Genomic DNA, 113,581 nt, shown 5'->3' on the forward strand with positions numbered 1-113,581 from the left:
CGATCAACCACTTGTTTGACCGCTTCGATTTTGAATTCATCAGGGTAGCGTTTACCGCTCATAAGCACCTCTCTTTTTAGTTAGTTTATCTAACTGAAGGGTGTCTAGGAAATGAGTGGCGATTCAGTTCGGGTCGATCAGCTTAAAGTCACAACGGTTTTCGGCTGCACCTTGTTCGTCTCCATCTACTTCTAGCGCATAGTGGCGAATGACAGCTTGGAGAGCGGCGACTTTGTCGCTTTCAATGAAAAATAGCATGTGCCAGTGTGGCGTGCCGTCGTGTTGTGGTTCGGCAACTCTAAAGCCATAAGGAGCAATATTTTGACGCTTAAATTCAGCGCGGGCTTTTTGCCATTGATTGTTTAGGTAGTCATTGGCTTGGTTTGGCATTAAGCCTTGCCACTTTGGATTAGGCGCACCTGATTTGGAATAGGCTCGGTGATATTTAGAGGGGCAGGTTACGGTAATGAATAAGGCGTCATGACCTAGCTCTTTCGCTAGATTTTCAAAGCCTCTAGCACGACAAAGTAATTCGTCTTTACGTATTTTAGGGTTAGAGACGTTAAGGTCTGAAATTTCTTTAAGCGAATAGCGTTGGCCTTGTTCATTCAATATATGAGTAGAGCTAAGTAAGTGCTCATTGCGAGCATGCTGAGTCAAGCGATTACGCGTTGTAACATCACTGGCGTATATCTGTTTTTTGCTATTTACGAAGTTTAAGTGAATAGCTGCCTTTTCGTTGGCTTGGGTTACGAGTTTGCGGATTTTGCGTAGCCACCAACGTTTATCAGTATATCGCTTTAAAGCTCCACCTAGTTCAATGCCATTTCCGATTTGGATAGGTGAAAGCCCAAAATTATTCACATAGTTTGAGAGGTGCTCATAAAGCGCGACTTGCTTGATATAAGCGAGTTCACTAGCGAATTCGCTATCTTCAGAGCGAAAGTAAGCGGAATCTTCGCCCTTTGTTTCGCTGTTTACATTGCTGTGATAGCGAAAAGTGAGCGGAACGTTCCGCTCTGTTTCGCCTGCGTTTCGCTGTGCATTTCGCCTCTGAGCGTAGATGTAATCTACCTTTTCGGGATTAATGGCAAGGCTGCGGCAATAATTTGCACACTCTTTTGCCTGTGTGTTTATTTCATCGTCAGAGCAAAACAACAAGGGGCGCAGCTTTTCAGGTAGTAAATCTGACAGCGCCTTTGATGTTCTGAGAATATATATGTTTCTGTCGTATCTAGTTGGCTGATTAAAAGCATGGAACAAAATAGCGCTTTTAATTTGCTTAGGAAATGGCGAGAGGTTTTTGATTAGATGGGGCTTGTCGACTCTATCGACTTGATCAAGATAGGGCGCAAGGATTTGATCTTGTTCAGTAATCGCTTGCGCTATTTTTTTCTCTTTAAAGGTAGCCATCGGAATTTACGCGCTCAATTGTTCTACCAATTCTTTTCCCAACCTGGTTAACACGAACTGCTCATGCTTCAGACCAAATGGGTAAATGAATTCCCCAACTACCAGTGACTCGGTCACAAGTTTGTTTAAGGTACGAATATCAAATTTGAAAGGAGTGCCTAACTCATCTGTATATGTCTTTAGGCCGTTCACTTGGTTTAGTGAATAGCCATGCTGTCGACATATCTCTAGGTGACTAGTTGGGCGAGATAACCATATTAATAGACGCTTTTGCTCTTTGGATAACTTAGGCATGGTCAGTCCCCTGAGGGTCTTGGCCTAAGTGCTCTAAGCGACTAAAGCTATTTAACCAATTATCTAAATCATCTTTGAGGTAGCGAACCGCTCGACCTATTTTGATGAAGGGTGGGGCGGGAGTGCGATTTACTCGGTTGCCTTCCATGCGCGATTGACGCAAGAAAGAGCGACTCATTCCGATATACTCGGCAGTTTCTATTTCTGATAGTGCACGTTTGTTTTCGGTTGTTGGCATGATCGCCTCCATGTACGTTTAAGTTCATGGAGGAATCTAAAGGGATGGTTAACTCCTAGGAGTCCTTCGAGGAGTTATGACCTTTAATTTATTTTTAATTTTTTAATTAGGTTATAAAAACTCTTCTTTTTCATTTGCTGTGGTTCTGCATGAGAGTCGAACCAATACAGTGTCTCTTCACCCACTTCATCAATGATCTCATCCGTATCAAATTCACGAGGCTCATTGTTTATGTCATCCCTCAATTTATCCCAGAGTTGGCTAGGTTTACTGTTGGGGAACTGAATAAGCATATTTGAAAACAATAAATCTATCGGGCGCATTTTTGCCGTATTGAGTTGCTTTGAGGATTTGAATAGATAGTTTTTTGCTTTCTCTAACTCTTCGGCGGTAATGCACAAGTCATCAAATACGAACGCAGAATGAGAGCGAAATAGCTCGTCTTTAATGGGATTTCTAGGGTCGAACTTTTCAGGCAATTTAGAGATAGACTCTTCATTTTTACCTGTTGCTTCATAGATGTTTTTAACGAACTTTTTGAGCCTGCTCTTACGCTGCTGTGGCATAAAGCTAAATGGTATTTGCTCAAAAGGTATCTCATTAAAGGGGGCATCTAACCACTCTTGGATAATCGGATTAGGTACACCCACAGTAAAAGGGTAATCAGGTGTGTAGTTAGTGACTTTTTCCTTTTGCAGAAGCACCGACTTAGCTAGGCTTACTTCTTTGCTCTCGAACAGCTTTGTCTGTTGCTCTTTGTTTAGTGAAATTAAGCCTGAATATGAAGCGCAACCAAAACCCACAAATTTATCTTTTCTATATCCACCCAAAATCACATCAGACGTTTTACAGAATACACAAAATGAAACGTCGGTTTCTGCATTAAGGTAATAGGCATCATCGATAGATATCCCGAATGCTTTATCTAACTCGGATAGTCTGTAGTAACTCTTCAAAATAACGTCCTTATTTTAATAAAGATTTAGTTCAATCTATCACTTCACTATAAAAAATTGTATCTTTAACAAAAGGGAATATAACAGCGGGTTTGTCTAAAAACCGCAATAATTACAAATAGTAAAAGAAGGAATTTACATGAAGCTTCTGCCTCTTGTGGCCATAATCTCTAGTCTAATTCTTACCGGCTGCGCCACTCAACCACCGAGCTCTGATGAAATTAGGCAAGCATCGATAAAGCGCCTGTATGACAAAAATCTTTCCAGAAAGGAAGGACACAGAAACATTCCAGTAACTATTACTAGAGACGCTGGCCTTAAGGGGATGTTAGAAACCGTTTTTCTAAAAGTAGATGGGGAATATGTCGTTTGGCTAAACACTAGAGAACAAATAACAATCTACTTATCTGAAGGCGCATACGTATTCGAATTAGTAAATGGCTTTTGCCCAGAATTACCGTCTTGCGTTAGTGCATCTGATATCACCATCAAGAGTGGATTCGAAAATAACTTTCGAATTAAAGCTGATGAAGACTTTATTTTAGTTCGCTCAAAAACTTAGTTATTGGCCATTGTAGGGCAAATAGATTTGAGTGTTCGGATCAGCTAAGACTGCATCGTAAGTTACTACATTGCCTTTACGATACTGAGCTTGGCCCTCTATGTGTGTCGTGCGATATATTTATTCTTAATTTTAGTGAGTATGTTATGTCTAGTGTTGAAGGTTATTGCTCTTGGTGCTTCGAGAGAACGGAGCATAAATTAGTTAAAAAAAGCCACTTATCACGTAATATTTACCAGTGTAATTGTTGTAGAAACAATACCCTAATATGTCGTTATTGCTCTGAATTGGCTCGTGGAACACCAAATTCAAGTGTGCTTGAAGGGGTTGAAGTTGGTGGTTTAGGGAAGCTAGCACAGACTTGGAATAATGAGTTGTGTGCAGAGCACGACGGTACGATTGCAAGCTTCTCTAAATTAGGCTTGAAAATCAAGGACATTACAGAGTACGAGAATATATTTGAGCGAGATAAGAGGAATCTTGCAAAAGTAGGGAAATATGCGGGTTTAGGAGTGGCGGGAGTTGTTAGCGTTGCCGGTGTAGCAGCTACTGCGGGAAGCGGAGCTGCTCCTGTTGCCGCTGCGATGGGTAAGCTAGGTTTGTTGGGAACAGCTTCGACAGGAACTGCTATTTCATCTTTATCTGGTGCAGCGTTGACTAGCGCTTCTTTGGCAGCAGTGGGTGGAAGTGTGGCTGCAGGTACAGCCATTATATCAGCGACCGGTTTAGCGCTTGGTGGAGTTATGGGCGGGGTGATAGCTAATAAATACCATGGAGAGGATAAGAGTTTTGCTATTCGCAAATTGAGAGATCGAGACACTGAAGTTAAAACTATTTTCATCAATGGTTTTACTCAAGAAAAAGAAACAGACTTTCATGACTGGCAGATATCACAACTATCGTATGACTCTCAACATGTCATGTATGGTGTCAATTGGGCATCAAAAACAAACACCAAGTTAGGCATAGCTTTTTCTAAAGGAGTAGGAACTAGTGCGGCAAAAAAAATACTAATCAGTATTGCTGAAGCTGGTTCGCGAAGTGGGGCTAAAAAGTTAAACCCGTTAGGTTGGCTAGCGCTTCTATCTGATTTAGCTGCGAACCCTTGGCATAACTCTATGCTCAGAGCTGCTCAAACGGGGGTTCAGGTGGCTGATGCTATATCTAGAACCGAAGGCCAGAAGTTTAACCTTGTTGGGCACTCCTTGGGTTGCCGTGTAATCTATTATGCTCTAGAGGCTCTTTCCTCAAAGGTAGATAAATATATAAATGATGTTATTTTGCTTGGCGGTGCTGTTGGCAGAAGTGATGTTGATGGTTGGACCAAAGCGTTAAGCGCTGTAGATGGTAAGCTGTATAATTGTCATAGCGAACAAGACCAAGTGCTTTCGCACGTTTACCGAATTGCAAACGCTGGTTTAAGTTCACCTATCGGTATATTGCCCATCGAACTCGAACATGAAAAGCTTACAAACATCAATTGTGATGACTTAGTCGAATCGCATATGACCTGGAAAAAGCATTACGAAAAAATATTGCAGAGAATATACGGGTAACTCTCAACTTTTCAATAAGCAGTATCAGAACTGGTCGAAACTAATTCAAATTAGCCGATTAAATTAACCGCAGCTGCTTTATGTTCAGGCGCTAAGTGTGCATATCTTAGCGTCATATTTAAGTCACTATGTCCTAATAGCTCTCGCACAGTATTTAAATCTACAGATGCCATTACTAGCATACTAGCAAAGTGGTGGCGTAGATCGTGGAATCTGAAGTTAGTGATAGCCGCTGCGTCCAGCAACCTCGCCCAGTCATATCTGAAATCTTTTATTTGTAATTGGTTTTCGCCTTTAAAGACATAGCCATTGTCACCAGATAAATCTTTCCACTTTATTAATGTATTGAATGCTTCAGTATTTAATGGGATATGGCGCGAACTACCCGATTTAGCATTTTGAAAGTCAACAGTGAGCACTTTGTTTGTCAGGTTAATGTCTTCCCATTTCAGAGATAGAAGCTCTCCCTTACGCATACCTGTATTTCTGGCTAGTAACACCAAGGTTTTTAGATAATCGATACCTAAGTCATCTAACGCGGCTCTTAGACGAAGCTCTTCGTCCTTAGAGAGGTAACGCACTTTTGAGTTATCAACCGTCAGAGCTTTCACTTTTTGTAGGTCGTGGCTTTCAATTAAGCCCCATTCAACCGCTCGACTGAGGCAGCCTTTGATTAAGTTTATCTGGCGGTTAGCCGTTGCTGGTTTGATAGCATCATCTAATCGTTTGTTTCGCCATTTTTCCACTTCCCAAGCAGTAATGTCTTTTAGTTGATAATCCATAAACACCTGAAAAGATGCTTCGAATGCTTTGATAGTCTTTTGTACTGTTTTTGGGTTACGAGATTTAAGCCAAGGATAGTATTTTTCCTCTAAGAACCTTTGCAGTGTAGAAAGTTTTGCCTGTTGTGTATTGAATCGTTCTTTTTTCTTTACAGCTTGAACATCGATGCCCTTAGTTACTTCAGCCATTTTATCCTTGGCTAAGTCTCTTGCTTGAACAGGGGAGATTTGACCGTTAACTCCTAGCTTATAGTTTACTTGCTTGCCATGGAGTCGGTAGAAAAGGTAGTAGGTGATTGAGCCTTTTGGGGTGATGCGAGCGTGAAAGCCTGCAATCTCAGTGTCATTAAGACGCTTGTCTTCAGGCTTTAGTCCCTTAACACTTGTGGCTGTGATTTTAGCTTTGATTGGCATTGCAAGCTTGTTCCTTGTAGCTTATTTGTAGCAGTCTCATTGTGCTACAAAGAACAAAGAAGAACAATGGCATATAATCACCTTGTTTTATATGTAATTAAAATCAATTGGTTATATTTTGTTTTTGTGCTTTGTTGTACATGGAGGTATTTGGAGTGTGCTGCTTTCTACACACTCCTAAGGGGTAGTTGCAGGTTCGATTCCTGCAGGGGCCGCCATCTTATTGGGCCGCGAAGTAAGCGGCCAAATCGTCACTGCCACCTATATGTTCGCCACCAATAAATACCTGAGGCACGGTTTCACGACCTGTGATGGCCTTTAAGCTGGTGAGCGACACACTGTTACCCAGGATGATTTCTTCAAACGCCAGGCCCTTTTCGGTCAGCAGGTTTTTCGCTTTCGTGCAAAACGGGCAACCGGGTTTGCTAAACAGGCTGACCGGCTGAGGCTTCACCTGCTGAGGGTTGATGTACTCCAGCATGGTATCGGCATCGGATACCTCAAACGGGTCGCCGGGCAGGTCCGGCTCGATAAACATTTTCTCGATCACCCCATCTTTAACCAGCATGGAATAACGCCAGCTGCGCTTGCCGAAACCCAACTCGTTTTTATCCACCAACAGGCCCATGCCATCGGTAAACTCGCCATTGCCATCGGGTAGCAGGGTGATGTTGCCCGCTTCCTGGTGTTGCGCCCAGGCGTTCATAACAAAGGTATCATTCACCGAAACACAGACTATGTCATCGACGCCGTTTTGCTTAAATACCGATGCCAGTTCGTTGTAACGTGGCAAGTGGGTGGATGAGCAGGTGGGCGTAAAGGCACCGGGCAGGGCAAAGACGATCACTGTTTTACCGGCAAAAATATCCGCGCTGGTGCGTTTTTGCCACTGTTCATTGTCACGAATGGCAAAGGTGACATCCGGTACGCGTAGACCTGTGCTGTTTTTAAATTGGCTCATTAGTTTTAATCCTTATCTAAACAATGAGCCCAGTATGCCAAGATGAATTAAATCATTAAAACGATTTAATTTGATTAAACCAATCGCTTTTTTGAATGTTTAGTCCAGATCCACTAAGTGTTTCATTAAGGATTCACCAGCACCAGATCATTGAGCTGGATATTCTGCAGTGGCCTTTTTGAAACATTGCTGGCCACGGCGCTGTGTTGATAGAGCTGGGTGATTTCGACCCGGTACAAGGTAGTGATCTGGCGCGGCAACCGCTTACCCGCATAGGTGACTGTTTGGCTGTTATGGGCCAGGGTGAGCTCTTGCCCTAGGGTCAGGCCGTTGTCTTTACCAAGATTGATAATGACCTGCTGGTCTTCGATATGCTTAATTTGACCTTTGCTTGGCTGGCATTGCAGCGCCTGATTAAGGTCATACATTACCTGCTGGCTAAGGGCACTGACGCTGCGGCCATACTGACTTTGCCAAAAGATGCCACTATGCACATCGACCAAAGCGGTTTTATCAAAATCCCAGGGGCCCTGAGTGTGATAGGCCTGTTGCCAGACCTTTTCAAAGCTCAGGGCATCAAACAGTATAAATTCCACGTTAAAAAAGCGCGCAAAGCTGTCATCGGCCCAAAAGGCATAGTCGCTGTTGAGCTGTTGTCCTAACGACACATCGGTAATATGCGAGAGCAGCACAAACTGGCTGTTGCTGGCATTACCCACATAATCGATAAGCTGCTCATCATAATCGTACTGCTGTGAAAAGAAGGGCGCCACATCAAGTGCTTCTTTAAAATAGGGAGTCGGACGCACATTCAATTCGGCCTGGCTCATCAGCGCAAAGAGCTGCTTGCTAAAGGCCTGGGGAATGTCAAATATTTGACCATCGCGGGCTTGTTGCGGGTTGGCAAATCCGGCCCGGGTTAGGGCAAAATGATTCCGTAAACCGCTTTGCTGGCACTGCTGGATTTCGGCATCTGCTTGTATATCAAGCTGCAGGGTCACACTCAACAAACCATCTTGTTGTTGCTCTTCAAGCACAAGGATCTGCTGCACTTGGCCTTGGCTCTGTATCCTGATGCTATCTTGCGTCAATACGCCCTGGCTCAGGGTTTGCACACTCGACAGCGACACCCCTGAGTATTGCAAGGCCTGGGTAATGGCATCATTTATGGCTTGCTGGCGCGCATCGGCGCTGCTTTGTCCGGTCAGGGGCGCGACCCCTGTGGTTTGTAGCCATTGTGCCGCCACACAGTGGCTGTAGGCAGAAAGTAACAGGGTGCAAAGTAGAGCTGGGTATCGCATAAAAATCAGTCGTAGGATCTCACTTGCCTTAAGACCAGCAAAGAACATACCAGGTTAATCTTGCCCACGCTTTTCTGGCATTTTTTGTGCATACTATGGCAATCACATTAAGTAGTGGAAGTGGAGAGCAAGATGCTGCGTCAAATGGGCATAATTCTAGGGTTGGTGATCGGAGCCGCAGGCTGTAGCTCTATGTATGATAAGCACGTTGAGTATGCCATTGAGCAACCGGATAACTATCCTGTGTTAAAGGCGGTGGGGTACGCACCCATAGCACCGCAACCGGGTGAAAGCGCCGAGCAAAAGTCCCTGATGGCGATGAAGGCATCTAAGATAGAGGCCTATCGCGAGCTGGCTGAGCAGGTATACGGCCAACAATTAAGTGGGCACACCGAACTGGCACAAGCGATTGCCAGCAACGACCGGCTAGAGGCCAAGGTGCAAGGGGTGATCCGCGGTGCCAAGGTAATGAGCAGCTATGTGGTTGGCGACAGTTATGCCACCGAGCTGGAGCTGGATATGAAGCGTGTTTACGATCTTTACATAAGCGAGACCAAGCCACGTAAGATAAAAAAGGTGAGCTATTACTGAGGCACTGGTGAGCTTTTAGCAAGCCGTTAGCCAGCCGTTAGGCCTTTAGGTTACGCACCAGTTTATTGTCGCTGCGGTCAATGGCACCGTCGGCGGCATAGGTAATGGAGCTCGGCGCGCCGATCAGGATATCTTTTAGTTGTTTAACGCTCAGTTGTGCCTGGTGGGCGGCATGGGCATTAATCTGGTTTTGCTGTTGGCACTGGGCAAGTAATTCCCGAGCGCTGTCGATCAATTGCTGGTCTTGCTCATCGCGTTCGCTTTGACGGGCCAGGAGTTGGGCAATATGTTGATCTTGTTTTTGAATCTGGGTCAGGGCCTGGGCCTTGGCCGGGGTAATGCTTTTTAACTCGGTGCCGCTGCGACCGGCAATGGCGGTGAGCTCGTCATTGAGCAAAACCAACAGCTCATTGAGGCTGTTGTGCTGTTGTTTCAGAGCCAGGGTAAGTGCCGAATCAGCCATACACATCAAACTCGAATGCGGCGATATTTTTCGCCAGCTTTTCGCTGTCGATCTGGTAATTACCGGCGGCAATGGCTTTTTTTAGTTCGGCAACTTTTTGTTCATCGAATCCCGAAGAACGTTCTGCCTTTTCTTGCAATGAGCGCATTTGTCGTGCCTGTGGAGTGAGACTCACAGAATCGCTCGCGGCTTTGACATCGGCCTTAGTGGCAGCGCCAGAGGCCTGAGATTGCGCCGATTTTTGCTGCTCGATTTTTTGTTGCGGGCTATTATACACCGCGCCTTGCTGGCTCTTATTTACTTGATTAACCATGTCTTCGTACCTGAGCTAAACTGACCTTTGGATATTTTATCGGCCACTTACGCCATTACTTTAGCATATAATTTAGATATTCACTGCAACGGTTTCAACCGCGGTAACCTGGGCACTGAGCAAGCGTCCCGATTTACGGTTACGAACTCGGATGTTCTCCCCCAAGCCTCCATCCTCTAGCGCCTCGCCCGAGGTTTTAATAGTTAAGCCATTGATTTTGGCAACAATAGTCACGCTATCACCCTTGCATACCATGCACAACTGATTGAGGTTGATGGGCAGGCCTTGGCGTATCGTGCGTTTGCTGCGACTGCCTATTACTAAATCCGGGGCTTCCACGTAACGGGCGCGGACAAAATGTTGTGGCCTTAACTCGGTGCTGATATCCGTAGCGGCAATAATCTGACCACGGGCAATATGGCTGTTGGCGACCACTATGGGTGAGAGCTTATCGATGCGCACATGCACGTATTGAGTCCACAGGGCCGGCTCTGGGCATTTGAGTTGCACCGTCACCTGGCGGTTAAAAGGGGGCTCGCTGGCGGTGGACAGCTCCGGCTCTTGAGCGCAGTGGCGCGAACCGATGCGTGCATCCAGGTCGATGGCCTTTACCTGCAGCTCCTGCTGCGGTTTTATCTGGGCTAAGGCGATAATATGTTGCTCAGCCAAGGCTTGTAAGCGCTCGCGGCTGTAGTCCTTGTTTTGGTTTGCTTGCGCCTCGGAAAAAGGGCTTAGAAATAGAGCGTTCAGCAGCCAGAAGCCATGAATAAAGATTATTTTTTTGAACATACTGAGGGCCTTTCGACTATGCTTATTGCACAAAACAGGGTATAACTACCAGGCGTCAAATAGCAGACGCGCAAACGTAATTATGCTGACTTGGTTAGCTCAAAGCAAAAAGCGTTCCTATCTGGCGCATACTGGCGCAAATCTGTAGTTTTAAGTCAATGCTAGGAGGGCCCCGATGGCTGGCATTTTAGATTCTGTCAATCAACGCACCCAGCTGGTGGGTCAAAATCGCCTTGAACTCTTGCTGTTTAAACTTAAGGGGCGTCAGCGCTTTGGCATCAATGTGTTTAAGGTGCGCGAAGTTTTGCAGTGTCCCGCGCTCACCAAAATGCCCAAGAGTAATCCCTATATTCGTGGCGTTGCCCATATTCGCGGGCAAACCATTTCCGTCATTGACCTGTCGATGGCCGTGGGCGGCCCGGCGATCACCGATACCCAGGATTGTTTTGTCATTATCGCCGAGTACAACCGCACGGTGCAGGGCTTTTTGGTCGGTGGCGTCGAGCGCATCGTCAACATGAATTGGGAAAACATCATGCCGCCCCCCTCGGGAGCCGGTCGATATTCCTATTTGACCGCCGTCACCGAGATAGACAAGGAACTCGTTGAGATCCTCGATGTAGAGAAGATCCTTGCCGAGATAAGTCCGGTTAATACTGAAGTCAGCCAGGGCATTGCCGACGACGGCGAAATGCAGCGGGATATTGGCGAGCGCATCGTCTTTATCGCCGACGACTCGGCGGTGGCACGTAATCAGGTAAAAAGGGCACTGGAGCCGCTTGGGGTGCAAACCGAGCTGGCCAAAAATGGCAAAGAAGCGCTGATGCGCCTTAAGGAAATTGCCGAGCTTGATTGCCAAAAGACCATTACCGAACGGGTGGCACTGTTGATCTCCGATGTGGAAATGCCGGAGATGGACGGCTATACCTTAACCGCCGAAGTGAAAGCGGACCCCAAACTAGCGCCCATGCATGTGATCTTGCATACCTCCTTAAGTGGGGTGTTCAACCACGCCATGATTGAGAAGGTCGGCGCCGATGACTTTATCGCTAAATTTAATCCGGACGAGTTAGCGAGTGCGGTAAAAAAATGGGTGCACAACGACTAAGGTTCGTGTTGCCCATCCTGGTTAATCACCACTAAGTGAGTCATAGATTGGAAAATAAGCACTTACAGCTTAACGAATATAATCAGTTTCGTGCCTTTTTAGAGCAGCAATGCGGCATAGTGCTCGGCGACAGCAAACAGTATCTGGTTAAAAGCCGATTGGCTCCCTTGATGGCACGCTTTGGTGTCGATACCCTGTCGCAGCTGGTGCACAAAACCTTGAGTCCCCATGAGCGGCAACTTCGTGCCGCCGTGGTGGATGCCATGACCACCAACGAAACCTTGTGGTTTCGCGATCAATATCCGTTCGAATTACTGAAGAACCGGCTGTTACCCGAGTTTAAAGGCCTGGCGCGACCATTAAAGATCTGGTCGGCGGCCAGCTCTTCCGGCCAGGAACCTTACTCCATCGCCATGACCTTGGCCGAATATCAGCAAAGCCGCCCCGGTGCGCTGAATCCCAATGTGCAAATCGTCGGCACCGATATTTCCAACAGCATGCTGGAGATGTGTAAAAAGGGTGAGTATGACGCTCTGGCTTTAGCCCGAGGCCTTAGCGCCGAGCGTCGTCGTAAGTTCTTTATCGATGGCGATAACGGCATGGCCCGGGTCAACGACCATATCAAGCGCATGGTCAGCTTTCGCCATCTTAATCTGCTCGACTCCTATGCCTTATTGGGCAAGTTCGACATTATCTTTTGCCGCAATGTGCTGATTTACTTCGCCCCCGAAGTGAAGGCCAAAATTATTGCCCAGTTTGCCCAGGCCCTGAACCCCGGCGGCTACCTTCTGCTCGGCGCCAGCGAGTCCATGACTGGGCTCAGTAACGATTTCATTATGCTGCGTTGCAATCCCGGTATCATCTACCAAAAAACACATAAAAACATATAGTTAAAATCTATGGTATAAGAATTGCTGTAGCCCTTTCCACAGTCAAAAATTTGGAGAGGCTATGGCTATTAGCTTTGATAAAGCGTTTGGGGTTCATCCCCAGGCGATGCTTATACGTTCGCAACGCGCCGAGCTCCTGGCGTCGAATATTGCCAATGCAGATACCCCGGGATACAAGGCCAAAGACATCGATTTTGCCACCGCCCTAAAAGCGGCAAAAAGTGGGCAGCTAAGCGGCAATCGACTCACCACCACGCACCCGGATCACCTGCATGCAGGCACGCAAATGAACGCTGGGTTTGCTAAATTTCGTGTTCCAAATCAAACAGATACAGGTGATGGTAACTCTGTTGATGTACAGGTGGAACGGAACTTGTATACACAGAATGCCATAGAGTATCAGGCCAGCCTAAGTTTTATGACCGGCAAGATTTTAGGTCTTAAGAAAGCGCTAGGCGGTCAAGGAGCATAACCATGAGTTTATTTAATGTTTTTGATGTTGCCGGCTCGGCGATGAGTGCACAGAATGTGCGTCTCAACACCACCGCCAGTAACCTTGCAAATGCCAACTCGGTGAGCTCCTCTGTGGAACAAACCTACCGTGCTCGCCAGCCCGTGTTTGCTGCCCAATTGCAGCAAGCCCTGGGTAAAGAGCATGGTGAGTCTGTAGGCGTGAAGGTATTGGGTGTGGTGCAAAGCGATAAGCCATTGCAGGTCGAGTACAACCCCAATCACCCCATGGCGGATGCCAAAGGCTATATCTACAAACCCAATGTTAATGTGGTGGAAGAGATGGCCAATATGATTTCTGCCTCGCGCTCCTATCAGACCAATGTGCAAATCGCCGATTCAGCCAAGCAAATGCTCACCAAAACATTGCAGCTTGGTCGCGGGTAAAGTGAGGATAGAGCATGAGCAATAATGTGCAATCAACCTCGGGATTAGGGTCGTTATATTGGAACGATAACCAGCCCAAGACAGAGGAAAAAAATGATGAGTTAACGCAAGAAGATTTTTTCAGCTTGCTGACTCAGCAATTGTCTTATCAGGACCCGAGTAAACCGGCGGATAACGACCAGATGATTGCGCAGATGACCAACTTCACCATGGCCGAGGGGATCTCCAAGCTTAACGAGAACTTTGCTTCCTTGGCGGCCTCCATGACTTCTAACTCCGCCTTACAGGCTTCCACCCTGGTTGGCAAGAAGGCGCTGTTGGAGTCGGACACCATAGAGCTTAACAGCGGTGAAGTAAGTAAGGGTACGGTATTGGCACCGGATACGGTGGATAACCTGACCCTGACCATAAAAGATAGCAGCGGACAAATTATCGATACCGTGGATTTAGGTGCGCAAAGTGCCGGTGCTATTCGTTTTGAGTGGGACGGCCTGGACGCAGATGGTCAGCCATTCCCGCCGGGCGAGTATCAAATTGTCGCCGAGGGCAGCATCAATGGCGAATTTAACGCCTTGCCCCTGGCAACCTTTAAGAATATTGAGAGCGTCAATATTAATGGCGCAAATGGAATTATCGTCAATACCAAAGAGGGCGCGGTGCGACTATCTGAGGTAGCGGAAATTTCTGTGTAACAGCTGCGCCGTTAGGCACTAATCGAAGAGGTGAAACATGAGTTTCAATATCGCATTAACCGGGCTTGCTGCAGCCCAGAAAGACTTGGACGTTACCGCGAACAACATTGCCAACGTCAATACCACGGGCTTTAAAGAGTCACGTGCCGAATTTGCCGATGTGTATGCGGCTTCGGTATTCAGTGCCGGCAAAACCAAAAGCGGCGACGGTGTGCAAACCACCATGGTGGCACAACAATTCCACCAGGGCTCACTTAAATTTACCAACAATGCTCTGGATTTGGCGATCACAGGCGACGGCTACTTTGCCATGACCGACAGCCTGGCATCGCAAGACATGACCTACACCCGCGCCGGTGCCTTTAAGCTCAACGACGATAACTTTATGGTCGATGCCAAGGGTAACTTCTTGCAAAGCTTCCCGGTCGACCCCAGCTCAGGTGATACCTCATCGGTGAGCCTAAGCACCGCCAACCCGATCCAGATCCCCGATGCATCCGGTTCGCCGCGCGCCACACAAAACGTGTATTCATCCTTTAACCTGGATGCCACCGCCGATGCCCCGGGCCTAGTATTTGAGCCGACCGACCGTGCCACCTATAACTCGTCGACCTCGACCACTGTGTATGACTCGCTGGGTGAGCCGCATATTCTGCAGTATTTCTTCGTTAAAAAAGACCCGGCTACGGCGCCTAACGAGTGGGAAGTGTATGCGACTATGGATGGCAAGGTCATCGATCCGGGCACGGGCGCCGAGCAACCAGCTTCGCCGTTTACGCCTTTGGTTGAGTTTGGCTTTGATTCCAGTGGCTTACCGGCGACCACCAATGGCAACCCGAATGTGACCCCGAGCACCTTTGATGAGGTTACGCTGCCGGCAGGACCGGGCACCGGCTTGTCGACTCTGTTAGACAATGGCGCCACCTTCCCGGACTCGGGTGTGGAGCTGAACTGGCGCGATGAGGGTAATACCGCCAACAAGGTACCGACTCAGTATGCCAGCCGCTTTGAAGTGAAAGCCCTGGAGCAAGACGGCTCGACCGTAGGTCGTCTTGCGGGCATCGATATTGGCACCGACGGTAAGGTTGTGGCGTCGTACAGTAATGGCGATTCCACCTTCCTGGGCCAGGTCGCCATGGTGCGCTTCCCGAACTCACAAGGTTTGCAGCAAGTGGGTAACACCGGCTGGAAAGAAAGTATTGAATCCGGTGAGCCGATTGCCGGTGAGCCGGGCACGGGCACCCTGGGCACCATTAACTCCTCGGCGCTCGAGCAGTCAAACACCAACCTGACCAACGAGCTGGTGGACCTGATCACCGCACAGCGTAACTTCCAGGCCAACTCGCGGGCGTTGGAAGTGAACTCAACATTGCAGCAGAATATCCTGCAGATCCGCTAAGGGTAGTTGAGATTATTAAGGCCACGTTTACGTGGCCTTTTTTGTGTCCTTATTTTGTCGTCATTGTTGGTATTAATCTTGCTTTTCCTACCCTAGTTAAGAATTGTGGGAGCAAGCCAATGGATAAAATGCTGTATATAGCAACTTCCGGCGCCAAACAAAGCCTGTTGGGGATGGCGGTTAAGAGTAATAACCTGGCCAATGCCAATACCACGGGGTTTAAAGCCGATATTGCTCAGGCGCGGTCGATGCAGGCCTTTGGTGAAGGGTTGCCGACCCGGGTCTTCGCCTTGCAGGAGCGTGCCGGAACCAACACCAGTGCCGGCGGTATTTCCGCTACCGGACGCGATCTCGATATCGCCATGAGCGAGCAGGGCTGGTTGACTGTGCTCGATGATGCCGGTAGCGAGGCCTACACCAAGGCCGGCTCGCTGAGCGTTACTCAAGAAGGCCTGCTGGTGGACCGTGAAGGTCGCCAGGTGGTGGGCGAGGGCGGCCCGATTATTCTGCCTCTACCCATAGAAAAAGTCAGCTTTAGTAAGGATGGCACCATACAGGTTCGCCCCCAGGGCGCGCCGGCCAACTTTCTAGAGGAAGTGGACAGGCTGAAAATAGTGCAGGCCAGCGGTCGCCAGGTCGAAAAAGGCAATGATGGCCTGTTTCGTGCCCGCGAAGGTCAAAACATTGACGTTTCCGCCGAGGTTTCCATTATCCCCGGAGCGTTGGAAACATCCAACGTCAATCCGGTCCATGAAATGGTGGACATGATCAGCCATCAACGCCAATTCGAATTACAAGTCAAGCTAATAAAAACCGCCGAAGAAAATGATCAGCGCGCCGAATCATTGCTGCGCATCGTTTAGCCTTAGCGAGGAGTTAATAATATGAACCCAGCATTGTGGATCAGTAAAACCGGGCTTGATGCCCAACAAACCGATATTTCGGTGATTTCCAACAACCTCGCCAACGCGAGTACGGTGGGCTACAAAAAGAGCCGCGCCATTTTTGAAGACCTGCTCTATCAGAATATTAATCAACCGGGCGGGCGTTCGTCCCAGGACACGGAAATGCCTTCGGGCCTGATGCTTGGCGCCGGTGCCAAGGTGGTAGCAAACCAAAAGAACTTTTCTCAGGGTAATATGCTGAGCACCGAAAACTCCATGGACTGGATGATCCAGGGCCAGGGTTTTTTCGAGGTATTACTGCCCGATGGCAATATTGCCTACAGCCGTAACGGCCAATTCACCACGGATGAAGACGGCCGTATCGTCACCAGTGGTGCCGGCTTCCCGGTGCAACCGGAAATGAATGTGCCCGACGATGCTCAATCACTGACCATCTCGCAAGACGGTGAGGTCTCGGTGCGCATTGCCGGTCAGGCGGATAACGTGGTGATTGGCCAGCTGGTGATCAGTGACTTTATCAACCCATCTGGTTTGGAACCCATGGGTCAAAACCTCTATACCGAAACCGCCGTCAGTGGCGCGCCGGTGCAGGGTAACCCGGGTGTCGATGGCCTTGGCATCATAGTTCAAGGGGCACTGGAAACCTCTAACGTGAATGTCACCGAGGAGCTGGTGAACCTGATTGAAACCCAGCGCGTGTATGAGATGAACTCCAAGGTGATTTCGTCCGTGGACCAGATGTTGAGCTACATTAACCAGCAACTCTAAGGCAGCATTATGATGACTAGGTCTTTATGGTTGGCGGCCGGTGTGTCGGCTACCCTGGCATTAAGCGGTTGCGAAACGACGCAAAATGCCACCGTGGTAGCGGATGATCCCTATTACGCCCCCATGTATCCGCAGCAGGCGCCGCAAAACATCAACAATAATGGGGGCTTGTTTAACCCTGTGTTGGCCAATGATCTGTATGCGGATCAAAAGGCATTGCGTACCGGTGACATCATTACCGTGGTGCTGCGCGAGTCGACCCAGGCGTCAAAAACGGCGAAAACCGAAACCGATAAGGAAACCGAAGTGGGTCTGGACCCGGTTATTGGTCTTGGTGGCAACCCGGTGAATATCGGCGGCGACAGCATAGAGCTGGGAGTAAAATCCAACGCAGCCTTTACCGGCGATGCCAAGTCGAATCAATCGAACAGCTTAGCCGGCAATATCTCGGTTAACGTGATGCGGGTGTTGCCCAACGGCAATCTGGTGATCCGCGGTGAAAAATGGCTCACCTTAAACACCGGTCAGGAGTTTATTCGCCTAGAGGGCATAGTGCGCCCGACCGATGTCAGCGCCCAAAATACGGTGGAAAGCAGCCGCATTGCCAATGCCCGCATTCAGTATTCGGGTAAGGGTGACATGCAGGAAGCGCAAAGTGCCGGTTGGCTGTCGCGCTTCTTTATGGGCTCGTTATTTCCGTTTTAAGGAGTATCAATATGCAATGGTTTAGCGTCATCATCGCCACACTCGTAACTTTGGCAAGCCTGCCGGCTCAGGCCGAGCGCATCAAGGATGTGGCCATGGTCGAGGGCGTACGAAGCAACCAATTGGTGGGTTATGGTCTGGTGGTGGGTCTTCCCGGCACCGGTGAGAAAAACCGCTATACCCAGCAAAGTTTTAAGGCCATGCTCAATAGTTTCGGCATTACTTTGCCGGCCAATTTGCAGCCCAAGATTAAAAACGTTGCCGCCGTTGCCGTGCATGCGGATATGCCGGCCTTTATGAAGCCGGGGCAAACCATGGATGTAACCGTGTCTTCCATCGGTAGCGCTAAAAGCCTGCGTGGCGGTACCCTGTTGCAAACCTTCTTAAAGGGTATCGACGGGAATGTGTATGCCCTGGCGCAGGGCAGCCTGGTCGTCGGTGGTCTCGGCGCCGAGGGCCTAGATGGCAGCCAGGTGGTGATCAATACCCCAACGGTGGGACGCATTGCCAATGGCGCCACGGTCGAGCGAGCTATTCCCAGCCCCTTTACCCAAGGCGACTATATTACCTTTAACCTCAATCGCCCGGATTTCACCACCGCAAAACGCCTGTCCGATACCATTAATAATTTGCTCGGCGGCGATACCGCCACGGCCATGGATGCCGCCTCGGTGCGGGTGTTAGCGCCGCGGGACATGGCGCAACGAGTCGCCTATTTATCGACCTTGGAAAACCTCGAGTTTGAGCCCGCCGACAATGCCGCGAAAATCATAGTCAATTCGCGCACCGGCACCATAGTGATAGGCAAAAACGTCAAATTGCAGCCGGCGGCCATTACCCATGGTGGTCTTACCGTGACCATCGCCGAGAATGCCCAGGTGTCGCAGCCTAATGCCCTGGCTGGCGGTCAGACCGTGGTGACCAATCAAAGCATTATTGATGTTCAGCAAGACGACTCGCGCGCCTTTGTATTCGACCCTGGCGTGAGCCTGGATGACCTGGTACGGGCCATTAATGAGGTAGGCGCCGCCCCAGGTGATTTGATGGCAATTCTAGAGGCGCTTAAAGAAGCCGGCGCCATTAATGGTCAGTTGGTGGTGATTTAAGCCCAGGTAATTGATCTTCTGATAAAAAGGCCCGCCGTGATTGCGGGCTTTTTTATTGGCTATTGGTATGCAAATTGCATTGTTAGCAGCATTAATTGCTCACATGGTTTTAATCTCGTCAGCACAATGGATGCCAACCAACTACAACAACAAAGTGTATTTGACCTAACCAGCCTGGACAGGTTGCGTCAGGATGCCCTCAAGCAGCCCAAGGGCAGCGAGGGTGAGCGCGCGGCACTGAAGCAGGCGGCACAGCAGTTTGAGTCAATCTTTACGCAAATGCTGCTTAAAAGCATGCGTCAGGCAAATGCCGCTTTTGAGGATGAAAACAGCCCTTTTAACGCCAGCAGTGTCAAATATTTTCAGGACATGCACGACCAGCAGTTATCCAGCGAGCTGTCGAAAAACGGTTCCTTAGGCTTGGCGGATATCATAGTGCAGCAGCTCTCGTCAGAGCAGGGCAAATATGTTCCGGCCGAGGTGTTGCGTATGCCGCAGGTGGCAGGTGCTCGCTCGGTTAAAGGCGCAGACACTCAGGTGCAGGCTGCGTCCGTCAACCCTCAGGTTGAGGCCGCGGTAAAGGCTGATACCACAGCTGAAGCTACGACCGAGACGCCAAGCTTCCAAGGGGCACAGGACTTTATCGAGGGCGTGTGGCAATTTGCCCGTCAGGCGGCGGCAAAAATTGGCGTACATCCCGGGGTGATGGTAGCGCAGGCGGCTTTGGAAACCGGATGGGGTAAGCACATCATTCAATCCGCCAGCGGCGAGAGCTCTAATAACCTCTTTAACATTAAGGCCCACCGTGACTGGCAAGGGGCCAGCATCTCTAAAACCACGGTGGAGTACGAGCAAGGCGTCGCGGTGAAGCGCAATGAGCCGTTTCGCATGTATGGCTCCTTGCAACAAAGCTTTGACGACTTTGTTTCGTTTTTACAAAGCAATCCCAGATATCAACAGGCGCTGGCGGTGGCCGATAAGCCCGCCGCCTTTATCGATGCCATCAGTGCGGCCGGTTATGCCACCGATCCCAACTATGCCACTAAAGTGAAGCGCGTTCTTGCTCAACCCGAATTAAAGGCCCTGGTAGGCTCGCTACCAGGCATTGGAGACTAAGGTATGTCTTTTAACTTACTTAATATTGCCGGCTCTGGCATCCGTGCCAGCACCGAGCTGCTCAATACCGCCAGTAAGAATATAGCGAATGTGAATACCGCCGGTTATGTGCGTGAGCGCACCGAGCACGGCGGCACCATAGACAATCAAATTGGCCGCGGTGAAACCTATCGCCTGCTTAATGAGTTTGCCCAGCAGCAGCTTAATCGCGATACCTCAAACCGGGCTTTTTTCGAGCGTTTTACCGCCGATGCCGGCCGCGTGGACACCATGTTTTCCGAGGAATCGACCAGCTTATCGACGCAAATTAATAATGTTTTTAATAACTTGCAAGAGGCGTTGAACCAGCCGGCGAACAGCACCACCCGGTCCTTGTTCTTCAGTAATGCCCAGGGCTTTGTTGATCAGCTCCATACCCTGTCGGGGGCGCTCAACGAGCAACAGCAGGCGGTCAATGAGCAGCTGTACGGTTTAAGCGAAGAAGCCAATGGCTTGATTGAAAAAATTAGCGAGCTTAACAGCAAGATCACCGCCGTGCATGGCAGTGATACCCAGGCAAGTGCCAGCAACCTGTATAACGAGCGTGATCTGGCGATCAAGGAACTCTCGGCCCTGGTGAATATCGAAACCACAGATGGGCCCCATGGCGAGAAGCTGGTATTTATGAGCACGGGTGAGTCCCTGGTGATGGAAAACGGCACCTTTAATATGTTTTCTTTGCAAGGGGACCCAGATCCCAGCAAGATGGAGCTCAAGCTCGATGTGCAAGACGGCAAAGCCATCGCCATCGATATCGACCCTAATACCTTGAAGGGTGAAATTGGCGGGGTGCTGGCCTATCGTGATGAGATCCTTATTCCGGCGCAAACCCAGCTTGGGCAAATGGCCTTGTCCTTTACCGATGCCTTTAACCAGCAAAACGCCCTGGGCATGGCGGGTAATGGTGAGCTTGGGGGCGATCTCTTCACCTTGCCAAGCGTTGCCGGTCTGGCCCATGGCAACAGCAATGCCGAACTCAGTGCTACCTTAGCGCCGGGGCAGGGCACCAATATTCCCGCCAGTGATTTTCGCCTTGAGTTTACCGGTCCCGGTGCCAACGATGTTCTGGTGCAACCCATAGACGCGTCCGGCAATGCCATAGGCACCGCATCGGCGGCCACCATAGCCGCCAATGGCGATGTGGACTTTGGTGGCAATGACTCTTTCGGCCTGCAAATTAATGTCAGTACCCTGGGCGCAATTGGCGATAAGGTAGATATCAAGCTCAATAGTGCCGCCGCCAGCCAGCTGACCCTGGCCACCGACCAGGGAGAAGACCTGGCTCTGGCCTCGCCCATACGCACCGAAACGAATATTAACAATAACTCCGAGGCGAGCATTAGCGCCGGCTCGGTAACCAGTATTGGCACCGGCTTCCTACCCGGACCGCCACCGAGTCTGGCCAATGGTGAGTTGACCCTGACCAAGGTGGCAGAGCCGGATCAATACACCCTGTCCGACAGTGCCAATTCGGTGACCTTCACCTTGAGCGATCCAAAAGACGGTATTCTCGCCCAGGCCGGCGCGCCTTTTGATGCCTATGGCTTTGATTTTGATATTAAAGGCACGCCCGAGGTAGGAGACAGCTTTAGCGTCGAATTTAACGAGCAGGGCTTTGATGATAACCGTAATGGCCAGGCCCTGGCGGATTTGCAAAACCAGAATCTGGTGCGTCAAAGCGTGAATGCCCAAAACGATGGCAGCAATGGCAAAACCTTTAACCAGGCCTATGCCGGGACGGTGAGTGATATCGGCATGGTGACGGCGCAGGCACAAACCAGCTTTGGCGCCTTCAGCGCCTTGGAAGCTCAGTCTAATGCCTGGTACGAGTCGCTGTCCGGGGTCAACCTCGATGAAGAAGCCGCCAATTTGTTGCGTTTTCAACAAAGCTACTCGGCGTCGGCCCGTATTCTGCAGACCGCCCAAACCGTTTTTGACACCCTGCTTAGCTCTGCGAGGTAACTGCTATGCGTTTATCAAATAATATGTTTTATCAAAACAGCCTGAACCAGTTACTGAGTAAGCAATCGGATGTGTTGCAGGCGCAAAACCAGGTGGCCACCGGCGAGAAATACAGCAGCGCGTCTCAGGCGCCCAGCGATTATGCTCAAGCCATGTTGCTGGGCGACAAAATACAGATCAATGAGCAGCATGAGAAAAACATCAATATGCTCAGCAGCCGCTTAAACACGCAGGAAAGCGTGCTGCAAAATATCAATACCACGATTCAGTATGCCGAGGAGCTGGCGGTGCGTGCAGGTAACGGCGCCCTAAATGAGCAGGATAAAAAAGCCCTGGCCAGCGAGCTGAAAGAGCTGCAAAAAACCTTATACGAGCTGATGAACACGCAAACGGAAGACGGCAAATTCCTGTTTTCCGGCTATCAGGATGCCAGTCAGGCCTACAAATTCGACAGCGTGGCTGGCGAATTTGTGTATCAGGGCGATCAGGGCCAGCACCAGATCACCATAGCCAATAACGTTAAAATCAATTCCAGCGACAATGGCTTTACCACCTTTGAAAAGGTCGCGGCACGATTGAATATCGCCGATACGGATTTAGGCACAGGCATCGCGGTTATTGCCGATCAGGGGACCTTTGATGCCTTTCATCAGGCCAATTATGATGACGTTACTGCGGCCAACAACAGCTTTACCATCAATGTGCTGCCACCGGCACCGGGCACGACCAGCGAGCAATATGAAATAGTCGACAGCACAGGCACCGTATTGCAAAGCGGCGACTACAGCGGTGAACCCATCGACTTCAATGGTCTCAATATTCGTCTCAATGAGGGGGAAACCACGGCCAGCGTGACTTTGGAAGCACCGCAAAAGCAAAATGTTTTAAACACCCTGGGTGATTTGATCAATACCCTCGAAGATGGCTCGCTGACCAATGAGCAATACCACCATAATCTCGCCGATGCCAATGTCGGTTTGCGCAACGCGTCGGAAAAAGTGGTCTATACCCAGGCTACCTTGGGCGCACGCATGACCGCCCTGGAGCGAGTACAAGACAGCAACAGCGCCCGCGAGATCAACAATCAGGCGGCGCGCTCTAACCTGGTGGAAGTTGATATGGCCGCGGCCATCAGCGAATTGACGCAACATGAAACCGCCTTGCAAGCCTCTCAGGCCACCTTTGGCCGCCTGGCTAAGCTATCACTGTTTGATTATATCGGTTAACGACCTGTCGGCTTATGCCGCAGGTGATGATTTCAAAAGGACCCCCTGGGTCCTTTTTTATTATCGTCGGTCAGACTATTGCCACCCGGCAAAACAAGCGGCAAGAAGCTGACAATCGGCGCTGGTTGCTGACTATCTAATTTTTAAAATAAATATTATGTGTATGATTAATAAGAGAAAAATAATTCTGGCACGGTGTGTGTATAGAGTTTAAAGAAATAATATCCCAAGTGGTTCGCCTTACTTGTAAGAACCACGGTAAACCTCTTAGGAGATGGTAAAATGGCTTTAAGTGTAAATACGAACGTTGCGTCGCTCAACGGCCAGCGTAACCTATCAAAATCCGGTCAAGCGCTGGAAACCTCGATGCAACGCCTGTCGTCGGGCCTACGTATTAACAGCGCCAAAGACGATGCCGCCGGTCTGCAAATCGCCAACCGCTTGACATCGCAGATCAACGGCTTGACAGTGGCCCAGCGTAACGCCAACGATGGTATTTCCATGGCCCAAACCGCCGAAGGAGCGATGCAGGAATCGGCCAATATTTTGCAGCGTATGCGAGACCTGTCTTTGCAGTCGGCGAACGGTTCAAACAGCGCCGATGACCGCAAGGCCCTGCAAAAAGAAGTAGCGGCACTGCAACAAGAATTAACCCGTATCGCCGAAACCACCAAGTTCGGTACCACCAGTCTGTTGGATGGCTCGTTTGGGACTAAACAGTTTCAGGTGGGTGCCAACGCCAATGAAACCATTAATGTTAGCCTGGGTAATACCTCGGCCGATGCCATCGGTATCCATGAAATTACCGGCGCCGGTACCGTTTTAGGCACCGAGACTGCGACAAGTGACCTTGCTACCCTGTTGGGCACCACAACTAATGACACCTTGAATATTAACGGCACCGATATCGTAGTTACCAGCGGTGAAGGTGCGGCGGATATCGCCGAAACCATTAACCAGGCGGGCATAGGTGTTAACGCAGAAGCCGTATTGGAAACAACCATCAGTGGTATTTCCGGTGCGACGGCTGTGCTGACGATTGGCCCGGATACCTATGACCTGGCCACCTATGGCGGCGATATGGAACGCCTGGCGGAAGACATGCTGGCCGACGGTTATGATGCTATTTTCGATGCCGACGGTAACGGCGGTAATGGCGAAATTACCCTTAAGGCGACCGGTGTCAATGGGATTAGCTCGACCGATACCAAAGCCGGTGTGGCATTTAATTTAGGCGGTGTGACGGCTCCATCTAACGGCTCTGCGGCCGTGGCTTCAACTTTGGAGCTGGGCTCGGCGGATAAAATCGGTATTTCAGGTAACACGGCCAATGAATTGTTTGGCTCTGGCGTTATTGCCGCAGGCGGTACTTCGGCACTGACCTCGGTAGAGAGCATAGATATCAGCGGCTCGACCTCTGCAGGTGCCCAAGATGCGATCAAGACCATAGACGCGGCCCTGGCGCAAATCGACTCGCAGCGTGCCAGCCTGGGTGCGGTGCAAAACCGTTTTGGCCACACCATCTCTAACCTGGCCAATGTATCGGAAAACGTTTCTGCCTCGCGTAGTCGTATTCAGGATACCGACTTTGCCGTAGAAACGGCGAACCTGACTAAAAACCAGATCCTGCAACAGGCCGGTACCTCGATTCTGTCGCAGGCGAACCAGTTGCCGCAGGCGGCAATCAGTCTCTTGGGCGGCTAATTTTTTCCCATCCCTTGGTATTAAAACCGCGGTTATCCGCGGTTTTTTGCGTTTATCTATATGAAAAATATGAATTTAATTATTTTTCAAAAAAATTGTTAAAGTTATTTTTTGGCCGGCCGTTAACCTAATCAGAACGGAGCTGGAACAAGAATAATGTTGATGGCTCTTGGTGAATACGACTTAAAGAATTACGACAGTAATCAGGAGTTTGAACATGGCTTTATCAGTAAATACCAATACCACCTCGTTAAACGCCCAGCGTAACCTAGGCAAGTCTAGCTCAGATCTACAAACGTCAATGCAACGTTTGTCTTCTGGTCTGCGTATCAACAGCGCCAAAGACGATGCTGCGGGTCTACAAATCGCTAACCGTCTAACCTCGCAAATCAACGGTCTGGGTGTGGCTCAGCGTAACGCCAACGACGGTATCTCAATGGCACAAACCGCAGAAGGTGCGATGCAGGAATCTGCTAACATCCTACAGCGTATGCGTGACCTGGCACTTCAATCTGCTAACGGTTCAAACAGTGCCGACGACCGTGCCGCGCTACAAAAAGAAGTAAGCTCGCTACAACAAGAATTAACGCGTATCGCCGAAACTACTAAATTCGGTGGCACCAGCCTACTTGACGGCTCTTTCGGCACCAAGCAATTCCAAGTAGGTGCTAACGCTAACGAAACCATCAACGTATCGCTAGGCAATATGTCGGCCGATGCCATCGGTGCCAATGAAATCAAAGGCGCGGGCACTGTGCTTGGTGCCACGGCTGCTGCAGGTACATTAGCTGCAAACAGTGCGGTGACTGCTGGTGATATCAACGTAAATGGTAAAACAGTAACCATAGGTGCTAACGACGGTGCCACCGGTATTGCCGATTCAATCAACGATGCTGCCGCGGGTGTAACGGCGACGGCTAAACTGGACGTGGTTATCGCCGGTATCACTAGTGCCGACAATGCCACTATCAACATCGGTGAAGACTCATACGACCTGGGTACTTACGGTGGTGACATGGCGCGTCTAGCAGAAGACATGACCGCCGATGGCTACAACGCGGTATACGATGCAGACGCGCAAAGCATCACGCTTTCTGCTACCGATGTTGATGGTATTGAATCTGTGATGGCTGGTACGCCAGCTGGTGGCCTAACGTTTGACGGTGTTGCGGCAGCGACAGCGGCTACGTCAAAAACCTCAACGGTTAACTTGTCTTCACCAAATACTATCGGTATTTCTAACGATGGCACTGCAAACGAGCTGGAGTTTCTATCAGCGTCGGGCAGTACTTTAACAACGGTTGAAGACATCGATATCTCAGGTACCGACAGCACAGGTGCACAATCTGCGTTGAACACCATCGATGCGGCATTAGCGCAAATCGACTCACAGCGTGCCGACCTGGGTGCGGTGCAAAACCGTTTCGGTCACACCATCTCGAACCTATCGAACGTATCTGAAAACGTATCTGCATCACGCAGCCGTATTCAGGACACCGACTTTGCTTCGGAAACGGCGATTCTGACTAAGAACCAAATCTTGCAACAAGCAGGTACGTCTATCTTGGCTCAGTCTAACCAGTTGCCACAAGCTGCATTGAGCCTACTTGGCTAAGGGCACAAACGGCAATAGCTAAGCACAAAGGAAGGCGCCGGTTGGCCCTTCCTTTTTGCGTTTTAACTAAGCTTTCATAGCATTACCAAGAACAATAACTGCTAGGAGGATGTATGGACACGGTCAATATGGATAACAAGCTGGACTTTGCATTGGCCCAGGCCATCAAACAGCTTAATGCCTCGCCTGAGCCCATAGTTACTGCGCAGCCACAATCACAGAGCGACGAGCCGGACACTTTATTGGCCACCGAAGCGCTGACCTCACAGCAGTTAGAAAAAGTGGCGCAGCAATTGCAGACGTTTGTCAGCGAAATGAATAAGAGCCTCGAATTTTATGTTCATGAAGAGTCGGGGCGTGACGTGATCCAGGTCATTGATAAGAACAGTGGTGAACTGGTGAAGCAGTATCCGTCACAAGAAGTATTGGAAGTGGTAGGCCGTCTGGCGCAAGCCCCAGGCGTATTTATCGATTCACAAGTGTAGTGCCAAGCGAAAGGGGGCCAGTATGGCGATTTCATTTACCGGTATAGGATCCGGTGTTCAGATTAACGACATAGTTTCTGCCATAGTTAATGCGGAAAAGGTGCCCTTTGAGCAGCGCATGGCCAGACAACAGGCCAACTTCACCACGGATATCTCCGCCATTGGCGCACTCAAGGGTGCGATGGAGGAGTTGGCAACGACCATGGAATCGCTGGCCGATATTGATAAATACCAGCAGCGCCGCATTTCCGGCGGTGACGACTTTGTTTCTGTCAGTTCGGATAAAGACGCCGCTCTTGGCAGTTATTCGGTCAAGGTGAACGCCCTGGCGCAGTCACAAAAGCTGATGTCGGGTGCCTTGGCCGCCGATGAAGATGTGGGTGAGGGCACACTGACCTTTGCCTCGGGCGGCAATACCTTTGCCGTTGATGTTGCCGCGGGTGACAATCTTGAGGCACTGCGCGATAAAATCAACGACGCCGAGGACAACGACGCCGTGACTGCCACCATCATCACCGATGCCAGTGGTCAGCACCTGGTGCTGTCGAGCAAGGAAAGCGGTGTAGAAAACGCCATTACCGTGACCGTCGATGACAGCGGTGATGGCAACGGCCTGGATGCCAATGGCTTATCGCGTTTTGCCTATGATGCGGATGCCAGCTCCCCCACCTTTGCACAGAACCTGACGCAAACGGTTGCGGCGCAGGATGCCTCGATCACCATCGACGGGACCATTGTCGCCACAAGCAGTACCAATGAGTTTAATGGTGTGATTGACGGTATCGATATCGAGGTGAAGAAAGCCCATGGCGCCGATGACGATATCAGCCAGCTTAAGGTGCGCGAGAATAACAGCAATGTGAGCGTGGGCCTCAATACCTTTATCGAGAAATTTAACGCCCTAGTCGATTTGGCCAACCAGTTAGGTAAGGCCGATGGCGAAAACGGCAGTGGCCCCTTGGTGGGGGACTCCTTACTGCGTAGCTCCCTGAATCAAATTCGTTCCATGTTTAGCAATGGCTACGACACCGGCAATGGCGAAACCATCCTGTTGGGGGAGTTGGGTGTGCGCACCGAGCGCAGCGGTAAGCTGACCCTGGATAGCGATACCCTTAACGATCAGCTTGAGGCCGACCCACAGCGGGTGCAGAATTTCCTTATCGGTGCCGATGGGGAGTCCGGCTTCGCCAATGACCTGACCAAGGTGCTGGGGAATTTTGATGACATTATGCAGCAGCGTATTGATGGCCGCGAAGCGCAACTGGATAAGCTTGACGACGAGTATGAGCGCTTCCAGGACAAGATGACCTCGTTAGAAAGCCGTTTATTCAGGCAGTACAATGCCATGGACTTGCTGGTGGCCAATATGAACAGCACCGGCAATTATTTGCAGCAGCAATTGAACAGCTTGCCCGGGGTGGTGAAAAAGTCCGATTAAGGAATAAAAAAAGGAGTGCTTGCACTCCTTTTTTTATGGGGGGCGCCTTTGCTCCCGGTTAGAGCGAGCGATACTTGGCAATGGCCTTGTTATTGCTTTTTTGCCGCCGTATCTCATCCATGGCCTGTTGGCGTTTTTGCACAGCGGCCTCGGTGAGCTCGTCAATCAGCTGTTTAAGCGCTCTAGTTTCCTCAAACCCGGGCGTGGGCCCTGGGCCTTCATACAAGTCTTTAAGATAGGCGTCGAGTCGCTGCTGGGCCTGCAACAGCTGTTGCTCATCGTCGGGCGGCGCAGCAATTGCCTGCGCCAGATTTTGCACTAGCGTGTTCAGGGTGTCGTCGCTAAAGGTGGGCAGGTTCACCATCATCTTAAACGTGGGCAGCGCCGTCACGAGCGTCGGCGGGAATGGTGTCCCAGCCTTCTTTGATGGTTTTAATCAGGCCCGACACTTCATTGATGATCTCCACGTCATTATTGATGTTGGCTTCCACTAAGCGGCGCTGACAGAAATCATACAGGGCGTGCAGGTTGTCGGAGATCTCTCCTTGTGCCATATCCAGGGCATCCTGCAAGGCGCCTAGCAAGGTAATGCAATGGGACAGGTTTTCACCCTTGGTGACTAGATCGTTGCGGGCGATGGCGCCATTGGCCGCGGCCAGTTTGCCGATGATGTTGGTAAACACCAGGTTGACCTGATCGTATGGGCGCATCTCACGCACACTGCTGACCTTGACCTGGCGATACTTGTTAATTGAAGAATGAGCCATGTTTTCCTCCGGATTCTCAAAGCTAGACTAAAGCATTAAGCAAAAAGCAAGCCAGGAGCGTAAAGTTGCGAGCCTTAAAAATAAAAAAAGAGGCCAAATTTGCCGCCAATTTTACCCTGCTCCGTGTGCCTGCTATTCTAACAAGATTAAGAAAACAGGCTCAGAAAATTTGTCTGTCTCGCGGTTTCTTTGATAAAAACTAATCCTTAATTATTGCTTTAGCGCAAAGGAATGGCGAGTATTTGGCATCTATGTCAAAAAAGTGCCGATTGCACTTGAATCCTCACTTAACTGCAATACAATCGATGGCCTGTTTCCACAGCTTTTGAAATAAGTGGCGCTAGGATGATCCTGATTCTTGATGACAACGGCAGTCGTGCCCAAGGCCTAAGTTACGCATTAACCTTTGTAGGTGAAGCTAATAAAATCATTACCTTGGAGCAACTCTCTGAGCAAGTTGGTCAATACCAGGAAGCGATCATAGTACTGGGCGCTCTTAACCAGGGCGAGCATGAACAGCTGATCCAGGCCCATCCGGAATTACCCTTTTTACTGGTGGGACAAACCCTAAAACCGCTACTGAAAATTGCCAATGTTATCGGCCTGATCTGCGAGCCTTTCTCCCAGGATGTCACCACTCAGCTGCTGCATGACTGTCAGCAATATGTGCGTCTTAAACCCTGCGGCAATAGCAATGTGAATGCCAAAGCCTTTAATGGTCTGGTCGGTGATACCGAGGCGGTGAATCATGTCCGCTTTTTGATCTCCCAGGTGGCGAAAACCGATGCCAATGTACTGATCCTCGGAGAGTCGGGTACCGGTAAGGAAGTGGTGGCGCGTAATGTCCATCAGCTATCCGGACGCAGCAGCGGCCCGTTTGTGCCGGTGAACTGCGGCGCTATTCCCGCCGAGTTACTGGAAAGTGAGCTGTTTGGTCATGAAAAAGGCGCCTTTACCGGTGCGATTTCGGCGCGCAAGGGCCGCTTCGAACTGGCTCAGGGCGGCACCCTGTTCCTGGATGAAATCGGCGATATGCCGTTGCAAATGCAGGTTAAGCTTTTGCGCGTGCTGCAAGAGCGCAGCTATGAGCGCGTGGGCGGCACCAAGGCCATTCAGGCGGATGTGCGCGTTATTGCCGCCACTCACCGTAACCTGGAGGAGATGATCAGCAGCGGCGATTTCCGTGAAGATCTCTACTACCGCTTAAATGTATTCCCCATTGAAAATCCGGCGTTGCGTGAGCGCGCTGAAGATATTGGCCTGTTGCTAAAAGAGCTCACCAAGCGCTTGCAGCAGCACGGTGGCCAAGGGGTGAAATTTACCGACCGCGCCATCGCCAGCCTGCAGGCGCACTCCTGGCCGGGCAATATTCGCGAACTGGGTAATCTGGTAGAGCGCATGGTGATCATGTTCCCGGATCAGGTGGTCGATGTGCCGGACTTACCAAGCAAATACCAGCACTTAGACGTTGAAGCCTTTGTGCCCGAGTACCCGGAAGAATTGTTAGAGCGCCAGGCGTTAAACGACATCTTTGGCGAAGGCTTTATCGACGAGGATGAAGACACCACCGGCGAGGGTAATGGCAAAGCCGATATGGGCCTGTTGCCCGATGACGGTATTAAGCTCAAAGATTATTTGGGCGAGCTTGAGGTCAGCCTTATCACCCAGGCTCTGGAGCGCTACGACTATGTGGTGGCTCGAGCGGCCGAGATCCTGGGCGTGCGCCGTACCACCTTGGTGGAGAAAATGAAGAAGTATGAGCTTAATAGGGATTAGGGGGCGACGCGCCGCCTGATGCACTTTTTGGATTCCGCCTCTGGCATGAATGTGGTTTAAATATAAGTTGCTGTTTTTACTTGGCAGTGGTTTTCACATTAAGATCTTGTCGCGTTGGCGACGGCCACCAAAGGGTGGTTTACGCCAACCACCCCTTGGAACCCCAAGGCGCCCCCACATTGCATTATTTCCTCACCAGGTTACGAGAAATGAACGTAACCAGCATGCACAAGGCATCCATGCCCCGAGCATGCTTTCGCCAGCGTCCTGCTGCCGATTACTCTTCTCGCCCCCTGTTTCGGATGCAATGTAAGGGGATTAGGCTGATACACCGAGTTTCAAAGTTAGTGTTGCTCTGGCTGTTAGCATGGATGGTGCGCTAGCGAAAAAAGCCATTGCTGGCAAAAGCTTGCACGATTTGTTATCAATAGAGGAATAGACGAGTAGGGAAACTTGTAAGCAGTCTAATACAACACTTTCCTTCTAGTAACTTGTTAAATTTCTGGGTGAAATATGGACGCTCAGATATTTGAATTAGGACTACTCAATGGCATAGCTATAGCTTCCGCTATTATTGCATTCTTATCTGCTTATTACGCCAGGCGTACCAATAATGAAGCTAAAAATGCCAATGAATTATCTCGAATGAATGCGCTTTTATCTTTCAGAAAACACTACTTAGAGTTAATGAAGCACCAAGTAAAAATTGCTGAAGTGTTGAAAACTAGCGATAGTGGTATGCAAGCGGTTCGTGAAAAGCATGCCGAACTTGATGGTAAGCATAGAGAAATCAACAAAGAATTAGAGCCTTACCATGTAAAAGTGGTAGCAAATGAAATATAACAAGCAAATCAATGAAGGACTTAAAAAGTTTGACTTAAACTCCCTCACCGCACAGTATTGCCAGGCTTTTTAAGTTTATTTTTTGGTCTTTTTAAGCGTTTTTTAAAGGAGTGTCAGTTGTACCAACTATATTATTATCCACTAAATGCAAGTATGGCTCCCCACTTTATCCTTGAAGAGTTAAAAGCGGATTTCGAATTAATTAAAGTAGATAGGAAAAGTAACGCTCAAAAGTCTCAGGATTATTTAGCCTTAAATCCTGTGGGCAGGATCCCGACATTAATTGATAATGGGTATCCTATTTTCGAAAGCCCAGCTATCTGCATTCATTTATCAGAAACACATCCATCTTCAAATTTAATACCAGAAACAGGCTCTCCAAATCGCGCTTTATTTTTTCAGTGGATGATGTATCTAACGAATACAGTTCAAGCTGAACTAATGATTTATTTCTATCCTCAAAAACACACTAAAGACGAAAAGGGTACTGAGGATATAGTTCAGGCTCAAGAAGAGAGAATTACAGAAATGTTGGAGTTACTTGATAACGAGCTTGAGGGTAAAGAATATTTGATTGGAGACTCTCTTAGTGCCTGTGACTTTTTCTTATTTATGCTATCCGTTTGGGCTGATGAATTTAAAAGGCCTCCATTGTCATTTAAAAATTTATCTCTTTATCTCAAAAAGCTAGCTCAGAGAGACTCAGTTGTGCGAGTTTGTAACAAAGAAGGGTTAAGCCTTAAAGACTATGAGTAGGTTGCTTCACACAAGGCAATTATAGTTCGGGCACTTTAAGTTTGGCTTGCTCTCCTTCTTCGCAAATTTTAGCCAAGCACTTAAGTCGACCAAACATACTGCAATTATTGCGTCCAAAGATAACCGCCCGACATTTAAATTTCTATCTGTGCCGGATTAGCATGACATCAATATCTAATTCTGTGGCCTTACACAGCAACACTTAACTCGAAACTAACAGATATCGCTTTTTTCGTTTAGATTCATGCCAGTAGAAAAAGAGGAAACCTGCCTTTTTTTCTACTATTGATTAAATGCGCTTGCGAAAAAGTCCGTGCAGGTATAGCTCGCTCGATGTAACGAGAAACGGGCTTAAGAAGTTGATGTTGTTCGTCGTATTCTCAGCCGTATTTCTTCTGGCTATTAAATAGATAAGTAGAGGTGGTGAATGAAGCATCCCAGGCATCAGGTATGGATAAAGTTCCTATTGCTTTTGTTAATTTTATTATCCTACTTTGGCTATTTAACTTACCAGTATGACTTTATAACGGGCGGGGTGGCATCCCTAATAACCTGGAGTTTCTTTGTGTTTTGCACGCCCGTGGCCGATGCCGGTTTTTTATTGGACTTTCCCATTCGATTATTACTGGGTGTTCGTATGGTGCTCTCAGAAATCGTCGTTTGGATTATTGCCATTATGATCAATGTACTTTTGTTGTTTTACCTTCCTGAGTTTTATGAAACAACATTTGTCACGCAAACGATGAAAAAGATATTAACGACACCGTTTCCATATTGGTCGGTTGTTTTGTTATCCGGGGTGGGGACGTTTCTGTCTATTCGATTTGGTGATGAACTGATGGATGTTTTTCACCATAAAGATCGCTTTTTCTATCTACGCCATCACTTTAAACATGAACTGATTTTGTTCGCTTTTTTTATTCTTGTTCTGTTTGGCTATTACGAAATAATCTCAACATTAGGTGTGAATACCAATTTCTGACGCTTACTAGCTCACCAACAAACGTAGAGTGTCAGGTCTCAGCTATTATACATAGCCAAAACCTCTGCTTTTCTAAAACAATCGTCGTGATGGTCGTTGACCATGCCGCAGGCTTGCATATGGGCGTAAACGGTCGTTGAGCCTAAAAACTTAAAGCCGCGCTTTTTTAAATCCTTGGCAAAGGCATCGGATTGTTCGCTGGTGGCGACATAGTCCTCGCGCGTACGAATCGAATTAACCCTTGGCTTGTGATCAACAAATTGCCATTGATAGGCGCTAAAGCTGCCAAACTCCTTTTGCACTTCGATAAAGCGCTGAGCGTTATTAATGGTGGCGTTTATTTTGAGCTTATTGCGGACAATTCCCGCGTCCTCTAGCAGGCGGGCGATGTCCTGGTCGTTAAAGGCGGCCACCTTGTGCACATCAAAATTGGCGAAGGCGCGGCGGTAGTTGTCGCGCTTTTTTAAAATGGTGTACCAGCTCAGCCCGGCCTGGGCCGATTCTAGGGTTAAAAACTCAAACAATTGCTGGTCATCATAAATGGGCACGCCCCATTCATTGTCATGGTAGGCCACATAATCTTCTTTAGTTAAATCAACCCAGCCGCATCTTGTACACATAGTGCTCTCCTTATCATCTTGAGAGCAGCATAACGCATAACTGTTTTTATATACAGTGTCATTTTTTTGGTTTGAGTTTTTCCATCTAACGCCATGAAAAATAACAAAATAAAAGTTGGTATGCTTTGTGCTTTTTAGCTGTTATTCGGAGTTTTAGAGTACCTAGCTATGGCTTTGGCAAGCGTAATAACCCCACAGATTATTTCCCATGGACATTTTAGTCCAACCTTGGCCCACGAGGCCTATGTCGGCGAGCTCAGCGAGCTTAGGCAGCAAGCCAGTTGGCTTAGCCACCTGGTCGATACTATGCCCGCCGGGGTGGTGGTGCTCGATGCTCAGGGCATGATAGCCAAGGCCAACACCATCGCCATGGATATGCTCGGTGAGCCCCTTGAAGGGGAAAGGTGGTTTAGCGTGATTCAACGCTCGTTTCGCCCACAACAGGATGACGGTCACGAGGTGTCGCTTAAAGATGGGCGCCGCATCAAGCTGGAAATTCGCGCCCTGACCCCGGAGCCGGGGCAGCTTATTTTTATGACGGACTTAACCGAAACCCGCCAGTTGCAGGCGCGGGTGGCGCATATGCAGCGCCTCAGTGCGCTGGGCAAAATGGTGGCCACCTTGGCCCACCAGGTGCGCACGCCCTTATCGGCGGCCATGCTCTATGGTGCCAATCTGGGTTCCGAGCGCCTTAGCGGTGACTCCCGCACCCATTTTCATGGCAAGTTGATGTCGCGTCTTAAAGACCTGGAAAGTCAGGTGAACGACATGCTGCTGTTCGCTAAAAGCGGCGAGCAACAGGTGATTGAACCCACATCCCTGGGCCAGTTGCTCAGCGAGGTAAAACAAGGCGCCGAGGCCATGCTGATTGAACATGGGGCCCAGCTGCATGTGCAACTCCCTGAGCCGGATATCGAGGTGATGGGCAACCGCACCGCCTTAGCCAGCGCCATCAATAACCTCATTCACAACAGCGTGCAGGTAATAGCCAGTGGTGCGCAAATCAGCATGAGCGCAAGGCGCAGCCCGGATGCCGACGACACGGTAGATATAGTGATCGCCGACAATGGTCCGGGCATTAGCGACGAGCTGAAACAGAAGATTTTCGAGCCCTTTTTCACCACCAAGCGTCAGGGTACCGGCCTTGGTTTAGCCGTAGTGTCGTCGGTGCTCAACGCTCACAAGGGCCAAGTGACAGTTAATAACAGCGAACAGGGCGGAGCCGAGTTTGTACTCAGCCTGCCGCTTTTAAAGACCCGCCTACAGGAGGGCAAGTATGAGTAATTATGTGCTAGTGGTGGAGGACGATCCGGGCCTAAGAGAGGCGCTGACCGACACCTTGTCCCTTGCCGGCATTCCCTGTATTGCCGCCGACAGCGGTGAGCAAGCGATCATGATGCTAAAAGAGCAGGCGGTGGCCATGGTGGTCAGCGATGTACAGATGCCGGGCATTAATGGCATTGAGCTGCTTAAAAGCATTAAGTTGAATTATCCGGATTTGCCGGTACTAATGATGACCGCCTATGCCACCATAGACGATGCGGTCGAGGCCATGCGTCTAGGCGCCATAGATTATATGGCCAAACCCTTTGCCCCCGAGGTGCTGATCAATTTAGTCAGCCGTTACTTGCCGGCTAAAGCGAGCAATGACAGTGGTCCCGTGGTGGCCGACGCCAAAAGTTTGGCGCTGCTGGAATTGGCGAAAAAAGTCGCCGACAGTGATGCCAGCGTGATGGTCATGGGTCCAAGCGGCAGCGGTAAGGAAGTGCTGGCGCGCTATATTCACGACCAGTCCGGGCGTGCCAATGAAGCTTTTATCGCCATCAACTGCGCAGCCATTCCCGAAAACATGCTTGAGTCGACCCTGTTTGGTTATGAAAAAGGCGCCTTTACCGGTGCGGTCAATGCCTGCCCAGGTAAATTTGAGCAGGCGCAAAACGGCACCATCCTACTCGATGAAATCACCGAGATGGATCTCGGCTTGCAAGCCAAGCTGCTACGGGTGTTGCAGGAGCGCGAAGTAGAGCGCCTTGGGAGCCGTAAAACCATTGCCCTGAATGTGCGGGTGCTGGCCACCTCCAACCGCGACCTAAAAGAAGCGGTGCAGGCCGGGGTGTTCCGTGAAGACCTTTATTACCGTTTAAATGTTTTTCCCCTGCAATGGTTGCCCCTGTGCGAGCGCCCGGGAGACATTATTCCCCTGGCCGAGCATTTATTGCAGCGCCATTGTGAAGCGGGTAAACAAGCGCCAGCGACCCTGAGCGAGGCGGCCAAACACAAGCTGTTAAGTCATGCCTGGCCGGGCAATGTACGGGAATTGGACAATGTTATGCAGCGGGCACTGATATTACGAACCGGCCCCCAGGTCGAGGCCGATGCCATCTATATTGAAGAGCTGTTAAGTCCACCTCGTGCTCCCGTGCCTCTTGCCTCCCAGCCAATAAGCGGCGCTGTTGAGATGGGGAACAAAGCAGAAGATGAAGAGCCGACCTTTAAGGACGAGCTTAAAAACAAGGAGCATAAGATCATCCTCGATACCCTGGTACGATTTAACGGTAAGCGTAAGGATGTTGCCGAAGCGCTAGGGATCAGCCCGCGCACCTTGCGCTACAAGATAGCGCAAATGCGCGAGCAAGGCATTCAACTGCCAGCTTAGACTTCCTTTTTAGTTGGGCTCAAGTTTTACTTGGGCTTTTTTTACGTCAAATTAACGTTGTTTAAATACTCATCAGTGTCAAAAAATAAAAATCATAACTTACTGTAATTAAAGCTTAATTTAGTTGGCACGCTTAATGCTTGATAGAGCTTAAGTTTAATTTAACCAGTGCCAGTTTGATGAAAGTTCAAGCCAATTCTTTATTTCAGGAAATGCAGTCCCTTGCGCTCGAAGCGCAGGCACGTAACCCGTTAAAAACCATGCCTCAGCCAAGCAGCGCGGCGTCGGTGCAATTTGGTGAGCTGCTAAGTAATGCCATAGACAATGTCAATGGCCTGCAACAGGATGCCAAAGCCAAGGTCACCGCCGTGGAAATGGGCGACCGCCGTGTCTCTCTTGCCGAAGCCATGATCGCCTCGCAAAAATCCTCGGTGGCGTTCGAAGCCACGGTGCAGGTGCGCAATAAGCTGGTGGAAGCTTATAAAGACATTATGAACATGCCTGTTTAACGGATAGCGGAGAAAAGTCGTGGCGCAAGCAAATCAATCAACGGATCTCGCCCTGGCCGACTCGGGTGCCGATATGCACACCGGTTCAGGCGAGCAACATGAACAAAAGTCGGGCTACCTGGGTGCCTTGAGCGGCGTGGATATGCTGCGCCAGGCCACCTTGATCATTGCCCTTGCTATTTGCTTGGCCATTGCCATTTTTATCATTATCTGGGCACGCCAGCCGGAAATGCGCCCCCTGGGTAAAATGCCCACGGAAGAGCTGATCCAAACCCTGGACTTTTTAGACGCCCAAAAAATTGACTATGAGCTCAACGGCAACGTTATCATGGTGCCCGAAGATGCGTATCAGGATATCAAGCTGTCCATGACCCGTGAGGGTTTAACTCAAGGCCCCAGCTCCGGCACCGACATTTTGATGCAAGACATGGGCTTTGGTGTTTCTCAGCGCCTTGAGCGTGAACGCCTGAAGCATTCTCGCGAGCAGCAATTGGCGCGCACCATAGAAGAATTAAACAAGGTTAGCCGTGCCAAGGTGTTACTGGCGGTGCCCAAAGAAAACGTCTTTGCCCGGGTGGAGAAAAAACCTTCGGCTACCGTAGTATTAACGTTGCAACGCGGTCGCACTCTGAACAGTGAAGAAATCGATTCCGTGGTCGACATCGTCGCCTCGGCAGTGCAGGGCCTATCTCCTGAACGCGTGACCGTGACCGACCAAAACGGCCGTTTGCTTAATTCCGGCTCGCAAAACTCCCTGTCGGCGCGCTCACGTAAAGAGTATGAAATTGAGCGTCAGCGCGAGCAGGAGTACCTGGAAAAAATCGACAGCATTATGATCCCCGTGGTGGGTCTGGGCAATTACACCGCTCAGGTCGACCTGGTGATGGACTTCAGTGCCGTAGAAGAAACGCAAAAACGCTACAACCCGGACCTGCCAGCGGTGCGCAGCGAAACCACCCTGGAAGAAAATAATATTGGCGGCCTGGCCGTGGGTATCCCCGGTGCCCTGAGCAATCAGCCGCCGGTTAATTCCGCTATCCCCGAAGATGCCACCGAAACGCAGAGCACGACGCAAAGCAATGCGCCTTCGCGCAGCCACAAAGAAGCAACCCGTAACTATGAGCTGGACACCACCATCTCTCATAAGCGCCAGCAAAGTGGGGTGATCCGTCGTATCAGCGTCTCGGTTGCGGTTGATTACAGTCAGGCTGCCAATGCCGAAGGACAAGCAACGGCGGCGCCACGTACCGAGCAGGAACTCAACAATATTCGTCGTTTGCTCCAAGGCGGTGTGGGCTTTGATTTACAACGGGGCGATGCCCTGGAAGTCGTGAGCATGCCCTTTGTTCGCGAAGACTTGGGCGCAGCCGCCGAGCTACCCCTGTGGGAGCAAGACTGGTTTAGGGAGCTGGTGCGTGTGATCCTGGCCGCCTTAGTGATTATCGTGCTAATCATCGCCGTGGTGCGCCCCATGTTGAAACGCCTGATCTACCCGGATGACACCCTAGAAGCCTATGATGAAGAAGCGCTGACCTCGGGCGTGGATATTGGCGACAGTACCCTGGAAATGCTTAACAATGATTTCGACTCTGCCTCGGTGGGCTTCTCACCGGATGGCACCTTGCAGCTGCCGGACTTACACGGCGATGAAGACCTGTTAAAAGCGGTCCGTGCCTTGGTGGCCAACGAGCCGGAATTATCCTCTCAAGTAGTAAAAGCGTGGTTAAATGACGATGACTGAAGCACAACAGAAACTCCCCAGTAACTTCAATGTCGATAAGCTTGAAGGGGTAGAAAAAGCGGCGATTTTACTTTTGAGCTTGTCCGAAGAAGACGCAGCGCAAATTTTAAAACACCTTGAGCCCAAGCAGGTGCAAAAAGTGGGCATGACAATGGCTACCCTGGCGGATTTAAGCCAGGATAAAATCAGTGCCGTGCATAATTTGTTTATCGAACAAATCCAACAATTTAGCACCATAGGCTTCCAGTCCGAGGACTTTATTAAGAAGGCTCTGACCGCGGCGCTAGGCGAAGATAAAGCCGCTAGCCTTATCGATCAGATAGTCATGGGCTCCGGCGCTAAAGGCCTGGATTCACTGAAGTGGATGGACTCCAAGCAGGTGGCCAATATTATTCGCAACGAGCACCCGCAGATCCAAACCATAGTCCTGTCGTATCTGGAGCCGGAGCAAAGTGCGGAAATTCTTTCCCAGTTCCCGGAAAAAGTGCGCCTTGACCTGACCATGCGCATTGCCAACCTCGAAGAGGTGCAACCGGCGGCGCTGCAAGAGCTTAACGAGATAATGGAGAAACAATTTGCCGGTCAGGCCGGTGCCCAGGCGGCGAAAATGGGCGGCCTGAAAGCGGCGGCGGATATCATGAACTACCTGGATACCAATATCGAAGGCCAGCTTATGGACTCTATTCGCGAGCACGACGAAGAAATGTCGCAGCAGATTCAAGATCTTATGTTTGTATTTGAGAACCTGATGGATGTCGATGACAGAGGCATTCAGTCTATCCTGCGCGAAGTGCAGCAGGATGTGCTGATGAAGGCCATTAAGGGCGCCGATGACGGCCTTAAAGATAAGATCCTCAGCAACATGTCTAAACGTGCCGCCGATATGCTGCGTGATGACCTTGAAGCCATGGGGCCGGTGCGCATCAGTGAAGTGGAAGCGGCACAAAAAGAAATTCTCTCTACCGCGCGACGCCTGGCCGACTCCGGCGAAGTGATGCTCGGTGGTGGTGGCGGCGAGGAGTTCCTCTAAGCCATGCAGGACACTAAATTGCATCCAGGACGCCCGCTAGAGGCCAGTGAAGCCGCCGAAGAGCTGTTGCAACATTGGCCCATACCCGATGTCACCGCCAGTGCTGAGTCTTTGCAGGGGCGTTCGACCGCCTTCGGTACTCCCTTAGAGCAGCTGTATCACGCTGGTGAGCAAGGCGGTACTGAGGATGAGGAAGTACACACAGCGCAAGAGCCAGAGCTGCCCAAGCTGACCATGGAAGAACTGGAGCAGATCCGTCAGGATGCCTATGAAGAAGGGCTGCAACAAGGCCATGAGCAGGGCTATATCGATGGTTTTGACAAGGGCGTGAGCGAGGGCAAGGAAGCGGGCTTTAAGGAAGGTCAGCAACAGGGGATGGAGCAGGGTGTCGCCGATGCCAAGCCACTGCTCGATGAGCAAATAACCCAGTTAAAGTCGCTGTTGGCGGCACTTGATGAGCCGGCCAAGCGTTTGGATCAGGAAGTCGAGCAGGAACTGTTGTTCTTAGCCACGGAACTGGCCAAGGCGGTGATCCTGAGCGAAATTCGCACTAACCCGGATATTATACTCGCGGCTCTAAAGGCGGCCACCGAGGCGCTGCCGAGCAATGACGCCCAGTGCCAGATTTATCTTCATCCCGATGACTTGGCTCAAGTACAAAGCCATTTCGATGAGCAGCAGCTGAGTAATCGTCATTGGCAATTATTAAGCGAGCCCACAATGGAGCGCGGCGGCTGTCATATTAAGCAGCAGCGTTCGTCCATCGACATGAGCCTGTCGCAACGACTGCAACAGGTTATCGGCGGCTTTTTACAAGACGCCGGCGTGCCGGTGAAAGGGTAGAACTAAGCCATGAGTCACTCCTTAGCACAACGCCTTAAAAACAAGCGCAGTGCCATTGCCCCAGCGCCGGTCGCGGTGGCTGGCAGCCTTACCCGGGTGGTGGGCTTAACCTTGGAGGCCAAGGGCCTGCATGCGGCCATTGGCAGTTTGTGCCAGGTAGAAACCAATCAGGGCATGGTCGATGCCGAGGTGGTGGGTTTTAACGACGACATTCTTTATTTGATGCCCAACGACCGTATCTCCGGAGTGTTACCCGGGGCGCGGGTGATCCCTGTTGCGAAAAAGCCGGGTTTGCCCGTGGGTATGAATTTACTTGGCCGCGTAGTGGACGGTTTAGGTCGTCCCTTGGATAGCCTTGGGCCTTTGCGCACAGAACATTATGCGCGTTTTGCGCAAAACAATATTAATCCTTTGGCGCGTCGTCCCATTAGCCAGGCCATGGATGTGGGTGTGCGTGCCATTAATTCGGTGATCACCGTGGGCCAAGGTCAGCGTATGGGCCTGTTTGCCGGCAGTGGCGTGGGTAAGTCCGTGCTGTTGGGAATGATGACCCGAGGCAGTGCCGCCGATGTAATAGTGGTGGGTCTGGTCGGCGAGCGTGGTCGCGAAGTGAAAGAATTTATTGAAGAGATCTTGGGTGAGCAAGGACGTAAACGTGCCGTGGTGGTGGCGGCGCCCGCCGATGCCTCGCCGTTAATGCGTTTAAAGGGCTGCGAGAGTGCGGTCACCATCGCCGAGTACTTTCGCGATCAGGGCTTAAATGTCTTGTTGCTACTGGACTCGGTCACCCGTTATGCCATGGCGCAGCGGGAAATTGCCTTGGCGGTGGGCGAGCCTCCGGCCACCAAGGGCTATCCGCCTTCGGTGTTCGCCAAATTACCGGCACTGATCGAGCGCGCTGGCAACGGCGGCGAAGGGCAAGGCGCCATTACCGCATTTTTCACCGTGCTCTCCGAGGGCGATGATATGCAAGACCCCATTGCCGATGCGGCGCGGGCCATACTCGATGGTCATATCGTGCTATCGCGGGAGCTGGCCGACAGCGGCCATTACCCCGCCATCGATGTGGAAAAATCCATTAGCCGGGTGATGCCTCAGGTGGTGTCCGAGCAGCATATGCAGCAGGCCCGAATCATGAAGCAGGTGCTGGCCATGTATTCGGAAAACAAAGACATGATCACCCTGGGTGCCTACCAAAAGGGCACCGACCCCATGCTGGATCAGGCCATAGATATGATGCCGATGATCAATCAATTTTTACGCCAGGGCATGAAAGACGTGGTGCCTTACGACGAGTGCTTGCATTCGTTAGCCGTGTTGTTCGGACAAGGAGGCAAGGGTGGCTAAGTTATCTCTGCTACTTAAGCTTGAAAGCGACAAGGAAGAACGCTTGCGTGCCGACTTCCTCAGTGCTCAGCAGCACCATCGACTGCAACAGCAAAAATTGCAGGGCTTAACCCAATTTCGTGGCGAATACATGAGTCAGTTGATGAACAAGGCTCAGGCCGGTTTATCCAGTGCCGGCTTTAGTCATTATCAAAATTTTATCGCGAAAATAGAGCAGGCCATTGCTCAGCAGTCACACACGGTGGAAACCGCCGATAAAGTCACCCAGCAACGCCAGCAACAGTGGCAACAACAGCGTATACGCGCTGAGGCGGTGGCCAAGTTGATCGCTAAACAAGAACAACAAAAGCAAGCAGTCATGGCCAAAGCCGAGCAGAAAATGTTGGATGAGTTCAGCACCAACCAGTTTTTTGCCCGGCGCCTGGCGCAGGGCTCGGGTTCGTAGCCCATGAGCCCCTCAAACAGCCAAGGCCAAAACTGGTGCATATATTGCAGTCAACAGGCCAGGTTGATTATTCCCGGTGCTAAAGCGGCAGTGCTTTGCCACCTTTTGAGGGTCTGTTCATGACATATATTGAGTCCGTTGCCATGCTCGGCACCCAAGTGATTTCCGGCGATTCTGCCTCGTCGCACACCAAAGGCGCAGGTGATGAAGTGTTTCGCTCTGACTCTTCTCAAGAGCAGGCGCCGAGCTTTGCCAGTGCCTACCAGCAGGCCCAGGATGCCGCCAGCAAGAGTAAAGTAGACGCCAAGGCGAAGCCAGAGGCATCACCCGATACATCGGCAAAGGCATTGCCACAGACGTCGTCACCAAAGGCGAGCGATGAGAAAACGAATATCGATTTGGCCGAAGAAAAAGACGCAGCCTTGACCGTGCCTTCTATGGACGCTGAAGAGACGCTCGCAAACGAGGAGCAGGTATTATCCTCGGGCGATAAATCCGACGCTGAGTTGGGTGCGGGTGCAAGTGCGGGTGCAAGCGCGGGTGCGGATACGCAGAGCAAGCCGAATCAAGCAGCCTTGGCCGACCATACTCATGCCTCGCAGGCGGCGCAGCAGTTAACCACCCAAGGTGGCGAGCAAGGGCAAGCAGGGGGCGATTTTTATCAGCAGTTGTTTGCCCAGCTTACTATCAGTACGGAGTTAAAAACAGCGGCTCACAGTGTCTCGGCCCGGGGGGCTGAGGCCATGGGAGCTAAGGGGATAGAGATAAAAGCGTTAGCGCCGGACTTACAGCAGGCGCTGGCGAAATTAACGCCGCAGCAAAAAGAGCAGCTTAATGCCACTGTGCTGCAATTGGCTCAAGAGCAAAACCTGGAACCCAAGCAATTAGCGGCCTTAACGCAGCAGCTTGAAGGCTGGGCTAAGCGATCCCCTGAAGGCCCTTTGCTCGGCGATCAAGGTGAAGGCAAAGAGACGGGCTCACCAGCCAGACTTGAGTCGGGCAAGATGGACGAGCTCCTGACTAAGCCGATGCAATCCGCTACGGCGGCCGCTTTAGAAAGTAAAAATAGCGTTTTGGCGTCAGGCATTCACGTCACTATGACTTCAACTGCGGGTGCAACTGCGGGTGCAACGGCTAGCAAAAGTAGCGAATTAAACGCCGGTGTTGAGCATGATTTGCTTGCCCTAAGTGAGGGCAATGAGCAGGCGGCCGGCGTTAAAATCAGCCAAGAGCTAGGCCTGGAATCGGCACCGAAAGGGCGACTCGAGAGCATCGAGGGAGGCAAAATCTCGCAGTTAGCACAGGCGTTATTGGCGCAACTCTCTGGAGGCACTCACGCCGGTGCGGCGAGCGATGTCGGCAGCGCCATTGAAGCGGACTTAGCCCAGTGGCAACAGTTTGTATCGCCTGCCAGCGTGCAGGCCCAGACTGCTGCCCAAGGTACGGGGTCTAAGCAGACACTGGATCCGGCCTTGTTGCAGGCGCTGAATATCACTAAGAGCGATGCCGCCCAGCAATTGCATCAACGGGTCAATATGTTGCTGAATCTCAGCAATCAGGAGGCGGAAATCCGTCTCGACCCACCCGAATTAGGAAGCATGCAGGTTCGCGTGCGCAGCGAGGGTGAGCAGGCACATATTAATTTTGTGGTGCAAAACCAGCAGGCAAAAGAGGCGTTAGAGCAGAGCATGCCACGGCTACGCGAGTTATTGGCGCAGCAAGGATTAGCCCTGGGTGAGGCGCAGGTGGAGCAGCAAAATCAAGGTCAGGGCCATGAACGGGAGGCCTTTGCCAACCAGGCTCAACAGGGCCTAGAGGCTGAGGTCCAAGGCGACAGCGAGGCCGAACTTGAGCCGCTTAGCGGCCCGGTGAAAAACCCACAGGCAGAGCAAGGAATTGATTTCTATGCCTAATAACAATTGCTATTATACAGCTAACTGATTTTATTCGAGGCGCCCAATGGCCGATGACAAGCAAGCCGAGCTACAAATTGAACAGGCCGGCTCACCTAAAAAATTAATAATAATCATTGTCGCCCTGGCGTTATTGGCGGCCGCCGCTGGCAGCTATTTTTTCTTCGCTGCCGCTAATGAAGCGACGCCTGCTCCCGCGCAAGTAGCCTCAAAAGGCGGCGCTGAGTCGGCCCTGGGTTCACCGAGCGCGCAATTAGGCAGTGCCTTGTATGTGGCCATGCCACGACCCTTCGTCTTTAATGTGCCTGGTGCGGCGCGCGATCGCATCGTGCAGATCAAGGTGCAACTATTGGTACGAGGCGATGACAATGAGGAAACGGCGAAAAAGCATATTCCTTTGATTGAGGGGACCTTACTCAGTGTCTTCGCCGGCACCAATGCCGATGAATTAAGCACCGCGGCGGGCAAAGAATCACTGCGCGATGAGGCGTTGGTAAACGTACAGCAGGCCCTTGAAGGGGTTGCTGGTACAAGTGTGGTTGAGCGGGTACTCTTTACCGGCTTTGTGATGCAGTAACGAGGTGTAGCGTGAGCGACTTATTATCTCAAGACGAAATTGATGCGCTATTACACGGTGTCGACGAGGTTGAAGAAGAAGAGGTAGCCGAGGGCGGCGAAGGCGGTGCCGATGTTGCCTTGCAATACGACTTCTCGTCCCAGGACCGCATTGTTCGTGGTCGCATGCCGACCCTTGAGATCGTTAACGAGCGCTTTGCCCGGCATATGCGCATCAGCCTGTTCAATATGATGCGCCGCACCGCCGAGGTTTCCATTAACGGCGTGCAGATGATCAAGTTTGGTGAGTATATTCACACCCTGTTTGTGCCAACCAGTTTGAACATGGTGCGTTTTCGCCCACTCAAGGGGACTGGCCTTATCACCATGGAAGCCCGCCTGGTGTTTATCTTGGTGGATAACTTCTTCGGTGGCGACGGCCGTTACCATGCGAAAATTGAGGGTCGTGAATTTACCCCCACCGAGCGCCGTATTGTGCAGATGCTGCTGAAAATCATCTTTGAAGATTACAAAGAAGCCTGGGCGCCGGTGATGGATGTGTCCTTCGAATACCTCGACTCCGAGGTGAACCCGGCCATGGCCAATATCGTCAGCCCCACCGAGGTGGTGGTGATCAGCTCCTTCCATATCGAGCTCGACGGCGGCGGTGGTGACTTCCATATTGCTCTGCCTTATTCGATGTTGGAGCCGATTCGTGAGCTGCTCGATGCCGGTGTGCAATCGGATACCGAAGACACCGACCTGCGCTGGTCCAAGGCGCTGCGCGATGAAATTATGGATGTGGACGTGGAACTGTCGACGCGCCTATTGGACGTGGACCTGTCGTTGGCGCAGATTATGGACCTGCAGGCCGGCGATATTATTCCGGTGGAAATGCCCGAGCATGTCACCGTGTTCGTCGAAGACCTGCCGACCTACCGCGCTAAAATGGGACGTTCGCGGGATATGGTGGCGCTGCAGATCAGTGAAAAAATTAAACGCCCCGAGTCGGTTAAATCCGATCTTCATGTCTTTACCAAAGGCGGTAAAAAACTGGATTCGGATGCCGAACTGGCGGTGCTTGAAGATGACCTTCACCTCAGTGAAGGGGTAGATTTAGATTGGTAAAAAGCACAGAGTAACTGTGCCTAGCAACAGAGGTTGTATGTAATGAGTGATGACCAAGATACCATGGACGAATGGGCCGCAGCCCTGGCCGAAGCAGAGCAGAGCGAAAGCGAGGCCGGTGAGGCGCACGCAGCCGAGCTTGACGAGCTGACGCCAACAAACCAGGACGTGTCGGCGGACGACAAGCGTAAGCTCGACACCATTTTAGATATTCCGGTGACCATTTCCATGGAAGTGGGGCGCTCGAAAATCAATATTCGTAACCTGCTGCAACTGAACCAAGGCTCGGTGGTCGAGCTGGATCGCGTTGCCGGTGAACCTTTGGATGTGCTGGTAAACGGCACCCTGATCGCCCATGGCGAGGTGGTGGTGGTGAACGATAAGTTTGGTATTCGCCTTACCGATGTGATCAGTCAGGTCGAGCGCATTAAGAAGCTACGATGAAGCTTGCTCGTATTGCCTTACTGCTAAGCGCTGCTGCGCCGACCTGGGGGTGGGCTAGTACCGCCGCGGCCACGCCGGGAGCGGGGTTAAACCTCAATATCGTCTCCATGCTGCTGTCGCTGATGCTGGTGGTGGTGACCATACTGGTTTTGGCGTTTTTACTGAAGCGCTTTAATCCCAATATGGCAACCAGTGACGATTTTAAGGTGGTACGTACCCTGGCGCTGGGCACCAAGGAGCGGCTGCTGGTGGTGGAAATTGATAATAAACAACACCTGCTTGGGGTGACGCCACAGGCCATTAACTATTTGTATGAATTAGAAAACCCTTTGCCGGAGCGGGAAATGACGCCACTGGCAAAGCAACTTAGCCATTTACTCAATACTAAAAATAAGACCTAAGATGATGAAATACTGGCTCCTGCTGCTGTGCGCCTTGCTCATTAGCCCGACCGCCTTTGCCGAGCAAGGTTTACCGGCGGTGACCGTCACCACCAATGCCGATGGCTCTCAAGATTACTCGGTAACCCTGCAAATTCTGGCCATTATGACGGCGCTGAGTTTTATTCCGGCGGCGGTGATCATGATGACCTCTTTTACCCGCATCATAGTGGTGCTGGCGATACTGCGCCAGGCCATCGGCCTGCAGCAAACGCCATCAAACCAGGTATTGTTGGGTATGTCGTTGTTTTTAAGTATTTTCATTATGGCGCCCATTTATAACCAGGTGCATGATCAGGCCATTGCGCCCTATCTGGATGAAAAAATGACCTCGATGCAGGCGCTCGAAGCGGCAAAGCAGCCCATGAAGGCCTTTATGCTGTCGCAAACCCGCATTAAGGATTTGGAAACCTTTGCGCAAATCGCCGGTTATGAACAGCTGGACTCCCCAGCCGACACGCCCTTTATCGTGGTTATCCCGGCCTTTGTCACCAGTGAGCTGCAAACCGCTTTTATTATCGGCTTTATGTTCTTTATTCCGTTTCTTATCGTCGATTTGGTGGTGGCCAGTGTGCTGATGGCCATGGGTATGATGATGCTCTCGCCCATGATAGTGTCGCTGCCCTTTAAGATCATGCTCTTTGTGCTGGTCGACGGCTGGTCGCTGGTGATGGGCACCTTGGCCCGCAGCTTTGGCCTGGGGACCTAAGCATGGAACCGGGTGTTTTTGTCGATATCCTCAGCGATGCCTTGTTCCTGGTGATCAAGCTGGTGTCGGCAATTATCGTCCCCAGCTTGATTGTCGGCTTAATCGTTGCCGTGTTTCAGGCCGCAACCTCGATTAACGAACAGACCCTGAGCTTTTTGCCGCGTTTGTTGGTGACCCTGGGAGCCCTGATCATAGGGGGCCACTGGATCACCCAGGAGCTGATTGATTTCTTTAATCGCCTGATACTGTCTATTCCAGAAATAGCGGGCTAGCGATGGAATACCCCTTTGCCGTTATACTTCAGTGGCTAAGTGACTACTTACTTCCCTTGGTGCGCATTGCCGCCATGCTGATGGTAATGGCCGGTATCGGCGCCCGCAATGTGCCCGCCCGGGTTAAGCTGGGCCTGGCCCTGGTGATTGCCTTTGTCGCCGTGCCCGTGTTGCCGCCGGCGCAATTTACCAACCTCTTCTCGGCGGAAATGATCCTGGTGGTGCTGCAGCAAATACTCATTGGCGTGGCCATGGGCTTTGCCTCTCAGCTGCTGCTCAATACCTTTATTTTGGCGGGGCAAATTCTGGCGATGCAAACCGGTTTGGGTTTTGCCTCCGTGGTCGACCCGGCCAATGGCCTCAGCGTCCCCGCTGTGGGTCAGTTTTACCTGATCCTCAGCACCTTGCTGTTTTTCGTTTTTAACGGCCACTTGATGATGATCCAAATGATAGTGCACAGCTTTATCGCCGTGCCTATCGACGGTACCTGGTGGGCGGTGGATCATTATTGGGATATTGTCACCTGGGGCGGCTGGATGTTTACCACGGCCCTGGTGCTGGCTCTGGCTCCCTTGACTGCCATGCTGGTGATTAACCTGTCATTCGGGGTGATGACCCGTGCCGCGCCACAGCTTAATATTTTTGCCATCGGTTTTCCCTTTACCCTGGTCTCCGGCCTGGTCATTATCTGGGCAACCCTGGGGAATTTTATGGCTCAGTTCGAAGCCCAATGGCTGCGCATGGTGGAGCTGATGTGTTCCATGGTCGGTTGTGCCCCTTAGGAGGATAAATGGCTGAAGATTCAGGGCAGGAAAGAACCGAAGAACCCACGCCGAAAAAGCTCCAAGAGGCGAAAAAGAAGGGGCAAATCGCGCGCTCAAAAGAGCTGGGCACCACCTTTGTGCTGATCATGTCGGCGGTGTCGCTGCTGATTTATGGCCCGGATATTGGCCGCGGTCTGCATCTGGTGATGGGCCGTATGCTTAGCCTCAGTCGCAATGAAACCTATGATACCTCGAAAATGTTTGCCGCCTGGGGCGCGGTGGCCGATGCCTTGCTCTATCCCATGGCCATGTTTGTGCTGGTGATAGTGTTGGCGGCCTTTATCGGCAATACCCTGCTCGGTGGGTTTAACTTTTCCTGGCAGGCCATGGCTCCTAAAGCCAATAAACTGTCACCGCTAAAAGGCTTTAAACGCATGTTTGGGACCCAGGCAGCGGTGGAATTGGTCAAGGCATTGTTGAAGTTTGCCCTGGTGGCATCCTGCGCGGTGTTTTTAATTAAAATTTACTTTTATGAAATTCTTCATCTCAGCATAGAATCGACGCCGGGCAATATCGCCCATGCCCTGGAGATCATCGCCTGGATGTTCCTGGCCTTGAGCTGCACCATGCTGGTGGTGTCGGCCATCGATGCGCCGTATCAAAGTTACAATCACCATAAACAGCTGAAAATGACCCTGCAAGAGGTCAAGGACGAGTATAAAAACTCAGAGGGTGATCCGCAGATCAAGGCGCGTATTCGCCGCACCCAAAGGGAAATGTCGCAGCGACGCATGATGCAGGATGTCCCCGACGCCGACGTGGTGGTCACCAACCCGACCCACTATTCGGTGGCGCTGAAATACGATACCGACAAGGCCGGAGCGCCAATTATGGTGGCCAAGGGCGGCGATGAACTGGCGATGCAAATACGTAAGGTCGCTCAGGGCAATGATGTGCCCCTGGTGGAGTCGCCGGTGTTGACCCGGGCGCTGTTTCACACCACAGAGGTGGGCGAGCAGGTGCCGGAACAGCTCTTTACCGCGGTGGCCCAGGTGCTGGCCTATGTCTATCAGTTGAAGCGCTTCCAAAAGGGCCGTGGCCGCAGACCGACCAAGCTGAGTGAACACCTCCCCATCCCAGATGACTATCAGTATTAGGCCCGCTAAAGCGTAACTTTTAAAGCTGGCCTGCTCCTTGCTTTAATGCCCCCAGTGTCAATTTATTGCTGTGCGCATTTATGGATTTCAAGGCCGTTTTAACCCAGCTTAATCGCGATAAAAAAGAATATGCCAAGGGCGTAGGTACGCCTTTATTAGTGCTGGCCGCATTGGCCATGGTGGTCTTACCCATGCCGCCGTTTCTGCTCGATATTCTTTTCTCCTTTAATATCGCTTTGGCCCTGGTTGTGCTGCTGGTGACCGTCTACACCTTAAAACCCTTGGACTTTGGTATGTTCCCGGCGGTGCTTTTGGTCGCCACCATCATGCGCCTGGCCCTGAATGTCGCCAGTACCCGAGTGGTGCTGCTCGAAGGTCACCAAGGCGGCGACGCCGCCGGTAAGGTAATTGAAGCCTTTGGCTCCGTGGTGATCGGTGGTAACTATGCGGTCGGCCTGGTGGTCTTCTTAATTCTTATCATTATCAACTTTGTGGTGATCACCAAGGGTGCCGGGCGCATCTCCGAGGTGTCAGCGCGTTTTACCCTGGACGCCATGCCGGGTAAGCAAATGGCCATAGACGCGGACTTAAATGCTGGCTTTATCAGCGCCGAGCAAGCCCGTGAGCGCCGTGAAGAGGTGACCCGCGAGGCGGATTTCTACGGCTCCATGGACGGTGCCAGTAAGTTCGTAAAAGGCGATGCCATCGCCGGTATTGTTATTTTGATCATCAACATAGTCGGCGGCTTGTTTGTCGGCATGATCCAGCATGACCTCAGCTTTGGTCAGGCCATGGAAGTCTATACCCTGCTTACCATAGGGGATGGCCTGGTAGCGCAATTACCTTCGCTATTACTGTCAATCGGCACCGCCATCGTAGTGACCCGACAAAACGAGTCGCACAACATGGGCGAGCAGGTTAAAAGCCAGTTGGGCAACGACAAGGCGCTGTGGATCGCCTGCGGTATCTTGGTCACCATGGGTCTGGTCCCGGGCATGCCCCATTTGGCCTTTTTAGGTCTGGGTGCCTTGCTAGGTTTTATTGCGTATTTATCACAAAAACAGGCGCGCGAGGCCGAGTTGCAAGAGCAACAGCTGGCGGCGCAGGGGGCGGGCACCCAAGTGGCGGCGCGTGACGAGCCCAAGGAGTTGGGCTGGGATGACGTACAGCAGGTGGATGTGGTGGGCCTGGAAGTGGGCTATCGCTTGATCCCCCTTGTGGATCAGGCCCAAGGTGGTGAGCTGTTGAGCCGCATTAAAGGGGTGCGTAAAAAGCTGTCGCAAGAATTTGGCTTTTTGGTGCCGCCGGTGCATATCCGCGATAACCTGGAGCTCGACCCCAATGCCTATCGCATTACCCTGATGGGCGTATCCAGCGGTGACGGTGAACTGAGCAATGGCTCTGAGCTGGCCATTAACCCAGGTCAGGTTTTTGGCCCGGTCAATGGCATAGCCACCAAGGATCCGGCCTTTGGCCTGGATGCTGTGTGGATTAAGCCGGAACAAAAAGACGAAGCCCAATCCCTGGGTTACACGGTGGTGGATGCTGCCACCGTGGTCGCCACCCATATCAGCCAGTTACTTACTAACAATGCCGCACTGCTGCTGGGTCATGAAGAAGTACAGAGCCTGCTCGACATGCTGGCCAAGAGTCACCCCCGCCTGGTAGAGGGCCTGGTGCCCGAGGTCTTGCCGCTGACGACCGTGGTGAAGGTGTTGCAAAACCTGCTTAACGAAGGGGTCGCTATTCGCGATATGCGCACCATAGTTCAGACCCTGGTGGAGTATGGCCCACGCAGCCAGGACCCGGATGTTTTAACCGCGGCGGTGCGTATTTCGTTACGTCGATTAATAGTACAAGACGCGGTGGGCGCAAGCCCGGAAATTCCTGTCATAACATTGGCGCCTGAGTTGGAACAGATGTTGCATAAGTCACTTCAGAACGCAGGAGATGAAGGTGCCGGTATCGAACCAGGCCTTGCCGAGCGACTACAAGCGTCGCTCAGTGAAGCTCACCAGAACCAGGAAATGGCCGGTGAACCTTCCATCTTATTGACCTCTGGAATGCTGCGAACGGTGTTATCACGCTTTGTTAAATACACCATTCCAGGCCTTAGGGTGATGTCCTATCAGGAAGTCCCCGATGAGCGTCAAATTAAGATCGTTAGCTCCGTAGGACAGCAATAAACCAATGGCCAGGCCGTTGCTTAAAGGGTGAACTTATGAAAATTAAACGCTTTTTTGCTAAAGACATGCGCAGCGCATTAAAAGAAGTAAAGGATGAACTTGGCGCCGACGCGGTGATCATGTCGAATAAAAAGCTCGCCGATGGTGTTGAAATCGTCGCCGCCATCGATCATGAGCGTCCTAATGCGGTGCCTGCCCAGCCGAATACTGTCGCATCGAATACTGTCGTATCGAATGCTGTCGCATCGAATACTCAAACTCAGCAAACCGAACAACCACGGGTGCAGCCGCGGGTGCAGCCGCGCGTACTGCAACCATATAATCACGGTGCCCGCGTCCATAGCCAACAAGAGCGCGAACACACGCCGGTGGCCGACTCCTTGCAGGCTTTGTTAGAGCGTCAAAATCCACAACCGAAAAATGCCGCCCTGGCGGATATGTTTTCGCAATCCGGCATCGATTTGCAGCAGTCAGGGCAGCAGTCAGGGCAGCAGCAGGTGCAGCAGCCAGCGTCGCACTACGCCCCGGCAGAATCAGATATGCAACCGCGTGTGCAACCGCGGGTGCAACAACCGCATGCGCCATCACAGCGTCCGGAACCAAGAATGCCCGCCCAACATCTGGGTGATGACCTGGACGGTGATGACTTAGATGACTTCGCTCCGAGCACCAAGGCCGAGCAGGATGAAATCACCGCCATGCGTGACGAAATGAATGCCATTCGCCAATTGCTGGAACATCAGGTATCGGGCTTGCTGTCACAAGACCGTGCCCGTCGAGACCCGACCCGCGCCTGTTTTATCGAGCGTCTGCAAGGCATGGGTATCGATGCCAAGGTGGCCGAGCAGTTGGTGCGTTATGTGCCCGATGACGTTTCCCGTCAGCAAGCCTGGCAGGGAGTGATGGAAATGATGCATAAGCATATGCACACCACGGGCAACGAGATTTTACGCCATGGCGGCGTCTATGCCTTGGTGGGACCCACAGGTGTTGGTAAAACCACAACGGTGGCTAAACTGGCGGCCCTGGGGGCGCAGAGATACGGTGCCGATCAGGTGGCCTTGATCACCACGGATACCTACCGTATCGGCGCCTTCGAGCAATTGGCGACCTATGGGCGAATTATCGGTTGTCCGGTAAAACAAGTTAAAGATGCCAGCGAATTGGCCGATACCTTATTTCAGTTACGCAATAAGCGCCTGGTGTTAATTGACACCGCCGGTATGAGCCAGCGCGATCTGCGTTTAAGCGAGCAGTTAAATACCCTGATGCGCAGCGCCGCGGTTGAGATCCGCAGCTACCTGGTACTCAGTGCCACCGCCCAGCGCGAAGTGTTGCAAGAAGCCATAAAACACTTCCAAAAGGTCGACCTAAGTGGCTGTATTTTCACTAAGCTTGATGAAAGTCTAAGTTTGGGTGAGATTATTAGTGTAGCGATTCAAAATCGCCTGCCAATAGGGTATCTTACTAACGGTCAGCGCGTGCCAGAAGATATCCGGGTTGCAAACTCGGAAAAAATGGTGAGAAAGGCTGAGCAATTGTTTATAAAACGCCAAAAAGCGCAAGCAGCACAGGCTCCAGCAGGGCGTCAGACGGTAGCGTCACCAGCAGTAGGAATGTATGATTAACACCATCTTGGATCAGGCAAGCGGCCTTCGCAGAATGAATCAGAATAATAGTCAAGGCGTAAAAGTAATCGCCGTAACCGGCGGCAAAGGCGGTGTGGGTAAAACCAATGTTTCCCTGAATATGGCCATTGCTATGGGCCAACAAGGAAAGCGGGTTTTAGTGCTTGATGCCGATCTGGGGCTGGCCAATTGCGACGTGATGCTTGGCTTGCGAGTGGAAAAAAACCTGTCGCATGTCCTCAATGGTGAGTGTCACCTGCGCGACATCCTGGTTGAAGGTCCCGCCGGCATCCATATCGCTCCCGCTTCTTCGGGAGCCCAGAGCATGGTGGAACTAAGCCCCGCCGAGCATGCGGGTCTGATCCGTGCCTTTAGCGAGCTCGATAACGATTATGACGTGCTGATTGTCGATACCGCGGCCGGTATTTCCGACATGGTCCTAAGCTTTTCGCGCGCCTCGCAGGATGTGGTGGTGGTGGTCTGTGATGAGCCGACCTCCATTACCGATGCCTATGCCTTGATCAAGGTGCTTAGCCGCGAGCATGGTGTCTACAAATTTAAAATCGTTGCTAATATGGTACGCAGCCTGCGCGAGGGTCAAGATCTGTTCGCCAAGCTGTCCAAGGTCACCGATCGCTTCCTCGATGTCTCACTGGAACTGGTTGCCACCGTGCCCTATGACGAAAACATGCGTAAAGCCACGCGCCGCCAAAAAGCCGTGGTTGATTTATTCCCTAACTCTCCGGCCTCGGTGTCGTTGAAGAGCCTGGCCAACAAGGCCTGGCAATGGCCGTTGCCAAACCATCCTTCGGGACACTTAGAATTCTTTATTGAAAAGCTCGTAGGCGGCTAACGGTTTAGGACGGCTATGAATAGGGTCGCAGGGTATCAACAGCAACAGCAGTTAAGTTCTTTGGTGGAGCGCCATGCTGCATTAGTTAAGCGTATCGCCTGCCATCTTTTGGCGCGTTTGCCCGCCAGCGTGCAATTGGACGATCTCATTCAATCGGGAATGATAGGGCTTATCGAAGCCTCGAAAAACTTCGATGGCAGCAAGGGTGCCAGCTTTGAAACCTTTGCCGGCATTCGTATTCGTGGTGCCATGCTCGATGAAATTCGTCGTGGTGACTGGGCGCCACGCTCATTGCACCGCCATAGCCGTGCCATAGCGCAGGCTATTCACGATTTGGAACGGGCCTTGGGACGCGAGCCAAAAGATGCCGAAGTCGCTCAAAAGCTGGATATTTCACTCGAGGAATATCATACGATTTTAAACGATGTTAATTGCGCCAAGGTCATTGGCATCGAAGATCTGGGCGTCGATGAAGACGTTATCGGCGGTGGCGGTGAGCATGAACAAGAACAGCTCAGCCGCCCCTTTGCCAGCATGCATAACGAACGATTTAATGCCGCTTTGGTTGCGGCGATCAAGTCGTTGCCCGAGCGCGACGCCTTGGTACTGTCGTTGTACTACAACGATGAAATGAACTTAAAAGAAATAGGGCACATACTCGAGGTTAGCGAGTCGCGTGTGAGCCAAATACATAGCCAGGCGATGATCAAGCTTAGAGCCAAGATCAGCGACTGGATCAATTAGTAGTAAGTAAAGCGGGTTTAGACCTCACTGGAGGATACTTTGGATAAGAACATGAAAATTCTCGTGGTTGATGACTTTTCCACTATGAGAAGAATCATTAAAAATCTATTGCGTGATTTAGGCTTCACCAATGTGCAAGAGGCAGACGATGGCAGCACGGCGCTCCCTATGCTGCAAAATCAGGACTTCGATTTTGTGGTCACCGATTGGAATATGCCGGGCATGCAAGGTATTGACCTGTTGCGCGCCATTCGCGCCGACGAGCGACTCAAGCACCTACCCGTATTAATGGTGACCGCCGAAGCCAAGAAAGAGCAAATTATTGCCGCCGCCCAGGCCGGTGTGAATGGTTACATTGTTAAGCCGTTTACCGCCGCGACCTTGAAAACCAAGCTGGAAAAAGTGTTTGAACGCTTAGGTTAAAAAAGAAGGAGAGGTTTATGTCAGCGCCCGCTGCACCTCATATTACCCTGGAGCAGGCCAAGCAGCTTGTCGCGTTCTTGGAACAGGGCGAACAGGAAAAAGCCGACCAATTGATCTTGGATGCGGCCTCGAAGGAGCAATCCGAGCTGTTTGCCGAGGTGGGAAAACTCACGCGCCAACTGCATGAATCACTGAAAAATTTTCAGCTGGATACCCGCCTTTCAGACTTGACCAACGAAGCCATTCCAGACGCCAAACAGCGTCTAAATTATGTTATGGAAATGACCGAGCAGGCGGCCAATAAAACCATGGATGCGGTGGAAGCCAGCCTGCCCATTGCCGAGCGCTTGTCCACCGACCTGCATCAGATCAAACCCAGCTGGGATAAGCTGATGCGCCGAGACTTGCAGTTGGGCGAGTTTAAGCAGCTGTGCCATCAGCTTGACGGCTTTATGGGGCGCTCGCAGAGCAGTACCTTGGAGCTGCACGCTTTGCTTAACAATGTGTTGTTGGCGCAAGACTACCAGGACTTGACCGGTCAGGTGATCCGCCGGGTTATCGAACTGGTTCGTGAAGTGGAAGACAGCTTGATCCACCTGCTGACCGTCTTCGGTGCTGAAGAAGGCGAGCTATTAGAAAAAGAACAAGTGGCCATTAAGGTCAACGGCGAAGGCCCTGAAGGGCCCATTATTGATAAAGAATCTCGTGATGATGTGGTATCAAGCCAGGACGAGGTCGACGACTTGTTGTCGAGCCTGGGATTCTAACAGGAGTGCGGTTGCATGAGCTTTGAAGTAGATGAAGATATTTTGCAGGACTTTCTCGTCGAAGCGGGTGAAATATTAGAACAGCTGTCTGAGCAATTGGTGGAGCTGGAAAATAATCCCGAAGATAAGGATCTACTTAACGCCATCTTCCGTGGTTTCCACACAGTGAAAGGCGGTGCCGGCTTCCTGGCCATGAATGAGTTGGTTGATGCCTGCCATGGTGCCGAAAACGTCTTTGATATTCTGCGTCAGGGGCAACGTCGCGTTACAGCCGAGTTGATGGATGTGATCTTGCAAGCGCTGGACACCATTAACGAGATGTTCGCGCAAATTCAGCTGCGTGCTCAACCCGAGCCCGCCGACCCCGAACTGTTAGCTATTTTACATCAATTAAGTGAGCCGGAAGCACCCGGTGAAGCCCTTGCTACATCTGCACCCGTTGTTGTTCCTGTCGTGGAGACCACGGCAGTGTCAGTGGCTGAATCTATGGCTATCGAGGATACCCCGATAGCCTTTAATGATGAGTCCAACTCGGCTATTGATGAAATCAGTGAAGACGAATTTGATGCCTTACTTGATGAGTTACATGGAGTAGGTAAAGGCCCGGGGGCCGAGACCTCAATGACCGAGGAAGCCAGCACAGATAGCAATCTTTCAGGGTTCTCCGGGGGGGTCACCGAGGGAGCCCCCGAGGGCGATGAAGATATTACCGATGATGAATTCGATGCCTTACTTGACGAATTGCACGGCCCCGGCAGTTTTGGTGTATTAGGCTCCGGCTCAGCAACCGCATCTGCGACCACATCTGTAACAGCATCAGCCGATAAAAAAGTCGCAGAAGAGACGGCTGCAGTGGCCAGCGCCGACGACGATGAGGAAATCAGTGAGGACGAATTTGACGCCTTACTCGATGAGCTTCATGGCAAAGGCAATGGCCCTACGGCGATACCAAGCCCGCCAGCCGCCACAAGCCAGGCCGCGTCCGCAGTTTCAGTAACGCCAAGCCAACCGGCCAGCGATAGCAGTGCGGCGGTACAAAAACCACAAGTTCAGCCCACCAGTCAACCCGTTGGCCAGCCTGCAGGTCAGCCAACAGGCCAGGTTATTGGCAATGCAAATGGTCAGCCCGTCGGTAAGCCCGCCGAGAAGCCGGTCAGCAAGCCGGTCAGCAAGCCGGCGGCTAAAGCCGCGGCGCCCGCCGCCGAAACCACGGTGCGCGTCGATACCAAGCGCTTGGATCAGATTATGAACATGGTTGGCGAGCTGGTGCTGGTACGTAACCGCCTGCTGACCCTGGCCAATAGCAGCAATAGCGAAGACATGGGTAAAGCCATTTCCAACCTGGATGTGGTGACCGCCGATCTGCAAGGGGCGGTGATGGCCACCCGCATGCAGCCAATTAAAAAGGTGTTTGGTCGTTTCCCTCGGGTGGTACGAGACCTAGCTCGCAGTCTGCAAAAAGATATCTCCCTGATATTGGAAGGCGAAGATACGGATCTCGATAAAAACCTGGTCGAAGCCCTGGCCGATCCCTTGGTGCACCTGGTACGCAACTCCGTCGACCACGGTATCGAAATGCCCGCTGTGCGCGAGCAAGCGGGTAAGCCCCGTACCGGCTTGGTGAAGCTTTCGGCCTCCCAGGAAGGGGACCATATTCTCTTAAGTATTCAAGATGATGGCGCCGGAATGGACGCTGAAAAGCTGAAAAATATCGCCATCAACAAGGGCGTACTGGACGCCGATCAGGCCGCCCGTTTAAGCGATAATGAGGCCTATAACCTGATTTTTGCGCCGGGTTTTTCAACCAAGGAACAAATCTCCGATATTTCCGGCCGTGGCGTTGGCATGGATGTGGTGAAAACCAAGATCAGCCAGCTTAACGGCACCATTAATATCGAATCGCAACTGGGTGTGGGTACCCGCTTAGACATCAAAGTGCCCCTGACCCTGGCGATATTACCGACCCTGATGGTGGTGGTGGGCGAGCAAACCTTTGCCCTGCCGCTTGCGGCGGTCAACGAAATCTTCCACCTCGATTTAACCAAGACCAATGTGGTTGATGGCCAGTTGACCATTATCGTTCGTGATAAGGCCTTGCCCTTGTTCTACTTGGAGCACTGGCTGGTTAAGGGAGCCGACAGCTCGCAGCGCAAGGCAAAGGGCCATGTGGTGATAGTGCAAATTGGTACCCAGCAGGTGGGTTTTGTGGTCGACTCTCTGATTGGTCAGGAAGAGGTGGTTATTAAGCCTCTGGATGCCTTATTGCAGGGGACACCAGGTATGGCTGGTGCGACCATTACCTCAGATGGCGGCATTGCCCTTATCCTCGACGTGCCGAGCATGTTAAAACACTATGCTGGCCGGTCCAGCGTAAACTAGGTGAGTGGCCCATGCCTGTAAAAGTTCTGATTGTTGATGATTCGAGTTTTTTTCGCCGCCGTGTCAGCGAAATTCTTGCTGCCGATAGCGATATCGAGGTCATAGACACCGCCGTCAATGGGGCCGATGCGGTAACCAAAGCCGCGGCCTTGCGTCCGGATGTGATCACCATGGATGTGGAAATGCCGGTGCTTGATGGGATCTCGGCGGTTAAACAGATCATGGCGAAGACCCCCACGCCTATCCTGATGTTCTCCTCTCTGACGCGCGAAGGGGCCAGTGCCACCCTGGATGCCCTCGATGCGGGAGCGCTCGACTTTTTACCAAAAAAATTCGAGGACATCGCCCGCAATAACGATGAAGCCGTGGCTGTATTGCAGCGTAAGGTGAAAGAACTGGGGCGTCGTCGCTTAATGCGCTGGCGTCGTCCCCCCTTGGCAACGACTGCATCTGCGAGTGCAACTGCAACAGCAACTTCGACGGCTACCACAGCGCTGCGCAGCGGTGCACGCTCGGGGTCGGCGCCTGCGCCGGCAGTAACGGCTCAGCCCAAGGTGCAAAACGAACCAGGTTTGAGCCCGCATCCTCGTCCCACTAGCTATCGGGCGACGGGCAAAAACTATCGCCTGGTGGTGATCGGCACCTCAACCGGCGGTCCGGTCGCACTGCAGAGTATTTTAACCCAGTTACCCCGAAATTTTTCGCTGCCTATTTTACTGGTACAGCATATGCCCTCAGCCTTTACGCCGGCTTTTGCTCAGCGTTTAAACAACCTTTGTAACATAGAGGTGAAAGAGGCTGAGCAGGGCGACATGTTAAAACCCGGCACCGCCTACCTGGCCCCCGGTGGTCAGCAAATGATGTTTGACCCTCGCGCCACCTCACCCAGACTCAAGGTGTTTGCCGATGACAACCCGAGAATCACCTATAAACCCAGCGTCGATGTCACCTTTGCCAGCAGCGCCAAGCAATTTGGCGGCGATGTGCTGGCCATAGTGCTGACCGGGATGGGCGCCGACGGTCGTGAAGGGGCGCGCATGTTAAAGCAATACGGCGCCAGGGTATGGGCTCAGGATGAAGAGTCCTGCGTGGTCTATGGCATGCCGCAGGCCATTGTCAGTGCCGGTTTGCATGATCATCAGTTGGCGCTCGAGGACGTTGCCAGCCATTTAATCAAGGAGGTGGGCAATGGATAAGCTCTCCCTACTCGGTCTTATTGTTGCCCTTGGGGCCATCACCCTGGGTTACAGCCTGGAGGGCGGTGTGGTCAGTGCCCTTATCAATCTGCCGGCGCTGCTTATCGTGGTCGGTGGCACGCTCGGTGCGGTCATGTTGCAGTCCCAGCTCCCCATATTTAAAAAGGCACTGGAAATTTTTAAATGGGTCTTTACGCCGCCCCGTTACGATATGGAAGCGGGTATTGAGCAGGTCAAGGAATGGACCAGTACGGCCAGACAAAAAGGCTATTTGGCTTTGGAAGAATATGCCCTGGCAACACAAGACCCCTACGCGGCCAAGGGCCTAAGCTTGCTTATCGACGGCACCCAGGAACAGCGTTTGCGCGATACCCTGGATATCGAACTGACCTTGGAGCGCGAGCGCTTGCTTGATGCCGCCAGGGTGTACGAGGCCATGGGCGGTTATGCCCCGACCATAGGCATCTTGGGCGCCGTGTTGGGCTTAATTCAGGCCATGGCTTATATCACCGAACCACAGCAGCTCGGAGCCGGTGTCGCCACCGCGTTTTTGGCCACCATTTACGGTGTCGGCCTGGCTAACCTGCTGTTACTGCCGGTTGCCAATAAGCTTAAGCAGGTGATTGAAGAAAAGATGCTTTATCACGAGCTTATCGCTGAGGGCATAGTGGCCATGCACACGGGTGAAACGCCGGCCAATATTGAGCTAAAGCTAGAGGCCTATATTGCCGAGCGTCATGTGAGTTCAGGATACTAGCCCTATGCGTCTGCGCCACCGTCGAGCTCAAGCAAAAGCATCACAACATACCCATAGGTGGTTGGTGTCTTACGCCGACTATATGACCATTATGTTTGCCTTGTTTGTGGTGCTGTACGCCATAGCCATCAATCATAAAGACGAGCAGTTCAAGGTGTTTTCGCAATCCTTGGAGCAGATCTTCACCAAGGCGACTCAGGCCCCCGCCAGTGATGACACCGGCGCCGCCGCCGAGGGGTTACTGACCCAACCCCTGCCGGCCAATGAGGCCCTCTTGTATGGTCAAAGCCTGCAAAGGGAGCGTCAGGCCAGCCACCACCTGTTACCCGAGCACGGTGATGTGACTCAGCTGCCGCAGCAGCAGTTGGGCGAGCCATTGGAGCGCCTGGTCGATGAGCTCACCAACACCTTGCTTAAAGAGATACGCCAGGGCGATGCACAGTTACAGCTCGATCAGGACTGGCTTACCATAGAAATGAATTCCGCCATGGTCTTTGCCAGCGCCAGTGCCACCGTGACTCACCAAGCCGAAGCGGTGATCGCCCGTATTGCCCAGGTGTTAGCGCCACAGCGTAATTACCTGCGTATTCGTGGCTACACCGACGACCAGAGTATTAATAACGAATTATTCAGCTCCAACTGGCAGCTGTCGGCGGCCCGTGCCGCGGCGGTGGTCAAGCAGTTGCAGCAGGAGCAGATAGTCCCCGAGCGTATGGCCCTTGAAGGCTATGGCCAATACAGCCCCTTTGCCGATAACGGCACTGCACAAGGACGGGCAAAAAATCGTAAGGTGGTGATTGCCATCTCCAAGTACGCCCTGCCGGAGCCAAAGGCTGTGCCACAGGCTGTGCCACAGGCTTCACCTGAAGCATCACTAACAGCTCAGCCTCAAGGCAAGCAGACAGAGCAGGAAATTCATAGGCCGGGACAAGATAACAGCATTAAAATTATACAGCTTCCCCATGGCGGCATTCGCATTACCACGCGCAGCGAGGATAACGAGCAATGAAAGTTTGGACTGTGGCGAACCAAAAAGGCGGCGTTGGGAAAACCACTACCTCGGTGGCCTTGGCCGGATTGCTGGCGGAGCAGGGTAAGCGCGTCTTGCTTATCGACACCGATCCGCACGCGTCTTTGACCTATTACTTTGGCATTGACTCTGAGCGCATCGAAATCAGCGCTTATGATGTATTTTCCCGCGGCAAGGAAATGCAAAGAGAAGAAATCCTGCAGGCCTTGTGTCCATCCGGGGTCGATAATATCGATATCCTGCCGGCCACCATGGCCATTGCCACCTTGGACAGAAGCATGGGCACGCAAAGCGGCATGGGGCTGATCCTTAAAAAGGTGCTGGCGAAGATAACGGATGACTATGATTATGCCATTTTAGATTGCCCTCCCGTGCTTGGGGTGTTGATGGTCAATGCCTTGGCCGCCAGCGAGCATGTTTTAGTGCCGGTGCAAACCGAATTTTTGGCCCTTAAGGGCCTGGAACGCATGATGCGCACCATGGAGCTGATGCAAATGAGCGCCGCCCCTAAGGGGAGTGGCGATGCCCCCGGCATAGCCTACAAATATACTGTGGTGGCAACCATGTTTGATAAGCGCACCAAGGCGTCTTTGGTGGCCTATAAACAGTTGCAGGCCAGCTATGGCGACAATGTCTGGCCCGGGGTGATCCCCATAGACACTAAATTCCGCGATGCCAGCTTGGCACAGCAGGTGCCCAGTAAGCATTTCAGCAAGGCTCGTGGGGTGCAGGCCTACCGCCATTTGCTTGACTACCTACAACAGCGGGAAGGGCGCAAATGAGCGGAACGAACGATCAGGTTATGCGCCAATACCTCGATGCCCTGCTGCAGGAAGACTCCTTTGAGGAACCACAGCAAACGCCTCGAGAGCCGCAGCCGAAAATAGCCAAGCAAGTCGCCAAGGCCAAACCTCATAACCCCTTGTCGCCAATGGCGCAAGAAGAGCTGGCCATGAGTGCCGTGGCGCAATTATTGGCGCAGGTGGAGCTCAGGTCGCAGCCGCGCCCACAGCTTCAAGAGCCACCGGCGCCGCAGGTGACCCAACAGGAGCAGGTACAGGAAGTGACGCCTATGCCGGTTGCCGAACCAACCCAGGCCAAAGCGGTGTCACCCGTGCCCGAAGCTTCGCCAGTGCCTTCGGCGGAGCTTGCACTCGCGACTTCATCCGAACCTTTGAGCGAGCCAGCGGCAAACCCCTTACTAAAGCCGCAGGAAAATAACGCCGAGGAAACGCCATTACGAGCCCCGCAGGCGGCGCGCGAGCAATATATGCAGGGCGAGTTTCAGGCCTTGTTTTTCGAGGTGGCCGGTTTAACCCTGGCGGTACCGCTAAAATCCCTCGGCGGCATTCATCAGCGCACCGAGCTGAATCAATTGTTCGGTAAGCCCGAGTGGTTTAGCGGGGTGATGTTAAACCGGGATGAGAAAATTAATGTGGTTGATACCGCCCGTTGGGTGATGCCAGAAAAATATGACAAACAATTACAACAGGCATTAAACTACAAGTACGTGATTATGCTCGGAGAATCCCAGTGGGGACTGAGCGCTGAAACCCTTATCAACAACGTCACGCTAAAAAGCGAAGACGTAAAATGGCGGCAAAGTCATGGTAAAAGACCCTGGTTGGCCGGCGTTATAAAAGAAAAAATGTGTGCTTTAATCGATGTCGAAAACTTACAGCTGCTGCTAGAGCAGGGACTCGATAGTCAGGCGCAATAAAAGTATCAACTATATATGCCAGTTTGGCCGTTACTGTGACGGCCAATTTTAAATGGAGCCAAGTATGAGCGAACAGAGACAAGTCTCAGCACATGATGTCGACAGTAGTGATGAGGTGTTGCAATGGGTGACCTTCCGTCTGCAGGAAGAAACCTATGGTATTAACGTAATGCAGGTGCAAGAAGTGCTGCGTTATACCGACATTGCTCCTGTGCCTGGTGCGCCCAATTATGTGCTTGGGATCATTAATCTGCGCGGCAATGTGGTTACCGTGATTGATACCCGTGCCCGCTTTGGCCTGGTGGATGCCGAGGTTACCGAGCAATCACGTATCGTGATTATTGAGGCGGAAAAGCAGGTGATCGGCATTTTGGTCGACTCGGTGGCGGAAGTGGTCTATCTGCGCAGCTCGGATATCGACAGTGCGCCGAATATCGGCACAGATGAAAGCGCCAAGTTTATTCAAGGAGTCTCTAATCGCGATGGTGAGTTATTGATCTTGGTCGATTTGAATAAACTGCTCAATGACGATGAGTGGGATGAGCTGAGTAACCTGTAAGCAATGAACGAACTGACAACTTCTATGCTGATTGGCGCCGGTGTGATTTTGCTCCTGGCGGTGGCTGTGGTGATCTTATGGCTGCGTTTGACGCGACTGCACGCCGGTCATGAGCGCCTGCTTTCGCAATTGGCTCACGCCGATCAGGGGCAAGATCAAACCCAAATTCTGCGCGCCGAAATTGCCGAGGTGCGCACCGCGGTTGAAAATATTGCCAACCATGTCCAGCATCTGCAAGGCAGAACCGAGGAGCTGGCGCAGCAACAGCATAGCTTTAAAGATGCGGATCCCCAGGCCAAGTTGTATTCACGGGCGGTAAAAATGATTGAACTTGGTGCACCACTCGATGAGGTGATGCGTGAATGTGAACTACCGTTGGCGGAAGCTGAACTGCTTTTCTCTCTGCATCAAAAAAACTAGGCTTTGATATTGAGCTTATTGCTAAAGTTCTGCCACCCCGGCGGATACTTTCCCCGTAACACGTAGGAAAAAGCGATAAGCTCGGCTATCACATAATAGAGCTCCGGCGGGATCTCTTGCCCTTGTTGCAAGGCGGCCAAGGTGTTCGCCAGCTCCTTATCCTGATGAATTAAAATTCCCTGTTGCTCGGCGGCATTGATTATCTGCTGGGCCAGCTCACCGAAACCCTTGGCGCTGACATGAGGCGCGCTGCCTTCTTGGTAAAGCAGGCCAATGGCACTGCGTTGCTCGTTATGCTTCATGACTACACCTTTAGATTCACTATGCTGTGGCGGCGATAGAATGCTTGCCACCGGCGCGCCTGTTGTTCGCTGACTTGTTGCACCTCAATGGCGGGCACGGATAAGCCGTGCTGCTGCAGGTTGCGCCTTAAGTCTTCGCTGTGTTGCTGCGCCAATTCGCTTAGGGCATGGGAGCCGGCCTTAAGGGCACAGTTAAGCTGCTGTTGGCTCAGTTGTGCCTGCACGCTGAGCTCACCCTGTTTACCGTAATCGAACTGCATGCGCACAAACCACACCTCATGCGTTTCCCCTTGATTATTCTTTTTTTGATAACGCCCCAGCGTCAGTTCGCTGTGCCCGACATCCGGTGGCAGGCGCATGGGTAATAACAGCTGCACCAAGGCATTACTATCTTGCTGCGCGACCTGAGTCTGTGTGCCGGGTTGAGTACTAAGCTGGGCGCTAAGTTGGGGGGTCATCTGCTGTTGTATGGGGGCCAGCTCATCAATCAGCGCCTGCGCCGCCGGAGATTGCAATTGTTGCAGCAGATTATCCGCACGCAGTTGTTGTTCCGGGCCTTTTCCGCTGTTACCAAGCAAGAGTTGCAACAGGGGGAGTAAGCCATTGTTGGTCTTTGGTACAGCCTGTGGCACAGCCTGGGTAACGTTGCCAGGGGCATCGGAAATTGGCGCCGCCACCAAGGCGGTCACCAGCTGATCGAGCCTGGCACTGAGCGAGCTTTGCCACTGCTGTGGTGACAGGGTCCAGGGTTGCAGTTGGGCGCGAATTTGCGTCGCATTTTGCACGCTGGGTGTATGTGGTCCTATCATTTTGGCGAAGGCCTGATTGACCAGCTGTTGCAGCTCCTTCGGCGCCTGCATAAGCTGAGTGTCGAGTTGGGTCAAATGATGACGCAGCTGCTGGCCCGGTGTTAGCAATTTTTGCAGCGTTTGCGTCAGGGTTTGGGTTAAGGGCAAGGGCGTTAGCGCCGCGACCTTGTTTGACTGAACGTGTGCCGACAAGCTCGCTGAAGAAGTCGTATCCTTTACGGGCCCAGGTTGGAGTTGAGATTGAGAGCCGGGCAGCATTAGGCCAGACGAGGGGTGAGCGGGAATACTGACCCTGACCAAGCCTTGCATTTGCACTATCAGTGCCAGCAGGGGCGCCTGTTGGCGCACTTGGTTTGGCACCACGGGCATGGCGCTGCGCAGGGGCCTTTGCTCCTGGCCTGTTTCGGGCAAGGGATGCATTGGCGAGACTTGCAGCAGGGGGGTTAACAAGCCCTTGGCATGGCTTTGCAACAGGGATGGGGGCAAAGCGTGGGACTTATCCTGCAGTGCCGCGCCCATAAGCTTGTTATACAGGGCCGCCTGCCAACTGAGCACCTGCGGCAGAAGCTGTGTTTTGAGTGTATTTGCTTTGGCATTTGCTCCGGTGGCCGTGGTCGGGGGAGTTGCCGTTAGCTCGCCCGAGTCCGGCATTGGGGCCTTAGCGCCAGCGAGCGTCGGTACCTGGGTGTTTAGGCGCAGGCTGGGAGGCTGCAGTTGCAGTTGTAATTGGCCGCTGTTATCCAATTTAGCCATGACCGGCTGGGGTTGCCCCTGCAGCAAAGCGACTTCGCCTTGGCGCAGCACCACTTGGGTCAAAGGCGTTTGCTGGCCATGGGCAAGCGTCAGTAACAGCTGCGCCAGCGACTGGGCCGTCGGGCTGCCAGGCGTGCTTGTCTGCGGCGTTAATTCCAGTCTCGGCGCACTGTTGACCAGCCATTGCATCAGTTTATTATCGGCTAAGGGGAGGGGCAGGCGGGTTTGATTATTTAGCACTAGGTGTGCCTGTATCCGTGATTGCCCTTGCGCCAGACTAAGCTCCACCGCCAGCGCTTGTGTGCCTTCACCGAGCAAGGCCAAGGTGGCATTATTGATTTGCAGGCTGGCTGCCAATTGCGGTAATTGGATACGACCCTGATTATCGAGGTAAGCGGCGAGTTGGAGTGTTTGCGCCGTCGTCCCTGAGTTTTTTGGCGCCGCCAAGGCTGACACTAGCTGATATAGCAACTGGGCTTTATCGACATTAAGGCTGATCTCGCTTGGGCGTAGCTGCAACTGGCCATTGACACCCAGGCGGATTTCGGCGCTTTCCAGGCGCAGGCCTGCAAGCTGGGGTTGCGGGGGGCTGAGTGTCAAGGTGGTGCTTTGCCAATGTCCCTGCACACGCACTTCCATGCTTATCTGCTGGGGTTCAATGCGAATGTTACGGGCCGCCAAGAGGCGCTCTTGGGGGAGTTGCTCCTGCGGTTTAGCCGCGTTCGAAACGGTCATTTCCAGCGCCGAAGCCTGGTTAGTTAAAGGGGCAAATGGACCCGACATATTCCCCCCTGCACGAGATCAAAGTTTTGCCTGCAATTTTTCGCATTAGCTTAGCATTATGGTAGACTATCGCCCAATTTTAAGCATTGAGAAACCCTGTTTGTGCTACACGTTGACGCAGTCACTTGTATAAAGCAAGAGCGATGTTTGTTCGAAGACCTGAGTTTTAACCTAAAGTCGGGTGAGATCATGCAGTTAGAAGGCCCTAACGGGGCCGGAAAAACCTCGCTATTACGTATTTTAGCGGGCTTCGCCGAGCCTATGCAGGGGCAAGTAAAATTTAACCAGCAGTGTATTGGTCGTAATTATGACGAGTACGCCGAGAATGTGCTGTTTATCGGTCATAAAACCGGCGTGAACACTGCGCTTAATGCCTTAGAAAATTGTCAGTTTTGGCTTAATACCCATGGTCTCGAAAGCGGCTTAGATCTCTACGAGGTGCTTGCCGACCTGGGTCTGGTTGGTCTTGAAGATGTGCCGGTGCGTCAGCTTTCTGCTGGGCAGCAGCGCCGTGTGGCCCTGGCGCGTTTATGGTTAAATCGCGCGCCCCTGTGGTTGTTGGATGAGCCCTTCACCGCGGTGGACAAAAAAGGCGTGCAACTGCTGCAGCAGCGTTTTGCCGAGCATCTGGCCACTGGCGGGGCAATTTTGCTAACTAGCCACCAGGACCTCACCACGCACTTTGATAAGCTTATCAAGTTGCAGCTGGAGTATCGCATTTGATAGCACAGAATCATTCTTATTGGCGCGTGTGGGCCAGTGTGTATAAAAAAGATGTTCGTCTGGCGTTTCGCCAGCGCAGTGACATTATCAATCCGTTATTGTTCTTTTTAATCGTTATCACCTTGTTTCCGCTGGGCATTGGTCCCGAGCCCAATCTACTGGCGCGCATGGCGCCTGGGATTATCTGGGTGGCGGCCTTATTGGCGACCATGTTGGGTCTGGACAAGCTCTTTCGCGACGATTACTTGGACGGCACCTTGGAGCAACTGATGTTGTCGCCTTTTCCGCTGTCGTTGAGCGTTTCGGCTAAGGTGGCGGCACACTGGACGGTCACTGGGTTGCCCATGGTTATTTTAGCGCCACTGTTCGCGCTTTTGATGAATTTACAATCGCAGGCTCTGAGCGCCATGATGCTGACCCTGCTGATCGGCACGCCGCTGCTGAGCTTGATTGGCGCCATTGGTGCCGGGCTTACCGTGGGCCTGCAAAAGGGTGGGGTACTATTAAGTCTTTTGGTCCTGCCGCTCTATATACCCGTATTAATTTTCGCGACCTCCGCCATCGATACCGCCAGTATGTCCCTGGCTTATGGCGGCCAGCTTGCGATTTTAGGCGCATTTTTAGCGGTCGCTATCGTGCTTGCGCCTATTGCCGTTTCATCAGCATTGAAAGTGAGTATTAACTAATGTGGAAGTGGTTACATCCCTACGCTAAGGCCGAAAGAGCCTATCAGTTGTGTAACACCCTGCTACCCTATTTTGCCGTGGTTGCCGTGCTTGGCATCCTGGTGGGTTGGGTATGGGGGCTGGCCTTTGCGCCTGCTGACTACCAACAAAAAGACAGCTATCGCATAATCTTTATCCATGTGCCGTCGGCTATTTGGTCCATGGGGGCGTATTCGTCCATGGCCATCGCTGCCTTGGTGGCCCTGGTGTGGCAAATTCGCAATGCCCAGCTGGCGGTGATTGCCATTGCGCCGGTAGGCGCGGCCATGACTGTGATTGCGCTGTTGACCGGTGCCGCCTGGGGTAAACCCATGTGGGGTGCCTGGTGGGTGTGGGATGCCCGTTTGACCTCAGAGTTGATTCTGTTGTTTTTATACCTGGGTGTGATGTCTCTTTATCATGCCTTTGAAGATAAGCGCGCCGGGGGTAAGGCGGCGTCTATTCTTGCTTTGGTTGGCGTGGTTAATCTGCCGATTATTCATTTCTCGGTAGAGTGGTGGAATACCCTGCATCAGGGCGCCACCATCACCAAATTCGATACCTCGGCCATTGACCCGAGCATGTTCTGGCCCTTGATGATTAATATCCTTGGTTTTGCCGGCTTCCTAGGTGCGGTGACGCTAATTCGCCTGAAAACAGAAATCCTAAAAAGCGAACAACATCGCCCCTGGGTGAAAGCCCTGGCGGGAGGCAAATAAGATGCAGTTTGACAGTCTTTCAGAATTTTTCGCCATGGGCGGCTACGCCTTTTATGTATGGTTATCGTTCGGCAGCTGTGCGTTAATTCTTATCGCCCTGGTGGTAAGCTCGGTTCAAGAGAAACGTAAATTATTACAGCAGGTATCGGCACAAACAGCCCGAGAGCAACGTATTGAAAAAGCCAAGCAGGCTAAGCAGCAGGAGTCGCAGTCATGAACCCAAGACGTAAAAAACGCCTATTAACCATTATTGCTTTGTTATTCGGCCTATCCAGCGCCGTGGGCCTGACTTTGTACGCACTGCAAGAAAACATTAACCTCTTCTATACCCCGAGCGAGTTGATCAACGGTAAAGGTCCTGAGCTTGAAAAGCCTAGTGTGGGACAAAAGCTGCGTATCGGCGGCATGGTGGTACCGGGCTCGGTCAAGCGTGATGAAAACTCGCTATTCGTTGAGTTTAAGCTGATCGATAGTGGCCCCATGGTAACCATTCGCTATAAAGGCATTTTGCCTGATCTGTTCCGTGAGGGGCAGGGCATAGTGGCACAGGGCACCCTGATTGAAAGCGATGTGATCGAGGCATTCGAAGTGCTGGCGAAGCACGATGAAGAATATATGCCCGAAGAAGTCGCCGAAGCGGTGAAGGGTATAAAGCACCAGAAACCAACTTATAACAACAACGGCTACTAAGTTATGATCCCAGAGCTCGGTTATTTTTCATTAACCCTGGCAATGGTGCTCTGTGTGCTGTTGTTTATTTTTCCCATGTGGGGCGCGCACACAGGCAATTTACGCCTGATGCGCGCGGCGCCGTCATTGGCGGTGGGCCAGTTTATCTTTGTGCTGCTTTCATTTGCGGCGCTGATTTACGCCAGTCTGACCGACGACTTCACCGTGGCCTATGTGGCCCACCACTCAAGTAGTACCTTACCCTGGTATTACAAGATCACCTCGACCTGGGGCGGCCACGAAGGGGCCATTCTTCTGTGGCTGGTGATGCAGGCCGGCTGGACTGCGGCGGTGGCGCTGATGTCCAAATCACTGCCTTGGCCATTGCGCGCCCGAGTCCTCGGGGTACTGGGCTTTTTGGCCGTCGGTTTTATGCTCTACACCCTGTTGATGTCGAGCCCGTTTGACCGCCTGTTGCCTTATTATCCGGTGGAAGGACGTGACCTGAACCCGCTGTTGCAAGACCCGGGCATGATCATTCACCCGCCGCTTTTGTATATGGGCTATGTTGGTTTGTCTGTTTCCTTTGCCTTTGCCATTGCCGCACTGCTTACCGGCCAGTTGGATAACCTTTGGGCCAAATGGTCGCGCCCCTGGACCATGGCGGCGTGGGGCTTTTTAACCCTAGGTATCACCATCGGTAGTTGGTGGGCCTATGCGGAACTTGGCTGGGGTGGCTGGTGGTTCTGGGATCCGGTGGAAAACGCTTCCCTGATGCCTTGGCTGGTAGCCACGGCACTGCTGCACTCCCTAGCGGTGACGGAAAAACGCGGGATCTTTAAATCCTGGACCGTGCTATTGGCCATTGCCGCTTTCTCATTGAGTCTATTGGGTACCTTTATCGTGCGCTCGGGCATTATTGTTTCGGTACACGCTTTTGCCTCGGACCCGGATCGCGGCATGTTTATCCTTGCCTTCCTGGCTATAGTCGTGGGTGGCGGGTTAACGCTTTATGCCCTGCGCGCAGGCCATGTATCGAGTGAAGGTCGCTATAGCCTGTTTTCTCGTGAGGTAGCGCTGTGGCTGAATAATATTCTCCTGGTGGTAGCAACGCTGATCGTTCTACTGGGTACGCTATTGCCGATGATCCACAAGGAGCTGGGTCTGGGCTCGATTTCCATCGGCGAACCCTTCTTCAATCAGATGTTTACCTATTTGATCGTGCCCTTTGCCTTATTGCTGGGTGCGGCGCCGCTGCTGCGCTGGAAGCAAAACAAGCTGAAGCAGGTGGCGGGTAAATACGGTCTGGGCGTGATCATTGCCTTGGTACTTACCGCGGCCTGGTTGTTTAGCAGCTTCGCCAAGGTCAGCGCCATTACCTTTATGGCCACCGCGTTAGCGCTGTGGATTGTGGTGATGAGCGCTCAAGATCTGCTGCAGAAAACCGCTCAGGCACAATCGATTAAGCGTTTGGGCTTGAGCTATTGGGCGATGCTGCTGGGTCATATAGGTTTGGCCTTGGTGATTATGTCCGTGGCCCTGACCTCGGCTTATTCAACGGAGCGTGATGTGCGCGTTGTGCCCGGCGAGCAGGTGGCCTTGGGTGGCTATGATTTCCGCTTCGATGGCGTCAAGGTGATCCGTGGACCAAACTACACCGGTCATGCCGGGGTGGTCACCGTATTTAAACAAGGCGAGCAGGAAACCGTGCTGCACGCGGAGAAGCGTCGCTACGATATCGGCATGCAGTTTATGACCGAAGCCGCCGTGGACGCCGGCCTGAGCCGAGATCTCTATTTGGCCCTGGGCGAGCAGCTCACCGGTGGTGCCTGGTCATTGCGTATTTATCATAAACCCTTTGTACGGGTGATGTGGCTCGGCGGTATTTTAATTGCCCTGGCCGGATTTATCGTCTTATTTGATCGCCGTTATCGTCGTCGTAATCCCAAGGAGGCACAGGCATGAATAAAAAGTGGTTGGTATTGACGCCACTGGCGGTGTTTTTGCTGCTGTGCGTATTTCTGTTAAAAGGCTTGTTTTCCGACCCACGTGAGCTGCAAAGCGGCCGTGTGAATCAGGCACTGCCAGCCTTTGATTTGCCGGATCTGATGACGCCGCAAAAGCGTTGGACCAATGCCGACATGGCTGGACAAACCTATTTGATTAACGTTTGGGGCACCTGGTGCCCGACCTGTCTGGCGGAACTGGGTTATTTAACCGAGTTGCGCGAGCGCGGCGTGACCATAGTGGGTTTGTACTACGAGCAGGGCTATGATCCGGACTTCGGCGACCGTTTCGACTTAACGGCGTTGCAACAGGAAGTGCGCGATATGTTGGCCCGTGCCGGCGACCCTTATCAATTCAATATGCTGGATTTAGACCGCCAGTTTATTTTGGACCTGGGCGTTTCCGGGGCGCCGGAGACCTTCTTGGTCAATGGCGAAGGCAAGGTGCTGGTGCATCACACCGGTGATGTTAACGCGCGAGTGTGGCGTGCCAAATTTGCGCCTTTGCTGGGAGAATAACATGCGTTTTGTGTTTGTATTATTAGCCTTGGTATTTGCGGTTTCTGCCAGCGCGGTGGAAGAAAAATATGACTTCGCCAACGAAGAGCAAGCGGCCCTTTTTGCCGAACTGACCAAGGAGCTGCGTTGCCCTAAGTGTCAAAACCAGAATATCGCCGACTCCGATGCCGTGGTTGCCAAGGATCTGCGCGATAAGGTCGAACAACTGGTCAAAGAAGGGCAGAGCAAGGACCAGGTTATCGATTACATGATCGATCGTTATGGTTACTTTGTGCATTATCAGCCACCGGTCACCCCTGCTACTATTTTGCTGTGGATACTGCCCGGTCTGATCGTGGTTGGCGGCTTCGCCTTTATTGTTCTGCGCCAGAAAAAGGCGGCGCAAAAAGCCCGTTGGTCTGAGGCCGACGAGCAGCAACTGCAAAAGTTCATCACGCGCTATAAGCGCAAGGAGTCTGCGTAATGTTGTCATTATGGGGGGCCTTTGCGGCCTTAGCGATTGCCGCCTTGGTATTTGTCTGTTGGCCGTTTTTCCGTCGCTTTGAAAGCGATGTGAACCCAAGCGTCAATGCCGAGCGCATCGATATTTTTGAACAACGTCAGCAGGAGCTGGCCGATGATTTAGCGCTGGGGCGCATTTCGCAAACGAGTTTTGACGAGTCCTTACTGGAACTTAAAAGACGCCTGCTGAATGACTTAGCGCCGGAACAACAACTGCAAAGTCGCGGTAACAACCGCATTTTGGCGCTGACTGGTACCGCCTTTTTGGTGCTGCTCAGTGCGGTGTTCTATTATTTTACCGGTAATCAGGCCCAGCTTAAGGCGTGGGAACAGGCCATGGTTGAGCTGCCGGAACTGGGCGAGCGTGCGGTGATGGGTAAAGGCGAGCCCCTTGATGCCAACGAGCGTCAGGCACTGCTACTGGGCTTGCGTACCCGCTTGGCGCAGGACGGTGATGATGCGGTGGCCTGGCTGATGCTAGGGCGTGTGGCCATGACCTTAAACGATTACGAAATGGCCATGCAGGCATTCGATAAGGTGTTGGCGATGGACCCTGAAAACCTCAGTGCCAAGGTGAGTTATGCCCAGTCGCTGTTGATCAAAGGCGATGAGATGGCGATGAACCAAGCGGCCAAGCTGCTGTCGCAAGTGCTGCAGGTGCAGCCGCAAAATATTGATGCTATTTCTATGCTGGCATTAATCGCTTACGAGCGTAAGGATTGGACCGAGGCCAAGAGTGCCTTTGAGCTGATTTTAGCGACCATGACCGAACAAGACCCGCGTTATGCCATGGTCAGCGAACGCATTGCCGAAATCGACTCGCGCCTGGCGCAAGAGCAAAACAGCGAGCCGACTCACCAGGTGCAGGTGCAGGTGACTCTGGCCGAGGAGATAGCGAATCGCATTCCTCATAATGCCGTGTTGTTTGTGTTTGCCAAGGCCGCCGAGGGACCCGCCATGCCATTGGCGGTGAAGCGCTTTGAGCAATTTAGCTTGCCCATGAGTGTGACTTTAAGCGAGGCAGATGCCATGATGGCGCAATTGAGTTTGCAGCAGTTCGAACAAATTCAAGTGATTGCCCGTATCTCAAAAGATGGTGACGTGGCTGTTGCGCTGGGTGAATTAGAAGGTAAATCACAGCCCTTTAACCGCCTGCAGCAACCGAGTGTCAACGTGACCATAGATACCTTGATTCAGTAGGATAGACGATGCTTAAAAAGACTTTAATGACCTTATCGGCGCTGCTGCTAGCGGCCTGTGCTCAGGTGCCGCCGGAGAAAGAAGACCCGCGCGACCCGTTGCAAAGTGTTAACCGTCCTATCTATGACTTCAATATGGACGTCCTCGACGCTTATATTTTACGTCCTGTAGCAGTCGGTTATGTAGAGGTGACCCCGGCTCCGGTGCGTCGTTCAATCGCCAATTTCACCGACAATATCAGCGCCCCTACGAATGCCATTAACGCCGCGCTGCAAGGCAAGGCGGATCGCACCGGCATCGCCGTGGCGCGCTTTTTGGTCAATACCACGGTGGGTATCGCTGGCTTGTTCGATGTGGCAACCAGCTTAGGCCTTGAATATGTTGATGAAGACTTTGGCCAGACCCTGGGGGTTTGGGGTATAGGTGATGGCGCCTACCTGATGTTGCCGGGTATGGGTCCAAGCACCGCCCGCAACCTCACAGGCGATGTGGTGGATAACTTCGTGTTGCCGGAAATCGCCCTGAGTACACCGGAAACCATCCTGGTGTTTGTGTTGAAAGTGGTGGAAACCCGTGCTTCGTTGATCCCTCAAGAAAGCCTGTTGAACGAGTCGCTGGACCCATATACCTTTGTTAAGGACGTCTATTATCAACGTCAGCTGTATGAGCTGTACGATGGCAACCCGCCGCTTGAAGAAGAGCCGGAAGCCGAAGAATATGATGATAACTTTCTGGAAAATCTATAATAAAAAAAGCCTGCATTGAGCAGGCTTTTTTTATTTATCAATGCGGGCTTACATAATCGCCTGCATTTGTTCATGGGCCCATTGAATGGCCTCATGGTAGGCATCGGGCACCCGCTTGGCATCAAGCTTCATTTTATCTATGGTGCCATTGGCCTGTTGCCACTGGGCTTGTTCGTATTGCTCAACCAGAGCCAGGTAATCACCTAGTTCGCCCTCGCCGTCGCGCAGCGCCGCCTTGATATCGTTGGCCAAGGGTAAGCGCTCTACCACTTCAGCCATGCTTTGATCTAAGATGGCATCAAGCAGCGACATCATAGCCGTTAGGAAGGCGCGGCTCGCGTCCACCTGATCCGGATGCTGCTCCGCTAATATTTCGGCAAAACGGGCTCGGGTTAAGGACAAGCGCATCAGTTCAGCGGGTTTATCCGAGGATAACTGGGCGGCAAATAACAGGGATAAGAACTTTTTGATTTCCTTGGCACCAAGCACCACTAAGGCCTGCTTAATGGTGGCGATTTCCGTACGGCGTTTAAACATGGCCGAGTTGGAATAGCGCAGCAGCTTGTAGGAAAGGTTAACGTCGCGCTCGAACACCGCGGTGATCTTGGCGAGGTCCAGTTCGGTGGTGGAGGTTTCATAAAGCAGCTCCGCCAGGGTCAGCTCGGAAGGCGGCAGTGCTTTACTTTGCACCATTTCCGGCTTGGAGAAGAAGAAGCCCTGGAAAAAGCTAAAGCCAAGATCCATCGCCTGTTGATACTGCTCATGGGTTTCGACCTTTTCCGCCAGCAGTTTAATATGGGGGAAAGCTTTAATGGCGTCGATCACTTCCTCGATTTGCTCCACCGGGGTTTGCAAATAATCGATTTTGATAATGTCGATATAGGGGTAGAAGTGACGCCAGACATTCTGGTGTTTGTAGTCATCGAGCGCCAGGGTATAGCCGCGCTCTTTGAGCTCCTTGGTGAGGGCCAGCAGGCGTTTGCCCGGTTGCACCGTCTCAAGGATTTCCACGACGATTTCGTCGCTCCCCATGGTGGTGGCATAGCCCTTGGCCAGCGTTTCCAGGGTGAAATTAATATAGGCGGGCTTGTTTCCGGTTAGCTCTTCAAGGCCAAAGGTAAACTGACTGCCTTCAATCAGTCGCGAAGTGGCTTCGTCGCCATTGATCTGGGGGAATACGTTATCAAGACCATCGCGAAAGAGGAGTTCATAGCCTACCAGGGATTTATCTCTGTCGAGAATGGGTTGTCGCGCAGCGTAGAAATTCATTTGTCACATCCAAACTGGTTGCTTATTAGTTAGAGCCATAGTCCGTTACGGGTGCCATTTAATCTGACTCAAATTGTTCTACCAATATATGAGAAATTTAAGTGGCTTTCACCCAGTATTATATACTTTTGTCACGATTAAAAAGTACTTTTTACTTTAAAACAACATACTAGGCTCAGGTCTAGCCTCTGGTGTTGCCATTATGGCAACGAGTCGAACAATTTTGCGACAAACGCACTAATTGGAGTTGCCCCCGTTCGCCATGCTATAGTAGGCGACTCGGTTGTAATCGACAGCCGTATAACACAATAACAAATAGCTTTGAGCCCTGCTGCGGCCAAGGCACGCACTATTTAGCGCTAAAGTTGGAGGCTAGTTTGGAATTAGGTACGATAATATCACTCGCCATTTATTTTATTGCCATGCTTGGCATAGGCTTGTATGCCTATAAAAAATCGACCGATGATGTATCTGGCTATATGCTCGGTGGTCGAAACCTATCGCCAAGTGTTGCCGCCCTGTCAGCCGGGGCTTCGGATATGAGTGGTTGGTTACTTATGGGCTTGCCTGGAGCCATGTATTTATTTGGCTTGAGCAAGGTATGGATTGCCATCGGTCTGGTACTCGGTGCCTGGGCTAACTACTTCCTGGTTGCACCGCGTTTGCGTGTGTACACGGAAAGAGCCAATGACGCCATTACCATCCCGGATTACTTTGCCAATCGCTTTGCCGATAACAAAAACATTCTTCGCGTTATTTCTGCCATCGTCATCATCGTCTTCTTCACCTTGTACACCTCATCCGGTGTGGTTGCCGGCGGTAAGCTGTTCGAGAATTCCTTTGGTATGAGTTACGAAACCGGCTTGTATGTGACCACCGGCGTGGTGGTGCTATACACCCTGTTTGGTGGCTTTTTAGCGGTGAGCATGACCGACTTCGTCCAGGGTTGTATCATGTTTGTGTCGTTACTGGCGGTGCCGGTGGCCACCTATATGATGCTTGATCAACCGGTGTTCGAAACGCTTGGCAATGCCAGTTATGATTTGCTGTTGGCCTCGCCTAAAGAAAGCGAAGTGCATGCAATGAATATGATGGACTGGTTTGCCGGTGGCTCTACCATTGCCATTATTTCTGCCATGGCCTGGGGTCTAGGTTATTTTGGTCAGCCGCATATTATTGTGCGCTTTATGTCGGTGCGCTCGGTGAAGGTAATGCCGACCATGCGTCGTATCGGTATGTCGTGGATGACCTTGTCGGCCATAGGTGCGGTATTAACCGGTTTATTTGGTGCCGCCTATATGCTGGAAAATCAAATGCCCATCGACGACAAAGAAACCATCTTCCTGGTTCTTTCCGAGCTGCTGTTCCACCCCTTGGTGGCCGGTTTCCTACTGGCGGCTATTTTGGCGGCCATCATGAGTACCATTTCATCTCAGCTATTGGTGTGCTCTAGCTCGCTGACCGAGGACTTCTATCGCATTTATGTGCGCCGAGAAGCGTCTCAAAAAGAATTGGTATTGATAGGCCGTATTAGTGTGCTGTTAGTGGCCCTGTGTGCCATTTACCTTGCCTACGACCGCGACAGTTCGATTCTGGATCTGGTAAGTAATGCCTGGGCTGGGTTCGGTGCCGCCTTTGGTCCATTGGTTCTGTTTAGCCTGTACTGGAAACGCATGAACCTGCAAGGCGCGATTGCCGGTATGGTGGTGGGTGCCGCGACCGTGTTGTTCTGGATTTATGCACCTATCAGCATTAACGGTCAAAGCCTGAGCAGCATTATTTATGAAATCGTCCCTGGCTTTATCCTGTCGTGTATCGCCATTGTGGTGGTGTCACTGGCAACCAAAGAGCCAAGCGACGAGCTTATTGCTACCTTTGAGCAGGTAGAGGATTCGCTGAAAGCCGAACTTAACTAAGCCCAAGCTAAGAGCTAGTTTATAGCTCGCTTAGAGACACAAAAAAGCCACCCTTAGTTTGCTGAGGGTGGCTTTTTGCTATCCGGGGTAGCACCGCTTTATAACCAATGCAGCGATTGGTTGATACGACTTTGATATTCATCGATGGGCGCCTTGGCGGCGGCCACTAAAATGGCATCACCCTGCGGGAAGTGGGAAACCCGCCCGGCAAAACGCTGATCGGAGAAGTAGTTATCGCCCAGGTATTCATTATTGGTGGGAACGATAAATACCGTCATGGGGCCAAAGTCCGACTCAAACACCAGGTGCAGACTCTTCTGCCCCTTAAAGCGGCAAAAGCGAGCATAGGTCACCTCTCCGGGCAGGGCACTTAACTGGCCACCCAATTCACTAAGACGGGCATTGACCGTCGCCATATCGAGACGATCCTGGGATTCCAGCGAGTCGATTTCATGATAGACATGAGCCAGGGCATGCTCACCTATGGTGAGCGTGGGACTATTCAGTTGATACAGGGCGACGGTAAACACCATGGCAATGCTGGCAGCCAGCGCCAGATACCAAGGACGCTTAACCGAGCCGGGCATGGGCGCGCAAACGTCACTCCCGTCATCGCTCATGCTTTGCCTCAGAATAATCTTGTCGGCCAGGCTCTCCGGCACGGGCACCTGCATGGCCTGCTGGAGCTCCTTATCAAAGCTCTTGAGCTCATTGACCAGGGCCAAGCGCTCGGGACTTTGTTGTGCGTACTCAAGCAGCGCTTTGTCTTTGTCGTGCGGCTGGGCTAAAAGGCGCCGACGAAATTCGAGTTCATCCATTGGGGGCCTCTGTAAATTTATCATCGTTACGAGTTAATGCGTCTTTTAGCTGGTTTCGAGCCCGATATAAGCGCGTCATTACCGTGTTTTTGTTGAGATTAAGGATGTTGGCTATTTCCTCGCCGCTGCAGCCGGCCATCACCTGTAATACCAGTGGCTCCCTATATTCATCCGGTAAGGCCATGATATGCCGTTGCAGAACGGTCAGCTCCATATCGTCATCCAGGGCGGTATTGTGTTCATCAACCAGGGTGTCCTGCTCTACATCGCTGTAATCAAATTGTTTACGTTCAAAACGGCGGGCGTTTTCTCGACGCAATATGGTCAGCAGCCACGACTTTGCCGCGCCCTGATCCTGCAAGGAATCCAACGATCGCCACGCTCTTAAAAATGTTTCTTGGACCAGGTCTTCCGCCACAGTGGCATCCTTGCAAAGCCAAAAGGCAAAGCGATAGAGCTCTTTGTGGTACACCTGCACCAGCGCTTCATAGCGCTTTTGTTTATCTGCCATGCCCATAAAGACCTGTAATAGCGAAAAATGATTTCGTAAAAGGAGAAAATTTTGCACCTGGTTTACGGCAAACCGAAAACCAGGTGCAAAAAGCTGGTAAAAGCCTTAGTACAATGAGTCTAGCTCAGCTTTTTGCTTATGGCTGGGGCGCGGGGTGTGTGCCGCAGCCTTGGCGATGCGATTGTAGTCAACCTCGGGTGCACTTGTGCTGTACAGAGATTGGCGCAGCTTAGCGAATTCCTGCACCGCATCCTGTGGCCACAGGGCAAGCCAGGCATCTATGTTGCCATAGTGAGACTTGGCGTAGATGTCGATGGCTTGATAGAGGGCTTTAGCGTCTCCTCTGTTGGCGGCGTTTTGGATATCGCCTACCTTGACGGGGGCACTTGCCGTTGATTCTTGGCTTTGCTCCACAGCCTGTGCTTTTTTACGCTTGTGACTGAGCCACCACAGCAGCAGGGTCAGTAACCATAAGGCATAGCCGGGCAGGGCCAGCCACCAGGGTAGAGAGCCTGTTTCGCCTTGGGCGGCGGTCGTCTTGTCGTCTTTAGGAGCCTCTGCATCGGCTGTGGCGGTTTGCTCTGCTTGGGGCGGCTCACTGGGGGCTTCTTTTGTTCCGTCGGCGGCGACCACGGTGATTTGCTGCTCGGGGACACTCGCCACCTGCTCACGCCCGGTAACGGTATTAAACCAGTTGATTGAAATCGCCGGCAGGGTGTAGGTGCCCGGCTCTTGCGGCACATAGGCGATAGAGGTCTTGGTCTGCGCAATGATGCGGCCATTACGAACCACATGGGTGCGCTCGGACTGATCCGCATAACTGCGCACCGCCTCAACTTCACTGCTGGTTACATCCGGCAATTGTTCCTTGGTAACATTGAGCGCGGTGAGCGTAAGCGTACGAGTGATGGGCGTGCCGACCTTTACCTCTTGCTCCAGTCCCTGCCATTGCTCGCTTAAATCAACCAACTCACTGGGCAGCCAGGCGCCGCTGTACTGCGCAGGGGTGGGTTTTACATCCACCAATTGACTCGTGCCGCGGGCGCTGATGGCCACCGGGCGGTAGTTTACACGGGCTTTGCCGTTGAATACCGGTGCCTCTAGTTCAAAGGTGCCGCTTTTCTGCGGTTGGATCAGATACTCGCGCTGGATCACCCGATAGCGGCGACCATCGACCACTTCCTGACTTTCGCTGTCGCGACCTAACTGAGCCAAATTTGCTTCGCTCATTGCCGGTGCGGTCATGGCCGCATCGATAAGGTCGACGCCGACGTAAAGTTTTACGGTATAAATGGCTGCCTGTTGCACATATAAGCTTGCCGGAGTGAGCTCGGTTTTAATAAAGGCGTTATTGCCATCGCCCTGGGCCTCCTTATTGGCGACCACATTGAGGGTAAAAGGCTCGGAGCTCACGCCTTTGAGGTTAAAGGCCGGGATCTCGTATTGGCCTGGCTCGCGGGCCATCAATTCCACCCGCCAGCTGGTTTGGCGGCTGACTACGCCGTTGACCATCTGGGTATTGGTGCTGCGATAAGTAGGGCCGACCACAAAGTGCCGTAACAAGGCGTCTGTGTCCGGTTGAGTGGTTTTTATGGTGTCATCGGCGCTCAGGGTCAACATAAAGTATTCACCGGCGACCACCGGGTTTTTATCGACGCTGGCTTCAAGCTGCGATAAGGCTAAGGTCGGCAGGCTCAAGCAGATTAAGCAAACATATAAAAAACTTCTTACCATGACTTCTCTACTCCTTGTGGTAAGCGGCGGCGATATCGTTGACGTTGCTGGGCTTCTAGTTGCATTTTGTTGCGCAGCAGGATCTCCGGGTTGTCGGGAATTTTTCGTAGCAGTTGATTGAGCTGTTGCGCTTTTTCACGCTCTTCGGGACTGAGCTCAGCCATGGCAGCGGCTTGTTGCTCGCCATCTTGCTGCCCGGCTTGTTGTTCGCCGAGCGCTTGCTGTTGTGCTTTAGCTTGTTCTTGTGAGTCCTCGGGCGAAGTCTCGGACGAAGTCTCGGGCGAAGCCGCTGCGTCATTTTGTTGCGACGACTGCTCGTTCGAGGACTCGGTCGAAGACTCGCCAGACTCTTGCTGTTCGTCTTGGTCCGACTTATCGTCGGCCTGGGCGCTGTTTTGCGGGCGGTTGCGCTCATTGCTGTTACGCTCGTTTTGCGCGCTACTGCCACCGTTTTGTTGCTCGGAGTCGTCTTGTTGTTGCGACTCACCTTGTTGCTCAGAGCCTTGCTGCTGGCCATCTTGCTGCTGTTGTTGACCATCTTCTTGTTGTTGTGAGTCCTGGCCTTGGGAGTCTTGCTCCTGCCCTGAATCACCTTGTTGATTTTGTTGCTGCTCTTGCTGCTTTTTCAACTGCTCCAGGGTGGACTTATTGGCCTTGGCGGCCTCGAGGTTTGGGTCTTTATCCAGGGCCTGCTGATAGCGCTCCAGGGCCTCGTCAAACTTGCCCAATTGCGCCAGGGCATTACCCTGGTTATACAGGCCGGTGGCCGAGTTATCCTTGTTAAAATCAGCCAGGGCTCCCTGATAGTCCTGTTGCTGGTATTTGGCGGCGCCACTGAGCAAAGGGTTTCGCGCCTGTGCCGCCTGCTCATAGGCCTTGTCATGGTAGGCGTTGAGGGCATTTTGTTCTGCATTATTAAACCAGGACTGGCCGCTGGCGGCATAGGCCGGGGTCCATAATTGCGGCACCAGTACAAGGGCGGCGCCCAGCATAATAGCGCGGCGTTGCAGTTGCCATAGCAGCAAGGGAAGAACCAATAAGGCCAGATAGATGCCGGCATCGATTCGCCATAAAGTCTGTTGGTTTTGCGCCTGCTGCGTTGTTTGTTCACCTTTGGAAACCGCGAGAACGTTAAGGTTGTCGCTGCTTGGCTGATAACGAATAAGTTTACCGCCACCGAGCTGCGCCAGGCGTTGCAGGCGCTCAAAGTTAGTCTTAGGAATGACGATTTGTCCCTGATTGTCTTTTAAGAAGCCGCCATCGGGCAAGCTGATGGGGGCGCCTTGCTCGCTGCCTATGGCATAGATATGCAAACGGTAGTCGTTGTTGCTGAGCCAGGTGCGGATATCGCCTTCTTCCTCAGCATCTATACCGTCGCTGATTAAAATAATGTCCCCTTGCGGGTAATCGGCCTGCTCCAGCAGCTCCTGCGCCAGCGTCAACGCCGCCAGTACATTACTGCCTTGCTCGGGCATAATATCCGGGCTTAGGCTGGGGATAAGATTAGTCAGGGTTTGGCTGTCCGAGGTCAGCGGCGAAATGGTAAAGGCATCGCCGGCATAGGCGATGAGCGCCGTTTCACCTTCTTTAAACAGCTCCACCATATCCAAGGCCTTAAAGCGGGCCTGCTGCAGTCGGTTGGGGCTGATGTCCGTACTAAACATGGAGCGGGACATGTCCATTACCATAACCCGCGCCATTTTCGCCTCATACACCGGCAGCTCTTGTTTGCTAAAGCTGGGTCCAGCCATGGCGACCACCATGAGTGCCAGCAGCAGGGCATTGAGCAAACCATTGTTTTGTCGTTGCTCAGCGCCTTCTTGCATTACTTGCGCCGCCAAATGGGGGGCGATAAGGGGTTGTTGCTGTTGTTCGTCTTTACTGGCAACCAGGCGCCAAATCAGGTAGAAGCCCGGCAATAGCAGCAGCCATAAGAGATCGGGTCGTAAGAAAATAAATTCGGTCATAATTGCTCTCCTGCAACACGCTGCATGGCAACCGCAAAGCGGTGCCAGACGGTGGCCAACAAGAGTATTAAGAAACTCAAAAAGAGCGGAAGGTAGAAAAGTGCCTCTTCCGGGCGCACGGTTTGTTCTTCTTTCGCCAACGGCTCCAGGGCGTCCAGCTCCTGATAAATATTGGCTAGGCTACGGGTGTCGGTGGCGCGAAAATAACGACCGCCGGTTTCCTTGGCCAGGTGAGTAAGTAAGCGCTCATCCAAGGCCGCACCACCGCCCATGGAGAACAGGCCGCCGCCAAAGTTGCCGTCGGAGCCAACGCCTATGGTGTATACCTTCACTTGTGCATCCTTGGCCAGGATCAAAGCTTCCTCCGGGGTGAGGTTGCCGGCTGTGTTTTGGCCGTCGGTGAGCAGGATCACCACCTTGTTGGACGCAGATTTATCGTTAAAACGTTTTACCGCCAAACCTAGGGCATCACCGATGGCGGTGGCGCGACCCACCAGGCCAATCTGCGCTTCTTTGAGCATTTGCGCTACGGTATCCAGATCCCTGGTTAGCGGGGTTTGTAAAAAGGCGGTATCGGCAAAGAGAATAAGCCCGAGCTGATCGCCCTGACGCTCGGTAATAAAGTCGCTGAGCACATTTTTTACCACGCTAAGGCGGTCGACAAAACGTCCCTGATAGGCCATGTCTTGCTCGCGCATGGAACCGGATAAGTCCACCGCCAACATAATATCGCGCCCCTCATTGGCCAGGGTAATAGGCTCGCCGCGATACACTGGATTAGCCAAGGCGCTCACGAATGTCAGCCAAGCCAGGGCCAGTAACCAATGTGGCCAGCGCTTGTTAACGCGGGTCTGGGTTTTTGCCTTGGCCTGATAGGCCAGGGAGTCGATACGCAGTAACAAGGTGTTGTGTGTTTTTTTGCTATTTTGCACCCAGGCCAGTAGCCAGGGCAGGGGGAGAAGAATAAACAGCCAGGGCCAGGCGAACTCAAACATCCAGGGTCTCCTTGGTCTTAAACTGCACCAGGGCCTGCTTTAGCTTATGCGCCAGCTCATCCTGCTCGGCATTCTGCATGGCATTCTGCACGGCATCACCCTTATATAAGGCAGTAAGCTCTTCGGCGTGAAAGGTAAGGCCGCTCAACTGAGACAGGGTCAAGGCCCAGCGCTGGCCAGTCAGGGCGCTTACCTGGGCACCGTAATAATGTTTGCATAGGCGCTTTAATAGCTGATGCAGGCCTAACGCCGTTTGTTGCTGCGCCAATTCCAAGGCATGGCGTTTGGCGCGCAAGTGTTGCTGGCGGCGACGATAAACCAGTACGGCGGCGATAATTAACACTAACAGTGTGGCGGCCAAGAGCCACCAGGCCGGACCCGGCGGCCAACTTGATACCTCAGTGGGGACAATCACATCGGCCAATGGCATTGTAGGGGCTGACTGCATTTACAAACTCCCTTCATAAAACTGTTGTTCCAGCGCCTTGGCGGCGCTAATTTCCACCAAGGAGTGGCAATATCGGGATAGTTTTTGTTGGCGCAAAGCGCCGAGTTGCTGCGCCTGCTGATTAAAGCGGCGACGAAAACCGGCATCCTGTAAGGGCAGGCTAAAATGCCCCTGATGGCTACGCACATTCACCGCTTCCGGGTAGTGCGGCAGGTGCTGCTCAAAGGGGTCGCTGATCACGCAGGCGACCACTTCGCAATGGCGCGCCAGACGTTGTAATTCGCGCTCTATGGCCGGGTTATCATCGTGCTGCAATATGGCAAAGTCGCTCAGCAGGTAGACGGTGCTGCCGGGCTTGGCAAGCTGGTTTAAGCGTTGCAACTGGCGCAGCAGATCTGTGCCAGTGGCGCTACTGCTGAGGGTTTGCTGCTGTTTGTGGCTGTCGAGCAGGCCGTGGAATACCCGTAACACCGCCTTATCGCGGCTTTGTGGGCGAAATTCATGGTGCTGCTGATCGTTAAAAACCAGGGCACCGAGTTTATCGCCACGGGCACAGGCCGACCAGGCGATCAAGGCGGCCAGATGCGCCGCTTGCACCGATTTAAATAGCAGCTGAGAGCCAAAGTGCATGCTGGCGCTAAAGTCGACCAGCATTAGTACCGGGCGTTCCTTTTCTTCCTGAAACAGCTTGGTATGGGCCTCGCCGGTACGGGCGGTTACGCGCCAGTCGATGCTGCGTACATCATCGCCGCTTTGATAATGGCGCACCTCCGCAAACTCCATGCCGCGGCCCTTATGCGGTGCCAGATACTGACCGCTATGGGGGCTGCGTATGCGCTTGCGTACCGCTAAATCCAGCAGCTGGGTTTTTGTTTTGTAATAGGTGAGCTCTTTTAAAGCCAGGCTATGGCCATTGCTATGCAACTGCTCTAGCCATTGCTGCACACCCATGGCTGACTGCAACTTAGCCATTAAGGCACTGCCACGCGCTCTAAAATGCGCGTTAACACCTGGTCTTTACTGACGCCCTCGGCCTGCGCTTCGTAGCTGAGAATAATGCGATGGCGCAGGACATTGTGAAAGACCGCCTGAATGTCTTCCGGGCTGACAAAGTCGCGGCCTTGCAACCAGGCATGAGCACGCGCCGCTCGGTCCAGGGCTATGGTGGCCCGTGGACTGGCACCGTATTCAATCCAATTGGCCAGGTCGTCATCGACGCGCAGGCCATCGCGGGTAGCGATCACCAGCTGAACCAGGTATTGCTCTAAGGGCTCGGCCAAATGCAACGCCAGCACCTGTTGGCGGGCATCGAATAGATCCGCCTGAGAAATAGGCTCAATATTTTGCTGCTCACCGGCCAGCGCCTCGCCACGAGTCAGCCGCAAAATGGCCAGCTCCGCCTCGGCGTCGGGGTAATCAATATTCAAATGCAGTAAAAAGCGGTCAAGCTGTGCTTCGGGCAGCGGGTAGGTCCCCTCTTGTTCTAGCGGGTTTTGTGTTGCCATCACCATAAACAGCTGCTCAAGTGGGTAGGTATTTTTCCCCACGGTGATTTGCCGTTCGGCCATGGCCTCCAGCAGGGCCGACTGCACCTTGGCGGGGGCGCGGTTTATTTCATCCGCCAGTACCAGGTTATGAAACAGTGGGCCCGGCTCAAATACAAACTCGCTGGTTTGTTGGCGGTAAATATCGGTGCCGGTGACATCCGACGGCAATAAATCCGGAGTAAACTGAATGCGCTGGAAACAGCCTTCTAGGCCCTTGGCCAAGGCGTTTACCGCGCGGGTCTTAGCCAGTCCCGGCGGGCCCTCAACGAGCAGGTGACCGTCCGCCAATACGGCAATAAGTAGGGACTGAGTGAGCTGGTGTTGACCGATGATTTGGGTATCTAAATAGGTTTTTAATTGTGCAAACTTAGAAACTGCCATAAGTGTACTTGTCCTTGCCGGCATAAAAATATGCTGTGAAAAATAGGGCGCGGTTACGCCTAACAACGCCCTTTAGGCATTGTGTAAGCCAAATAGTTCGATCGATTTTACTTACAATTGTTCAGTTTTAAAGTCTTGTTTTTTATTTTGATTGCTTCAGTTTGTTAACTATTGTTGTAGCTGGGTGGTAAATTTTGATATGCCTATTGGCAATGCGCCCGGGGTTGTTTTAGAATCGGGGAAACATTAACAGGTCAGACCTGTCAGCAGGAGAAGCATTTATATGTCTGAGCAAACAAAACTAACAACACGAAACGGGGAGCGCATTGCCATTGTCAGCGGCCTGCGTACACCTTTTGCAAAGCAAGCGACCGCTTTTCATCATGTACCCGCATTAGACCTAGGTAAACTCGTGGTCAACGAGATGCTAGAGCGTCTTGATTTCGATCGCAAGGAAATCGACCAATTGGTGTTTGGTCAGGTGGTACAAATGCCCGAAGCGCCTAATATTGCTCGTGAAATTGTGCTCGGAACCGGCATGCCGGTGAATATCGATGCCTATTCGGTTTCGCGCGCCTGCGCAACCAGCTTTCAGGCCATTGCCAACGTCGCCGAATCGATTATGGCCGGACACACACAGGTAGGTATCGCCGGTGGTGCCGACTCATCCTCTGTCTTGCCCATTGGCGTGAGCAAAAAGCTGGCCGGCAGTCTGGTGGATTTAAATAAAGCCCGCACCCTGTCACAGCGCTTAAAGATTTTCTCAAAACTGCGCCTAAAAGACTTGCTGCCGGTGCCGCCGGCGGTAGCCGAGTACTCGACCGGCTTGTCCATGGGTCAAACCGCCGAACAGATGGCAAAAACCCATAATATCAGCCGCGCCGATCAGGATGCTTTGGCGCACCGTTCACATACCTTGGCAGGCCAGGCTTGGGCCGAGGGCAAGCTGGCGCAAGAAGTCATGACCGCTCATGTGCCGCCTTATAAGTCCTTTATCGAGCAGGATAACAATATTCGCGCCAACTCAGAGCTTGCTAGCTACGCCAAATTAAAGCCGGTGTTCGACCGCCAATACGGCAGCGTCACCGCCGCCAATGCGACGCCATTGACCGATGGTGCGGCGGCGGTACTGCTGATGAATGAGAGCAAGGCCAAAGCCATGGGTTACGAAATCCTGGGCTATATTCGCAGCTATGCTTTCACCGCCATCGGCGTGCATGAAGACATGCTGATGGGCCCGGCGCATTCAACGCCAGTGGCCCTTGATCGTGCCGGTATTACGTTAGGCGACCTTGACCTGATTGAAATGCACGAGGCCTTTGCGGCACAAACCCTGGCGAATATGAAGATGTTTGCCTCGAATAAATTTGCCAAAGAGCAGCTTGGTCGCGATAAGGCAATTGGTGAAATCGACATGGATAAATTCAATGTTAACGGTGGCTCGCTGGCCTATGGTCACCCATTCGCCGCCACCGGCGCGCGTTTGATCACCCAAAGTATTCATGAACTCAATCGTCGCGGTGGTGGTTTGGCCTTAACCACGGCCTGTGCCGCCGGTGGCCTGGGTGCCGCCTTTGTATTGGAGAGTGCATAATGACTGAATCAGTATTTACATTCGAGCTCAATGACGAGCGCGTCGGTATCGTTACCATAGACGTGCCCGACGAGAAGATGAACACCTTGCGCGCCAGCTTTGCCGAGCAGTTGCAGGATGTGATCACCACAGCCAACGAAAATAACGTTAAAGGCCTGGTGTTTATCAGTGCCAAGCCGGATAACTTTATTGCCGGTGCCGACATCAACATGCTGGACGAGGCCAATACCCGTGAAGAAGCGTTGGCCCTGTCGAGTACCTGTCACGACGCCTTTTTTGACTTGGCTAAACTGCCTTATCCCACGGTGGCCGCCATTCACGGCGCTGCCTTAGGTGGCGGTTTAGAGTTTGCACTGGCCTGTGATTACCGCGTTTGTAGCGACAGCGACATCACCAAAATGGGTCTGCCCGAGGTGCAGTTAGGCCTTTTGCCTGGCGGCGGCGGAACCCAGCGTCTGCCTAAGCTGGTGGGCATTCAAAAGGCTCTGGAATGGATGCTAACCGGCAAGCAGGTGCGCGCCAAGCAGGCGAAAAAAGCCGGCCTGGTGAACGACTGTGTGCCGCACTCGATTCTATTGGATGTGGCGGTGCAGTTTGCGCAAAAAGGTAAAGCGAAAGCGGCGAAACCTCGGCTCGATAAAATGTCGGCGCTGCTGGAGTCTAACCCCTTTGGCCGCAATCTGATCTTCAAAAAAGCCGCCGAAAATGTGGCCAAGAAGACCGGCGGTCATTACCCGGCGCCTGAGCTGATTATCAAGGCGGTGCGTGCCAGCGTCGAGCTGGACCAACTTAAGGCCTATAAAACAGAGGCCGAAGGTTTTGCCGATCTGGTGATGAGCGATGTCTCTAAAAAACTGCGCGGTATTTTCTTTGCCACCACAGAGATGAAGAAAGAATGGCGCGCCGATGACGCCCCTAGCACCGACAAGGTTGCCGTGTTGGGCGGCGGCCTGATGGGTGCGGGTATCACTCATGTGAGTGCCATCAAGGCGGGTGTGCGCACCCGAGTAAAAGACGTGGCGCAACAAGGCATTGCCGGGGCTATGAACTACAGCTATAAAATTCTTGATAAAAAGCGTCAGCGTCGCATCTTGTCTCTGGCCGAGTTGCAGGAGCAGATGAGTCGCATTACCGGCACAACGGATTACAGCGGCTTTAAGCATGTGGACATGGTGATCGAAGCGGTATTTGAAGACCTTTCCCTAAAGCAGGCCATGGTTGCCGATGTTGAGCAATATGCCCAAGCGCACACCATTTTTGCCAGCAACACCAGTTCGTTGCCGATAGCACAAATTGCCGCGCAGGCGCAGCGTCCGGAAAATGTTATTGGCTTACACTATTTTTCGCCGGTAGAAAAAATGCCGCTGGTGGAAATTATTCCCCACGAGAAGACCAGTGAGCAAACCATCGCCCGCACCGTGAGCTTTGCCCGCAAGCAAGGCAAAACGCCGATCGTGGTTAAAGACAAGGCCGGTTTCTTTGTAAACCGTATCTTGGCTCCCTATGTGAACGAGGCGGCAAACCTATTGCTCGCGGGTGAACCTATCGAGAAAATCGACCAGGCCTTAGTGGAGTTTGGTTTCCCGGTTGGCCCTCTGGCGCTGCTCGATGAAGTAGGAATTGATATCGGCTCTAAGATTGCCCCTATTCTTGAGGCCGAGCTGGGTGAGCGCTTTAAGGCACCAGCGGTGTTTAATCGCTTAATCGACGACAAGCGCCTAGGTCGTAAGTCGGGCCGTGGCTTCTACGATTACAGCAAGAAAAAGAAGAAGGTGGACGAGTCGGTTTACGAATTCCTGGGCGTGACGCTCAGCCCTAAACTAAACAAGGAAGAGATTGCCGAGCGTTGCGTCATGCAGATGCTGAACGAAGCGGCACGTTGTTTGGAAGAAGGTATCGTCAGCAATGCCCGCGACGGCGACATAGGTGCCATCTTCGGCATTGGCTTCCCGCCGTTCCTGGGCGGTCCGTTTAGCTATATGGATAACCTGGGCGCCGGCAAAGTGTGCTCGATTCTGGCAACCTATGCGCAGTTGAATGACGGCTTTGCCCCGGCGGCGGCTCTACTGGCCATGGCCGAGCAGGGCGAAAGTTATTACCCGCAGGAGCAGGCGGTTGCCGAGGCTAAAAGCAAGGTTGAAGCTGAGGAAGAGGTTGAGACAAAGGAGCAGGTTGAGACAAAGGAGCAGGTTGAAGCTGAGAACAAGGCAGAGGCTAGCGACAAAGCCGACGCTGAAAGCAACGACGAGTCCGAATCAGTTGATTCTGAAGAGCCGGCCAAGGACGTTGCCGGGGACGTTGCCGAGGACGCTGCGGATCAAGACAAGGAACAGGCTCGCAGTTAATCTCCTCCTAAGTACAAGATTGAAAAGCGCAGCAATATGCTGCGCTTTTTTGTGCTCAGGATTTTGGGCGCGTATCGGCTTCTAGATGAAATAAAATCAACTGAAAAAGTTTACTTAATAACCAATGGCCTAGCTGTGAATTAAAGAAGCAGGGTGGGCTGGGTGGTTAATTAATCAGCATCTTTATGGTAAAGTCGCCGCCCGAGAATGAGGGGGGATTATGATTTTATTATTAAGTGTCGTGTTTGCCAGTTTGTTGTTTGTAGTTGCCACCGCCAAAGGCATGCCAGCCAAACGCTGGGCCCTGTTAGGCGGCTTATGTGGACCCTTCGCCCTGGCGCTGTTTAATGTGCATTACCGCCGCGCTTTGATGCGCACCATAGCCCATTGTGGGATTATTTGGCGACCCTGATATTTCTTGGTGCCGGGAAGGATGCCGCCGAGCATCCTTTTTTGTGTAAGTGAGTTGCAACTCATCGGCAACGGTTTTCTCAGTTGGGTGTTGTCGCCACTGCGACAAGATCCAGCAGTTTGGACAAACTACCTAGTTTTAGCAATTCACCCAAAAGCAGATTAGTTTCCTGCTTTACCCGCTTCGAGTATTGGCAGACCTGCCTCGGTGGGGATGTAAATGCGCTCACCATTGCCTTCTTGCAGGCCTTTAATCCAGACATAACGCAGGTAAGCTTCATTCCCTTTAAGGGACTCGCCTATGATTCTGTTTGCCTCAGCGGCTGCCTTTGCTCTTTCTATGTCTGCTTGACCCTCGGCTTTTGCTTGAACAATCTTGGCTTCACCCTCGGCTTGCGCTAACGTGACCCGCGCCTTTGCTTGCATGAGCGCTGCTTGCTCCCTGGCCTTGGCCTCTTCAATGAGGATTTGTTTGCTCCATTCCGCCTCTTTTAATGCGGCAATACCATTCATTTCTAATTTATATACTTTGTATTTAGGCCAAGCCCATAAGGCCAGTATGATTAAGATCACAAAGAATAAAACCGTGGCCACCAGACCACCAAAAGCGATTGCATTTCTATTTGGATGCACAATTTTTCCTTTCTTTATAATAGGTTATTATTTAGTCCTTGAAGTTAGCTTACCTTGTCGGCTCTCCTAACACCAGCATGCAGAGCAGGGGGCGTAATCTGCCGTGTCTGAAAAGGGCTGAAGACAGTGAATACTTTCTTAACTGGTGTGGTTAGGCTTTGGTTTGATACTGGTGGCACAGCATTAAAATGCCCACTGAGATAGAGACCGAGCCCAGATAGGTCAACGCCATGACAACATAGCTTTTATAGAGCATAACCTGAGCGAGTATGTCGTTATCCATCCTTGCGATTGCCACCGAGGCAAGCGTGTCGAGCGGCAGCAACCCTATTAGGATGGTTCCAATGCTAAGAAAAAAGATGGCTCCCTTGCCAAAGGTTCTGTGTAGTTTCACGCTTGCAATAATGGCCAAAATAATAGGACTAATGGCTGCCAAGAGCGCAAATAATGCAAAAGCAGTTAAGGTTAATTCTTCTTCCATTTGATAACTCCTTCCTTAGAGATATAACATCCGCATGATGGGCAGATTCAGCTTGGCTAAAATTAGCGCCAGCCTAGCTTTATTTTTCCTGCTTTAACAACTTGTTAGTTTGAATTTCACTGTAATCAATAGGTTTATTTGCTGCAACAATGACTGCCACAATAAATGCAGGTATAAACTGATAGAACCATTCGGCTATATTTTGAGCAAAAAGAAATGCAATTGATGCACTAGTTAATGCTGTAATAGCAACACAAGTTAAAGCTTGTAATTTATATGCCCAACTAACATGACCAGAAGAGACCTCTTTTCTAGATGCAAACCTAATTGCAAGTGCATAGATAATTAGAAAGAAGTATAAAAATACAAATGCACCCATGATTTCCTTTTCAAACTAAAGTTGATTATCGCGGCCTTGTAAGCCAGTTAACTTTGCGTGCCCTTCACTAACGGAAGCAATCTATCGCGGCGTTGGATAAAGAAGTCATAACCCGCATCCCCTTCTTTGGAGAGCTCTAAGGCCATATTAACCTGTTGCAGTGAGTCCTTATATTGTCCGTTGCGCTCATAAGCGAAGGCCAGTCCGTTGTATGCATCGGCGGACTTAGGGTGCAATTCGATATTAAACTTGAATAGCTTTATTGCCGTTGTAAAGTCATCTTCTTCAAAGACAAAGTGGTAACCCAGTTCTCTTATTACCTGTTCCGGCGGCGCTATCTGTTCGCCGTATTGCTGTGAAAGGCGAGCGTAGTAGTCGGTAATAGAGTCCAGCTCGCCGGTGAATGCCTGTACCGGCATGGCCCTGGGCATAAATAAATGATGGTACGCATTGAATATGCCGGCGCTGGATGTCAGTGCGTGCGCTACGTTATCGAAGGCGTTGGTGACCAGGGTCAGATTTTTGGGTTTATTGGCCCTCATAAACTGATGCAGGTCATCATACACAGCGCGCATATCGCCACCTTCTTCACCTATGTTCATATACACATAGCTATTAAGCGTTTTTGCTTTGGCAATGAACTCCTTGGTACTCTTTGCCGACGCGCCATGGTTCCACCACACCGCAGGGCTATAGGCGATATGGGCCTGAAAAAGCTCGGGCTTGGCTTGCAGCGCATAAAGGGCAAAGACTCCGGCTGCGGAAGCGCCGGCAATGACTCTAAAGTCATGGGTACGGTATGTATTATCGACCAAAGGGATCAATTCACGTTCGAAAAAATCCAAAAACTTGGCGCCACCGCCACCGAGTCCGACCGGCCCCCTTGGGTCTTGGTTTACCGTGGGATAAAGATCTCTCAGGCGGTTGGTATTTTCTATGGCGACAATAATAACCTCGGGAGCTGATTGGGCATGCTGTAAGCGCTCTATAACCGCCGTAAGCAGGGGGACATTACTGGCACCATCTAGGCGGTAAATTACCGGATACACCTTGTCAGGGTTGGTGTGGTAGCTTTTAGGTAATTGCACCAGGATGCTGCGCTCTTCACCAAGCACTTTTGACTGTATGATTTCGGTGTGTTGACTGTAGGTGTCACTTAATTTTTCTTGAGCTAAAGTCGTGGTTGAGGCCATTGTGGCTACAAGAAAAGCCAAAATTAAAGCGCTGGTCGGTTTTAGAAGACTCACAATAAATCCCTTTATATAAACGTGTTAGTTAATTCAAACTAGCATCGTTTACAAAAGAATAAAACAATTATAATCAAAGCATTATTAGTGTTTTATATCCAGGCAGCCCAACGCGTCGGGACCTGAGCCCAGGCAGAGCTCAACATTTTATAATGACTGGCTTTGTTGGCTTTCACTGGGTTCGCAGAGCGGATCACTCAACCACTCCATTCGCGGGCGCTGCGGTGCAAACAATTCGTGTAGATACTGCAGCACCTGCTCAAACTCGATGTTTTCTAACGTACTCAGTAAATTCGCCTGCAGGGTAAACTCGACCCCCGGGTTACTTATAGCCAGCCAGAAACGTTGCGAGCGCAGGCGCAGGTTTTTATCTTTTTCGGCAATCTGGCGATAAAGGCTTTGTTTGCTGTGCTCCCAGGTTTGCTCATCCATTTGCGTCACCTGTTGGCAATACTGGCTAATAAAGTGATTATGATGCGCCAGTAATTGCTTACCTTCGACATTGGGTGACTGCACGTAAAACGCCAGGCCGGCGCGGGAGTTAAAAGGCGCATAACCGGCACCGACCAAATAGCCAAGCTGTTGCTCGGTGCGCAGGGCATTAAAGTAGGGCTGATTAAGCAGGTGATTGACCACCATCATCAACACCTTCTCTTCAATATTGTTGCTGGCGGCCTGGTAGTAAATCACCATGGCATGGTCATTACTAGGCAAACTAAGCTGCTGTTGTACGATGGCGGTGATTTCCTCAAGCGGACGGCTAATGGCCTCAATATTGGCCCTTTGCTCCAGGTGGGACTGGATCAAGCGCAAAAAGTCATAGGCGTCGGCGGGGCGCCAATTACCATGTAAAAACGCCTCGATATGCACGGCGGCAAAAAACTCTTCGCGGAACTGCTTAAACTGTAAGTAGCTGGTGCTTTTAAGTGCCTGTGCCAAGGCTTCCGGAGTCGGATTCCAGGGCATGATCTCGGCGCCGATGCGACTGAAAATCTCGCTCACCGGTTTGTTTTGGTTACTTGATTGCCAGTGGCGTACCAATTGTTTTTTGTATTCGGCGTAGCGTTTGGCGCAAATATCCGCGTTAAAGAGGGCGTCTAACAATCCCTGCGCCAGCTCCAATTGGCTTGAAGACAGACCCGCTGTGTGCAGGGTTAAACCGCCTTGGTGTGAAGACAAGTGGTAGTTGAGGCCTGCTAGCTCGGCGGGGTAAAACTGCTCGGCCACACAGTCGATAAAGAGATCCGCAAACAAACGGGTCAGGGCCATATGCTGCACATCTTTGACCGCCAACTGGGAGTCGATGGCCAGATAAAAGTGACCCTTGGCGACGCGATAGGTGGCGTCTTGTTTAAACCAAAAGTTAAAGCCCGGATGCGAGGCCAGCTTTTCCGGAATTGCGCCGGGCGACTCCAGCTCGTGCAGCACACAAGGGCGCTGCAAGTAGGGATTGACCTCGGGCAGCGACATGGTGCTCAGCGGTGTATCTATGGCCGCCAGGGCATCCAGCCACTGAGGCTCCAATGCCTTGGTGTAGTAGGGGGTGTTGTACCATTGCGTGGTTTTATCGCCACTGACCCCAGGGTGGATCAACACCAAGCGCATGTTTTTGGGGCTTAGCCAGTCGAGCACCTGGGCAAACTGCTGTGGCTCATAACCGGCCATCAGATAGTCGCCGTAGAGATAATGCTCGCTGGGGTAGTGGTGCATATTCACGCTCAGGCCACTGACCCAATCCAGCAGGCGAGCCTTTTCCTGGTTATCGAAGGCGATTTGCAATAGCGTTTGCTTATCCCGATACAGGGCATGTAATTGCCCGGCATTTTGGCGGATAAGGGCGATATAGGCAAACACCATCTCGACGATATCCTGATAATACTCAATGCCGTCGTCGGTCAGCGCCAGGCTGATATTAAAGTCTTTAAAGTTGCTGCCGTTGATGCCACCCCCGGCGGACAGGGCATTGATCCAGCCCTGGCTTTTAAGCAGAGAGTGCAGCGAGCCTTCGCCCTCATAGCCGAGTAAATGGGCGAGAAAGCTGACCGTTTTGTGCTTATAGAATTTATCTATGCTCGGCATGGCAAAGCTGATGATCAGCTTTTGCAGATGCTTATGGGGCTCTATATGCAGCTCCAGCCCCAGGTCTTGAGCGCGATACAAAGGCTCGGCAATCTCTGGCTTGCTGGTTGTGCTGCTATTGAGATCCGTGAATAAGTGCTCGGCCCAGCGCTGCAATTGCGCCAAGGAGTAGGGGCCACATAATACCAAAGTCATCCATTGGGCCTGATAGTGCTCGGAAAAAAACGACTCCAGTTCTTGTTTTATCGGGCCTTGTTCATCGCTCAAGGTATCCAGGCTGCCCACCGAGAATTTGGCAAAGGGATGCTTGGGGTTGACCGTTTCCTTGTGTGCCTGGTAGATACGACGGCCATCGTCCTTAATTTTTAGCTTAAATTCGGCGTCGATGGCGTTACGTTCTTTGTCTATTTCTGCGTCATTGAACAGGGGGGCAATAAAGAGCTGGCTAAAACGCTCCAGGGCCGGCTGAAAATATTGCTTGGTGATATCGAAGTAATAGCAGCTGTGTTCGGTGCCGGTCCAGGCATTGCTGCTGCCGCCGTGGCGGCTAATAAAGTCATGAAACTCACCGGCTTCGGGGAATTTTTCGGTGCCGAGGAAAAGCAGATGTTCGACAAAGTGGGCAAGGCCCTGGCGGTGCCAGGGATCATCAAAGTGCCCGGCATTAACGGTAAGCGCGGCGGCCGCTTTTTGACTATCGCTGTCGGCGACTAACAAAACCCTAAGACCATTGGGCAGTGTTAGCGCTTGGTAGAGTCTGTTATCATTGCGGCTGATATTCAATTATTGCTCCTGAAACTAAAAAAAGTTACAAGATGTTCAGGGCCAGCGGTTACGGCGAAGTGCCTACCTGAATATCGGGTGGTAAAGCTAAACTATAGCGAATATCGCGCCTTAATGGCTAGCTTTTGCGGCAAAACTTTTTCTCTAATTAGTTGATTTAACAGAAATGAAAACAGTTTTAATCATGCGTCATGGCGATGCGCAGCCATTGCAGGCAGAAGATAATTTGCGTGAGTTGACCGCCAAGGGCCTGGAGCAGGCGGATCATGTTGGTCAATGGCTGGCACAACGCTTTAATCCTCAAGGCTTATTGGTGAGCCCCTATGTGCGGGCGCAACAAACCGCGATGCAGGTAAAGGAGCATTGTCGCAACTTTATTTACAGCGAAGACAGCGAGGAAGTGATCCCGTCCGCCGATGCTAAACGCGCCGTTGATTACCTCAGCGCTCTGATTGCGGTGCACGATGACATAGACTGCTGGCTGGTGGTCGCCCATATGCCCATTGTCAGTTATATGGTCGCCGAGCTATGTCCGGATAAAATGCCCATCTTCCCAACCTGTGGCGTGGCCCATATTGACTACGACCCGCAGACCTTACGAGGCCATTGGCGGGCCTTGTATAGCCCGCAATAATATGGGCGTCTTGAGGCTTAGCCGCCGGCTATCTTGACCTTAAAGCCTTGTGCTTCCAGCAAACCTTTAAGTTTGTCGCGGTCATCACCCTGGATTTCGATAACGCCATCCTTAACGGCGCCGCCTTGACCCATTTTTGATTTTAATAGCTTCGCCAGTTTCTTTAGATCATGTTCCTGCGGGTCAATACCAACAACCAGCATCACCCCTTTGCCTTTGCGGCCCTTGGTTTGTCGCTCGATACGCAGGGCGCCGTCTTTAAACAGCTTAACGTCGGCTTGCTCTTGCTCAACAGGCGCTTTAATGCGTCCCGTCTCAGTTGAATACACTAGGTTATTGTCGCTCATCACTACCTCCGACCTAATCAGGCCGCTAGTTTATCATAATTGCGCTCTGCTTATTGCCAAATTAGTGCTAGGTCCTATATTTTAAACAAGCAAATAATCAGTAGCTTAGGAGCGAGCATGAGTTTGAATCAGCATTACGACAAGGAAAAGAATACGTTGGTAATAGTGATTAAGGATAAGTTTGATTTTAACTTAGTACAGGACTTTCGTAACGCTTACATTGGCATCGACCCCGGCGCGCGCTCTGTGGAGGTGGATTTACGTGCCACCAGTTACATGGACAGCTCGGCGCTGGGCATGTTGTTAAACATGCAAAAAGCCTTGAAGGGACAAGTTGAACGCTTTGCTATTTGTAATGCCAATGCGCAATTGAAGAAGATCTTCCAGATTTCTCGTTTTGACAAGAAGTTTGCCATTGACTGAGGTTGGCCGCCTCGGCGGCTCACCCGGGGCAGCCGAACATCCCCCGGTGGTCTTGGTGGTGGATGATCAGGCCCTTAACCGGCAAGTGCTGCGCGCCTTATTGGAGCGCGAGCAGTATTGTGTGCTGGAAGCCGCTAACGGCGCCGAGGCGGTGGCCTTGGTAACCAGTATGGCGGTGGATGTGGTGCTGCTTGATATTATGATGCCCATCCTGGACGGGTATCAGGCGGCGCCGCAAATAAAGCAACAGGCTGGGGGCGCTTACTTACCCATCATTTTTATTACCGCATTAGAGGGGCAGCAGGCCCTGGCTCGCTGTCTTGATGTTGGCGGTGATGACTTTATGCCCAAGCCATTTGATGCTCATATTCTCAGAGCCAAACTGCGGGCGCACCTGCGTATTCGCCAGTTGCTGGCGCAGTCCATGGAGCAGACGCGGGCGCTTAGTTACTATCAGCGCCAAACGGAGCGCGAATACGAGCTGGTGGAGCATATCTTTACCAATGCCCTACAGCGAAATATGCAGGTGCCCAAGGGGGTCGACTGGCATTTGTCACCAGCGGCGATGTTCAACGGTGATGTTTTCCTCAGTGCCTTGAGTCCCAACGGAGGCCAGTACTTTCTGCTGGGCGATTTTACCGGTCATGGCTTGGTAGCGGCGGTGGGCGCTCTGCCGGTGGCACGCATTTTCTACACCATGGTGGAGAAAAACTTTGCCGTGGCCGACATTGCCCGGGAAATAAACCAGGCCCTTGAGCAATTATTGCCGGCGCATATGTTTTGTGCGGCGACACTGTGTGAGCTGAACCCAAGTGCGCAAAGCGCCACCCTCTGGATGGGCGGCTTGCCCGATGCTTTTTTGCTCGATGAACAGGGGCGGGTATTACAGCGCCTGCAGTCTCGGCATATGGCGCTTGGCATACTTGAAGATGATGAATTCGAGCGGGACTTGTTGCACCTCACCTTGGCAGATAATGTCCGCCTGGTGTTTTACACCGATGGCATTATTGAGGCAACGAATGGTGAGGAGCAGCAATTTGGCGAGCAAGGCTTGCTCAGCGCCGTGGCTGCCAAGGTCAAGGCTAGCTCAGCCGATGTCCTTAGAGCGGTGCATTGGTTTAGTGGCGGCGACAAGCAAGCGGATGATTACAGCCTAGTACTCATTGACCCGCAGCCACAGCCGCAGTTGGAACCTGTTCCTGAGCGCCTAAGCCAGTTACCTCTAAGCCTGAGTCTGGAGCTGGACGCGCAGCAATTAAAAAGCACGGATCCCGTCTCCGAATTGATTGATCTCGTGGCCAGTATACCGGGGTTCCGAGCCCATAAATCGGCGCTCTTTATCTTATTGTCCGAAGCCTATAACAATGCTCTCGAGCATGGTTTACTGGCCTTAGACTCTGAACTCAAAGTCAGCGACGTCGGCTTTTTCGAATATTATGCGCTGCGTGAGTGCATATTGGCCGAACTTAAAAGCGGGCATATTCGCTTCGATATCGCCTACCAGCCACAACAGCGTCAGCTAACATTGACGGTCACCGACTCCGGCCCAGGCTTTGAGCCAGCCCGCTATCGACCGCCAAAGCCATATCAAGGCTACGGCTGCGGCATTGCCTTGTTGCATGAGCTCGCAACCACGGTGCGCTATAACGAAAAGGGGAATCAGGTGCTCATTACCTACAGGCTGTAGATGGGTACTTTGCGACCTTATTTTGTTATTGCCTGCGCTTTTGCCTCTGTGTTAGCATCCATTTAAAAGTTTAGATGTTTGGATGGCTAAATGATTTCCTATAACGAACAGGCGCACCTAGATGCGGATGCGGCACTCACCGAGAAGTATCAAGCGTTACTAACGGAGTATCTGGCAACGGCAAGTGCTCAGGTGCAATGGCAATATCTAATTCCAGAGTTGGGCGAGGGCGGTGCGTGCAGCCTGTTTGGCCATTTACAGGAAGAGCCCTTTAGCTTGCGTGAGCACCTAGATGGCGGTGCCGAGGAACGCCTCGCCACCTTGCAGGCGATCGTTGATTTTGTTGTAGAGCAAAGTGGTGTCGATTGGTTTGGTATCTATCAAGCTCGCGATATTGACGGCCAGTGGCAATTGCTCAAACTGGCGTACTATGGCGCGCCCAGTCGACCCCTGTTTCCGATTACTCCAGAGTTCGCCGCCACTAGTAATAATGTACAGGTCGCAAGCTCTGGAAAGGCGAGAATTATCAATAATGTGGAAGACTATGTTGCCAGCGGTGGCGAATACTATACATGTGACCCGAAAGTGAAGGCTGAAAGCTGCTTGCCGCTTTATTCGCAGGAAGGTAAAGTAGTGGGTATCGTCGATGCGGAAGCATTCAGCACAGATTTTTTTACCCCCGAACGCATAGCTCTGCTAGTCGCCGCAAGCAAAGAAATTGTCGCGCATTTGCCAGCTTAATGTGGCCGGGTACTGCTAACCCCTGAGATAATTAAAAAGAGAGTCCCATGTTCTCACAGTTAAAACCATTACCGACGGATCCCATTCTTGGGTTGATGGCTGCGTTCAAGGCTGACACCAATGCCAATAAAATTGATTTAGGTGTCGGTGTTTATAAAGATGAGCAGGGCAACACCCCTGTGTTAAAAGCCGTAAAAAAAGCTGAAGAGTTTCGCTTAGCCAATGAGGCCACCAAGTCTTATATCGGGTTGGCCGGTAACTTGGATTATTGTCAGAAAATGGAACAATTGCTGTTAGGCGATGCGCACCCAGCGTTGCTAGCGGACCGTGTGCGCACGGCACAAACCCCAGGTGGTACAGGTTCATTGCGCGTTGCTGCCGAGTTTATCAAGCGTTGTAACGATGACGCTACGGTTTGGGTGACTACACCGACCTGGGCTAACCATATCAGCTTGTTTGAAGCGGCCGGTCTGACGGTAAAAGAATACCCTTACTACGACTATGAAAATAAGGGGTTATTGTTCGACGAAATGGTTAACGCCCTAAGTCAGATCCCGGCAGGCGATGTGGTATTGCTGCACGCTTGTTGTCATAACCCAAGCGGTATGGACTTAAATGCCGAGCAATGGCAAACCGTGACCGACATCGCTAAAGCACAAGGCTTTACCGTGCTTATCGATATCGCCTATCAAGGTTTTGGTACTAGCCTGGACGAAGATGCTGCCGGCCTGCGTTTACTTGCTTCACAGGTTGAAGAGTTGATCATTTGTTCCTCATGCTCGAAGAACTTCGGTCTATACCGTGACCGTATCGGTGCCTGCTCAATCATCTCAAAAGATGCCAGCGGTGCCGATGTATCTAACTCGGTATTACTGAGCGTGGTACGTAGCATCTACTCTATGCCTCCGGCGCACGGTGCGGATATCGTCAGCACTATTCTTGCTAGCTCTGAGCTAACCACCATGTGGCACGATGAACTGGATGAAATGCGCTCACGCATTAACGAGTTCCGTTCACTATTAAAAGAGAAACTGAATGCCAAATGTCATGGCATGGACTTCTCATTTATTGAGCGTCAGCACGGTATGTTCTCTTTCTTAGGCATTAATAAAGAGCAGATCGAGCGCCTGCAAAAAGAGTATTCGATTTACATCGTTGGTTCGAGCCGCGTTAACGTAGCCGGTATCAGCCACGCAAATATCGATTACTTCGCCGATGCGGTAGCCGAAGTAACGAAATAACTTTCGCTTAAAATTAAGCAATAAAAAAAGCCAGCAAATGCTGGCTTTTTTTATTGGCTGTCGGTTAGGCTTCTTTTGCCTTCAGCTCGGTCACCTTATCAGTGCTGCTTTGCGCCTTGGGCTTTTTTTCGGCTTTATTATCACTTGGCTTAGCGCCTTTTAGCACCTGCATAAAGTCTTCTTTTTGTTTGGCTATTTGCAGCGCCAGGCTTTCTACTTGTTGTTCGCTTAAGGGCACATCGGCGTTTGCCAGCAGGCCTTCAAGGTTTTCGGCAATATCGAGCATTTTGTCATAAGCATCGGCTTCTTTTTTACTGGTAAAGGTCATGCGCTCGACTCCATCTCTTTCAACTACGTACTTAACGACAACAGCCATGGGATCTCCTAACTATACTGTTTTTTTATACAGTTAGATTAGGGGCGCGAGCAGCGAAGGTCAAGGTGTTTTTATTCTTTTTCCGTAACTTGCGATAAACACAGTGCTCAGGAGCTTGGGTCGATGCGTGTGCGCCAGAGCCACTAGGTTGACAAGCCTGGTTCCTTCTTCTTTATTTAATAGCGGTAGTACCAAAGGAATAGTCATCACTTTAAGGAGAGAAGTATGAAACTACTTAACACCTCTGCAAGCGCCATTATTGGCGTTCTTGCCACCACACTCTTTCTTGCCACCACAGCCCCGGTTATTGCAGCGCCATCCGAGCCAAGTAAAAGCGAAGCCTCAAGCCATGCCAAGGTCAGCTTGAACCAGGCCTCGGCCGAGCAATTGCAGGCCTTGCCCGGTATAGGTCCGGCCAAAGCCAAGGCAATTATCGACTATCGCGATAAAAACGGCGGCTTTAAGAGTATTGAGCAACTGGATGATGTGCCAGGGATAGGTGAGCGGCTAATGGCCGAGCTCAAGGATAAGGTGTCGTTGTAATTGGAAATAATCTAAAGGCAGCGTTAGCTGCCTTTATTATGCTCTGTAATCGCCTGGTCCAGATGACGACAGGCAAAGTAGTGGCGCACCGGCAGCACCAAAATGGGGTAGGCAAGACCGGCAAGCAATAACCAGGGCAGCATGCTCCACCCCTCAAAGCGCACCAACAATAAAAACAGCGGCGTGATCAGCAACAGCTTGATGATATTGAGGGTGATACGTTCTTGGGCATTCAATAATTCCAAGGCCTCAGCCACCAGTTGCAAGCGCTGGCGGTGGCTGAATGATTGCAGTTTAGGAATTTGACTGGCTAAAAAATAAATCATGACTTGCTAGGCTTAAAGAACAAGCTAGCACAGGTTACGATAACTGCGGCCGCTGCAAGGGCCGCAAAAATAACCTGCATCCAACCCGGCATCGACAGACCTAAAAATTGCCAATCAATGTTACCACAGTCGCCGGTCGCGGCGAAGAAGCCAGGGATCCATTCATGCAAGGGCACGGGGAAGTTAGGTTCGAATTCACAGACGAAGGCGAACGGGTCGGTGGTGGTTTGCATCATAATGTGCTCACGGGCCAATAGCAGACCCCAAATGCTGGCAACCAGCCAGGTAGCCAAGCCGCTCAGGCGCAGCCAAAGATTGGCAGGGTTGATGGCGCCAATAAGGCCAGCGAATAACACGCCTAACACGGCGGTACGTTGGTAGATACACATGATGCACGGAGCTAAATCCATGGCGTATTGGAAATACAGCGCCGTTGCCTCAAACAGGGTTGCGATTAACGCTAATAGTAACCAAGGCGCACGTTGGCGCGAAATCTTACTTAACCAGCTCATAGCTTACTCAACTAATTGTCTATGCGAGGATTATGCCCCTGCACCTGGGTCTATGCAAGCACCAGCCAAAAGCCGCGAAAAGCTGATACTTTATTATTGTCTTGTGCAATTGCCAGTTTTACTCGGTGTGCTTTACAGTGAATTGGCTTTTTTTACGACACAATCAATTAGTATAAATGTCTACTACAGGCAAATCTGAAACATTAACAATATTTTTGGGCCACCTATTAAAGTCTATAAAGTTGACGTTAAACCAATCCAATTCTGCCGCAAAGCTTGTTAACATAAACACTCTCAGGACAGCTTTAAGAACAAAGCGGATCGGAAATTTCATTTTTATTAAATGGCTTGTTAGAGTGGTACTTTAATTGGCACAATTTATAAACAGAGAAAAAGGATGTTAATCGATGCAACTCAGACGAATACTTATCCTATATTTTCTGCTTACCTCTTCTTCTTTGCTCTCCTGGGTTTTGTATGAGCAATTTAATGCTTTGCTAAAGATTCGGTCGAAATCATTCTAGAGCGTGGTTTTAAAAAGAAGTTAAATGTTAATACTTAATTAGATTATTACCGCATCTGTGACACGTTAGCTGTAAGTAAAAATAAAAAAATAAGGATATAAGATGATAAGAATCGGGTTGTTAATATGGCTGCTAACTCTTTCAACTGCATCAACAGTGGTTTTTGCGAATGTGTTCACGAACATGGTGAATCACCCCAGTAAAGAGGGGGTAGCGTATAGTTTTAATGAGGGGCATTTTTATACGTTACAAGCAGATGAGAATGGTTGGCAAATGCTGGACCATACATATTTAGGTCGCTACGAAGCTGACAATCAAGTGGCTTTATACAGTGATGGCAGGGGAGCGCACTAGCTGCCACCGTATTTGATGTGTATTTCCTACCATTTGATGACCAAGGTGTATCTACAGGTGAGTTTCAGCATGTGTTAGATGTGCCAAGTGGAATTGGCAATTACTCTATAAAGCTGTTGCCAGACCAAGATTTGGTGCTGATACTCGGGGACACAGCTATGGTGCAATATCAAATCGTTGATCAGCAGGCGGTGGAAGTAGGCCGTTACACACACGAAGATTTCGAATTACCTAATCATTACAGCACTTATATTCACCCTGATGGAACCTTGTTGGATTTTATAGGCAATGTTTATCCTTGGGATGGCTCTATTTATTCTGTTCCATTTAGTGTTCCTAAATTGGCTGAATTTATGACCCCCGATGTTTTGGTTTTAGATCAAAACGATGGATTTATTGTATTAAAATCATATACCAGTAATGTGGTGCGTTTTAACTGGCCACTAAGCGAAGACTCGAGTCCACAATTAATAGCTAACAATTGGGATGGGAGCAAATTCCTTGGTGTTGGTTCTCATACTGACTGGGTAAGAGTTAAGCCGAATGCATTTAGCCCATGGTTATTTGATCCTACTGATCCATTGGCAAGAATAAATAGTAACTTCACCTACCCACATTGGTTGAAGAGCTATCAAGTTATAACTGGGCAAAGGTCATACGGTAACAAGGAAGGGTTTGAAGACCGCCCTGTACAAATTAACAATGTCCTCTGGTTGGGCCCCCTAAAAATTGAACCGGTAGGAGAAACGTATCAGTTTGACTATTTTAGTACTCTTCACCTATCGAATAATGATCTGCTAGTGAATAGACGAGACAACCAAGGCTCACCAGCATGGGGAAACGACTTTCAACAAATAAGCTCTGAAATATCCTTGGGGTTGTCTCGATATACACTGAATGAAACAGGGGAGATTCAATCGAAAACTGTACTTGAGGGGCAAAGTCAAGGTAGTTGGGCACAGTTGATTATGGCAGAGCCGCTATCAAACAAAGTATTTGCCCTTGTCTTAAACCCAAATGATACCTTTGTTTATGCTCAGATTTATAAAGATGAGCAGCTATTGTCTGAGTATCCAGTATTTCAATACGGGCATTTTTTTGGGCAACCAATTCATGGAGCTGACAGTCGTCCAGTGATCTCTCCTGACAAAGCACACGTTTATTTTGAGGTGAATGAGGAGGTTTACTACTGTGACATTGAGGAGCTAACAACGCTCAATAACTGTGCTCAGATCTATGTTGAAAAGCTTACCTTTCCGCGCATCAGTGCTTACAAGGACGGAATCGTTTATTGGGGAACTCACAGGCATAAATTTATCAGCATATCTCACAATAACGACGAGTTACTTGTAGAAGATAAGTGGGCTGGAAAATTTGAAGACGGCTGCTGTGTTGAAACGGTATTTTATAACCCTGTTACAGACCGCTTGTTTGTAGATGACATGGAATTATTGCCTGACGGTAGTGTGGAGAAGTTGAACGTGCAGGCCAGACGTCCTTATTTTTATAATGAAACTACCAAACTTGCTTTTGGTTCGGGTTACAGCACCAGTGGATCATTTGGTTATGACATCAACACGGACAGCTACTATCAAGTTGAGTTTATGAATCACCTGTATCCCCAAGTCTCAGAGGGTTCCTTAAGAGCGTACTTGGGTTCTGACCTACTGGTGTTTGACAACCCCTATGTGAAAAACGGTATTGAAGTAATCAAGGCGCCATTTCTTGTTAACGTGGCAGTGGATTTCAACGAGCCTGACACCATTTATTCCTACGAGGAGTTAACACTTCCTATTTATGAGCTGTTTACTTCTGAACCTGAGTTTCAAGAAACTTGGATGCTGGCGATAGGCTATAGTAGCGAAGATAATAAAAATGCGGTGCCGAAAGATAACTATATTCGCTTTACAATTGAAAAAGCTTACTCCCTAGCCCATGACGGTAGTTTTCCCTTTAAATTAGTGACTGAACAAGGGTCATGGCGAGCCACATTTCCACTAAAAACTCAGTTGCTTAATTTAAACGAGGCGCCTGTGTTTCAAAAAGTATATGACCAACGAATGACTGTTGGCACTGAATATGAGGGAGCGTTATGGGATATCGTTAGTGATCCCGACGGCGATAATCTTATCTTTACTACAGAAGGTTTGCCAGCTGGCTTAGTGCTTGACGGCAGTTACATTTCAGGTGTGCCAACCAAAGCAGGTGATTATCTGGTTACTGTTACGGCAACTGATCCTTTAGGGCTAACGGCCCAAGTTCAGTTTTATATTAAAGTGGAAAATGCCGACTCAGACGACTTAAGCAGCTCAGGTGGTAGTTTGGGTTATCTAATCGTGTTCATGTTGATGGGAGCTCGTTGGCTGCGTCAGCAGAAAACACCACTAAAGAAGGGTTAACGAGTAGGTGCAATATGAGTTATCTATTTTGTTTTTGACTAAATATATTAGCGCCGAATAGATAAACGAGTTTTCTGTACCTGCACCTGGGTCTATGCAAGCACCAGCCAAACGCCGGGAAAAGCTGATACTTTATTATTGTCTTGTGCAATTGCCAGTTTTACTCGGTGTGCTTTACAGTGAAGTTTTCTTGTTAGTTGCTAATCATCTGGTACAATCAGTGGGATAATTAAAATTACATAAACCGTGGTGAAGTGGACCTTAGATGAGAATTTTTAAAGCGAAAAGCCCAGCTGGATTTGCTGAGGAATACATAGTTGAGTCCATCTGGAATGGTGAGTTTCCACCAGGCTCTATTCTTCCTGCCGAGCGCGAACTATCGGAACTCATCGGCGTGACTCGTACGACACTGCGTGAAGTTTTACAACGCCTTGCTCGTGATGGCTGGCTCACCATTCAACATGGTAAGCCAACGCGAGTAAATAACTTTTGGGAAACCTCGGGTCTTAATATTCTTGAGACGCTGGCGCGTCTTGACGAAGATAAAATGCCCGAGCTGACCGATCAGCTACTGTCAGCACGCACCAACATCAGTGCCATCTATATGCGTGCGGCGATCAAAATCGACCCAGAGCGTGTAAAGGAAATTGTTGCCGAGCGTGACGGTGTTGAAGACACGGCTCAGGCCTTTGCCGACTATGATTATTTGGTACACCATCACCTTGCCAGTGCCGGAAACAACAAAATTTATGTGTTGATCCTCAATGGCTTTAAAGGCTTTTACTCAAAAATCGGTTGTCACTACTTCTCTGATCCCCGTACTCGTGAGTTAGCGCGTCAATTCTATTCTGATCTGGCAGAGCTGGCCGAGAAGCAAGACCACGACGGTGCCATTTCCCTAATGCGTCGTTATGGCCATCAGAGCGGTCAAATCTGGCAGGAAATTCGTGGCGATATGCCCGAAGACATTATGGATTAATTAAAGAGCCTGCGAATGCAGGCTTTTTTGTGCCTGAACAGCTAAAAATTAAACAATCACTTTTTTCGATAACTGCTATCGTTAAATGCGATTGTTCTTTTGCGCCCTAGCTCAGTAACATAGCGCCCAAGAATATAAATGTACGTATTTTTAATGTCGGGGTTGTTTTTCAAAAGCCCGCCACTATATCTATGTGCAGGAATAAATACAGGCTAGGCGGCCTCGTCGTCTCAGCCGCAAAGTACGATAAACTCAAACTATTTTGGAGAATAAAATGGGTGTATTAGTAGGCCGCAAGGCACCAGACTTTACAGCTGCAGCAGTGCTAGGTAACGGCGAAATCGTTGATGCATACAACCTACACGAGACAATCAAAGGCAAGAAAGCGGTTATCTTTTTCTACCCACTTGATTTCACTTTCGTTTGTCCTTCAGAGCTAATTGCTTTCGACAAGCGTTATGAAGAATTCCAAAAGCGTGGCGTTGAAGTAATCGGTGTTTCTATCGATTCACAATTCTCACACAACGCATGGCGTAACACTGCTGTTGCAGACGGCGGTATCGGTCAAGTTAAGTACGCTCTAGTAGCTGACGTTAAGCACGAAATCTGTCAAGCATACGACGTTGAGCACCCAGAAGCGGGCGTTGCTTTCCGTGGTTCTTTCCTAATTGACGAAGAAGGCACTGTACGTCACCAAGTAGTTAACGACCTACCTCTAGGCCGTAACATCGACGAAATGCTACGCATGGTTGACGCGCTAGCGTTCCACAGCGAGCACGGTGAAGTATGTCCTGCTGGTTGGACTGAAGGTAAAAAAGGTATGGACGCAAGCCCTGAAGGTGTTGCTAAGTTCCTATCTGAAAACGAAGGCGACCTATAAGGTTTTACCCTCGTTTGAAAAACCGCGCTTAGGCGCGGTTTTTTTGTGCCTAAATAATTGCGAAAGTTGTCGATTATCAGCAAGATGGCAGTGAGCTATGATTATAAGGAATAACCTAATGCGTTGGTTATGGTGGCAGAAGGGGCGTCAGCAGTCCGGCTATGACAAAATGTTGTTGGCTGGCGCATATTGGCCGATTAAGTTTGATTGTTATCTTTTGCGCTTCAAACAAGGAAGCTTTATCCAGCGCCATACGGATACAGTGGAGTCTGGTCGCCATTATCGCCTTAATATAGTCTTAAAAGCTGCTAAGAAGGGCGGTGAGTTTGAATGCGAGCAACCTATCTATACCAGCAAGCGTATCAAGCTGTTTAGACCGGATGTTAACGCTCATGCCGTTACCTTAGTGGAAGAAGGTACGCGTTATGTATTCAGCGTCGGCTGGATACGCGGCGATAAGACATAAAAAAAACCGCCCTTGGGCGGTTTTTTTAATTTTGCTTATTGAAAGCTAACAGCGCGACGCTCTTTGCGTGGACCACGGCTTTTCGCATTTGGGTCACGGAAGCTGCGCTTCTTGCCTTCGTTGCGGTCATTACGCTCGCGTGGAGGACGTGAATCACGTTGCTCGCGTGGCGCATTCGCTTCGCTTGGACTTAGCGTTAGCTTCATCGGGCGCTTACAGATGAATACTTTTTGGAAGTGCGCAACTTTCTCAGCGGGCATACCTTGCGGTAGCTCAACGGTACTGTGGGCCTCAAACAAACGGATGTCACCGATGTACTTGCTGGAGATATCCGCTTCATTGGCAATCGCACCAACGATGTTCTTAACCTGTACACCGTGCTCACGGCCTACTTCGATACGGTAGGTATCCATCGGCATGTTCGAGTCGCGGCGCTCGCGACGTGGCTTATCACCATCACGACGATTGTCATCGCGGCGACGTTCACCGCGCTCACCACGTTCGTTACGGCGCTCATTGCGCTCACCGCGCTCTGGACGTTCCTTCGCTTTGATCTCTTCCACTTTCAATGGCGTCTGCTGTTGCGCCAGGCATAGCAGGGCCGCGGCAAGGTCGCCTTGGCTAAGTTGCAGCTTGTTACCGATTGAATTGGCAACCTGGGCAAAGAACTCGCTGTCTTTGTGCTCAAGGGCGGCGGCAATCTTGGTTTCAAGGGCGTCGATACGCTTTTGCTCAACCATTTTAGCACTTGGTAGCTGTACTTCTGCGATGTCGCTCTTGGTGTGGCGTATAATGTTTTTAAGCAGGTAACGCTCGTTACCCTTAACAAACAAGATGGCCTTACCTTGGCGACCAGCACGACCAGTACGGCCGATACGGTGTACATAGGCTTCACTGTCTTGTGGGATATCGTAGTTCACAACCAGACTGATGCGTTCAACATCAAGGCCACGTGCCGCTACGTCGGTAGCAATAACGATATCAAGTAAGCCGCTCTTCAGACGGTCTACGGTGCGCTCACGGGCTTGCTGGTTCATGTCGCCGTTAAGCGGTGCCGCGGAGAAACCTTCGCGCTCTAGCAGTTCTGCCAGCTGTACCGTGTCGTTACGGGTACGTACGAATACGATAGCGGCGTCAAACGTTTCCGCTTCCAAGAAGCGCACGATAGCATTGTTCTTGTGTACGCGGGCTTGCCAGTAAACCTGTTCTATGGTCGATACCGTGCTGTTACGTGGCGTGATGCGCACTTGCTCGGCGTCTTGCAGGTAGGTTTTACAGATAGACTGAATTTGTTTTGGCATAGTCGCAGAGAACAAACAGGTTTGCTTGGTTTCTGGCGTTTGCGCCATGATGCTTTCTACATCGTCGATAAAGCCCATGCGCAGCATTTCATCCGCTTCGTCCAACACAAGTGCGCTAAGACGAGATAGGTCGATAGACTTACGGCTGATGTGATCCAATAGACGACCAGGGGTCGCGACGATGATTTGTGCGCCGCGACGCAATGCACTTAGCTGGATACCGTAGCTCTGGCCACCGTAAAGTGCTAAGACTTCTACGCCCCTAGTAAATTTTGCATATTGCTCGAACGCTTCCGCTACCTGGATAGCAAGCTCACGAGTGGGGGTAAGTACAAGGATCTGCGGGTGCTTAGCATCGGCATCGATGTTGTTCAATAAAGGCAAAGCAAAGGCAGCAGTTTTACCTGTACCTGTTTGCGCCATTCCCAAGACATCCTTTTTGTCGAGTAAAAGGGGAATACATTGAGTTTGGATCTCGGAAGGAGTCTCATAACCCAACTGTTCCACTGCTTTTAAGATAGCAGGAGAAAGGTTCAACGACTCAAAGGTGACTGGTTCTGACATTAAAACGCCTCAGGAATTCAAAGAGCGCGCATTGTACAGGAATGAAGCAGTAATTGCTTGTATAAATTGAAACTATTTCCTATGTGATTGGTTTTGTATGAAATTTAATCAGGTGTATTTTAGGAAACCTGTGTAAACGGCATAAATAAAGGGTTTTCTGTTAGCGAATAAAGAGTTTTTTAGTCCTTGTTAAAGTAGAAATGGCAGGATAAAAATGCTGAAAATAGGGCGTTTGTTGATTTGTTTCGCGCTACGCTTGTTTTTTTAATTTTTAGTTTGTTTTATGAACAAATGAAAACGCCGCTTTGGTGAGCGGCGCTTCAGGGTAGCTGTTATTCTTGATACAGACCCAAGTTTGCCTTGGCGTAGGCTTCAAATTCCGTAAAGCCACCGATATGCTCTTGGTCGATAAAAATTTGCGGTACTGTTTCACACGGCTTGCCGGCAGACTTTTCCAGATCCGCCTTGCTGATCCCTTCTTTGATGATATCCACGTAGCGAAATTTAAAATCGTCACGTTGTTCGGCTAATTGGCTAGCAACATCTTTCGCACGTACGCAAAAGGGACAACCATCACGACCAAATATAACAGTTAACATAATCTCTCCAGTGCTTCTTTTAAGGTACAGGAGGCAGTGTAGCGAGCTTAGGAGCTCGGGTAAAATGCCAAAAACCGATTTATCTGTTCGTTAAAAACGATTAACTGCGATAAACGGTTTTAATCAGGTGATAGCCGAACTTGGTCTTCACCGGGCCATGCACTTCAAATAATGGTTTTTTGAAGACCACATCGTCAAATGCCTTGACCATGGTGCCGCGTTCAAACTCACCGAGATCGCCGCCGCGTTTTTTCGACGGGCAGGTTGAGTACTGTTTGGCAAGCTTATTAAAGTCGCCGCCTTTATCGAGCTTGGCTTTAATTGCTAAACATTCTTCTTTGCTCTTCACCAGGATGTGGTAGGCACAGGCTTTGGCCATGATGTTACTCCTAAAATTTAAATCGATACGGTGTGATCTGGTCTAACACCTTTTGCTTCTCGCCAATGCCACCAATGCGATAGGCGGTGCCCTCATGGGCGAGCAGACCTCTGTGGTCCATGGTTGCTCTTTGGGCGTGTTCCATCCGTTGCCAGCGGTTGCTGGGAACATCAAAACGCCAGACCTGACTTGAGGGCGAGCTGGGTTTGCCATTATACCCTATGCCGTTGTAGTTGTAGGGGTTAGGTGAGCCACCGATAAATACCAGGTTGCCGTTGATGGTGCCCGCAGCCATACGATAATGCGCCTTGCCGCTGGGGTGGGCAATGCTGTGCCATGAGACCTGGCGAGGGTCTTGTGGGTCGATAACCCCTTTTAGGCATTGGGCTTTAGCGGCAAAGCCGCGACGTTTTTCGGCATAGGCCACGGTTTTAACCCCGTCACAAATTATCATCAGGTTCTCGTTAATTGCGCCGGCGTGGCCAAATACCGCATCGCCGAGAAAGGGGGAGGCCTGTGACCATCTGTCTTTAGCGATATCATATACCTGTACCAGATTGACATTGCCGTCGTTGTGCCAACCGCTGATCAGATAAATATACTGGTCGTTGTAGTTGAGGGCGACGCTGTCGTCCACCGGCACCGGCATATTAGCCAACTGTTGGTACTGATCTTTTTCCACGTCATAGCGATAGGCATCCGGCACCGAGATCTCTGTGTGATCGGCGGCCACTGTGTAACCGCCAAACACATAGGCATACTTGCCAACGCCTACGGCGGTGGCGGCGAGGCGGCCCGATAGCTGGGTTGACGCCGGAACCGGCGCCTTTGCTTGCCAGGCATTGCTGCCCAGTTTTAACGCCCACACCTTGTTATGAACATCAAGGTGCGTTTTACCCGCCCCCAGGCCCATAAAGCTCAGGAAATAACTGCCTTGATCGGTGTTTACCTTGGCCACCGCATTGTTGCTGACCGGCTCCGGCAGCGCCGGTAACTCTGCGGCGAACAGGGAGCCACTCAGGGCCAGGCCCATAGCGGCGCAAAGCATTCTAATCATCTGATTTACCTCTTAATTTAATACCTAGCTCGGTGGAGTAACCCATTGCACGTGCACTAATAGATAAAGATTCATCAATCACGTAATAGGTTGGAAAGGCGGATATTTTATATTGCTGTGCGGTGTATTCGCTACCTAAAAGTATAGGCATTGTCAGCTGTAAATCATCGACAAATTCGCTTACCTGTGCCTGCGACTGGTAGTCCAGAGCGATAGCGATGGCATGAACG

General features: G+C 51.3%; 117 protein-coding genes and 2 pseudogenes (1 of these 119 cut by a window edge). 82 read left to right on the forward strand and 37 right to left on the reverse strand.

Annotated features, from left to right (window positions below):
- Positions 1–123 precede the first annotated feature (123 nt).
- The 3 genes from KD147_RS13575 to KD147_RS13585 all read right to left on the reverse strand — a co-directional run bounded on the left by KD147_RS13575 (position 124) and on the right by KD147_RS13585 (position 2,901).
- Positions 124–1,413, reverse strand: a complete 1,290-nt coding sequence (locus tag KD147_RS13575; protein WP_212548204.1) for a replication endonuclease — start codon at positions 1,411–1,413, stop codon at positions 124–126.
- Between the two features lie 286 nt (positions 1,414–1,699).
- Positions 1,700–1,945 (reverse strand): helix-turn-helix transcriptional regulator, encoded by a 246-nt coding sequence (locus KD147_RS13580; protein ID WP_212548205.1) that lies wholly within the window; start codon positions 1,943–1,945, stop codon positions 1,700–1,702.
- 83 nt (positions 1,946–2,028) lie between these two features.
- Positions 2,029–2,901, reverse strand: coding sequence for a hypothetical protein (locus KD147_RS13585; RefSeq protein ID WP_212548206.1), 873 nt, complete (start codon positions 2,899–2,901; stop codon positions 2,029–2,031).
- A gap of 139 nt (positions 2,902–3,040) precedes the next feature.
- Here KD147_RS13585 and KD147_RS13590 point away from each other — a divergent pair, with 139 nt between their 5' ends.
- Both KD147_RS13590 and KD147_RS13595 read left to right on the forward strand, forming a co-directional pair.
- Positions 3,041–3,463, forward strand: a complete 423-nt coding sequence (locus tag KD147_RS13590; protein WP_212548207.1) for a hypothetical protein — start codon at positions 3,041–3,043, stop codon at positions 3,461–3,463.
- A 146-nt stretch (positions 3,464–3,609) separates the two neighbouring features.
- Positions 3,610–5,019 (forward strand): DUF726 domain-containing protein, encoded by a 1,410-nt coding sequence (locus KD147_RS13595; protein ID WP_212548208.1) that lies wholly within the window; start codon positions 3,610–3,612, stop codon positions 5,017–5,019.
- Between the two features lie 50 nt (positions 5,020–5,069).
- On the opposite strand, the gene KD147_RS13600 is transcribed toward KD147_RS13595, so the two are convergent.
- From KD147_RS13600 to KD147_RS13610, 3 genes are all read right to left on the reverse strand, one after another.
- The gene (locus KD147_RS13600; protein ID WP_212548209.1) at positions 5,070–6,215 is read right to left on the reverse strand and encodes a site-specific integrase; all 1,146 of its coding nucleotides are present in this window, start codon (positions 6,213–6,215) and stop codon (positions 5,070–5,072) included.
- 220 nt (positions 6,216–6,435) lie between these two features.
- Positions 6,436–7,176 carry a glutathione peroxidase gene (locus KD147_RS13605; RefSeq protein ID WP_212548210.1) on the reverse strand — a complete coding sequence of 247 codons (741 nt, stop codon included), beginning with the start codon at positions 7,174–7,176 and terminating at the stop codon, positions 6,436–6,438.
- Positions 7,177–7,301: 125 nt separating this feature from the next.
- A complete protein-coding gene (locus tag KD147_RS13610; protein WP_212548211.1) occupies positions 7,302–8,477 on the reverse strand; it encodes a flagellar assembly protein T N-terminal domain-containing protein in 1,176 nt (391 codons plus the stop codon).
- 132 nt (positions 8,478–8,609) lie between these two features.
- Between KD147_RS13610 and KD147_RS13615 the strand changes: the two genes are divergently transcribed.
- The gene (locus KD147_RS13615) at positions 8,610–9,068 is read left to right on the forward strand and encodes an LPP20 family lipoprotein (RefSeq protein ID WP_212548212.1); all 459 of its coding nucleotides are present in this window, start codon (positions 8,610–8,612) and stop codon (positions 9,066–9,068) included.
- 37 nt (positions 9,069–9,105) lie between these two features.
- On the opposite strand, the gene flgN is transcribed toward KD147_RS13615, so the two are convergent.
- The 3 genes from flgN to flgA form a co-directional block, all read right to left on the reverse strand.
- Positions 9,106–9,531, reverse strand: a complete 426-nt coding sequence (gene flgN / locus KD147_RS13620; protein WP_212548213.1) for a flagellar export chaperone FlgN — start codon at positions 9,529–9,531, stop codon at positions 9,106–9,108.
- Positions 9,524–9,844: a flagellar biosynthesis anti-sigma factor FlgM gene (flgM, locus tag KD147_RS13625; RefSeq protein WP_212548214.1), complete on the reverse strand. Its 321-nt coding sequence runs from the start codon at positions 9,842–9,844 to the stop codon at positions 9,524–9,526. The genes flgN and flgM overlap by 8 nt, the downstream gene beginning before the upstream one ends.
- 72 nt (positions 9,845–9,916) lie before the next feature.
- Positions 9,917–10,633, reverse strand: coding sequence for a flagellar basal body P-ring formation chaperone FlgA (gene flgA, locus KD147_RS13630; RefSeq protein ID WP_212548215.1), 717 nt, complete (start codon positions 10,631–10,633; stop codon positions 9,917–9,919).
- Positions 10,634–10,808: 175 nt separating this feature from the next.
- Here flgA and KD147_RS13635 point away from each other — a divergent pair, with 175 nt between their 5' ends.
- The 19 genes and pseudogenes from KD147_RS13635 to fliD all read left to right on the forward strand — a co-directional run bounded on the left by KD147_RS13635 (position 10,809) and on the right by fliD (position 28,688).
- A complete protein-coding gene (locus tag KD147_RS13635) occupies positions 10,809–11,741 on the forward strand; it encodes a chemotaxis protein (RefSeq protein WP_212548216.1) in 933 nt (310 codons plus the stop codon).
- Positions 11,742–11,788: 47 nt separating this feature from the next.
- A complete protein-coding gene (locus KD147_RS13640; RefSeq protein WP_212548317.1) occupies positions 11,789–12,631 on the forward strand; it encodes a CheR family methyltransferase in 843 nt (280 codons plus the stop codon).
- 61 nt (positions 12,632–12,692) lie between these two features.
- The gene (flgB, locus tag KD147_RS13645) at positions 12,693–13,103 is read left to right on the forward strand and encodes a flagellar basal body rod protein FlgB (RefSeq protein ID WP_105254923.1); all 411 of its coding nucleotides are present in this window, start codon (positions 12,693–12,695) and stop codon (positions 13,101–13,103) included.
- A 2-nt stretch (positions 13,104–13,105) separates the two neighbouring features.
- Positions 13,106–13,528 (forward strand): flagellar basal body rod protein FlgC, encoded by a 423-nt coding sequence (flgC, locus tag KD147_RS13650; protein WP_105254924.1) that lies wholly within the window; start codon positions 13,106–13,108, stop codon positions 13,526–13,528.
- 14 nt (positions 13,529–13,542) lie between these two features.
- Positions 13,543–14,220 carry a flagellar hook assembly protein FlgD gene (locus KD147_RS13655; protein WP_105254925.1) on the forward strand — a complete coding sequence of 226 codons (678 nt, stop codon included), beginning with the start codon at positions 13,543–13,545 and terminating at the stop codon, positions 14,218–14,220.
- Between the two features lie 37 nt (positions 14,221–14,257).
- Positions 14,258–15,619 carry a flagellar hook protein FlgE gene (gene flgE, locus KD147_RS13660; protein ID WP_105190544.1) on the forward strand — a complete coding sequence of 454 codons (1,362 nt, stop codon included), beginning with the start codon at positions 14,258–14,260 and terminating at the stop codon, positions 15,617–15,619.
- Between the two features lie 119 nt (positions 15,620–15,738).
- Complete coding sequence (locus tag KD147_RS13665; RefSeq protein ID WP_212548217.1) at positions 15,739–16,482, forward strand: flagellar basal body rod protein FlgF; 744 nt, start codon at positions 15,739–15,741, stop codon at positions 16,480–16,482.
- Between the two features lie 21 nt (positions 16,483–16,503).
- Positions 16,504–17,292, forward strand: a complete 789-nt coding sequence (gene flgG / locus KD147_RS13670) for a flagellar basal-body rod protein FlgG (RefSeq protein WP_105190542.1) — start codon at positions 16,504–16,506, stop codon at positions 17,290–17,292.
- A gap of 12 nt (positions 17,293–17,304) precedes the next feature.
- Positions 17,305–17,997, forward strand: a complete 693-nt coding sequence (gene flgH / locus KD147_RS13675; RefSeq protein ID WP_212548318.1) for a flagellar basal body L-ring protein FlgH — start codon at positions 17,305–17,307, stop codon at positions 17,995–17,997.
- 11 nt (positions 17,998–18,008) lie between these two features.
- The gene (locus KD147_RS13680; protein WP_212548218.1) at positions 18,009–19,103 is read left to right on the forward strand and encodes a flagellar basal body P-ring protein FlgI; all 1,095 of its coding nucleotides are present in this window, start codon (positions 18,009–18,011) and stop codon (positions 19,101–19,103) included.
- A gap of 126 nt (positions 19,104–19,229) precedes the next feature.
- Entirely contained in the window at positions 19,230–20,219 is a 990-nt protein-coding gene (flgJ, locus tag KD147_RS13685; RefSeq protein ID WP_212548219.1) for a flagellar assembly peptidoglycan hydrolase FlgJ, read from the forward strand.
- A 3-nt stretch (positions 20,220–20,222) separates the two neighbouring features.
- Positions 20,223–22,220 (forward strand): flagellar hook-associated protein FlgK, encoded by a 1,998-nt coding sequence (gene flgK / locus KD147_RS13690; RefSeq protein ID WP_212548220.1) that lies wholly within the window; start codon positions 20,223–20,225, stop codon positions 22,218–22,220.
- A 5-nt stretch (positions 22,221–22,225) separates the two neighbouring features.
- Positions 22,226–23,446: a flagellar hook-associated protein FlgL gene (flgL, locus tag KD147_RS13695; RefSeq protein WP_212548221.1), complete on the forward strand. Its 1,221-nt coding sequence runs from the start codon at positions 22,226–22,228 to the stop codon at positions 23,444–23,446.
- Positions 23,447–23,728: 282 nt separating this feature from the next.
- A pseudogene (locus KD147_RS17050) lies at positions 23,729–24,139 on the forward strand (flagellin N-terminal helical domain-containing protein); the annotation flags it as partial.
- A 408-nt stretch (positions 24,140–24,547) separates the two neighbouring features.
- Positions 24,548–25,150: a flagellin gene (locus tag KD147_RS17055; RefSeq protein WP_502710232.1), complete on the forward strand. Its 603-nt coding sequence runs from the start codon at positions 24,548–24,550 to the stop codon at positions 25,148–25,150.
- A gap of 217 nt (positions 25,151–25,367) precedes the next feature.
- A pseudogene (locus KD147_RS17060) lies at positions 25,368–25,778 on the forward strand (flagellin N-terminal helical domain-containing protein); the annotation flags it as partial.
- A gap of 498 nt (positions 25,779–26,276) precedes the next feature.
- Entirely contained in the window at positions 26,277–26,765 is a 489-nt protein-coding gene (locus KD147_RS17065) for a flagellin (protein ID WP_502710233.1), read from the forward strand.
- A 113-nt stretch (positions 26,766–26,878) separates the two neighbouring features.
- Complete coding sequence (locus KD147_RS13710; RefSeq protein WP_212548225.1) at positions 26,879–27,250, forward strand: flagellar protein FlaG; 372 nt, start codon at positions 26,879–26,881, stop codon at positions 27,248–27,250.
- Positions 27,251–27,272: 22 nt separating this feature from the next.
- Positions 27,273–28,688, forward strand: a complete 1,416-nt coding sequence (fliD, locus tag KD147_RS13715; RefSeq protein ID WP_212548227.1) for a flagellar filament capping protein FliD — start codon at positions 27,273–27,275, stop codon at positions 28,686–28,688.
- A 58-nt stretch (positions 28,689–28,746) separates the two neighbouring features.
- Here fliD and KD147_RS13720 read toward each other — a convergent pair whose 3' ends face one another.
- Positions 28,747–29,055, reverse strand: coding sequence for a hypothetical protein (locus tag KD147_RS13720; RefSeq protein WP_212548229.1), 309 nt, complete (start codon positions 29,053–29,055; stop codon positions 28,747–28,749).
- Between the two features lies 1 nt (position 29,056).
- Positions 29,057–29,455 carry a flagellar export chaperone FliS gene (fliS, locus tag KD147_RS13725; protein WP_105254936.1) on the reverse strand — a complete coding sequence of 133 codons (399 nt, stop codon included), beginning with the start codon at positions 29,453–29,455 and terminating at the stop codon, positions 29,057–29,059.
- Between the two features lie 345 nt (positions 29,456–29,800).
- Between fliS and KD147_RS13730 the strand changes: the two genes are divergently transcribed.
- The 4 genes from KD147_RS13730 to KD147_RS13745 all read left to right on the forward strand — a co-directional run bounded on the left by KD147_RS13730 (position 29,801) and on the right by KD147_RS13745 (position 33,812).
- Positions 29,801–31,231: a sigma-54 interaction domain-containing protein gene (locus tag KD147_RS13730; protein ID WP_212548230.1), complete on the forward strand. Its 1,431-nt coding sequence runs from the start codon at positions 29,801–29,803 to the stop codon at positions 31,229–31,231.
- Between the two features lie 513 nt (positions 31,232–31,744).
- On the forward strand, positions 31,745–32,074 hold the full coding sequence (locus KD147_RS13735; protein ID WP_212548231.1) for a hypothetical protein: 330 nt from the start codon (positions 31,745–31,747) through the stop codon (positions 32,072–32,074).
- Positions 32,075–32,191: 117 nt separating this feature from the next.
- Entirely contained in the window at positions 32,192–32,830 is a 639-nt protein-coding gene (locus tag KD147_RS13740) for a glutathione S-transferase family protein (RefSeq protein WP_212548232.1), read from the forward strand.
- 427 nt (positions 32,831–33,257) lie between these two features.
- The gene (locus KD147_RS13745) at positions 33,258–33,812 is read left to right on the forward strand and encodes a hypothetical protein (protein ID WP_212548233.1); all 555 of its coding nucleotides are present in this window, start codon (positions 33,258–33,260) and stop codon (positions 33,810–33,812) included.
- 38 nt (positions 33,813–33,850) lie between these two features.
- On the opposite strand, the gene KD147_RS13750 is transcribed toward KD147_RS13745, so the two are convergent.
- The gene (locus tag KD147_RS13750; RefSeq protein WP_212548234.1) at positions 33,851–34,432 is read right to left on the reverse strand and encodes a DNA-3-methyladenine glycosylase I; all 582 of its coding nucleotides are present in this window, start codon (positions 34,430–34,432) and stop codon (positions 33,851–33,853) included.
- 168 nt (positions 34,433–34,600) lie between these two features.
- Here KD147_RS13750 and KD147_RS13755 point away from each other — a divergent pair, with 168 nt between their 5' ends.
- The 31 genes from KD147_RS13755 (at position 34,601) to KD147_RS13905 (ending at position 65,047) form a co-directional block, all read left to right on the forward strand.
- Positions 34,601–35,716, forward strand: coding sequence for a sensor histidine kinase (locus KD147_RS13755; RefSeq protein ID WP_105190526.1), 1,116 nt, complete (start codon positions 34,601–34,603; stop codon positions 35,714–35,716).
- The gene (locus tag KD147_RS13760; protein ID WP_212548235.1) at positions 35,709–37,088 is read left to right on the forward strand and encodes a sigma-54-dependent transcriptional regulator; all 1,380 of its coding nucleotides are present in this window, start codon (positions 35,709–35,711) and stop codon (positions 37,086–37,088) included. The genes KD147_RS13755 and KD147_RS13760 overlap by 8 nt, the downstream gene beginning before the upstream one ends.
- A 179-nt stretch (positions 37,089–37,267) precedes the next feature.
- Positions 37,268–37,597 (forward strand): flagellar hook-basal body complex protein FliE, encoded by a 330-nt coding sequence (gene fliE, locus KD147_RS13765; RefSeq protein WP_105190685.1) that lies wholly within the window; start codon positions 37,268–37,270, stop codon positions 37,595–37,597.
- A gap of 19 nt (positions 37,598–37,616) precedes the next feature.
- Positions 37,617–39,338 carry a flagellar basal-body MS-ring/collar protein FliF gene (gene fliF, locus KD147_RS13770; protein WP_212548236.1) on the forward strand — a complete coding sequence of 574 codons (1,722 nt, stop codon included), beginning with the start codon at positions 37,617–37,619 and terminating at the stop codon, positions 39,336–39,338.
- Positions 39,331–40,368 carry a flagellar motor switch protein FliG gene (fliG, locus tag KD147_RS13775; RefSeq protein ID WP_105255190.1) on the forward strand — a complete coding sequence of 346 codons (1,038 nt, stop codon included), beginning with the start codon at positions 39,331–39,333 and terminating at the stop codon, positions 40,366–40,368. The genes fliF and fliG overlap by 8 nt, the downstream gene beginning before the upstream one ends.
- 3 nt (positions 40,369–40,371) lie before the next feature.
- Positions 40,372–41,211 carry a flagellar assembly protein FliH gene (gene fliH / locus KD147_RS13780; protein ID WP_212548237.1) on the forward strand — a complete coding sequence of 280 codons (840 nt, stop codon included), beginning with the start codon at positions 40,372–40,374 and terminating at the stop codon, positions 41,209–41,211.
- Between the two features lie 9 nt (positions 41,212–41,220).
- The gene (gene fliI / locus KD147_RS13785; RefSeq protein WP_212548238.1) at positions 41,221–42,558 is read left to right on the forward strand and encodes a flagellar protein export ATPase FliI; all 1,338 of its coding nucleotides are present in this window, start codon (positions 41,221–41,223) and stop codon (positions 42,556–42,558) included.
- The gene (gene fliJ, locus KD147_RS13790; RefSeq protein ID WP_212548239.1) at positions 42,551–43,003 is read left to right on the forward strand and encodes a flagellar export protein FliJ; all 453 of its coding nucleotides are present in this window, start codon (positions 42,551–42,553) and stop codon (positions 43,001–43,003) included. The genes fliI and fliJ overlap by 8 nt, the downstream gene beginning before the upstream one ends.
- 119 nt (positions 43,004–43,122) lie before the next feature.
- Entirely contained in the window at positions 43,123–44,916 is a 1,794-nt protein-coding gene (locus KD147_RS13795; protein ID WP_212548240.1) for a flagellar hook-length control protein FliK, read from the forward strand.
- 46 nt (positions 44,917–44,962) lie between these two features.
- The gene (gene fliL, locus KD147_RS13800) at positions 44,963–45,493 is read left to right on the forward strand and encodes a flagellar basal body-associated protein FliL (protein ID WP_105254951.1); all 531 of its coding nucleotides are present in this window, start codon (positions 44,963–44,965) and stop codon (positions 45,491–45,493) included.
- Between the two features lie 11 nt (positions 45,494–45,504).
- A complete protein-coding gene (fliM, locus tag KD147_RS13805) occupies positions 45,505–46,599 on the forward strand; it encodes a flagellar motor switch protein FliM (RefSeq protein ID WP_212548241.1) in 1,095 nt (364 codons plus the stop codon).
- 42 nt (positions 46,600–46,641) lie between these two features.
- A complete protein-coding gene (gene fliN, locus KD147_RS13810; RefSeq protein ID WP_105190517.1) occupies positions 46,642–47,043 on the forward strand; it encodes a flagellar motor switch protein FliN in 402 nt (133 codons plus the stop codon).
- Positions 47,040–47,444: a flagellar biosynthetic protein FliO gene (gene fliO, locus KD147_RS13815; RefSeq protein ID WP_212548243.1), complete on the forward strand. Its 405-nt coding sequence runs from the start codon at positions 47,040–47,042 to the stop codon at positions 47,442–47,444. Before fliN ends, fliO begins: the two co-directional genes overlap by 4 nt.
- Positions 47,445–47,448: 4 nt before the next feature.
- Positions 47,449–48,192, forward strand: coding sequence for a flagellar type III secretion system pore protein FliP (gene fliP / locus KD147_RS13820; protein ID WP_105190683.1), 744 nt, complete (start codon positions 47,449–47,451; stop codon positions 48,190–48,192).
- A 2-nt stretch (positions 48,193–48,194) separates the two neighbouring features.
- Positions 48,195–48,464, forward strand: a complete 270-nt coding sequence (gene fliQ / locus KD147_RS13825) for a flagellar biosynthesis protein FliQ (protein WP_105254955.1) — start codon at positions 48,195–48,197, stop codon at positions 48,462–48,464.
- Between the two features lie 2 nt (positions 48,465–48,466).
- Positions 48,467–49,246, forward strand: a complete 780-nt coding sequence (gene fliR, locus KD147_RS13830; protein ID WP_105190514.1) for a flagellar biosynthetic protein FliR — start codon at positions 48,467–48,469, stop codon at positions 49,244–49,246.
- 8 nt (positions 49,247–49,254) lie between these two features.
- Entirely contained in the window at positions 49,255–50,385 is a 1,131-nt protein-coding gene (flhB, locus tag KD147_RS13835) for a flagellar biosynthesis protein FlhB (protein ID WP_105190513.1), read from the forward strand.
- A gap of 80 nt (positions 50,386–50,465) precedes the next feature.
- On the forward strand, positions 50,466–52,571 hold the full coding sequence (gene flhA / locus KD147_RS13840) for a flagellar biosynthesis protein FlhA (RefSeq protein ID WP_212548245.1): 2,106 nt from the start codon (positions 50,466–50,468) through the stop codon (positions 52,569–52,571).
- 35 nt (positions 52,572–52,606) lie between these two features.
- Entirely contained in the window at positions 52,607–54,199 is a 1,593-nt protein-coding gene (gene flhF, locus KD147_RS13845) for a flagellar biosynthesis GTPase FlhF (protein ID WP_212548246.1), read from the forward strand.
- Positions 54,192–55,052 (forward strand): MinD/ParA family protein, encoded by an 861-nt coding sequence (locus KD147_RS13850; protein WP_105254958.1) that lies wholly within the window; start codon positions 54,192–54,194, stop codon positions 55,050–55,052. Before flhF ends, KD147_RS13850 begins: the two co-directional genes overlap by 8 nt.
- A gap of 15 nt (positions 55,053–55,067) precedes the next feature.
- A complete protein-coding gene (locus tag KD147_RS13855) occupies positions 55,068–55,796 on the forward strand; it encodes an RNA polymerase sigma factor FliA (protein WP_212548248.1) in 729 nt (242 codons plus the stop codon).
- Between the two features lie 39 nt (positions 55,797–55,835).
- Positions 55,836–56,219, forward strand: coding sequence for a chemotaxis response regulator CheY (gene cheY / locus KD147_RS13860; protein ID WP_105190508.1), 384 nt, complete (start codon positions 55,836–55,838; stop codon positions 56,217–56,219).
- 17 nt (positions 56,220–56,236) lie between these two features.
- The gene (locus tag KD147_RS13865; protein ID WP_105254960.1) at positions 56,237–56,986 is read left to right on the forward strand and encodes a protein phosphatase CheZ; all 750 of its coding nucleotides are present in this window, start codon (positions 56,237–56,239) and stop codon (positions 56,984–56,986) included.
- 15 nt (positions 56,987–57,001) lie between these two features.
- Positions 57,002–59,365 (forward strand): chemotaxis protein CheW, encoded by a 2,364-nt coding sequence (locus KD147_RS13870; RefSeq protein WP_212548250.1) that lies wholly within the window; start codon positions 57,002–57,004, stop codon positions 59,363–59,365.
- An 11-nt stretch (positions 59,366–59,376) separates the two neighbouring features.
- Positions 59,377–60,561 (forward strand): protein-glutamate methylesterase/protein-glutamine glutaminase, encoded by a 1,185-nt coding sequence (locus tag KD147_RS13875; RefSeq protein WP_212548251.1) that lies wholly within the window; start codon positions 59,377–59,379, stop codon positions 60,559–60,561.
- A complete protein-coding gene (locus KD147_RS13880) occupies positions 60,554–61,318 on the forward strand; it encodes a flagellar motor protein (RefSeq protein WP_212548253.1) in 765 nt (254 codons plus the stop codon). Before KD147_RS13875 ends, KD147_RS13880 begins: the two co-directional genes overlap by 8 nt.
- A 4-nt stretch (positions 61,319–61,322) precedes the next feature.
- Positions 61,323–62,327 carry an OmpA family protein gene (locus tag KD147_RS13885; protein WP_212548255.1) on the forward strand — a complete coding sequence of 335 codons (1,005 nt, stop codon included), beginning with the start codon at positions 61,323–61,325 and terminating at the stop codon, positions 62,325–62,327.
- Positions 62,324–63,130: a ParA family protein gene (locus tag KD147_RS13890; protein WP_105254965.1), complete on the forward strand. Its 807-nt coding sequence runs from the start codon at positions 62,324–62,326 to the stop codon at positions 63,128–63,130. Before KD147_RS13885 ends, KD147_RS13890 begins: the two co-directional genes overlap by 4 nt.
- Positions 63,127–64,068 (forward strand): chemotaxis protein CheW, encoded by a 942-nt coding sequence (locus tag KD147_RS13895; protein ID WP_234399159.1) that lies wholly within the window; start codon positions 63,127–63,129, stop codon positions 64,066–64,068. The genes KD147_RS13890 and KD147_RS13895 overlap by 4 nt, the downstream gene beginning before the upstream one ends.
- A gap of 64 nt (positions 64,069–64,132) precedes the next feature.
- Positions 64,133–64,627, forward strand: coding sequence for a chemotaxis protein CheW (locus tag KD147_RS13900; RefSeq protein WP_105254966.1), 495 nt, complete (start codon positions 64,133–64,135; stop codon positions 64,625–64,627).
- Positions 64,628–64,630: 3 nt separating this feature from the next.
- Positions 64,631–65,047 carry a DUF2802 domain-containing protein gene (locus KD147_RS13905; protein WP_249319315.1) on the forward strand — a complete coding sequence of 139 codons (417 nt, stop codon included), beginning with the start codon at positions 64,631–64,633 and terminating at the stop codon, positions 65,045–65,047.
- Here KD147_RS13905 and KD147_RS13910 read toward each other — a convergent pair.
- Together KD147_RS13910 and KD147_RS13915 are read right to left on the reverse strand one after the other, a co-directional pair.
- Positions 65,044–65,349 (reverse strand): EscU/YscU/HrcU family type III secretion system export apparatus switch protein, encoded by a 306-nt coding sequence (locus KD147_RS13910; RefSeq protein WP_105254968.1) that lies wholly within the window; start codon positions 65,347–65,349, stop codon positions 65,044–65,046. The genes KD147_RS13905 and KD147_RS13910 overlap by 4 nt on opposite strands.
- A 2-nt stretch (positions 65,350–65,351) precedes the next feature.
- Complete coding sequence (locus tag KD147_RS13915; protein ID WP_212548256.1) at positions 65,352–67,694, reverse strand: flagellar hook-length control protein FliK; 2,343 nt, start codon at positions 67,692–67,694, stop codon at positions 65,352–65,354.
- A 102-nt stretch (positions 67,695–67,796) separates the two neighbouring features.
- Between KD147_RS13915 and ccmA the strand changes: the two genes are divergently transcribed.
- The 10 genes from ccmA to KD147_RS13965 are packed head-to-tail and all read left to right on the forward strand — an operon-like array spanning position 67,797 to position 75,481.
- Complete coding sequence (ccmA, locus tag KD147_RS13920) at positions 67,797–68,417, forward strand: cytochrome c biogenesis heme-transporting ATPase CcmA (protein WP_105254970.1); 621 nt, start codon at positions 67,797–67,799, stop codon at positions 68,415–68,417.
- On the forward strand, positions 68,417–69,103 hold the full coding sequence (gene ccmB, locus KD147_RS13925; RefSeq protein ID WP_105255193.1) for a heme exporter protein CcmB: 687 nt from the start codon (positions 68,417–68,419) through the stop codon (positions 69,101–69,103). The genes ccmA and ccmB overlap by 1 nt, the downstream gene beginning before the upstream one ends.
- Positions 69,103–69,840, forward strand: a complete 738-nt coding sequence (locus KD147_RS13930) for a heme ABC transporter permease (RefSeq protein WP_105190497.1) — start codon at positions 69,103–69,105, stop codon at positions 69,838–69,840. The genes ccmB and KD147_RS13930 overlap by 1 nt, the downstream gene beginning before the upstream one ends.
- Position 69,841: 1 nt before the next feature.
- Entirely contained in the window at positions 69,842–70,057 is a 216-nt protein-coding gene (ccmD, locus tag KD147_RS13935) for a heme exporter protein CcmD (RefSeq protein ID WP_105190496.1), read from the forward strand.
- A complete protein-coding gene (gene ccmE, locus KD147_RS13940) occupies positions 70,054–70,530 on the forward strand; it encodes a cytochrome c maturation protein CcmE (RefSeq protein WP_105190495.1) in 477 nt (158 codons plus the stop codon). The genes ccmD and ccmE overlap by 4 nt, the downstream gene beginning before the upstream one ends.
- A 3-nt stretch (positions 70,531–70,533) precedes the next feature.
- Positions 70,534–72,474, forward strand: a complete 1,941-nt coding sequence (locus KD147_RS13945) for a heme lyase CcmF/NrfE family subunit (RefSeq protein ID WP_212548257.1) — start codon at positions 70,534–70,536, stop codon at positions 72,472–72,474.
- The gene (locus tag KD147_RS13950) at positions 72,471–73,034 is read left to right on the forward strand and encodes a redoxin family protein (RefSeq protein ID WP_212548258.1); all 564 of its coding nucleotides are present in this window, start codon (positions 72,471–72,473) and stop codon (positions 73,032–73,034) included. The genes KD147_RS13945 and KD147_RS13950 overlap by 4 nt, the downstream gene beginning before the upstream one ends.
- A gap of 1 nt (position 73,035) precedes the next feature.
- The gene (locus tag KD147_RS13955; protein WP_212548259.1) at positions 73,036–73,497 is read left to right on the forward strand and encodes a cytochrome c-type biogenesis protein; all 462 of its coding nucleotides are present in this window, start codon (positions 73,036–73,038) and stop codon (positions 73,495–73,497) included.
- Positions 73,497–74,735, forward strand: coding sequence for a c-type cytochrome biogenesis protein CcmI (ccmI, locus tag KD147_RS13960; protein WP_212548260.1), 1,239 nt, complete (start codon positions 73,497–73,499; stop codon positions 74,733–74,735). Before KD147_RS13955 ends, ccmI begins: the two co-directional genes overlap by 1 nt.
- Positions 74,736–74,743: 8 nt before the next feature.
- A complete protein-coding gene (locus KD147_RS13965; protein ID WP_212548261.1) occupies positions 74,744–75,481 on the forward strand; it encodes an MlaA family lipoprotein in 738 nt (245 codons plus the stop codon).
- Positions 75,482–75,529: 48 nt separating this feature from the next.
- Here KD147_RS13965 and KD147_RS13970 read toward each other — a convergent pair whose 3' ends face one another.
- A complete protein-coding gene (locus tag KD147_RS13970) occupies positions 75,530–76,750 on the reverse strand; it encodes an EAL and HDOD domain-containing protein (protein WP_105254976.1) in 1,221 nt (406 codons plus the stop codon).
- Positions 76,751–77,127: 377 nt separating this feature from the next.
- Between KD147_RS13970 and putP the strand changes: the two genes are divergently transcribed.
- Complete coding sequence (putP, locus tag KD147_RS13975) at positions 77,128–78,666, forward strand: sodium/proline symporter PutP (RefSeq protein ID WP_158678932.1); 1,539 nt, start codon at positions 77,128–77,130, stop codon at positions 78,664–78,666.
- Between the two features lie 98 nt (positions 78,667–78,764).
- Here putP and KD147_RS13980 read toward each other — a convergent pair whose 3' ends face one another.
- The 8 genes from KD147_RS13980 to KD147_RS14015 are packed head-to-tail and all read right to left on the reverse strand — an operon-like array spanning position 78,765 to position 87,067.
- Complete coding sequence (locus tag KD147_RS13980; RefSeq protein ID WP_212548262.1) at positions 78,765–79,484, reverse strand: DUF3379 family protein; 720 nt, start codon at positions 79,482–79,484, stop codon at positions 78,765–78,767.
- Positions 79,477–80,052 carry a sigma-70 family RNA polymerase sigma factor gene (locus KD147_RS13985; RefSeq protein ID WP_267894159.1) on the reverse strand — a complete coding sequence of 192 codons (576 nt, stop codon included), beginning with the start codon at positions 80,050–80,052 and terminating at the stop codon, positions 79,477–79,479. Before KD147_RS13985 ends, KD147_RS13980 begins: the two co-directional genes overlap by 8 nt.
- A 48-nt stretch (positions 80,053–80,100) precedes the next feature.
- Entirely contained in the window at positions 80,101–81,729 is a 1,629-nt protein-coding gene (locus tag KD147_RS13990; protein ID WP_212548263.1) for a BatD family protein, read from the reverse strand.
- Positions 81,723–83,696 carry a VWA domain-containing protein gene (locus KD147_RS13995; protein WP_212548264.1) on the reverse strand — a complete coding sequence of 658 codons (1,974 nt, stop codon included), beginning with the start codon at positions 83,694–83,696 and terminating at the stop codon, positions 81,723–81,725. Before KD147_RS13995 ends, KD147_RS13990 begins: the two co-directional genes overlap by 7 nt.
- A complete protein-coding gene (locus KD147_RS14000) occupies positions 83,693–84,691 on the reverse strand; it encodes a vWA domain-containing protein (protein WP_212548265.1) in 999 nt (332 codons plus the stop codon). The genes KD147_RS13995 and KD147_RS14000 overlap by 4 nt, the downstream gene beginning before the upstream one ends.
- On the reverse strand, positions 84,684–85,139 hold the full coding sequence (locus tag KD147_RS14005) for a DUF4381 domain-containing protein (RefSeq protein WP_212548266.1): 456 nt from the start codon (positions 85,137–85,139) through the stop codon (positions 84,684–84,686). The genes KD147_RS14000 and KD147_RS14005 overlap by 8 nt, the downstream gene beginning before the upstream one ends.
- Positions 85,140–86,102 carry a DUF58 domain-containing protein gene (locus KD147_RS14010; protein WP_502710234.1) on the reverse strand — a complete coding sequence of 321 codons (963 nt, stop codon included), beginning with the start codon at positions 86,100–86,102 and terminating at the stop codon, positions 85,140–85,142.
- Between the two features lie 8 nt (positions 86,103–86,110).
- A complete protein-coding gene (locus tag KD147_RS14015; protein WP_212548267.1) occupies positions 86,111–87,067 on the reverse strand; it encodes an AAA family ATPase in 957 nt (318 codons plus the stop codon).
- Between the two features lie 283 nt (positions 87,068–87,350).
- Here KD147_RS14015 and fadI point away from each other — a divergent pair, with 283 nt between their 5' ends.
- The 3 genes from fadI to KD147_RS14030 all read left to right on the forward strand — a co-directional run bounded on the left by fadI (position 87,351) and on the right by KD147_RS14030 (position 91,418).
- Positions 87,351–88,661 carry an acetyl-CoA C-acyltransferase FadI gene (gene fadI, locus KD147_RS14020; protein WP_212548268.1) on the forward strand — a complete coding sequence of 437 codons (1,311 nt, stop codon included), beginning with the start codon at positions 87,351–87,353 and terminating at the stop codon, positions 88,659–88,661.
- The gene (fadJ, locus tag KD147_RS14025; protein WP_212548269.1) at positions 88,661–91,006 is read left to right on the forward strand and encodes a fatty acid oxidation complex subunit alpha FadJ; all 2,346 of its coding nucleotides are present in this window, start codon (positions 88,661–88,663) and stop codon (positions 91,004–91,006) included. Before fadI ends, fadJ begins: the two co-directional genes overlap by 1 nt.
- A 220-nt stretch (positions 91,007–91,226) precedes the next feature.
- The gene (locus KD147_RS14030) at positions 91,227–91,418 is read left to right on the forward strand and encodes a hypothetical protein (protein WP_105190478.1); all 192 of its coding nucleotides are present in this window, start codon (positions 91,227–91,229) and stop codon (positions 91,416–91,418) included.
- 161 nt (positions 91,419–91,579) lie between these two features.
- Here KD147_RS14030 and KD147_RS14035 read toward each other — a convergent pair whose 3' ends face one another.
- From KD147_RS14035 to KD147_RS14055, 5 genes are all read right to left on the reverse strand, one after another.
- A complete protein-coding gene (locus KD147_RS14035; protein ID WP_105200707.1) occupies positions 91,580–92,050 on the reverse strand; it encodes a F0F1 ATP synthase subunit B family protein in 471 nt (156 codons plus the stop codon).
- Positions 92,051–92,201: 151 nt separating this feature from the next.
- Positions 92,202–92,531 (reverse strand): hypothetical protein, encoded by a 330-nt coding sequence (locus tag KD147_RS14040; protein ID WP_212548270.1) that lies wholly within the window; start codon positions 92,529–92,531, stop codon positions 92,202–92,204.
- A 79-nt stretch (positions 92,532–92,610) separates the two neighbouring features.
- The gene (locus KD147_RS14045; RefSeq protein ID WP_212548271.1) at positions 92,611–92,910 is read right to left on the reverse strand and encodes a hypothetical protein; all 300 of its coding nucleotides are present in this window, start codon (positions 92,908–92,910) and stop codon (positions 92,611–92,613) included.
- A 47-nt stretch (positions 92,911–92,957) separates the two neighbouring features.
- The gene (locus tag KD147_RS14050; protein ID WP_212548272.1) at positions 92,958–94,103 is read right to left on the reverse strand and encodes an alpha/beta hydrolase-fold protein; all 1,146 of its coding nucleotides are present in this window, start codon (positions 94,101–94,103) and stop codon (positions 92,958–92,960) included.
- A gap of 201 nt (positions 94,104–94,304) precedes the next feature.
- Positions 94,305–97,019, reverse strand: a complete 2,715-nt coding sequence (locus KD147_RS14055) for an insulinase family protein (protein WP_212548273.1) — start codon at positions 97,017–97,019, stop codon at positions 94,305–94,307.
- A gap of 166 nt (positions 97,020–97,185) precedes the next feature.
- Here KD147_RS14055 and sixA point away from each other — a divergent pair, with 166 nt between their 5' ends.
- Positions 97,186–97,653, forward strand: coding sequence for a phosphohistidine phosphatase SixA (gene sixA, locus KD147_RS14060; RefSeq protein WP_105254991.1), 468 nt, complete (start codon positions 97,186–97,188; stop codon positions 97,651–97,653).
- 17 nt (positions 97,654–97,670) lie between these two features.
- Here sixA and KD147_RS14065 read toward each other — a convergent pair whose 3' ends face one another.
- Positions 97,671–98,000: an SUI1 family translation initiation factor gene (locus tag KD147_RS14065; RefSeq protein ID WP_105254992.1), complete on the reverse strand. Its 330-nt coding sequence runs from the start codon at positions 97,998–98,000 to the stop codon at positions 97,671–97,673.
- A gap of 117 nt (positions 98,001–98,117) precedes the next feature.
- Here KD147_RS14065 and KD147_RS14070 point away from each other — a divergent pair, with 117 nt between their 5' ends.
- The 4 genes from KD147_RS14070 (at position 98,118) to KD147_RS14085 (ending at position 102,092) form a co-directional block, all read left to right on the forward strand.
- Positions 98,118–98,423 carry an STAS domain-containing protein gene (locus tag KD147_RS14070; protein WP_105254993.1) on the forward strand — a complete coding sequence of 102 codons (306 nt, stop codon included), beginning with the start codon at positions 98,118–98,120 and terminating at the stop codon, positions 98,421–98,423.
- The gene (locus KD147_RS14075; protein WP_249319321.1) at positions 98,416–100,110 is read left to right on the forward strand and encodes an ATP-binding SpoIIE family protein phosphatase; all 1,695 of its coding nucleotides are present in this window, start codon (positions 98,416–98,418) and stop codon (positions 100,108–100,110) included. Before KD147_RS14070 ends, KD147_RS14075 begins: the two co-directional genes overlap by 8 nt.
- Positions 100,111–100,200: 90 nt before the next feature.
- Complete coding sequence (locus tag KD147_RS14080) at positions 100,201–100,851, forward strand: GAF domain-containing protein (protein WP_212548274.1); 651 nt, start codon at positions 100,201–100,203, stop codon at positions 100,849–100,851.
- 47 nt (positions 100,852–100,898) lie between these two features.
- Positions 100,899–102,092, forward strand: coding sequence for an amino acid aminotransferase (locus KD147_RS14085; RefSeq protein WP_212548275.1), 1,194 nt, complete (start codon positions 100,899–100,901; stop codon positions 102,090–102,092).
- Between the two features lie 64 nt (positions 102,093–102,156).
- Here the strand turns inward: KD147_RS14085 and KD147_RS14090 are convergent, their stop codons facing one another.
- Positions 102,157–102,468 carry a YebG family protein gene (locus KD147_RS14090; protein WP_212548276.1) on the reverse strand — a complete coding sequence of 104 codons (312 nt, stop codon included), beginning with the start codon at positions 102,466–102,468 and terminating at the stop codon, positions 102,157–102,159.
- A 225-nt stretch (positions 102,469–102,693) separates the two neighbouring features.
- On the opposite strand from KD147_RS14090, the gene KD147_RS14095 reads away from it, so the two are divergent.
- Positions 102,694–103,011, forward strand: a complete 318-nt coding sequence (locus tag KD147_RS14095) for a ComEA family DNA-binding protein (protein WP_212548277.1) — start codon at positions 102,694–102,696, stop codon at positions 103,009–103,011.
- 23 nt (positions 103,012–103,034) lie between these two features.
- Here the strand turns inward: KD147_RS14095 and KD147_RS14100 are convergent, their stop codons facing one another.
- Positions 103,035–103,337 carry a DUF6170 family protein gene (locus tag KD147_RS14100; RefSeq protein WP_212548278.1) on the reverse strand — a complete coding sequence of 101 codons (303 nt, stop codon included), beginning with the start codon at positions 103,335–103,337 and terminating at the stop codon, positions 103,035–103,037.
- Complete coding sequence (gene dsbB, locus KD147_RS14105; RefSeq protein ID WP_212548279.1) at positions 103,334–103,849, reverse strand: disulfide bond formation protein DsbB; 516 nt, start codon at positions 103,847–103,849, stop codon at positions 103,334–103,336. Before dsbB ends, KD147_RS14100 begins: the two co-directional genes overlap by 4 nt.
- A gap of 626 nt (positions 103,850–104,475) precedes the next feature.
- On the opposite strand from dsbB, the gene KD147_RS14110 reads away from it, so the two are divergent.
- From KD147_RS14110 to KD147_RS14130, 5 genes are all read left to right on the forward strand, one after another.
- Complete coding sequence (locus tag KD147_RS14110) at positions 104,476–104,727, forward strand: hypothetical protein (protein WP_212548280.1); 252 nt, start codon at positions 104,476–104,478, stop codon at positions 104,725–104,727.
- A gap of 71 nt (positions 104,728–104,798) precedes the next feature.
- Positions 104,799–107,126, forward strand: coding sequence for an Ig domain-containing protein (locus KD147_RS17030; RefSeq protein WP_212548281.1), 2,328 nt, complete (start codon positions 104,799–104,801; stop codon positions 107,124–107,126).
- Positions 107,127–107,391: 265 nt separating this feature from the next.
- Positions 107,392–108,105, forward strand: a complete 714-nt coding sequence (gene fadR / locus KD147_RS14120) for a fatty acid metabolism transcriptional regulator FadR (protein ID WP_105254999.1) — start codon at positions 107,392–107,394, stop codon at positions 108,103–108,105.
- Positions 108,106–108,379: 274 nt separating this feature from the next.
- Positions 108,380–108,985, forward strand: coding sequence for a peroxiredoxin (locus KD147_RS14125; RefSeq protein WP_105255000.1), 606 nt, complete (start codon positions 108,380–108,382; stop codon positions 108,983–108,985).
- Positions 108,986–109,103: 118 nt separating this feature from the next.
- Positions 109,104–109,451: a 2OG-Fe(II) oxygenase gene (locus KD147_RS14130; protein ID WP_105255001.1), complete on the forward strand. Its 348-nt coding sequence runs from the start codon at positions 109,104–109,106 to the stop codon at positions 109,449–109,451.
- Positions 109,452–109,486: 35 nt separating this feature from the next.
- On the opposite strand, the gene KD147_RS14135 is transcribed toward KD147_RS14130, so the two are convergent.
- The 5 genes from KD147_RS14135 to KD147_RS14155 all read right to left on the reverse strand — a co-directional run.
- Positions 109,487–111,316, reverse strand: a complete 1,830-nt coding sequence (locus KD147_RS14135; protein WP_105255002.1) for a DEAD/DEAH box helicase — start codon at positions 111,314–111,316, stop codon at positions 109,487–109,489.
- Between the two features lie 332 nt (positions 111,317–111,648).
- Positions 111,649–111,915 carry a GrxA family glutaredoxin gene (locus KD147_RS14140; RefSeq protein ID WP_105255003.1) on the reverse strand — a complete coding sequence of 89 codons (267 nt, stop codon included), beginning with the start codon at positions 111,913–111,915 and terminating at the stop codon, positions 111,649–111,651.
- A gap of 100 nt (positions 111,916–112,015) precedes the next feature.
- The gene (locus tag KD147_RS14145; RefSeq protein WP_105190458.1) at positions 112,016–112,294 is read right to left on the reverse strand and encodes a peptidylprolyl isomerase; all 279 of its coding nucleotides are present in this window, start codon (positions 112,292–112,294) and stop codon (positions 112,016–112,018) included.
- Positions 112,295–112,304: 10 nt separating this feature from the next.
- Complete coding sequence (locus KD147_RS14150) at positions 112,305–113,321, reverse strand: Kelch repeat-containing protein (RefSeq protein WP_502710235.1); 1,017 nt, start codon at positions 113,319–113,321, stop codon at positions 112,305–112,307.
- A gap of 22 nt (positions 113,322–113,343) precedes the next feature.
- A protein-coding gene (locus KD147_RS14155) for a TlpA family protein disulfide reductase (protein WP_212548282.1) crosses the window boundary here: on the reverse strand, positions 113,344–113,581 show its 3' portion. Its footprint extends 254 nt past the window's final position; 238 of the gene's 492 nt are visible here — the last part of the coding sequence; the start codon falls outside the window, past its right edge; the stop codon is at positions 113,344–113,346.

The sequence above is a fragment of the Pseudoalteromonas sp. BDTF-M6 genome (assembly GCF_018334135.1).
Taxonomy (GTDB): domain Bacteria; phylum Pseudomonadota; class Gammaproteobacteria; order Enterobacterales; family Alteromonadaceae; genus Pseudoalteromonas.

Excerpts from the sequence above, each read along its gene's own strand:
- KD147_RS13575 (WP_212548204.1), bottom strand. The coding sequence starts at position 1,413 with ATGGCTACCTTTAAAGAGAAAAAAATAGCGCAAGCGATTACTGAACAA.
- KD147_RS13580 (WP_212548205.1), bottom strand. The coding sequence starts at position 1,945 with ATGCCAACAACCGAAAACAAACGTGCACTATCAGAAATAGAAACTGCC.
- KD147_RS13590 (WP_212548207.1), top strand. The coding sequence starts at position 3,041 with ATGAAGCTTCTGCCTCTTGTGGCCATAATCTCTAGTCTAATTCTTACC.
- KD147_RS13595 (WP_212548208.1), top strand. The coding sequence starts at position 3,610 with ATGTCTAGTGTTGAAGGTTATTGCTCTTGGTGCTTCGAGAGAACGGAG.
- KD147_RS13600 (WP_212548209.1), bottom strand. The coding sequence starts at position 6,215 with ATGCCAATCAAAGCTAAAATCACAGCCACAAGTGTTAAGGGACTAAAG.
- KD147_RS13605 (WP_212548210.1), bottom strand. The coding sequence starts at position 7,176 with ATGAGCCAATTTAAAAACAGCACAGGTCTACGCGTACCGGATGTCACC.
- KD147_RS13610 (WP_212548211.1), bottom strand. The coding sequence starts at position 8,477 with ATGCGATACCCAGCTCTACTTTGCACCCTGTTACTTTCTGCCTACAGC.
- KD147_RS13615 (WP_212548212.1), top strand. The coding sequence starts at position 8,610 with ATGCTGCGTCAAATGGGCATAATTCTAGGGTTGGTGATCGGAGCCGCA.
- flgN (WP_212548213.1), bottom strand. The coding sequence starts at position 9,531 with ATGGCTGATTCGGCACTTACCCTGGCTCTGAAACAACAGCACAACAGC.
- flgM (WP_212548214.1), bottom strand. The coding sequence starts at position 9,844 with ATGGTTAATCAAGTAAATAAGAGCCAGCAAGGCGCGGTGTATAATAGC.
- flgA (WP_212548215.1), bottom strand. The coding sequence starts at position 10,633 with ATGTTCAAAAAAATAATCTTTATTCATGGCTTCTGGCTGCTGAACGCT.
- KD147_RS13635 (WP_212548216.1), top strand. The coding sequence starts at position 10,809 with ATGGCTGGCATTTTAGATTCTGTCAATCAACGCACCCAGCTGGTGGGT.
- flgB (WP_105254923.1), top strand. The coding sequence starts at position 12,693 with ATGGCTATTAGCTTTGATAAAGCGTTTGGGGTTCATCCCCAGGCGATG.
- flgC (WP_105254924.1), top strand. The coding sequence starts at position 13,106 with ATGAGTTTATTTAATGTTTTTGATGTTGCCGGCTCGGCGATGAGTGCA.
- KD147_RS13655 (WP_105254925.1), top strand. The coding sequence starts at position 13,543 with ATGAGCAATAATGTGCAATCAACCTCGGGATTAGGGTCGTTATATTGG.
- flgE (WP_105190544.1), top strand. The coding sequence starts at position 14,258 with ATGAGTTTCAATATCGCATTAACCGGGCTTGCTGCAGCCCAGAAAGAC.
- KD147_RS13665 (WP_212548217.1), top strand. The coding sequence starts at position 15,739 with ATGGATAAAATGCTGTATATAGCAACTTCCGGCGCCAAACAAAGCCTG.
- flgG (WP_105190542.1), top strand. The coding sequence starts at position 16,504 with ATGAACCCAGCATTGTGGATCAGTAAAACCGGGCTTGATGCCCAACAA.
- flgH (WP_212548318.1), top strand. The coding sequence starts at position 17,305 with ATGACTAGGTCTTTATGGTTGGCGGCCGGTGTGTCGGCTACCCTGGCA.
- KD147_RS13680 (WP_212548218.1), top strand. The coding sequence starts at position 18,009 with ATGCAATGGTTTAGCGTCATCATCGCCACACTCGTAACTTTGGCAAGC.
- flgJ (WP_212548219.1), top strand. The coding sequence starts at position 19,230 with ATGGATGCCAACCAACTACAACAACAAAGTGTATTTGACCTAACCAGC.
- flgK (WP_212548220.1), top strand. The coding sequence starts at position 20,223 with ATGTCTTTTAACTTACTTAATATTGCCGGCTCTGGCATCCGTGCCAGC.
- flgL (WP_212548221.1), top strand. The coding sequence starts at position 22,226 with ATGCGTTTATCAAATAATATGTTTTATCAAAACAGCCTGAACCAGTTA.
- KD147_RS17055 (WP_502710232.1), top strand. The coding sequence starts at position 24,548 with ATGCTGGCCGACGGTTATGATGCTATTTTCGATGCCGACGGTAACGGC.
- KD147_RS17065 (WP_502710233.1), top strand. The coding sequence starts at position 26,277 with ATGGCTGGTACGCCAGCTGGTGGCCTAACGTTTGACGGTGTTGCGGCA.
- KD147_RS13710 (WP_212548225.1), top strand. The coding sequence starts at position 26,879 with ATGGACACGGTCAATATGGATAACAAGCTGGACTTTGCATTGGCCCAG.
- fliD (WP_212548227.1), top strand. The coding sequence starts at position 27,273 with ATGGCGATTTCATTTACCGGTATAGGATCCGGTGTTCAGATTAACGAC.
- KD147_RS13720 (WP_212548229.1), bottom strand. The coding sequence starts at position 29,055 with ATGATGGTGAACCTGCCCACCTTTAGCGACGACACCCTGAACACGCTA.
- fliS (WP_105254936.1), bottom strand. The coding sequence starts at position 29,455 with ATGGCTCATTCTTCAATTAACAAGTATCGCCAGGTCAAGGTCAGCAGT.
- KD147_RS13730 (WP_212548230.1), top strand. The coding sequence starts at position 29,801 with ATGATCCTGATTCTTGATGACAACGGCAGTCGTGCCCAAGGCCTAAGT.
- KD147_RS13735 (WP_212548231.1), top strand. The coding sequence starts at position 31,745 with ATGGACGCTCAGATATTTGAATTAGGACTACTCAATGGCATAGCTATA.
- KD147_RS13745 (WP_212548233.1), top strand. The coding sequence starts at position 33,258 with ATGAAGCATCCCAGGCATCAGGTATGGATAAAGTTCCTATTGCTTTTG.
- KD147_RS13750 (WP_212548234.1), bottom strand. The coding sequence starts at position 34,432 with ATGTGTACAAGATGCGGCTGGGTTGATTTAACTAAAGAAGATTATGTG.
- KD147_RS13755 (WP_105190526.1), top strand. The coding sequence starts at position 34,601 with ATGGCTTTGGCAAGCGTAATAACCCCACAGATTATTTCCCATGGACAT.
- KD147_RS13760 (WP_212548235.1), top strand. The coding sequence starts at position 35,709 with ATGAGTAATTATGTGCTAGTGGTGGAGGACGATCCGGGCCTAAGAGAG.
- fliE (WP_105190685.1), top strand. The coding sequence starts at position 37,268 with ATGAAAGTTCAAGCCAATTCTTTATTTCAGGAAATGCAGTCCCTTGCG.
- fliG (WP_105255190.1), top strand. The coding sequence starts at position 39,331 with ATGACTGAAGCACAACAGAAACTCCCCAGTAACTTCAATGTCGATAAG.
- fliH (WP_212548237.1), top strand. The coding sequence starts at position 40,372 with ATGCAGGACACTAAATTGCATCCAGGACGCCCGCTAGAGGCCAGTGAA.
- fliI (WP_212548238.1), top strand. The coding sequence starts at position 41,221 with ATGAGTCACTCCTTAGCACAACGCCTTAAAAACAAGCGCAGTGCCATT.
- KD147_RS13795 (WP_212548240.1), top strand. The coding sequence starts at position 43,123 with ATGACATATATTGAGTCCGTTGCCATGCTCGGCACCCAAGTGATTTCC.
- fliL (WP_105254951.1), top strand. The coding sequence starts at position 44,963 with ATGGCCGATGACAAGCAAGCCGAGCTACAAATTGAACAGGCCGGCTCA.
- fliN (WP_105190517.1), top strand. The coding sequence starts at position 46,642 with ATGAGTGATGACCAAGATACCATGGACGAATGGGCCGCAGCCCTGGCC.
- fliO (WP_212548243.1), top strand. The coding sequence starts at position 47,040 with ATGAAGCTTGCTCGTATTGCCTTACTGCTAAGCGCTGCTGCGCCGACC.
- fliP (WP_105190683.1), top strand. The coding sequence starts at position 47,449 with ATGAAATACTGGCTCCTGCTGCTGTGCGCCTTGCTCATTAGCCCGACC.
- fliQ (WP_105254955.1), top strand. The coding sequence starts at position 48,195 with ATGGAACCGGGTGTTTTTGTCGATATCCTCAGCGATGCCTTGTTCCTG.
- fliR (WP_105190514.1), top strand. The coding sequence starts at position 48,467 with ATGGAATACCCCTTTGCCGTTATACTTCAGTGGCTAAGTGACTACTTA.
- flhB (WP_105190513.1), top strand. The coding sequence starts at position 49,255 with ATGGCTGAAGATTCAGGGCAGGAAAGAACCGAAGAACCCACGCCGAAA.
- flhA (WP_212548245.1), top strand. The coding sequence starts at position 50,466 with ATGGATTTCAAGGCCGTTTTAACCCAGCTTAATCGCGATAAAAAAGAA.
- flhF (WP_212548246.1), top strand. The coding sequence starts at position 52,607 with ATGAAAATTAAACGCTTTTTTGCTAAAGACATGCGCAGCGCATTAAAA.
- KD147_RS13850 (WP_105254958.1), top strand. The coding sequence starts at position 54,192 with ATGATTAACACCATCTTGGATCAGGCAAGCGGCCTTCGCAGAATGAAT.
- KD147_RS13855 (WP_212548248.1), top strand. The coding sequence starts at position 55,068 with ATGAATAGGGTCGCAGGGTATCAACAGCAACAGCAGTTAAGTTCTTTG.
- KD147_RS13865 (WP_105254960.1), top strand. The coding sequence starts at position 56,237 with ATGTCAGCGCCCGCTGCACCTCATATTACCCTGGAGCAGGCCAAGCAG.
- KD147_RS13870 (WP_212548250.1), top strand. The coding sequence starts at position 57,002 with ATGAGCTTTGAAGTAGATGAAGATATTTTGCAGGACTTTCTCGTCGAA.
- KD147_RS13875 (WP_212548251.1), top strand. The coding sequence starts at position 59,377 with ATGCCTGTAAAAGTTCTGATTGTTGATGATTCGAGTTTTTTTCGCCGC.
- KD147_RS13880 (WP_212548253.1), top strand. The coding sequence starts at position 60,554 with ATGGATAAGCTCTCCCTACTCGGTCTTATTGTTGCCCTTGGGGCCATC.
- KD147_RS13885 (WP_212548255.1), top strand. The coding sequence starts at position 61,323 with ATGCGTCTGCGCCACCGTCGAGCTCAAGCAAAAGCATCACAACATACC.
- KD147_RS13890 (WP_105254965.1), top strand. The coding sequence starts at position 62,324 with ATGAAAGTTTGGACTGTGGCGAACCAAAAAGGCGGCGTTGGGAAAACC.
- KD147_RS13895 (WP_234399159.1), top strand. The coding sequence starts at position 63,127 with ATGAGCGGAACGAACGATCAGGTTATGCGCCAATACCTCGATGCCCTG.
- KD147_RS13900 (WP_105254966.1), top strand. The coding sequence starts at position 64,133 with ATGAGCGAACAGAGACAAGTCTCAGCACATGATGTCGACAGTAGTGAT.
- KD147_RS13905 (WP_249319315.1), top strand. The coding sequence starts at position 64,631 with ATGAACGAACTGACAACTTCTATGCTGATTGGCGCCGGTGTGATTTTG.
- KD147_RS13910 (WP_105254968.1), bottom strand. The coding sequence starts at position 65,349 with ATGAAGCATAACGAGCAACGCAGTGCCATTGGCCTGCTTTACCAAGAA.
- KD147_RS13915 (WP_212548256.1), bottom strand. The coding sequence starts at position 67,694 with ATGTCGGGTCCATTTGCCCCTTTAACTAACCAGGCTTCGGCGCTGGAA.
- KD147_RS13930 (WP_105190497.1), top strand. The coding sequence starts at position 69,103 with ATGTGGAAGTGGTTACATCCCTACGCTAAGGCCGAAAGAGCCTATCAG.
- ccmD (WP_105190496.1), top strand. The coding sequence starts at position 69,842 with ATGCAGTTTGACAGTCTTTCAGAATTTTTCGCCATGGGCGGCTACGCC.
- ccmE (WP_105190495.1), top strand. The coding sequence starts at position 70,054 with ATGAACCCAAGACGTAAAAAACGCCTATTAACCATTATTGCTTTGTTA.
- KD147_RS13945 (WP_212548257.1), top strand. The coding sequence starts at position 70,534 with ATGATCCCAGAGCTCGGTTATTTTTCATTAACCCTGGCAATGGTGCTC.
- KD147_RS13950 (WP_212548258.1), top strand. The coding sequence starts at position 72,471 with ATGAATAAAAAGTGGTTGGTATTGACGCCACTGGCGGTGTTTTTGCTG.
- KD147_RS13955 (WP_212548259.1), top strand. The coding sequence starts at position 73,036 with ATGCGTTTTGTGTTTGTATTATTAGCCTTGGTATTTGCGGTTTCTGCC.
- ccmI (WP_212548260.1), top strand. The coding sequence starts at position 73,497 with ATGTTGTCATTATGGGGGGCCTTTGCGGCCTTAGCGATTGCCGCCTTG.
- KD147_RS13965 (WP_212548261.1), top strand. The coding sequence starts at position 74,744 with ATGCTTAAAAAGACTTTAATGACCTTATCGGCGCTGCTGCTAGCGGCC.
- KD147_RS13970 (WP_105254976.1), bottom strand. The coding sequence starts at position 76,750 with ATGAATTTCTACGCTGCGCGACAACCCATTCTCGACAGAGATAAATCC.
- KD147_RS13980 (WP_212548262.1), bottom strand. The coding sequence starts at position 79,484 with ATGGATGAACTCGAATTTCGTCGGCGCCTTTTAGCCCAGCCGCACGAC.
- KD147_RS13990 (WP_212548263.1), bottom strand. The coding sequence starts at position 81,729 with ATGGTAAGAAGTTTTTTATATGTTTGCTTAATCTGCTTGAGCCTGCCG.
- KD147_RS13995 (WP_212548264.1), bottom strand. The coding sequence starts at position 83,696 with ATGACCGAATTTATTTTCTTACGACCCGATCTCTTATGGCTGCTGCTA.
- KD147_RS14000 (WP_212548265.1), bottom strand. The coding sequence starts at position 84,691 with ATGTTTGAGTTCGCCTGGCCCTGGCTGTTTATTCTTCTCCCCCTGCCC.
- KD147_RS14005 (WP_212548266.1), bottom strand. The coding sequence starts at position 85,139 with ATGCAGTCAGCCCCTACAATGCCATTGGCCGATGTGATTGTCCCCACT.
- KD147_RS14015 (WP_212548267.1), bottom strand. The coding sequence starts at position 87,067 with ATGGCAGTTTCTAAGTTTGCACAATTAAAAACCTATTTAGATACCCAA.
- fadI (WP_212548268.1), top strand. The coding sequence starts at position 87,351 with ATGTCTGAGCAAACAAAACTAACAACACGAAACGGGGAGCGCATTGCC.
- fadJ (WP_212548269.1), top strand. The coding sequence starts at position 88,661 with ATGACTGAATCAGTATTTACATTCGAGCTCAATGACGAGCGCGTCGGT.
- KD147_RS14030 (WP_105190478.1), top strand. The coding sequence starts at position 91,227 with ATGATTTTATTATTAAGTGTCGTGTTTGCCAGTTTGTTGTTTGTAGTT.
- KD147_RS14040 (WP_212548270.1), bottom strand. The coding sequence starts at position 92,531 with ATGGAAGAAGAATTAACCTTAACTGCTTTTGCATTATTTGCGCTCTTG.
- KD147_RS14045 (WP_212548271.1), bottom strand. The coding sequence starts at position 92,910 with ATGGGTGCATTTGTATTTTTATACTTCTTTCTAATTATCTATGCACTT.
- KD147_RS14050 (WP_212548272.1), bottom strand. The coding sequence starts at position 94,103 with ATGGCCTCAACCACGACTTTAGCTCAAGAAAAATTAAGTGACACCTAC.
- sixA (WP_105254991.1), top strand. The coding sequence starts at position 97,186 with ATGAAAACAGTTTTAATCATGCGTCATGGCGATGCGCAGCCATTGCAG.
- KD147_RS14065 (WP_105254992.1), bottom strand. The coding sequence starts at position 98,000 with ATGAGCGACAATAACCTAGTGTATTCAACTGAGACGGGACGCATTAAA.
- KD147_RS14070 (WP_105254993.1), top strand. The coding sequence starts at position 98,118 with ATGAGTTTGAATCAGCATTACGACAAGGAAAAGAATACGTTGGTAATA.
- KD147_RS14080 (WP_212548274.1), top strand. The coding sequence starts at position 100,201 with ATGATTTCCTATAACGAACAGGCGCACCTAGATGCGGATGCGGCACTC.
- KD147_RS14085 (WP_212548275.1), top strand. The coding sequence starts at position 100,899 with ATGTTCTCACAGTTAAAACCATTACCGACGGATCCCATTCTTGGGTTG.
- KD147_RS14090 (WP_212548276.1), bottom strand. The coding sequence starts at position 102,468 with ATGGCTGTTGTCGTTAAGTACGTAGTTGAAAGAGATGGAGTCGAGCGC.
- KD147_RS14095 (WP_212548277.1), top strand. The coding sequence starts at position 102,694 with ATGAAACTACTTAACACCTCTGCAAGCGCCATTATTGGCGTTCTTGCC.
- KD147_RS14100 (WP_212548278.1), bottom strand. The coding sequence starts at position 103,337 with ATGATTTATTTTTTAGCCAGTCAAATTCCTAAACTGCAATCATTCAGC.
- dsbB (WP_212548279.1), bottom strand. The coding sequence starts at position 103,849 with ATGAGCTGGTTAAGTAAGATTTCGCGCCAACGTGCGCCTTGGTTACTA.
- KD147_RS14110 (WP_212548280.1), top strand. The coding sequence starts at position 104,476 with ATGATAAGAATCGGGTTGTTAATATGGCTGCTAACTCTTTCAACTGCA.
- fadR (WP_105254999.1), top strand. The coding sequence starts at position 107,392 with ATGAGAATTTTTAAAGCGAAAAGCCCAGCTGGATTTGCTGAGGAATAC.
- KD147_RS14125 (WP_105255000.1), top strand. The coding sequence starts at position 108,380 with ATGGGTGTATTAGTAGGCCGCAAGGCACCAGACTTTACAGCTGCAGCA.
- KD147_RS14130 (WP_105255001.1), top strand. The coding sequence starts at position 109,104 with ATGCGTTGGTTATGGTGGCAGAAGGGGCGTCAGCAGTCCGGCTATGAC.
- KD147_RS14135 (WP_105255002.1), bottom strand. The coding sequence starts at position 111,316 with ATGTCAGAACCAGTCACCTTTGAGTCGTTGAACCTTTCTCCTGCTATC.
- KD147_RS14140 (WP_105255003.1), bottom strand. The coding sequence starts at position 111,915 with ATGTTAACTGTTATATTTGGTCGTGATGGTTGTCCCTTTTGCGTACGT.
- KD147_RS14145 (WP_105190458.1), bottom strand. The coding sequence starts at position 112,294 with ATGGCCAAAGCCTGTGCCTACCACATCCTGGTGAAGAGCAAAGAAGAA.